Here is a 114,521-nt window from a genome sequence, read left to right as displayed (position 1 = left end):
CCGCACGGCGACATGAGCGACGACATCCGCGCGGGACTCCAGCGGGCCGCGCCCGGCGGCGGGGACGCGCGCCAGCCCGCGCTGCGGGTGGGGCGGCCGCGCGAGCTGGGCTGGGCGGCCACCTTCCTGGCCTCCCCCTACGCCCGCTTCATCACCGGGCACACGCTCGTGGTGGACGGGGCGAACTGGCAGCGCAGGGCCCTGGTGAACCCGGACGTGGTACCGGTGCGGGAGCAGCTGGGGCGGCCACCCTTCACTCCGTGAGCCGGGGACCCCGGGCCGAGCGCGACCGCGCCGCCCGACCCCGGCGGTCGCACACCCGGCCCCGCCCCCGAACACCCGTGCCTCGCGGGGCCGCTCAGCCCCCGGTCGCGCCCCTGCCGACGATCGCGCTCGGCCTGTCGGCTGTCCCGGCCCGGCCGGTGCGCTCAGTCGCCCGTGAAGTGGGGCGGGCGGCGGGCCGCCGAGGCGCCGTAGCCCTCGCGGCAGTCCTCCGAGGTGAGGGTGAGCGCGGCGGTCATCGCCGCCCGGTCCAGCGCGGCCGGGAGCGCCGCGTCGGCGTACGCGTCGACCGCGCGCTTGATGCCCTGGACGGCCAGCGGGGCGTTGCCGGCGATCTCCTCCGCCAGCGCGCGGGCGGTGGCGTCCAGGTCGTCGGGCGCGGTCACGAGCTGGACCAGGTGCAGTCGTTCGGCGGTGGCGGCATCGATCCGGCGGCCGGTCAGCGCAAGGTACTTGGCCCAGCCCGCGCCCGCCTCCCGGGCGATCCGCAGATCCCCGCCCGCGTCGACGGCCACGCCGAGCCGGGCCTCGGGCAGCGCGAACACGGCGTCGGAGGCGGCCACCCGGACGTCGGCCATCAACGCCAGCTCGAAGCCGAAGCCGAGGCAGTAGCCCTGCACGGCGGCGACCACGGGCTGGGGCAGCCGGGCCAGGACCGCGAAGCGTTCGTGGACCCACCGGATGCCCTCGTAGTAGTTGCGCATGCGCCGGGCGGCCGAGGTCCCGGTGATCGCGCCGCCGGGCGCGCTCACGTCGATGCCCGCGCAGAAGGCCCGGCCCTCGGCCCGCAGCAGGACAGCCCGTACCGAGTCGTCGAAGCGGATCCGGTCGGCGAGCAGGCCGAGTTGCCGGGTCGACTCCCAGCTCCAGCCGTTGAGCTTGTCCGGGCGGCAGAGGGTGAGGACCGCGAGGCCGTCCGCGACGTCGAGCCGGATCCGCTCCCCACCCTCCGCGATCTCCGTGGACACGGTGTCGATCAAGCCCGGACCCCCTTCACGCGCACCATAATTGACGATGCGTCAGGTTACGGAGGTCGGGGCGCCCGGGGAAGACCCGGGACGCCGGGCGGAGGCACCGTGGTGGACGAGGCCTAGCGGGAGAAGACCTCGAACGCCACCGCCGGGCGACCGCCGAACCGGTCCGCGAGTCGTTCGGCGTTGCCGGTGAGGAAGGTCCGGACGTACGTCTCCGGGTCCTCGTCGGTGAGGGCCTCGATGTACGCGCGGTGCTCCAGCAGGGACGCCACCGACCGTTCGAGGCCGGGGCCCGCGTCGGCCGCGTGGGTGGGCGTGTTCGATCCGGCCACGGCCACCCAGCGGACGCCGTTCCAGGGCTCCAGGCCCTGCTCGGAGATCAGTTCGGGGAAGATCCAGCGGTTGCCGGCGTCGGCGGCCGCGTCCAGCGTGGCCCGGCCGACGGCGCGGTGGTCGGGGGTGTTCCAGTACCCGCCGGGGCCGCCGCCCCACGTGTCACGGTGGTTGAGGGTGAGCACGAGCTCGGGACGGTGCCGGCGGATCGCCGCCGCGATGTCCCGGCGCAGGTCCAGGCCGTACTCGATGGTCCCGTCCCGGTGGTCGAGGAACTCCACCTCCGACACGCCGACGGCCGCCGCGCTGGCCCGCTGCTCGGCCTCGCGCAGCGGGGCGCACTCGGCGGGGGCGACACCGTCGATACCGGCCTCCCCGCGCGTGGCGAGCACGTAGACGACCTCACGGCCGCCGTCCGTCCAGTCCGCGACGGCCGCGGCGCACCCGTACTCCAGGTCGTCGGGGTGGGCGACGACGGCGAGCGCGCGCTGCCAGTCGGTGGGCATGGGCTCCAGTTGATCAAGATGCTGAGTCATGTTCCGCACGATAGGCGAGAGGTGGGCCGGCGGGCCCGATTTCAGGCATCGCCCCGTACGAGGTCCAGCAGCCGGTCCAGGACCCGGGTGCCGCCGGCGCGGACGCCGTCGTGCTCGAACTCGTCCGTCACCCAGGTGCGCAGGCCCCGGATCGCGCGGGCGGTGCGCAGCGAGTGGCCCGTGTCGACGTACAGGTCGTCGTGGTAGACGGCGGCGGCCACCGGCACCTCGTTGGCGGCCAGGCGCGCCGGGTCGTAGAGGGGCTGCCAGCCGGTGCGGGCGGCGAGGATCTCGGCGGTCTCGCGCAGCGGGACGAGGGCCGGGTCGGTGGTGAAGTGCCAGGGGTGGATGGTCTCGCCGCCGAAGAGCAGCGGTTCGTCGCCGGCGAGGGTCTCGGCGACGTCGAAGCGGGGCAGGCCGGCGCGGATCCGGTCGGCGGCCCAGGCGGTGGGGGTGGCGGGGTCCTGGGCGTAGATGGCCTCGTGGACCAGGGCGTAGAGGGGGTGCCCGGCGTACGACAGCAGGGAGCGGGCGCCTTCGAGGAAGGCGTCGGAGAGGGCCGGTCCGGTGGGGGTCGGGACGAACGCGTCCTCCAGCAGGTAGTGCAGCTGGTGGCTGCCGTCCCCGGTGCCGAGGAGGATGCCGAGGGACTGGAAGGCCTCGGCGGTCAGCAGGTGCCCGCCGGGCAGTTCGACCCGGTGCTCGGTGAGGTGGGCGGCGATGCGGCGGGCGCGTTCGGCGTCCATCGGGTAGCGGGCGTAGTGCGCGAGGTTCTTGCGCTCGATCCGGGGGAACGCGGCGGCGTACACGGTGTCGGCGGTGGCGTCGAGGGACGGCAGGCCGCCGGTGACGAGGGCGGCGGACAGGGCGTCGGGGGCGGTGGAGAGGTAGTGGGTGGTGCAGAAGCCGCCGAAGCTCTGGCCGAGGACGGTCCAGGGGGCGCCGCCGGTGAGGAGGGGCCGGATGGCCTCGCAGTCGCGGACGATCGAGTCGGCGCGGAAGTGGGCGAGGTACTCGGCCTGCTGGTACGGGGTACCGCGCAGCGGCAGGGTCTGCCGGTTGGCCGGGGTGGAGCGGCCGGTGCCGCGCTGGTCGAGGAGGAGCACCCGGTATTCGGTGAGCGCCCGCTCCAGCCAGGCCTGGCGGCCGGTGAACCGGCGGGCGCCGAAGCCGGGTCCGCCTTCGAGGTAGAGCAGCCAGGGCAGCCCCGCCGGGTCGGTACCGGTCGCGCTGACCTCGCGGGCGTAGAGCTCGATGTGCTCGCCGTCGGGGCGGTCGTGGTCCAGGGGCACCGAGAAGTGGTGGTCGGTGAGGACGACGCCGGGCTGACGGTAGCTCGGCTGCTGACGGTGGTGGCTGCTGGTCACGTGGAACGTCCCCGGGTGCGGCGGCGGTACGGGCAGTACTGGCGGTGCGCGCGCCGTTGCCGTCCCTCGCCGGCGGCGGCACGGGCGACGGCCGGCCCGAGTCTACGCCGCCGCCCCGCCGCCGCGGTCCTACGGCCGCCTTCCTGCGGCTGCCGCACCACGAGCCGGCCGCCGGACAACAGGCCGGGCGGCGGGGCTGACCGGCCGCCGGACAACAGGCCAGCGCCGGACTACGGGACGGCTGCTGGACCAAGAGCCGGCCGCCGGGGGCGGGCTGGCCGCCGGACAACAGGCTGGGCGCCGGACCACGGGCCGGGCGCCGGGGGCGGACCGGCCGCCGGGCTAAGGGCCGGCCTCCTGGGGCGGGTCGGCCGTGTCGCGCGGCCCGTGCGGCACCGCCGCCCCGGCGTCGGGTCCGAGCCGGGTCAGGCGCCGGGCCGTCCGGTCGGGACCGCACCCGGCCCGCGCCCTCTACTGTCCGGCGAGTTCCGCCACCAGTGCGGGCGCTGCCTCCGGGCCGGGGTGGTCGGCCGGCACGTCCGCGCCCAACCGCGCCGGCCAGGGGCGGTCGTCCCGTGCCCAGCCGCGCGCCGCCGGTACGGCGAGGGCACCCAACCGCTCGACGGCCCGCCCGAGCGGGGCAGGCTCCGGCGGCCGTTCGACGTGCCCAGCGAGGGAACCAGGGGGGATCAGCCCCTCGGCCGGCTCCCGGCCGGCCAGCGGCCGCAGTGCGTCGGACTTCGCGCCTTGCTCCGTACGGCCGTCGGTGAGGAGGGCCAGTAGGTCCGCGGTGGCGGTCCCGGCCGGGGACGGCCGCGGAGCGGGGGGAGGGCCGTCCACCTCGATCCCGAACCGCGTCCACGGCTCGCAGGACCACGGACGCTCCGTCTCCACCCTGATCCGGGGCCCGCGCGACACGGGCGAGGTCCTCCCACCAGTGCGGGGGGGTGGCCCCCCGCCACCGACTCCAGGACGTCGTTGCAGGTCCCGCACCAGCCGCGCCAGGTACAGCGACCGGTCATCCGTGCCGTCCCACCGCCGGTCGTGGCGGATCCCGTCGTACACCAACGCGGCGGATCCCCGCAGGTCATGGAGCGCCCGCAGCGCTCCCCGGCCACGCCCCCGTCGCAACAGGCCCTCGACGGACCAGGGGTGGGCGTACGTCATCCCGCCCTCGTCGTTCATCACCCGGCACCCTGCCCGAGCGGACACCGGCCCGCCGGCGGGATACCGGCTGGTCACGCGGCGGGCGCCCCCGGTGTTCACCGGCCCGGCCGCCCCTGCCCGACCGCCCTTCTCCGGCCGGGCCCGGCGCGGGGCGGGGCCGAGGGGCTACCCTCCCGGGATGGAACGCGCTGAGGTCCTGAAGCGAGTCATCGGCATTCTCACGGAGACGCAGGAGATCCGCCGGGCGGCGGAAGCCGGCGAGAACGGCGAGGTCTCCGGCCCGGAGGCGGGCGTGGTCACCCAGTTGCTGAACGAGATGCTGCCCTCCATCAAGGTGCCGGCCGACGCCGCGCCGCAGGAGGTGGCGCACCTGGTCGCGGACGCGCTGGGTCCGGCGTTGCAGACCATGGTCGCCGGGTTCAGCCTCGCCTTCACCAGTCTCGCCATGGCGCACGACAGCGGCCGGACGGACCTCTCCTCGGCCGATGTGCTGCGTACCCTCGCGCTCCAGGTGGAGGCCGGATACTTCAACGAGGGGTCCTGACCGTCGCGAGTCGCGACCCGGCCGAAGGCCGACTCCTTGACCTCAAGCGTGGTCGAGCTCCTAGCGTGGCCTCCTGTTGATCATTCTGCGACGGGAGAGACACGCCATGATCCTCGTGACCGGAGCGACCGGGAACATAGGCCGTGCCCTGCTGACGGAACTGCACGCGCGTGGTGCCGGACCGGTGAGGGGGCTCACGCGCGACGCCGCGCGGGCCGCCTTCCACGGAACGGCCGAGGTCGTGGAGGGCGACCTGGCGGAGCCCGCCTCGTGGGAACCCGCTCTGGAGGGGGTGCGCTCGCTGTTCCTCCCGTCGGGTCTGGGCCCGGACGCCGACATCCTCGCAGCCGCCCGCCGGGCGGGCGTGCGGCACGTGGTGCTGGTGTCGTCGATCACCGTCCGGACCCATCCGCATCTGGACCCCGCCCGCCAGCACACCGCGGTGGAGCACATGCTCGAGGAGAGCGGCATGGCCTGGACGATCCTGCGGCCGACGCAGTTCGCCTCGAACGCCTTGATGTGGGCGGACACCATCCGTGCGCACGGGACCGTCCGCGCGCCGTACCCGGACGTCGCGCTGCCGACCATCCACCCTGCGGACATCGCCGCGGTCGCGCGGACGGTGCTGACCGAGCCCGGCCATCAGGGGCGTACGTACGCCCTGACCGGCCCGGAGCCGGTGACGGCCCGGCAGCAGGCCGGCGCCATCGCGGCGGCACTGGGCCGGGAGGTGCCGTTCGCCGGGATCAGCCGCCAGGAGGCCTACGCCCGGATGGCGGCGGTCTTCGGGGACGACGCCGCCGACGCGGTGCTCGACGTCACGGGCGGTGACGTCAACGACGAGCTGCTGAGGGTGCGCGACACGGTCGCTCAGATCACCGGGAGCCCGGCCCGGACGTTCCGGCAGTGGGCCGAGGAGAACGTCGCCGCCTTCCGGTGATCACACGGACGTGCGCGGGTTGCCGTCCCCGGGGCAACTCGCCTAGCGGCCGGTGCGGCGGCGCAGGAGGGTGAGGTTGTGGAGGGCGTCCGGGTCGCCCTGGTCGGCGGCGCGCTGCCACCACCGGGCGGCGCCGGTGTCGTCGCCGCGCCGCTGAAGGAGGTTGCCCAGGTTGTACATGGCGCTCACGTGGCCGGCCTCCGCCGCGCGCCGCCACCACCGTTCGGCCTCGGCCGGGTCGCCGCGTTCGTCGGCCAGCACGCCCATGCTGTAGGCGGCGTCGGTGTGGCCGGCCTCGGCGGCCGCGCGGCTGAAGCGTTCGGCGGCGGCCGTGTCGCCCTGCTCGTGCGCGAGGATGCCGAGGTTGTACAGGGCGAGGGTGTCGCCGGACTCGGCCGCGCGCTGCAGGATCCGGCGGCCCTCGGGGTCGCCCTGGTGCAGCAGGAGCAGGGCGAGGTCGTGCGCCGCGCCGGGAGCCCCGGCGTCCGCGGCCTGCCGGTGGTACCGCAGGGCGGCCGCCGGGTCGCGTCCGCTGTCGCGCAGCAGGACGGCCAGCCGGTACGCGGCCGTGCCGCTGCCGGCCTGCGCGGCACGCAGCCAGCCGCGTTCGGCCTCCGCCAGGTCGCCCCGGTGGGCGGCGAGGTCGCCCAGGTCCGCCATGGCCGTGACGTCGCCGCGGGCGGCGGCCTCGCGCAGCTCCGGCTCCGGCCGGGCCGGCGCGGAGAAGGCCGGGCCGGGCGCGGGGGCCTCCGGGAGGTGGGCCACCGAGGGGCCGGGGCGGGCGGGGCGGCGCGCGGCGGCGGCGACGCGGAGCAGGAGCAGCACGACGAGCGCGCCGAGTACGGCGTACATCCACCGGTCCATGCCAGCCTCCGCCCGCCCCGGCCCCCGCGTGCCGGGGACCGTCGGGTGTCCTTCCCCGCGGCGCCCGGGCGGACACTCGAACGGTGCGACGGAACGGTGCGTCGCGAGGGTGTGTCAGAACGGCGTGTCAGTATCGGTGTGTCAGAACGCCACGACCGAGCGGAGCACCTCACCGCGCTCCATGCGGGCGAAGGCGTCCTCGACCCCGTCGAGGGGGATGGTCTCGGAGACGAAGGCGTCGAGGTCGAGGCGGCCCTGGAGGTAGAGGTCGATGAGGAGGGGGAAGTCACGCTCGGGCAGGCAGTCGCCGTACCAGGAGGACTTCAGTGCGCCGCCCCGGCCGAAGACGTCCAGCAGCGGCAGGTCCAGGCGCATGTCGGGGGTGGGGACACCGACCAGGACGACGGTGCCGGCGAGGTCGCGGGCGTAGAAGGCCTGGCTGTACGTCTCGGGGCGGCCGACGGCCTCGATGACGACGTCCGCGCCGTGGCCTCCGGTGAGGGACTGGATGGCCTTGACGACGTCCTCGGTACGGCCGTTGACGGTGTGGGTGGCCCCCAGGCCCTTGGCCCACTCCAGTTTGCGGTCGTCCAGGTCGACGGCGATGATCTTCGCCGCGCCGGCCAGCCGGGCGCCGGCGACGGCCGCGTTGCCCACTCCCCCACAGCCGATGACGGCCACCGAGTCGCCGCGGCCGACGTTGCCGGTGTTCAGGGCCGCGCCGAGGCCGGCCATGACTCCGCAGCCCAGCAGGCCCGCGGCCGCGGGCGAGGCGGCCGGGTCCACCTTGGTGCACTGGCCGGCGGCGACCAGGGTCTTCTCGGCGAAGGCGCCGATGCCGAGGGCCGGGGAGAGGGGGGTACCGTCCTCCAGGGTCATCGGCTGCGTCGCGTTGTGGGTGGCGAAGCAGTACCAGGGGCGGCCGCGCCGGCACGCCCGGCAGGTGCCGCACACCGCGCGCCAGTTGAGGACGACGAAGTCGCCGGGGGCGACGGAGGTGACGTCCGGGCCGGTCGCCTCGACGATGCCCGCCGCCTCGTGGCCGAGGAGGAAGGGGAACTCGTCGTTGATGCCGCCCTCGCGGTAGTGCAGGTCGGTGTGGCAGACCCCGCAGGCCTGGACCCGGACCAGCGCCTCGCCGGGCCCGGGATCGGGGACGAGCACGGTCGTCGTCTCCACCGGTGCGCCCTTGCTCCGTGCGATGACCCCTCGTACGCGATGCGTCACGTCGTACCCCGCTCTGTGGTCGGAACCGTCCCGGATCACCGAACGTACACGGGGCACGCGGGGTGCGGGAGTTGACGTCACCGGTCGGGGCGCAGAAGACCGGCCGGGACGGCCGCGCGCAGGGCCTCGGCGAAGGCGGCGACGGCCGGGTGCCCGGCGGCCCCGCCCCGGAAGGCGATCTTCGTACGGCGTTCCACGGCCAGGCGGGTGAGGCTGACGCCGGGGTCGGCGGGCGTGCCGATGCCGAGCTGGGGTACGACGGCCACGCCCTGGCCGATGGCCACCAGGGCCAGCACGGTGGCGAACTCGTCGACCTGGTGGCGTACCCGCGGGGTGAAGCCGGCGGCCTGGCAGGCGCGGACGGTCATGGCGTGGCAGAGGGTGCCGGGGGTGGCGGTGATCCAGGGGGCGTCGCGGTGGGCGCGCAGGAGGGCTGCCTGACCGGCACCGCCGGACGGGGGCGGGCCCGCGGGCGGCCACGGGGCCGGGTCCGGGTCCGGGTCCCCGGGCGGCCACGGGTCCGCTGCCGGGCTCGGGCAGGGGACCAGGGTCGGGCCAGGGACCGGGGTCGGGACGGGGGCCGGGCTCGGGCCGGGGGCCGGGGTCGGGACGGCGGCCGGGGTCGCCAGGTACATCGCCTCGCCGAAGAGCGGGGCCGTGGCCAGGCCAGGCTCCTCGGGCGCGGGCACGAAGTCGTACTCGTGGACCAGGGCGACGTCCAGATCACCCGCGCGCAGGGCGTGGGCGACGGCGGCGGGATCGGTCTCGCGGACCATCGGTTCCAGGCGGGGGTGGCGGCGGGCCAGGGTACGGAGCGCGGCCGGGACCAGGGCGCGGGCGGCGGTGGGGAACGCGCCGATGCGCAGGGCGCCCGCCAGGCCCTCGCGGGCCTCGGCGAGGTCGGCGTCGGCCTGCTCCAGTCGTTCGAGCACGGCGTCGGCGTGGCCGACCAGGTGCTGGGCGGCGGGGGTCAGGCGGACGCTGCGGCCGGTGCGTTCCAGGAGCGGCAGGCCCGCTTCCCGCTCCAGCGCGGCCAGTTGCTGGGACACCGCCGAAGGGCTGAAGGACAGGGCCTCGGCGACGGCGGCGATGGTGCCGCGGCGGGCGAGTTCGCGCAGCAGGCGCAGGCGTCGGACATCGAGCATCGGATCAGCTTACGCTCGGCATCGGGAAGGCGAACTGGACCTGTGGCTCGAGGCCCGCCACCCTCGAAGTCATGGCACAGGACGACAACTTGCAGGGAATTCACGTACCGCTCGTCACGCCGTTCACGGCGCGCGGCGACCTCGCGGTGGGCGCGCTGGAGGGACTGGCGCACGAAGTGCTGGACGCGGGCGCGGCCGGGATCGTCGCGCTCGGGACGACGGCGGAGGCGGCCACGCTGGACGCGGCCGAACGGGAGCGCGTGACCGAGGTGTGCGCGCGGGTCTGCGCGGAGCGCGGCGCGCACCTGACGATCGGCGCGGGCGGCTCCGGCACCCGCGCCACCGAGGAGGCACTGGCGGGGCTGCGGCGGTGGCCGCGGGCGGGGGCGGCGCTGGTGACGGTCCCGGCGTTCGTGCGGCCGTCGCCCGCCGGGGTGCTGGCCCACTTCGAGCGGCTGGCCGCGGTCAGCCCCGTCCCGCTGATCGTCTACCACATCCCGTACCGCACGGGGCTGCCGCTGGACGCGGGCACGCTGCGCGCAATCGGCGCCCTGCCGGGGGTGGTGGGGGTCAAGTACGCGGGCGGCGGCATCGACCAGGAGACGGTGGCGCTGCTGGGCGACCTGCCGGCGGGGTTCCGCGTCCTGGCGGGGGACGACCTGTACCTCTCGCCGCTGCTGGCGCTCGGCGCGGCGGGTGGCATCCTCGCCTCGGCCCATCTGGCGACGGACCGCTTCGTGGAGCTGGCCACGGCCTGGCGGACGGGCGACGTGACCCGGGCGCGGGCCCTCGGGCACGCGCTGGCGAAGGTCTCGGCGGCCGCGTTCGACGAGCCGAATCCGGTGGTGATCAAGGCGGTCCTGCACGCACAGGGCCGGATCCCCGCGCCGGACGTGCGCCTGCCGCTGCTGCCCGCGGCGGCCACGTCGGCCGAGAGGGTGCTCCGGGAGCTGTCAGAGCTGCCGGAATGAGTGAGGTATGGGCGTTTTGGGCGGAACGCAAATAACGCCCTTATCGATCCCTCCGGCGCATCTTGCCCTCTTATCGAACGGGGGGTTATTTCCTACCAAGGGCCGTGATGTGAGTCACCCGGAGCCGCTCAACATCATTCATCCCGCCGGGCGATTTCCCGTCCACGAAAGGAGAGTTGGCACGGGGTGCGGGGCGGAATGATCAGGAAATAAACCCCTGATTCCGCAATGTCGATCACTGGGGGAAATTCAAGGCTTGTTCGCGGACTTCCGACTCGCTTACGGTCGCCCCGAATCGCTCTCCCGTACCCCCCACGTGAGGAATTCGCCATGCGCGCAAAGGGCAGACACCGCCGTCCCAGGAACAACGTGATCACCCGGAAGCTGGCCGTCGCCGGCACCGGGAGCGCGGCGCTCGCGATGCCGCTGATCGGGGCGACCGTCGCCCAGGCGCAGCCCGCCCCGGTCACGGCCGCCGCCCCGCAGGCCGCCGCCCGGATCTCCCAGGTGGCCCAGGTGGCCCAGGTGCAGGTCTCCCAGCTGCCGGCGGTGGCCAAGGCCGCCGTGCCGGTGGTCCACGCGGTGATCAGCGGCGACACCCTGTCCGAGATCGCGCAGACGCATTCGGTCAGCGGCGGCTGGCAGCAGCTCTACGCCGACAACCGCACCCTGGTCGGCGACAACCCCTCGCTCATCTTCCCCGGCCAGCGGCTGACCATCGGCGGCGCGACCGCCGCCGCCACGCAGGCCGTGGCCCCCGCCGCCCCGGCGGCCGCCCCCGCCGTGGTGCGGGCCGTCGCCCCCGCGGCCCCGGCGGCCAAGACGTACGCGAACAACCTCGACGGCTGGATCCGCGAGTCCCTGGACGTCATGGCGAAGCACGGAATTCCCGGTACGTACGACGGAATCCTGCGCAATGTGATGCGCGAGTCCTCCGGAAATCCGCGGGCCATCAACAACTGGGACTCCAACGCCGCCAAGGGCACCCCGTCCAAGGGACTGCTCCAGGTCATCGACCCGACGTTCAAGGCCTACCACGTGCCCGGAACGTCGATGGACTCCTACGACCCGGTCGCCAACATCACCGCCGCGTGCAACTACGCCGCCGCCCGGTACGGGTCGATCGACAACGTCAACGGCCCCTACTAGCGCCCGCCGGCCGGTTGCCCGGCCGGCCGGGCAACCGGTCAGGAATGGAGAAGCCCGGACCGGCCCGCCGCCCGTAACGTCGGTCCCGCTCGCACGTGGTTGGATCGGACCGTGCGACGCCGAGGGGAACCGCGCAGGAGCGGCCCCGCGCGACAGATGGAGGGACGATGAGCAGGGCCACGAGGACGGGCGGGCCGGCGCGGGCACCGCACAGTGCGGACAGCCACGATGTGATCCGCGTGCACGGCGCGCGCGAGAACAACCTCAAGGACGTCAGCATCGAGATCCCCAAGCGCCGCCTGACGGTGTTCACCGGTGTCTCCGGCTCGGGCAAGAGCTCCCTGGTGTTCGACACGATCGCCGCCGAGTCGCAGCGGCTGATCAACGAGACGTACAGCGCCTTCGTGCAGGGCTTCATGCCCACCCTGGCCCGGCCCGAGGTGGACGTCCTCGAGGGACTGACGACCGCGATCATCGTCGACCAGCAGCGGATGGGTGCCGACCCGCGCTCCACGGTCGGCACCGCCACCGACGCCAACGCGATGCTGCGGATCCTCTTCAGCCGGCTGGGCGAGCCGCACATCGGGCCGCCCAGCGCGTACGCCTTCAACGTGCCCTCGGTCCGGGCCAGTGGTGCGATCACCGTCGAGCGCGGCGCGAAGAAGACGGTCAAGGCGACGTTCAACCGCACCGGCGGCATGTGCCCGCACTGCGAGGGCCGCGGCGCGGTCTCCGACATCGACCTCACCCAGCTGTACGACGACTCCAAGTCGATCGCGGAGGGCGCGTTCACCATCCCCGGCTGGAAGTCGGACAACGTGTGGACCGTGGGGATCTACGCCGAGTCGGGCTTCCTCGACCCGCACAAGCCCATCGCGAAGTACACCAAGCGCGAGATGCAGGACTTCCTGTACCGCGAGCCGACCAAGGTGAAGGTCAACGGCGTCAACCTCACCTACGAGGGCCTGATCCCCAAGATCCAGAAGTCCTTCCTGTCCAAGGACAAGGAGGCGATGCAGCCGCACATCCGGGCGTTCGTGGAGCGCGCGGTCACCTTCACCACCTGCCCCGAGTGCGACGGCACCCGGCTCGCCGAGGGCGCCCGGTCCTCGAAGATCGGCCGGATCAGCATCGCCGACGCCTGCGCGATGCAGATCAGCGACCTGGCCACCTGGGTGCGCGGGCTCGAGGAGCCGTCGGTCGCGCCGCTGCTGCGCGCGCTCCGGCACACCCTCGACTCGTTCGTGGAGATCGGCCTGGGCTATCTCGCGCTGGACCGGCCGGCGGGCACCCTGTCGGGCGGCGAGGCGCAGCGCGTCAAGATGATCCGCCACCTCGGCTCCTCGCTCACCGATGTCACCTACGTCTTCGACGAGCCGACCACCGGTCTGCACCCGCACGACATCCAGCGGATGAACGACCTGCTGCTGCGGCTGCGCGACAAGGGCAACACGGTGCTCGTCGTGGAGCACAAGCCGGAGCTGATCGGGATCGCCGACCATGTGGTGGACCTCGGCCCGGGCGCGGGCCAGGCGGGCGGGTCCGTGTGCTTCGAGGGCACCGTCGAGGGGCTGCGGGCCGGCGGCACCGTCACCGGCCGCCACTTCGACGACCGGGCCAAGGTCAAGGAGACGGTGCGTACGCCCACGGGCGCGCTGGAGATCCGCGGCGCGACGGCGAACAACCTGCGCGACGTCGACGTCGACATCCCGCTCGGGGTGCTCACCGTCGTCACCGGGGTCGCCGGCTCCGGCAAGAGCTCGCTCGTCCACGGGTCGCTGCCCGGCCGGTCGGGGGCCGCGGGCGAGGGCGTGGTCTCGATCGACCAGAGCCCGATCAAGGGCTCGCGGCGCAGCAACCCGGCGACGTACACCGGGCTGCTGGACCCGATCCGCAAGGCGTTCGCCAAGGTCAACGGGGTGAAGCCGGCGCTGTTCAGCGCCAACTCCGAGGGCGCCTGCCCCACCTGCAACGGCGCGGGCGTCATCTACACCGACCTGGGGATGATGGCGGGTGTCTCCAGCACGTGCGAGGACTGCGAGGGCAAGCGCTTCGACGCCTCGGTGCTGGACTACCACCTCGCCGGGCGCGACATCAGCGAGGTACTGGCGATGTCGGTGACCGAGGCCGAGGAGTTCTTCGGCGCGGGCGAGGCGCACACCCCGGCCGCCCACCGCATCCTGGCGCGGCTCGTGGACGTCGGGCTCGGCTACCTCAGCATCGGCCAGCCGCTCACCACGCTGTCCGGCGGCGAGCGGCAGCGGCTGAAGCTGGCGACCCACATGGCCGACAAGGGCGGGATCTACGTCCTCGACGAACCGACCACCGGTCTGCACCTCGCCGATGTCGAGCAGCTGCTCGGACTGCTCGACCGGCTGGTGGACGCCGGGAAGTCGGTCATCGTGGTGGAGCACCACCAGGCGGTCATGGCGCACGCGGACTGGATCATCGACCTCGGTCCCGGCGCCGGCCACGACGGCGGCCGCGTCGTCTTCGAGGGCACCCCCGCCGACCTGGTCGCCGCCCGCTCCACCCTCACCGGCGAGCACCTCGCGACGTACGTCGGCGCCTGACGGCCCGGCCCGCGCCGCTCACCGCCCTGCGGTGGGACCACCCGGCGGAGCTGGTGTCGGCGGCGATCGAGCAGGTCCGGCTGCGCCGGGAGGCGGAGGCGAAGTTCGGGGCGGACGCGCAGCGGATGTACTTCACGCGGGAGGGCCTGGAGCGGGCCTCCCACCGGGGTGTCCCCGAGTACAAGCTGGGCCGGGTCCTGGACGAGATGGGCGTGGTCTTCCTCGACGTGCTGCGCCTGGGCATCGGGGCCGACGCGCTCGAACTGGGGTCGGCCCACGCCGTCACGGCCGTCGACAGCGACCCGCTGGACGTCGAGATCACCGCGGCCAACGGGGCGGCCCTGGACGCGTCGGCCACGATGTGGGTCCAGCGGCAGGACCTCACGACGTACCGGCCCTGGGGGGAGGCGGTCTTCGTCGACCTCATGGGGCGGGGCACTCCGGACGAGGACTCCGGCCCGGCGACGTACGCGCCGTCGCTGCCGTGGGCGATGGACCTCGTTCGTGACATGGGAGCGGGTGCGATCCGGCTCGACCCGCGGATGCCGCACGGGAGCGTCCCCGACGGCTGCGGGGCCGACGAGGCCGAGTGGATCTCCTGGGAAGGCGAGGTGCAGGAAGCCGTCCTGTGGTGGTGGTACGGGGAGACGAACCCCACCGCGCGGGTTCCGCGCCGGGCCACCCTGCTGCCCGGCGGTGCCACGCTGACCGGCCGAGGGCTGCCGGATCCGGCCGTGCGGCCGCCGGGCCGCTACCTGTACGAGCCGGACGCCGCCGTCGTCCACTCCGGCCTGGTGGCCGAGGAGGTCGGCGGTGGCGTCCTCGACGTGGCCGAGCCCGCCTGGGTCACCTCGGGCGAGGCGCACCCTACGCCGTTCGCCACGGCCTACGAGATCACCGAGGTCCTGCCGTACGACCCCGCCGCGCTCGGGGCGCTGCTGCGCGGGCGCGGGGTGGGCGAGCTGACCGTACGGCGGCACCGCCGCGCCGACGGGGCGGCGGAAGAACTCCGGCAGGCGTTCACCCCGCAGGGCACGGGCGCGGCGACTGTGTTCCTCACCCGCGTGGCGGGCGATGCGAACCTGCTGCTCGTCCGTCCCGCGGGTGATCCGTCCGGACCTCAACGGCGGGCGGCGCGGGCGAGGATGCGCAGGGGAGCGACGGCGCCGTAGCCGACGTCGCGGCGCAGGGCGCGGACGCCGGCCCGTTCGACGGCGGTCAGCTGGTGGCCCATCAGGTCGGTCATCGTGACGAGGACGCGGCGCAGGCCCGGGTCGGCCAGGTCCACGACGTCCGCGGCGGCGTCGAGGGCGGCCCGGGCGCGGCGGGTCTCGGCGGCCAGGAGGGCGCGCACGGCCGGGGTGTCCTCCCCCTGTTCGAGGTCGTCACGGGTGACGTGGTGCTCGTCGAGGCGCTCGCGCGGCAGGCAGAGCCGGCCGGCGGCCAGGTCTCCGGCGAGGTCGGCGAGGAAGTCGACGCGCTGGGCGGCGTCGACGAGGCGGCGCAGGGCGGCCGCCTGCGCCTCGTCGGGTCCGCCCGGGTACTGCAGTCCGGTGAAGGAGACGAACGCGGGCCAGGCGTAGGCGTCGACGTACGCCTGGAAGTCGGCCTCGGTGCCGAAGCCGGCGAAGACCGCCTCGGCGGTGGCGGCGCCTTCGAGGAATCGTTTCACCCAGGTGTCGGGCAGGGCGCGCTCGTGCACGGCGTGGGCGTAGGCCCGCAGCACGGGGTCGCCGCCGCGCCCGCCCGCGAGCGCGGACTCGACCTGCTCCCCCAGGCGCCGCAGTCCGTCGAGCCGTGTCCGCGTCGTACCGGTCTCGGCGATGTCGTCGACGCGGTTCATGAAGGCGAGCCCGGCGGCCAGCCAGGGCTGCAGGTGCGGCGCGGCCAGCAGCCGCAGGGCCAGGTACGGCGCGGACTCGCGCCGCAGCACGAGCCGCGCGGCGGCGGTGAAGTCGGCCCGTATCGGGGCGCCGGAGATCCCGGCCGCGTCGAGCGTGCTGCGCCAGCTGTGCATGGTGGGGTGCTCCCTCGGTACCGGACGTCCTGTCCCGGACGTTCTGTCCTGGACGTTCTGTCCCGACGTCCTGTCCAACGGATATCACGGGGACGTCCGGCACCGGGGAGCGGCCGCGGGGGCCGGGCCTGCGAGGGGGGCTCAGCAGCGCCGGCGGTCCTCGGTGACCGCGCCCTGGGCGGTGCGCACGGTCCGGTCGTGGCAGCCGTCCGTGCCGTGGAGCCGGTGGCGTTCGGTCGTGGTGCCGACCGCGTGCCGCTGGTCGCGCGGGACGCCCGTGGTGTACGTCGCGTCGCCCTGGTAGGTGTGGTCCAGGTGGGCGGAGCGCGGGCGGCCGCCGGCCCGGACGGTCACGGTGTCGGCGCGGTCGCCGAGGGCGAGGACGGTGCGCAGCCGGGCGTCGGCGCCGAGGGTGGTCTCGCCGTCCATGGTGTAGGTGCGGTGGGTGCGGGTGGTCGTACCACCGCTGGTGACGCTCTCGTCGTCGGTCCAGGTGGCCTCGAGGGCGTCCCTGGACTCGCCGTCCGTCCAGCGGTGGGCGGAGGTGTTGGTCACGGCGCGGGTGACGGTGGTGGTGACGCGGCCGTGCGAGGTGTCGACGTACCCGGTGGTGGTCAGCCGGTGCGCGCCGTCGGTGTCGAGCCGGTGCTCGGGCGAACCGGGGGTGTAGCGGGTGGAGTTGGCCGGATCGCTCTGCTCGTGGCGGGTCAGGGCGCCGGTGACGACCCGGCGGCCCTCGTCCTGCCACAGCAGCAGGTTGGTGGGGGTGCTCCAGCCGCTCTGCCCGGCGGGCACTCCGGCGACGGACACCTCGATACGGTGCGGGCGGCCGTCGTTGAGGAGGCCGGCGAACGGCGTCAGGTCGTAGACGACGGGCTGGACGTCGAAGGCGCGCGGCCCGGGGGTGACGTACCACAGGAACGGGTTCGACCAGCCGCCCGTCCACACGGTCGGGAAGGGCGCGGCGATCCCGGCGAGCCGCCCGTCGACGCTGATGCGCACCTCGCGGTAGGGGCCGTCGGCCGCCTTGCAGGAGTACGGGGCGGCGTCCGGGGTGGTCATGTACCAGTACTCCTCGCAGCCGCCGCCGGAGCCGGTGGCGTACACCTCGGCCAGCAGCCGCTCGGTGTTGCGCGGGGTGGTGACCGTGCCGTCGCCGAGCGGGAGCACCCGCTCCGGGGTGTCGGGGGCCCGGTGCCGTCCGTCGGCGGTGTAGAAGGTCAGCGTCACCCTGACGTCGATGACGCCGGTGTACGTCTCGTCGACCACGTTGCCGATGAGCATCTCGACGGGCTGAGGCCGGCGCAGGGTGTCGGCGTAGCGGGTGACGTCCTTCTCCACCGACCACTGGATGCCGTCGGGCGAGGGCTGCGGGGTGGAGGTCCGCAGGATCTCGACGCCGCCGAGGGCGAGGTGGCCGAGCCGGTCGTACTGGCGGCCCTTGACCTTGCCGTCCAGCCGCAGCACCACCTTGCTCCAGGAGGTGCCGCAGGCGGCGGGGGGCGTGTACGCGCCCCGGTACGGCGTGAAGTCCCGGAACTGCGCCTCGGCCACGGTGAGCTCGCAGGACCGGGTCCCGGGCCGGGACACCGGCGGGCCGGCGGTGAGCGGGTCGTGCCAGTCGCTGCCGAACTCCGCGGGCGGGGTGGGGGCGGCGACGGCCGGCCCGGCTCCGAACAGGGTGCCGGCGGCCAGTACCAGTCCGCCGAGCACGCCCATGATCCTCGTTCGTCTCATGGCCCCGCAGTGAACCGCCCGCCGGACCCGGTGCGCCAGGGCGGCGGGGCCGCCGGTGGCGGGTTCTCGCCGCCGTGGCACGGGCGGGATCCCGGGCCCCGCGGCGGCCGCGCGGTCGCAGCCCCGGGCCGTCGGCGCCGCGAGCCGTCGCAGCCCCGGGCCGTCAGCGCGCGGGTGGGCCGTCCAGCCGGTACACGGCGAAGGGGCGGCCGATGACGGGTTGGGCGACGTTGCGCACCTGGACGCCGCCGGGCGTGCGGCCGCGCTCGGTGCCCAGGTGGGCGTGTCCGTGCACGGCCAGGTCCGCGCCGGCCCCGTCGATGGCCTCGGCCAGCAGGGGGCTGCCCAGGTAGCGGTAGAGCTCGGCGGGTTCGCCCGCCAGCGTGCCGGTGACGGGCGCGTAGTGCGTCAGGGCGATGCGTACGGCGCTGCCGGCGTCCGCCAGTTCGGCCAGCGAACGCCGCAGGTCCTCGGCGTGGGCGCGGGTGGTGGCGAGGGAGGCGGCGTGCTCGTCACCCTCGTCACCGACGTCACCCTCGTCACCGACGTCGCCGTCGCCACCGTCTCCGCCGTCGCCCTGGTGTTCCGTGCCGTGCCCTGCTCCGGGGCCGGCGAATCCGCCGCAGAACCCCTTGGTGCCGGCCACGCCGACCGTGGTCCCGGCGAGTTCGAACACGGCGCAGGCGCCCTGCAGTACGGTGGCGCCCGCCTCCCGCAGGACTTCGGCGACCGTGTGTGGCCGGCCGCTCTTGTGGTCGTGGTTGCCGAGGACGGCGACCACCGGCACCGGCAGGCCGCGGATCTCACCGGCGACCACCCGGGCCTCCTGCTCGGTGCCCTCCCGGGTCAGGTCACCGGCGAGCAGCAGCAGGTCGGCGCGGTCGCCCAGGGTCTCGAAGGCCGGCCGCAGCCGCCCTTCGGCGCCCTGGCCCAGGTGGATGTCTCCGACAGCGGCGACACGAATCACCACGGTTGCTCCGTCCGGTCGGGGGTGCGTGCCAGCGTACCCGGTGGGACGACCCGTCGAGCGGCGAGCGTCGGGCCTCGGCGGCTCGTGAGACGGTTCACCCCTTCGAGCGAACGACCGCCGCATCCTCGCCGCAGCCGGGTAGGGATGCCGTGATCCGGCGACAGCGCCGGGCTATGCGAAGGAGACCCTCATGGCCGACTGCTTCCTGCCCTTCCAGTTCGTATCCAAGGGCGAGACGCTGGAGGTGACCGGGAGTCTTCCGCTGCGGGACGTGTCGGGGCTGACCGTCAAGGTCCTGGTCTCGCAAGCCGTCGTGCTCGGCGCCGACGGCAAGGCCGGGGACAACAGCCCGACCGGCGAGGGGATCAAGAAGGGCGTCAGCTCGTCTTTCAGCTCCAACAAGCTGACCGTGTCGGTGCCGTGCGACCGGGTAGCCGGCACGTGGACCCCCGGAACACCCGTGGCGTACGTCGCCACCGTCTTTGACTCCTCCGGCAAGCAGGTCGGCTCCGACAGCGGTATGCGCAACATCGAGGGCGGCAACAACGGCCCCTTCGCCTTGTTCTCCGCGTTCTCCGACAGCGGCATGGCCATCGACATGGCCGACTTCCGCTAGGGTCTGCCCTGAATTGCGCGTGGCGAGGCCCCGCCAGTTGATGGCACGCTCGACGGTGTTGCGATCGCGGTACAGATCGGCGTCGTGACCGACGGGCCGCCCGCCACTGCTGCCCCGCTTCTTCCGGTTGGCGGCCTGGTCGTCCTTCTCCGGGATCACCGCCTTGATCCACCGTTGGCGCAGGTAGGCCCGGGATGCGCGGGCGGAGTAGGCCTTGTCGGCGGCCACCGCGTCGGGGCGGGTGCGTGGCCGGCCGATCGGACCCCGCACCTTGACCTTGTCCATGACCGGGATGAACTGCGGGTTGTCCGCGCCCTGGCCCGGGGCGACCACGAAGGACAACGGCCGGCAGCGCCGCTCGGCGGCCAGATGGGTCTTCGTGGTCAGGCCACCGCGCGAACGCCCCAACGCGGCCGCCTTCAGCCTTGCCCGACGGCGGCGCAGCCGACGCCTGTCCTCCCGCTCGGCGTCCTCCGCACCGTCAGCGACCGCACTCCGGTCAGCTACTGCCCCGGTTTGTCCCTTCGCTGCAGCCCCTTTTCCTCCCCGACGGCCTTCTCCAACTCTTCCAGCAACTCGGCGTCCACGACCATCCCGGCCGCGTGATGATGCGCACGGGAAACGGTGGAATCCACACTGACCAGCGACAAGTCGACCTGCCCGCGCGCGGCGGCCTCGGCGATCATCCCCTCCATCAGCGCCTGGAAGACGCCCTTGCGCGCCCAGGAGCCGAACTGGCCGTAGATCGTCGGCCAGTTGCCGTACCGCTCAGGGACATCCCGCCAGGGACTCCCCACCCGAAACCGCCACATCATCGCATCGAACTGCCGCCGCAGGTCCGGGATCGGCCCCGTCGCCGCCCTCGGCAGGAACGGCTCGACCAGCTCCCACTCACTGTCCGTCAGATCGCCACGAGTCATGGACCCCTTCTACCAGTCGCCAGGCAGCCGACGAGCCCGAACCGCTATTCGTGATCTGAATTCAAAACAGGCCCTAGGAGAGCTTGCCGTCGTAGTCGGGGAGCTTGAAGGTGCGCTCGGCGTGACCGCCGACGAGGTCGCTCTCCTTGTTGCCGATGTTCGCGATGATCGTGTAGCCGCGGCCCTCGATCTCGGCGCGCTTGGCCGTCTTGTACGTGCTGACCTCCTGGAACAGGTCGGGCAGGTCGCGCACGTAGAGGCCGGTGACCGGGTAGCCGACCGCCTTGAGGTTGTGCATCGTCAGGGAGTGGATGATGCCGGGGCGGGCGGTGACGAAGAAGACGGCGACGCCGCGCGCGTGGGCGTACTGGACCAGGGCGCGGACCTTGGCGATGGCCGGGGTCGGGAACGTCCAGAAGTAGTGGAAGTCGGTCTCCAGCGAGGAGTTGTCGATGTCCAGGACGATCGCCGGCTTCTCGCCCGCCGGGGCGTTGTTCAGGCGCTGCTCGATGTACGGGCGGGCCACGTCGACGACAGCGGCGACGTCACGCTGCCAGGTCGCGTAGTCGATGCCCAGGATCGCGGCGTTGCCGCCAGGGGCCGAGGCGGCGGCGACAGCGGCGGGCGCCGCGGCCGGGGCGGCCTGGGCGGTGGCGGCCGGGACGAGGGTGAGGGCGGCGGTGACGGCGGCCGCGCCGACGGCAAGGGCCGAACGGGATGTCCTGGTACGGGTGTTGAGCATGTGTGGGGGCTCCTCGATGCACGCATTGGCATGAACACCTCCACCCTCGGAGAGATCCGGCCACATGTCTACTGGCCGGTAAGAAACTTCTCGTGGCCGAATGGTGAATCAACGGCTCTCGTGGTGTTCGCCCCGGCGCCCCGCCGGGGCGGGGCTGCGTCACTGCGGGCGGTGGCGCAGGGGGTGGTCCGCGGGGACCTCGATCACCGCGATGCGGACGCCGTCCGGATCGGTGATCCACATCTCGATCAGACCCCAGGGTTCCGTCAGCGGCGGCCGCAGGATCTCCACGCCGCAGGCGACCAGTTCGCGGTGGGCGGCGTGGACGTCGGCGACCTGGAGCCACAGGCGCAGGCCCGGCGCCGGCGGGGTGGCCGAGCGGCCGGAGAGCTCCAGGAAGCCGCCGCCGAGGAAGTACACCGTGCCGCGGTCGGGGCCGGTGCCGAACTCGCGGTACACGGCGAGGCCGAGCGCCTCGCCGTAGAACGCCCGGGAGCGATCGGGGTCGGTGGGGCTGAGCAGGACACGGCTGCCGAGGACGTGCATGGCCGAACCGTATCGCCCCGCATACGCGTCGCGTATGCACCGCGTATGCCTGGTGTGTGCCCGGCGTGTGCCGAGGGGCTCGCGGCGGCTAGGGTTCCCTGGTCCTTTATGGTCGGAAGAGTTGCGGATTGACGTGCGCCTAGTGATGGCTCTGGACGATGCGGCGGCAACGCGGGGCGCCACCGGCGGGAAGGGCAGCGCCCTGGCGGAGCCGGCCCGGGGCGGGCTGCCCGTGCCCGGCGGCTTCCACGTGACGACCGCCGCGTACGGGGAGTTCGTCACCGCCGCCGGACTCGCCGACCGGATCGCCGCCGCCCTGCCGCTGCCGGACGCGGGCGCCGTCATCCGCGCCGCCTTCGCGGAGACCGACCTGCCCGGCCCCTTGCGGTCGGCCGTCGCCGCCGCGTACGCCGGACTCGGCGACGGCGCCCGTACCGTGGCCGTCCGCTCCTCGGCCACCGCCGAGGACCTGCCGGACCTGTCCTTCGCCGGCCAGCAGGACACCTACCTGAACATCCGTGGCGAGGCGGCCCTGCTGGCCGCGGTCCGCGACTGCTGGGCCTCCCTGTGGACCGACCGCGCGATCGCCTACAGCACCCGCGCCGGGATACCGCACGAGGACGTCGCGCTCGCCGTCGTCGTGCAGGAGATGGTCGCCGCCGACGCCGCCGGGGTGATGTTCACCGTCGACCCGCTCGGCGGGCGGACCGACCGGCTGGTGGTCAACGCCGCCTGAGGGCTGGGCGAGGCCGTGGTCAGCGGGCTGGTCACGCCCGACACGGTCCTCGTCGACCGCCGGACCCTGGCCGTCGTCGAGCACCGCGTCGCCGCCAAGGAGGTCATGACCGTCCCGGCCGGCGCCGCGGGCGCGTCGGGAGGCACCGTCGAGGAGCCGGTCCCGGCCGACCGCCGCGAGGCCCCGGTCCTGACCACCTCCGAGGCCGCCGAACTGGCCCGGCTCGGCCTGAAGATCGAGGAGCTGTACGGCGATCCGCGCGACGTCGAATGGGCCCGCGCGGACGGCCGGTTCCAGATTTTCCAGGCCCGCCCCATCACGACGGTCGCCCCGCCGGTCCCCGAGGTGTGGAACGACGCCGCCGGCACCGACCCGCTGTGGACCAGCGCCAACCTGGGCGAGGCGGTGCCGTCCGTGATGACGCCCGCCACCTGGTCGTTCGTCCGCCGCTTCATGGGTGATGTGATGGTCGCCGCCACGCTGGAGGGCCGTCCCATGGACGGCAACATCGGCGGCCGCTTCTACATGAACCTCAGCGTCACGGCGACGCCGGCGGCCGCCTTCGGGCAGGGGAAGAAGTTCGCGCTGGCCAACGAGATGGTCTTCGGACGACGAGCTGCGCGGGCTCCGGGAGGAGCAGGTCTCGGACTACTTCCGGCTGTGCTGCCACATGCTCCAGGCGGCCACCCGCCAGGACGGCGACGCGCTCGTCAAGGTCCGCGGCACGCTGCGCGATCTGGTCGGCGAGGAGAACGCCGACCTGCGGCTGGAGCGCCGCCACCGGGAACGCACCGAGGCCTGGGAGCGGTTCGCGGCCGCGCATCCCAAGCGGGTCGGGGCGATGCACGGCGCGGTGGACGACTGGGCCGCGTCGGCGCGGCTGCGGGAGGCGGCCCGGACCGAGGTCGCGCGGGTGTTCTGGCTGCTGCGGGCCTTCGTCCTGCGCGCCGGTGAGGTCACCGGGCACGGGGAGGACCTGTTCTTCCTGCCGGTCGAGGAGATCCTGCGGGTCCTGGACGGGGACGAGGAGCCGCTGGCGGCCGTACCGTCGCGGCGGGCGGCGTACGCGCTGTACCGGGGGCTGCCCACCTGTCCGACGCTGATCCGGGGTGAGTTCGACCCGGCCGTCTGGGCGGCGGACCCCGACCGCCGTGCCGATCTGTACGACGCGCACGCCACCGCGGCGCCGTCCGACACCGTCAGCGGTTCGCCCGCCTCCGGCGGTGTGGTCGAGGGCGCGGCCCGCGTGGTGGCCGACGTGGCGGAGGGCGAGAGCCTGCGGCCCGGCGAGATCCTGGTGACGACGGTGACCAACATCGGCTGGACGCCGCTGTTCACCCGGATCTCGGCGATCGTCACCGACGTCGGCGCGAACCTCTCGCACGCCTCGATCGTGGCGCGCGAGCTCGGCATCCCGGCGGTCGTCGGCTGCGGCAACGCGACGACGCGGATCCGGACGGGCGACCGGATCCGCGTCGACGGCGGGCGCGGGACGGTGGACGTGGTGGGCACCGCGGCGCGGTCCGCGTCCGAGCCGGCTCAGGGTCCGTCCGGCGGATCAGGGCCGGACGGTCACAGCGTCGGGTAGTCGGTGTAGCCGGCCTCGCCGCCACCGAAGAAGGTGGCCGGGTCCGGGGTGTTGTAGGGGCCCCCGGACCGCAGCCGCGCCGGCAGGTCGGGGTTGGCGAGGAAGAGGGCGCCGAAGGCGATGACGTCGGCGGTGCCGTCGTCGAGCAGGGCCAGCGAGCGGTGGTCGGTGGGGCCCTCGGAGGCCGGGTTGAGGACCAGGGCGCCGGAGAACTGGCCCCGCAGCGCGAGGGTGATGTCGCGCACGTGCTCGCCGGGCTCGGTCAGGTGCAGGTAGGCCAGGCCCACCGGCTCGATCTCCTTGACCAGGGCTTCGTACGTCGGCTGCGGGTCGGGCTCGGCCATGTCGTTGTACGTGTTGCCGGGCGAGAGCCGCAGCGCGGTGCGCCCGGCGCCGATCTCGGCGGCAACGGCCTTGACGACCTCGACGGCGAACCGGATGCGGTTCTCGGTGGTGCCGCCCCACTCGTCGGTGCGCAGGTTGGTGTGCGGCGAGAGGAACTGGTGGATGAGGTAGCCGTTGGCGCCGTGCAGCTCTACCCCGTCGAAGCCGGCCTCGATGGCGTTGCGGGCGGCGGCCGCGTAGTCGGCGATCGTCTCCCGGACCTCGGCACCCGTCAGCTCGCGGGGCGTGACCAGGTCCTTCATGCCCTCACCGGTGAACACCTGCCCGGTGGCGGCGACCGGCGAGGCGCCGACCGGGACCAGGCCGTCGGGCAGGAGCGACGGGTGGCCGATACGGCCGGTGTGCATGAGCTGCGCGAAGATCCTGCCGCCCGCCGCGTGCACGGCGGTGGTGACCTTGCGCCAGCCCGCCACCTGCTCGGCGGAGTGCAGGCCGGGGGTCCAGGGGTAGCCCTGGCCGACGACGGAGGGCTGGATGCCCTCGGTGACGATCAGGCCCGCCGAGGCGCGCTGCGCGTAGTACTCGGCGGTGAGCTCGGTCGGGACCCCGCCGTCAGCGGCCCGGCTGCGGGTCATCGGTGCCATCGCGATGCGGTTGGCGAGTGCCGTTCCGGCGATGGTGATCGGATCGAAAGCGCTGGTCATGGCTGCCCTCACAGAATTAATTGGTCGGCCAACGATTGCCTGACCGTCACCCTACCCCATTCATTGGCCGACCAAGCTAAAATCTTGGACGAGGGATGGAAGAGGGAGCCGCGATGAGGACCGAGACCGAGACGACCGCGCAGGGCGGCTGTACGGTGCCGAGCGCCGTGCTGGACGGGCCGGTCAGCCATGCGATCAGCCGGGTGGCCCGGCTGCACCGGATCGCCGCGGGCCGGCACCTGCGCGAGCTCGGCCTGCATCCGGGCCAGGAGTTCGTGATGACGCGCCTGTGGGAAGGCGGACCGGTCCGCCAGTCCGAGCTGATCAGGGCGGTGGGACTGGACCCCTCCACCGTGACGAAGATGCTCCAGCGCCTGGAGCACGCCGGTCACGTCCGCCGCCGCCAGGACCCGGCCGACCGGCGCGCCTGGCTGGTGGAGGCCACGGAGGCCAGCCGCGGGCTGCTGCACGAGGTGTGCGGCGCGTGGGGCGAGCTGGAGCGCACGACCGTGTCGGGCCTGGACGAGGCCGAGAGCGGGGAGCTGCTGCGGCTGCTGCGCAAGGTCGAGGAGACGCTGTGCGCCGAGCTGGCCTCCGCGCCCGAGTGCGTGGAGGCGGCCGCGACCGCGCCGTGCGCGGAGGTCCCCGCCGGGGGCGACTGCTGAGCCTCCCCCGCGGTGAGGGCTCCCGCGGTGAGGGCAGCCGCGCGGGCGGGGCTGCCGCGCGCCCGGTGTGTGTCAGCCGGCCGTCCGCAGCCGGTCGGCCAGCGGCGCGAAGGTGGACCACGGCTGCTGCGGCGGGCGCTGGTCCCAGGTCTTCTGGGAGAGCGCGGCCAGCGGGCGGGCGATGCCGGCCGCGACCTGGTCCTGGGTCTGGGCGTTCGCCAGGTCGGCCCAGATGGCCAGGCGGGCGCCGAGGATCTGGGAGGCGTACTGCGCGGGCACCGGCGTGGTGCCGCGCAGGACGAGCGGGGTCCACTGCTCGTAGATGCGGCGGCCGGTGGGGTACGTGAACTGGTTCGGCTCGCCCAGGACGTAGTAGAGGAACTCGTCGTTGAGGTTGAACACCTTGCGGCCCTCGCTCAGGTACCCCAGCGGCGGCCGGGCGCCGATCTCCTTGCCCGTCCAGTACTCGGTCTGGATGTCCTTGGCGGCGGTGGCGACGCCGCCGGTGAAGAAGCCGTCGTTCCAGGCCCTGGGCTGCCGGCCGGCCGCCCGGACCACGGCCGCGCGGTCGTTCAGCCAGCCCGTGGCGAGGTCCTGGACCTTGGCCCCCGCCCCGTACCGTGCCGTTGCGGCCCGGGCCAGCTGCGGGAACGAGGTCTGCGGATCGGAGACGACCAGCGCCTGGTACTCGTCCGCGCCCAGGTGCCAGTAGGGGCCGGGGAACAGCGGCTGGTACTCGCGCAGCAGATCGTCGACGAGCTTGGCCGAGGCGGGGTTCGATATGTCGACCGCGCCCTTGACCGCCCTGCCCTGGGCGTTGCGCAGCTGCAGTTCGGGGTGGGCCTTGAGGACCGCGCCCAGGTGTCCGGGCGAGTCGATCTCGGGCACCACGGTGATGTGGAGGGAGGCCGCCAGGTCGACGATCCTGCGGACCTGGGCCTTGGTGAGGTGCGGGGTGGAGACGATCTCCGGGTGGCTGGTGGACTCGATGCGGAACGCCTGGTCGTCGGAGAAGTGCAGGCCGAGCTGGTTCATCTTCAGGTCGCCCATCTCGCGCAGCCGGGCCTCTATCCACTCGGGCGTGAAGTGCTTGCGCGCGATGTCGAGGTTGAGTCCCCGCTGGGCCAGGTACGGCCGGTCCTTGACGGTGCCCTCACCGATGGCGCCGGCGCCCCGCACGGCCTGCTTGAGGGTGCGGGTGCCGTAGAAGACCCCGGCCTCGTCGGGGCCGGATATGCGGATGGTGCCGTCCTTCACGGTCAGGGTGTACGACTCGGGGGCGCCGGACCCCTTCGCGCCGAGGGCGAGTTCGACGTCACCGCGCTGCGGGGCGGCGCCCTCGGCGAATCCCATGCCGAGCTCCTTGGCGAGCAGCCGGCCCTCGTCGTCGAGGGCGCCGGCCCCGCCCGCCGCGACGACCACCCTGGCAGCCTGCGCCGGCTTCCAGCCGGGCCCCCGCGCCGCCTCGAACTCGCGGACGGCGGGAATCGTGCGCGGCGCGGTGGACAGCGCGTACGAAGGCGTGGGCGACGGGGGCGGGGTCGGGGTCGGGGCCACGGCCGGGGTGGTCGCGGGCGCGCCGGCGGAGTCGGAGGGGGGCCCTGCCCGGCGGTCCCCCGAGGCGTTGGCGCACCCCGCGAGGCCGAGGGTCAGCGCCATGACGGCGCAGGGCCACGCGGTGGCCCGGAGCTTCCTGGACTGCCGCATGAGTCATCACATCCCGCCACCAACCTCCCACCGGCCCGCCGCGGGCGCGACTTGGATCAGCGGGACCGGGCCGGTCCGGCGGCGGCAGCCGGTTCGGCGACCGCCGCCGCCGGGCCCGGGTGCGCGCCGGCGGCGACGACGCGGCCCGGCCCCGTGCCGGTACGGCGTTCCAGGGCGCCGGAGAGGACGGCGAGGAGCAGCGCGGAGCCCGCCAGGACGGCGCCGACCCCGTTGGGCGCGGTCCAGCCCAGACCCGCGGTGATGACGAGGCCGCCGAGCCACGCGGCGAGCGCGTTGCCGAGGTTGAAGGCGCCGATGTTGACGGCGGACGCCAGGGTCGGCGCGCCGGCGGCCTGGTCCAGGACCCGCTTCTGCAGCGGCGGCACGGCCGCGAAGCCGAGCGCGCCGATCAAGGCGATGGTGACGGCGGCCGCGACGCGGTGGTGCGCGGTCAGCGTGAACAGGGCCAGCACCAGGGCGAGGGCGCCCAGGGATCCGTACAGCATGGGCATCAGCGCGCGGTCGGCGAACCGGCCGCCGATCAGGTTCCCGGCGACCATGCCGAGCCCGAGGAGGACGAGCAGCCAGGTGACGGAGGTGTCGGCGAAGCCCGCCACGTTCGTCATCATCGGCGTGATGTAGGTGATCGCGGCGAAGACCCCGCCGAAGCCGAGGACCGTCATGGCCATGGCGAGCAGGACCTGGACGTTCCGGAGGGCGGCGAGCTCGTGGCGGACCCGGACGCCGGCGGGGCGGGGCAGGTCCGGCACCAGGCGGGCGATGCCCAGCAGGCCGAGGACGCCGAGGCCCGCGACGATCAGGAAGGTGACGCGCCAGCCGGCGCTCTGGCCCACGAAGGTGCCGAGCGGGACGCCGACGACGTTGGCGACCGTGAGGCCGGTGAACATCGTCGCGATGGCGCCGGCCTTCTTCTCGGGGGCGACGAGCTCGGCGGCGACCACGGAGCCGATGCCGAAGAACGCGCCGTGGGCGAGGGAGGCGACCACGCGGCCGGTGAGCATGACGCCGAAGGTGGGGGCCAGCGCCGAGATCAGGTTCCCCGCGATGAACAGGCCCATGAGCAGCATCAGCATCCGCTTGCGCGGGATCCGGGTACCGAGCACGGTCATCAGCGGGGCGCCGAGGACGACACCGAGCGCGTATCCGGTGACCAGCAGCCCGGCGGCGGGGATGGTCACGCCGTAGTCGGCGGCGACCTCGGGAAGCAGACCCATGATCACGAATTCGGTGGTGCCGATCCCGAAGGCCCCGATGGCCAGGGCGAGCAGTGCGAGTGGCATGAGGGGATGCCCTTCAGGGGGGAGGGGGGAGGGGGGAGGCGGGCAAGGAGATTGCCTGCGCCGCTTGCATGCGTCGACAATAATTGCAGACGCGTGATATTTGCAAGCGCGGGCTATTTCGGTCGTGGCATATCCTGGTGATCCCACTGGTTGGGTACGGATGCGGGCCACGGACCGGACGTGACCGGGTATCCGACGCACACAGGAGGCACGAGCCCATGACGGCCACGGACAGCGCACCCACCGCCCTCTCGCAGGGCTGGTGCGCCCTCTCCCTCCTGCACGGCCGCATCGAGGCGCACATCGAGCGCGCCCTGCAGGCCGGGCACGGACTGAGCGTGCGCGAGTACTCGCTCCTCGACGTCCTCAGCCGCCAGCACAGCGGCCCGGGCGGGCACCTGCGCATGGCCCAGGTAGCGGAGTCCGTGGTCCTCAGCCAGAGCGCGACCACCCGCCTGGTCAGCCGCCTGGAGGACCGCGGGCTGCTCAGCCGCTACCTCTGCGACACCGACCGCCGGGGCATCTACACCGACGTCAGCGAGGCCGGGCTGGCCCTGCTCGACGCCGCCCGCCCGACGAACGACCGCGCCCTGCGCGAGGCGCTGGACGCGGCGGCGGCGAACCCGGAGCTGGCTCCGCTGGTCAGAGTGGTGGAGAACATGCACCAGGCCCCGGCGGCGCGCCCGTAGGGGCGGCCGCCGGGGCCTGGCAGGCCTGGCGGGGACGGGTCAGGAACCGTCCTCCTGCAGGATGGCCGGGTCCGACTGGCCGGCGGCGCCGGTCTCGACCTTGCCCGCGAAGCGGCGCTGGAAGTCCGGGGTCTCCGAGGCGGTGACCGTGACGTCGTACCAGCGCTTGGTGTTGCGCAGCGAGACGGTGTACGTGACGGTGGCGCCCTTGGCCACGGTCAGGCGCTTGGGGCCGCCACCGTAGGAGTTGGTGACCGTGAGCGTCGCCGTCGAGGCACCGGCGTTGGTGAGGGTGAGGTCCAGGTTGCCGGTGGCGGCGTTGTGGCGGGCGGTGACCTCGGGGCCGGCGGTGGTGCCCGGGTTGCGGAAGCCGCGCAGGAAGCCGTTGGGACCGTGCACGGTCAGGTCGGTGACGCCGGCCGAGTAACGGGTGTTCCAGGTGTCCGAGATCGACTTGCCGGCCTCCGTGGTGTACGTCCACGGGGCGTCCGTGCGGTTGGCGGCGGTGACGTAGAACTGCGCGCCCAGGTCCGGGCCGCTGCCGAACGTCAGCCTGAACTTGCCCTGGTCCGTGAGGGCCGCGCCGTCCACGTACGGGGCGTACTTCAGGGCGCGGGTCAGGCGCATGCCGCGCTCCTGGCGCGGCATGCTGCCCACGGCCGGCGGGGTGGCCCGGAAGTCGGGGTGCCGCTCGCGGTCCTGCGGCTCGAAGCCGCCGGTGTCGGGCAGCCGGACGGTGCTGGTGTCCTTGCGGGCGAAGTCGAAGGCCGAGGTCAGGTCGCCGCAGACGGCACGGCGCCAGGGCGAGATGTTGGGCTCCTGCACGCCGAAACGCTTCTCCATGAACCGGATGACCGAGGTGTGGTCGAAGGTCTCGGAGCAGGAGTAGCCGCCGGTGCTCCACGGGGAGACGACCAGCATCGGCACGCGCGGGCCCAGACCGTACGGACCGGCGACGTAGCCGGCCTTGCCCGGGAAGACGTCCAGCGCGGTGGCCGTGGTCGACAGGCCCTGGTTGGCGTTGGCCGGGGCGTACGGCGGGACGACGTGGTCGAAGAAGCCGTCGTTCTCGTCGTAGGTGATGAACAGCGCGGTACGGGCCCACACGTCCGGGTTGGAGGTGAGGGCGTCCAGCACCTGCGCGATGTACCAGGCGCCGAAGTTCGAGGGCCAGTTGGAGTGCTCGCTGAACGCCTCGGGCGCGGCGATCCAGGAGACCTGGGGCAGGTTGCCCGCCTGCACGTCCGCGCGCAGCTGGTCGAAGTAGCCCTCGCCGGCCTTGGCGTTCGTACCGCGGCGGGCCTTCTCGTAGAGCACGCTGCCGGGCTGGGCGTTGCGGTAGTTGTTGAAGTACAGCAGCGAGTTGTCGCCGTAGTTGCCGCGGAAGGCGTCGTTGATCCAGCCCCAGTGGCCGGGCCCGTCCAGCCCGTCGCCGATGTCCTGGTAGACCTTCCAGGAGATGCCGGCCGCCTCCAGGCGCTCCGGGTAGGTGGTCCAGCCGTAGCCGAGCTCGGCGTTGTTGAGGACCGGGCCGCCGCCCTGGCCGTCGTTGCCGGTGTACCCCGACCACAGGTAGTAGCGGTTGGGGTCGGTGGAGCCTATGAAGGAGCAGTGGTACGCGTCGCAGATGGTGAAGGCGTCGGCGAGGGCGTAGTGGAACGGGATGTCCTCACGGGTCAGGTACGCCATGGTGGCCGGCGTCTTCGCGGGCACCCAGTTGTTGTACTTGCCCTTGTTGAACGCGCTCTGGCCGCCCGCCCAGTCGTGGTTGAGGCCCTGGAGGTACTCCATGCCCAGGTCGTCCGACGACGGCCGGAAGGGCAGGGTCTCCTTGCCCGCGTTGTCGGCCTGGTGCCAGACGGACTTGCCGCTGGGCAGGGTCACCGGACGCGGGTCGCCGAAGCCGCGGACACCGCGCATGGCGCCGAAGTAGTGGTCGAAGGACCGGTTCTCCTGCATGAGGACGACGATGTGCTCGACGTCCGCGATGGTGCCGGTGGTCCCCTGCGCGGGGATGGCGGCGGCGCGCGCGATGCTGTCGTTCAGCAGGGTCAGCGCGGCGGCGCCGCCGGTGAGCTGCAGGAAGCGGCGGCGATTGAGTTCTGCCATGGGGTATTCGACCTCTGCGGGTGAGGGTGGCATGGGGGGTGCCCCAAGAACAACGTGTTCCGGGTACCGATGGGGAATGCTGACGTGACCGGCCGCCGTACACCAGGCAAACGGCACCGTGTTTCGGCCGAGTTCGGGCTGGTCGACCTGTATCGGCGGTCAGGACCCCGGCGACCGGTGCGGGCGGGGGGCCGCGGAGCCCGAGGGCGGCGCGGCTCCGGAGGGAACCGCTGACGGCGGCCGCGCGGGCGCTCCCTCTTTCGTTGTCAGTGGGGGTGGTCAGGTTCTGGATCGTGATGACAGCAGCGACGGCCGACGAGGTGTCCGGGCACGCCCGGTACACCCTCCGGCTTCGTGTGTCGTCGACCACCCGCGCCCGCCCACTGCCGCCCCGCCGCCCGCCCCGGCACCCTGGCCGTGTCCAATGCCTGCTGAGCGCAGTGGTTGCGCAGGGCAAGGAAGTCGAACGGAACATGCGGCACAACGCTTCGTGGTGGCGACGGCCGCGCGTGATCGGGCCGGTGGCGGTCGTACCGGCGGCGTTGCTCGGCTTCGGGGCGTACTGGTTCGAGCCGTGGAAGCTGTTCACGAACCAGTCGGTCGACGAGGCGCTGCCGGGCGCCTCCGCCGGGCCGCGCACCCTCGCCCAGGGCTCCTTGATCAGCCACGAGCACGCCACGAAGGGCACGGTGAAGCTGCTTCAGCTCGCCGACGGCTCCCGCGTGCTGCGGCTGGAGGACCTGGACACCAGCAACGGCCCGGCCCTGCGGGTGTGGCTGTCCGACCAGCCGGTCGAGGAGGGCATCGACGGCTGGCGCGTCTTCGACGACGGCAAGTACGTCAACCTGGGCGAGCTCAAGGGCAACAAGGGCGACCAGAACCACCCGGTCCCGGCCGGCGTCGACCTCGCCGGCTTCAGCAGCGTCAGCATCTGGTGCGACCGTTTCGACGTCTCGTTCGGGGCGGCCGAACTCGCCGCCCGCGCCTGACGGTCACAGGGTGCGCAGGGCGGTGCCCAGCAGGGCGACGCCCTCCTCGATCTCGTGCGCCGGGCCGGCGGCGTAGCCGAGGACCAGGCCGGGCGGGCCGGGGCGCATCCGGTGCCAGGACAGCGGGTGCGCCTTGACGCCCAGGGCGAGGGCGGCCGCGGCGAGTCCGACGTCCGAGGCCACGGTGTCCACGGCGTGCGCGGCGTGCGCGGCGTCCTCGGCGTCCTCGGCGTCCTCGGCGTGCGCGGCGTCCTCGGCGTCCTCGGCGTGCGCGGCGTCCTCGGCGTCGAAGGTGATCGTGAGGTGCAGTCCGGCGGCCGCACCGTGCACCCGGGCGCCGGGCAGATGGGTCCGAAGGGCCCGCAGCATCACGTCCCGGCGCCGGCGGTGGCGCCGGCGTACATGGCGCAGGTGGCGCTCCAGTTCGCCCGAGGCCATCAGCCGGGCCAGCACCAGCTGGGTGAGGGTGCCGTTGCCCAGGTCCGCGTACTTCTTCGCGTCGGTCACGGCGTCCAGCAGCCGCGGCGGTACGAGGAGCCAGCCCACCCGCAGCGCGGGCGCGAGCAGTTTGGACACGCTGCCCGTGTAGCAGACGCCCTCGGGCAGCAGGGAGCGCAGCGCGGGCACCGGGGGCCGGTCGTAGCGGTGTTCGGCGTCGTAGTCGTCCTCGATGACCACGCCGCCCCCGGCCGCCCAGCGCAGCAGCTCGCGACGGCGCTCGCCGTCGAGGACCACACCGGTCGGGAACTGGTGGGCCGGGGTCATCAGCACCGCCGGCGCGCCGCTCGCCCGCAGCGCGGCGACGTCGAGCCCGGCCGGGTCCACCGGGACGGCCACCGGTTCCAGGCCTCCGTACGCCAGTTGCTGCCGGGCCCCGAGCGAACCGGGGTCCTCGACGGCGATCCGCCGGACGCCGTCGGCGCGCAGCACCTGCGCGAGCAGGGCGAGGGCCTGGGCCACGCCCGCGACGACGACCACCTCACCAGGGTCGGCGCGGATGCCGCGGTTGCGGGCGAGCCAGTCGACGACCGCCCGGCGCAGGGCGGGCGCGCCCTGCGGGTGGCCGTAGCCGAAGTCGGCCGGGGTGAGGTCGGCCAGGACCGCCCGCTCGGCGCGCAGCCAGGCGGCGCGCGGGAAGGCGGCGAGGTCCGGCACGCCGGGCGAGAGGTCGATCCGGCACGGCAGGGCGCGCAGCGCGTCGACGACGCCCTCGCGGTCGGCGGAGCCGAACGGCGTGGCGGCTCCGGCGGCCGGGGCAGCGGGCACGGCAGGGGGAACGGGGGCGGGCGCGGCGACCACGACGGTGCCGAGCCGGCCGCGGCCGGCGATCTGGCCGGCCTCGGCGAGCCGCGCGTACGCCTCGGTGACCACGCCCCGGGAGACCCGCAGCTCCTCGGCGAGGACCCGGCCGGCGGGCAGCCGGGTGCCGACGGGGAGGGAGCCGTCGGCGATGGCCGAGCGCAGCCGGTCGGCGAGCCATTCGGTACGGCCGCCCGGCGGGGCCTGGCCGATGTCGAGCTGGAGGAAGTCGGAACCGATCGGTTTGGACCCCTCGGCCGGGCTCTCTTTGGACCTGCTCATAGGTCCATTGTGGGGCCAGGGTGGAGGTCATGGACACTCCTTCTCCCCCCGGCCCCCCTTCTCCCCCGTCCGCCCCGTTCTCCCCGTCCTCCCCGTCCGCCCCGGAGGCACCTTCCTCCCCGGAGACACCTTCCTCCCCGGAGGCGCCCTCCTCCCCCGGTCTCGGCCGGCTGCTGCCGGGCATGGTGGGCATGGCACTCGTCGGCAGCAGCGTCACCGTTTCTCGCACGCTGGTGGACGCCCCGCTCTTCACCGCCCAGGCGGTCCGGTACGTGGCCGCGGCGTTCGTCCTGCTGGCGCTGGCCCGGGTGGCGGGAGCGCGGCTGGTGCTGCCGCGCGGCCGCGAGTGGCTGTGGCTGGCCGGGATCGCGGCGACCGGGCTCGTGCTGTTCAACGTGGCCGTCGTCCGCGGTGTGGGGCATGCCGAGCCGGCGGTGATCGCGGTCGCAGTGGCCTGCGTACCGGTGGTGCTCGGGGTGGTCGGTCCGCTGCTGGAGCGGACCCGCCCGAGCCGACGGGTGCTCATGGCCGCGCCCGTCGTGGTGGCGGGCGCGGTGCTGGTGGAGGGCACGGGCCGCACGGACGCGGCCGGGGTGGGCTGGGCGGCGCTGGCGCTGGCCTGCGAGGCCGGCTTCACCCTGCTGGCGGTGCCGGTGCTACGGAGGCACGGACCCTGGGGCGTCTCGGTGCACACGGTGTGGCTGGGCGCGCTCATGCTGATCGTGCTGGGCGGGGTGACGGAGGGTCCGTCGGCGGTGCGGCGGCTGGACGGCGCGGACTGGGCCGCCGTCGGCTACCTGGCGGTGCTCGTGACCGCGGCGGCGTTCGTGCTGTGGTACTCGACGGTGAAGGCGGTCGGGGCGGGGCGCGCCGGGCTGCTCACCGGGATCGCGCCGCTGGCCGCCGCGGCCGTCGGTACCGTCACGGGCGGCGGGGTGCCCGGGCTGCCGGTGTGGCTGGGGATCGCCGTCGTGGTCGCCGGTCTGGGCGCGGGCCTGCGGCCGGGGCGGGTGCGTACGCCGGGACGCGGACCGGTGCCGGGGCGGCGGCGGTCCGGAAACCGCCCGGCGGCGGAGCGCCCGCGGCAGCGACAATGACCGCCATGGTGGATGACACGGACACGAGCGCGGCCGGGCACGCCCGCACGGATCACGGGACCGACGGAACCGACCCGACCGACGGGGCCGTCGGCCCGGACGGGGGCGGCACGTGCGTGCGCGTCGAGCGGGACGGGCCCGTGACGACGGTGATCCTGGCCCGGCCCGGGGTCCGCAACGCGGTGGACGGGCCGACGGCGGCGCGCCTGGCCGACGCCTTCCGGGAGTTCGAGGCCGACCCCGGGGCGTCCGTCGCCGTCCTGTGGGGCGAGGGCGGCACGTTCTGCGCGGGCGCCGACCTCAAGGCGGTCGGAACCGGGCGCGGCAACCGGGTACGTACCGACGGCGACGGCCCCATGGGCCCCACGCGGCTGCGGCTGACCAAACCGGTGATCGCCGCGATCGCCGGCCACGCGGTCGCGGGCGGGCTGGAACTGGCCCTGTGGTGCGATCTGCGGGTGGCGGAGGAGGGCGCCGTGTTCGGGGTCTTCTGCCGGCGCTGGGGCGTCCCGCTGATCGACGGCGGTACGGTGCGCCTGCCCCGGCTGATCGGTGAGAGCCGGGCCATGGACCTGATCCTGACGGGCCGCCCGGTCCCGGCCGCCGAGGCGTACGCGATGGGCCTGGCGAACCGCCTGGTACCGGTCGGCGGGGCGCGCGCGGCCGCCGAGGAACTGGCCCGGGAGATCGCCGCGTTCCCCCAGCTGTGCCTGCGCCACGACCGGCTCTCCGTCCGCGAGCAGCACGGCCTGCCGGAACCGGAGGCGCTGGCGGCCGAGTTCCGCCACGGCCTGGTCCCCCTGACGGCGGGCGAGACGCAGGCCGGAGCCGAGCGTTTCTCCTCCGGAGCCGGCCGCCACGGCTCTTTCACCGACTGACCCGCCCGGTACGCACACCCCCGTACGGCCGCGCCGTACGCATCGGCGGCCGGGTCTGCCGATGCGGTGACCGCAGGGCAGCTGGCAGATCCACATTCGCCAGGTGGAGGCGGATATCTGCATCGCAAATCCGAGCGGAATCGACCCATCTCCCTCTTGGGTGATGACACGAAGGCAGGTGTGGATCACCGTCCGGATTCCGTGGGGGCCACCCATCGCCCCACGCGCCCGTCCCTTGATTCACTGGGGTCCACCGTCCCCCGGAACGGCGCGGCGGCTCCCGCCGGTACGGGGCCGACGGCGTGCCGGTAGCCCCTGTGCGCCGATCAGCGGTGTTCCGCGCGCAGGGGATCCGGTGCCCTCAGGCGTACGGGGCGAGCTGCCGCTCGCAGGCCGCTCGGGCTCCGGGGGACAGCAGCTCCCCGCCCCGCGCGAAGAAGCCGTACAGCGCGGCGCCGTGCCGCGCGGCGAGGTCCGCGTTGTGCGCGAGCACGTCGAGCTCGTTGGCCGCGGTGATCTCCATCAGCGCCCTCAGGTCCGCCTCGGCCGGCTCGTGCACGGCGCCCGTGAACCGGTCCCGGAAGGTGACCGGACCGGGGCCGCCGATCTGCGGGTAGAGCACGTCCCGTACGGAGCTGCCGTAGAGGTAGACGATGGCCTCCGCCCGCTCGCCGATCAGCCCGGCCAGCGTGCCGCGCTCGGCGGTCTCCATCAGGTGCGGGCCGAACCCGTCGGTGCCGTACGCCGCGTGGCACAGCCCCGCCAGGCGTACGTCGCGAGCGGCGCCCCAGCGCCCGAGCACCTCGGCCACCCGGCCGAGGTGGTCCAGCAGGGTGCCGCCGGGGTGGTCCATGGCCGCGGCACCCCGCGACCGCAGGAACCGCGCGACCGGGCCGTCGGGATCACCCGGACCGGCCGGGCCGCCCGAACCGGCCGGGCCGGCCGAGCCGCCCGGGACGCCCGGGACGCCCGGGACGCCCGAAGCACCCGGACCGCCCGGGGCGATCGGATCCGGGTCCCCGTCTGCGGTCACTTGCCCTCGGTGATCTGCGGGGCCGGGTCGCTCTTGTACTGGGCGGCGCCGAAGTTGGTGTGGACGAACTTCTGCCAGGAGCCGTCCTGGACCATCTTGCGCAGGGCATCGTTGATCTTGCCCTGGAGCTCCGTGTTGCCCTTCTTCAGGCCGATGCCGTACTGCTCGTTGCTCAGGTTCAGGCCCGCGAGCTTGAACTTGCCCTGGTTCGCCGACTGGGCGGCGTACCCGGCCAGGATGGCGTTGTCCGTGGTCAGGGCGTCGAGACTGCTGTTCTGGAGGGCGACGAGGCACTCGGAGTAGCCGCCGAGCTCCATCATCTCCGCCTTGGGGGCGAGCTTCGCCCTGACGTTCTCGGCGGACGTGGAGCCGGTCACCGAGCAGAGCCTCTTCTTGTTGAGGTCCTCGGCCTTGGTGATCTCGGTCTCGCTGGCGCGGACGAGCAGGTCCTGGTGGGCCGTGAAGTACGGGCCCGCGAAATCGACCTTCGCCTTGCGCTTCTCGTTGATCGAGTAGCTCGCGACGACGAACTCGACCTCGTTGAACTGGATCATGAGCTCACGGTCGGAGCTGTAGACCTGCTTGAACTCGATCTGGTCCGGCTTGTAGCCGAGCTCCTTGGCGACGTACGTCGCGACGTCGACGTCGAAACCGGAGAACTTGCCGCCCTCACGCAGGCCCAGGCCCGGCTGATCGAACTTGATGCCGATGGAGATCTTGCGGTTCCCGTCAGCCGCGTCACCACCACCGCAGCCTGACGCGGTCAGGCCCAGAACGATCACTGCGGCGACCGAACCGGCCTTGGAAACCTTCATGTGGAACTCTTTCCGAATGAACCCTGGTGAAGACGTACTGGGGAGGAAAGTAGAAAGGTCACGCGCGCACGTACATACATCTGAGCAAAATTTGAGGGTCACGATCCGGCACGGCGAAAGATCCTGGTGACGGGACGGAGCGCGGGCGAACGGACACGGAAGCGGAATCGGACGGACAGACGGACGGACGGACGGACGGAGAACACGCATGACGGATCAGGTGTCGGCGGCGGAACTCTTCGACGAGCTCGGCGCCGGTTATGAGGAGGCGTTCGCGGATCTGCCGGGCCAGCTCGCGGCCCTGGACTGGCTCACGGCCCGCCTCCCGGCCGGCGCCCGCGTCCTCGACATCGGCAGCGGCACCGGCCGCCCGGTCGCGGCCCGGCTGGTGGAGGCGGGCTGCGCGGTCACGGGCATCGACGTCTCCCCGACGATGGTCGAGCTGGCACGGGAACGGGTCCCCGGGGCCCGCTTCGAGCTGGCGGACGTACGGACGTACAGCGCGCCGCAGGGTGGCTTCGACGCGGTGTGCGCCTTCTTCCCGCTGCTGGTGATGAGCCGCGCCGAGGTGGAGTCGGCGCTGGAACGGATCGCGGGCTGGCTGGCGCCCGGCGGGTACTTCGTGATGGCGACCGTCCCCGGTGACATAAGGGATCTGGAGATCGTCTGGATGGGCCACAAGGTGACGGTGAGCAGCCTGTCCGCCGACGACTACCTGCGGCGGCTGGCGGACCTGGGCCTGGAGGTGCTGTACAGCGACAGGTCGACGTACCAGCCGGCGAGCGAGATCGCGGGCCCGGAGGACCACCTGTTCTGCTACGCCCGCCGCTCCGGGCCGTCGTCCTAGGCCCCGGTACCGGCGGTTCGCACATGGCCGGGAAACGCCTGTCCCCCGGCGGCCGGTTCCGTTCCTCGTGGCAGCATGAGCGGGCAACACTGCCGCGAGGAAGGGGAGTTCGGTGATGGGCATGAACAAGGGCCTGACCAGGGTCGAGGTGGGGCTGCGGTGGGATCCGAGCCCGGCCGGGACGCCCGCGCACGATCTCGACATCGTCGCGGCGGTCTACGGCGCGGACGATCCGTACGGTGATCCCGCCTACCTGGTGCACTTCGGGAACCGGTCCCCCGACGGGACCGTCACCCTCAGCCGGGACAGCCGCACCGGCCAGGGCTTCGGGTTCGACGAGGTGATGGTGATCGAACTCGACCGGATGGATCCGCGGCTGCGCCGGGTCGTGGTGGGGGTGGTGATCCAGGGCGACGACGGCGCCAAGACCTTCGGAGCCATCGGCGGTACGGCCGTGCGGATCCGGGAGGGACACACGGATCTGGCCACCGACGATCTCGCGGGCGTGGCCGGGGCCACGGCGGCGACGGTCGCCGAGTTCACCCGCGACGGGACGGACGCCTGGTCGCTGCGCGCGCAGGTGCGCGGCTTCGGCACCGGGCCGCGGGAGTTCACCGCCGTCATGGGTGCGGCGTGGTCGGACCGGGCGGCGGACGCTCCGTAGAGGAGCATCCGCCGCCCGGTCCGGGTGGTGCGCTGCCGCCGTCCCCACGTGGCAGCGCGGGCGGGGCGACGTCCGGTCATCCTGGACGGCGTCCCGCCGGCTCTAGGGGGCCGCGCCGACCGGGCCCGCCGGGGCCGGGGCGGTCAGGCCCAGGGCGGGCAGCACGGCGACGTCGACGAACCGGAGCAGGTAGTCGGCGTCGGCGTAGCGGCCCTCCAGGACGGGCCGGATCCGCAGGACGCCCATCAGCTGCGCCGGCAGGAACTCCACGGCCGGGTGGTCCGCGGCGATCTCGCCGCGGACCACGGCCCGCTCCACCATCGCGCCGAACGCGGCGAGTTCGGGCGCCACCAGCGCCTCGCGCAGCGCGCCCTGGAGTTCTTCGTCGCCGAGCACGGCATGGCCGAGGGCCTGGGTGAGCCGGGTGTCACGGCCCGAGGTCCCGGCCGCGATCCGGGCGGCCTCGCGCAGGTCGCCGGCCAGGGTGCCGGTGTCGACGGCGGCGAGGGTGCCGCGCCGGCCGGCCCGCAGGGCGGCGGCGACCAGCCGCGGCTTGGTCTGCCACTGCCGGTAGAGCGTGGATTTCCCGCAGCTGGCCCGGGCGGCGACGCCCTCCATGGTCAGCGCCTCGTACCCGTACTCCCGCAACTGGTCCAGGACGGCATCGAAGAGCTCCTGCTCCCGCTCCGGGGTGATCTTCGAGCGGCGCGATGCGGCGGTCATGGGTACGGCGGCTTCCGGTGGTGGTCACGACTTCTTCCGATACGCAAGCGTACCGGAACGCCCGCGTATCGGTACACGCCCGTATCGGTATGCCCGTATCGATGAGCGGGACGCCGCGGGCCGGCAGCGGCGGCTACCCGCCGCGGGGTCCGTCGGGTGCCGGGCGGACGGTACGGGGTCCGGCGCACTCGGCGCCGTACACCCGGACGCGCGTCCGCAGGGCGCGGTCGGAGGTGACGACGACGCAGCCGCGGCCCGCGTGCTCGGCGGCGAGCTCGACGATGCGGTCGTCGCCGCTGCCGGCCGCGGAGTCCACGCGGACCCCCGGGACGGACTCGACGCCACGGGCGGCGCCCTCGACGACGAGGATGATCTCCTCGCCGCCGGTGCGTCCGGCGAGCAGGTCGCGCAGGCGCTCGGCGGCACCCTTGCGGTCCCGCCACCAGCCGTCCGGCACGGAGCCGACGACGTTCGCGGCATCGACGATCAGTACGGTCACGCCGCCAGTATGCGCCGCCCGGGACGGCCCGGGCACCGCACGTCCGTCACCCGGAGGCCCAGTCGCCGGCGATGGCCCGCAGGGCCGCCAGGTGGTGCCGGTAGGCGGCGAGGCCCTCCGGTGCGAGCTGGAGCCAGGTACGGGGGCGGCGGCCGACGCGGCCCTTGTGGACCACCACGTAGCCCGCCTCCTCCAGGGCCGCGACCTGCTTGGACAGGACCGAGTCGGTCACCTCGACCAGGTCGCGGACGAAGCCGAACTCCGCCTTGCCCAGCGGCGCCAGGGCCGCCACCACCGACAACCGCACGGGGGCGTTGAGCAGCGGGTCGAGGGCGTGCCGGGGGTGACTCCCCCCGGCCGCGGCGCCGCGGGCCGCGCCGCCGGCCGCGTCCGTCACGACGACCGCCGCCGTTCGTTCCACAGACCCACGGCCACCGGCAGCGCGCACAGCAGCGTGCCCCCCACCGCGAAGGGCACCTGGTCCACGAAGACCGTGGTGCCCAGGATCACCGTGACGGCGAAGAACATGCCCCACACCCCCACGACCGCCACGTGCCGCACACCGAAGCCGCGGCGCACCGCCCGCTGCCGGGCGGCGTAGACGCTCAGGGCCGCCACCAGGAGGCCGTGCGCCACGGCGAAGACCAGGGCACCCGCACCGTGCCAGAGCAGCACCATCGGCACCAGGACCAACTGGCCCGCGCCGAACACCATCAGGTACCGCTCGTACCAGCCGCTGCCGCGCCGCGCGGCCTTCTCCAGCGCGGCCGCCCGGCCGAGCGCCCCGATGTCGTATCCCCCGTCATATCCACGTGCATCCACGGCAGTTCCCCCTCGGAATCCGCAGTCACCAGCCTGTCGTTGCCAGGATGGCTTCTACTTTCCGAATTGGCAAGTAGAAGCCACCCCGGAAACTCAACTGACATGCTGGAGCCCATGGATGACGTCTGGAAGACCATCGGCGCGCTCTCCGACCTCTTCGCGGACCGGGACACCGCCCGCGGTGTCCCGGCCGAGGAGCAGTGGACCCTGCAAGTCCTCAAGATCGGCGAGGAGTTCGGCGAGGCGGCGCAGGCCGTGATCGGAGTCCGCGGCACCAACCCCCGCAAGGGCACCTCCCACAGCTGGGAGGACGTGCACGACGAGGTCGCCGACACCGCGATCACGGCGCTCGTCGCCCTCTCCCGGATGCGGCCCGACGCACCTGCCTACTTCGCCGAGCAGCTGCGCCGGAAGTCCGCCCGCTTCCTGGAGGGATGACGCCCTCGCGAGGGCTCCCCGCCGGCCGTCACGGCCGGCGGAAGACGACCTCCGGGTGCGCGGCGCTCGGGCCGTTCAGCAGCGGCTGGGGTATGCCCCGCAGCTGCTGGTCGAAGAAGGCCCCCACATACGCCCGGGTGATCCGGAGCGAGCGGGTGCCCGACAGCGGGGAGCCCGGATCGCTGTACCCGATCTGATCCCCCAGCACGGGGGTGTCGGTGAAGGCGAAGTGGCCGGTCCCCTTCACCTCCAGCCACCGCTTGAAACCGTCGAGGCGCTGATAGGTCTCGTCCCAGGAGGTGTCGGGCGGTCCCGGGGGCCGCAGCGCCGGGTCCGCGCCGAGCATCAGGAACGGCCGGCCGTCCAGCCCGCCCTCGGGCAGCGGCGTGAAGAAGGTGCCGTCCATGTTGACGCCCGCGTCCACCCGCCGGTCGGCTGCCATGGTGGCGGCGGCGCTCGCGCCGCCTATGGAGTGGCCGGCCATCCCGATCCGCCGGGCGTCGATCAGCTGCGCGTACCGCCAGGTGGCCCGGGGGCCGGTGAGCCGGTCGAGGACGAAGGAGACGTCCTCGGCCCGCCCGTCGGAGACCTTGCGGAAGTCCTCGGGGGCATCGGCCTGCTCGCAGGCCGCACACGTGAGCAGCCGCCCGCCGGGATAGGTGGTGGCGATGGATTCGTAGGCGTGGTCGACGGCCGCCACGACGTGGCCCCGGGCCGCCAGGTCCTCGGCCAGCGCGGTCAGGGTGGTGCGCGGCATGCCGAAGCCCGGGGAGAGGACCACGAGGGGGAAGCGCCCGGGCAGCGGGCGGGCACCCTCCCGCGCGGCCGTCCGGGTCGCGGCGGCCTCCTCGGCCGTGACCAGCTCACTGACCGGCCAGGCCTGGATCAGGGCCGTGGCCTCGGGCAGCGTCATGTACGGAGCCGGTGTGCCGGACCGGGGCACGGCGGGGTAGTAGAGCGAGAGCAGCAGCTCCCGGTCGGCCTGCGGCACCCACGGGTCCTTGCGGGCGCTGTCGACCAGGTGCAGCGTGTCGCGGCCGACGGGCAGCGCTCCGGTGGGGCGCGGCAGTTCGAGCCGCACGCCCGCCTTCGTGGCCGGGGAGCCGGCCGGGCCGCCGGGAGCGGCCGCGCCGGCGGCCGGCGCCGCGCGGGCAGCGGGCGAGGCGAAGGCGGGCGGTCCGGCCGCGAGCGCGGTACCCGCCGCGGACAGGGACAGCGGCGCGGCGAGCGCGGCCGTGGCCACGGCCGTGGCTAACGTACGAGTGATCTTTCGCATACCCGCGACCGTAGCCGCCGAACGGGTGTCGCTGCCTCAACCCACAGAGTGATCGCACATCACTCCCGATAGCTACGCGCCGGTTTGTGGGAAGGTGCTCGCGATGGAGATTTCGACGCGTGACGTGTTCGGCGCGCCCTGCTGGGTGAGTCTGATGGCCCGCGATCTGGAAGGGGCCCAGCGCTTCTACGGAGCGGTGCTGGGCTGGGAGTTCCGCAAGGGCGGACTCGGCGAGGAGTTCAGCGTGGGCCTGCTCGACCGGATGCCGGTGGCGGGCATCGGGGCCCTGGCGACGTCGATGTCGATGCCGGTGGCCTGGAGCCCGTACTTCGCCGTCGACGACGCGGACCAGGCGGTGGCCCGGATCCGGGAGCGCGCCGGCACGGTCGCCGTCGGGCCCGTCTCGCTGGCGGGCCGCGGGCGCGCCGCGCTCGCGGCCGACCTGGAGGGGGCGACCTTCGGGATCTGGGAGGGCCCGGTGCGCTCCGAGTGGCGCGTCGGGGCGGGCCCGGCGCCGGCCTGGCTGGAGCTGCGGACGCGCAACGCCTTCGACGCCGCCATCTTCTACGGCGGGGTCCTGGAGTGGGCCACCGAGCGGGCGGGCGGCTGCCAGGTGTCGTACGAGGAGGACAAGGTGGTGCTGCGGCAGGGGGGCGAACCCGTCGCCCGGCTCAGCACCCAGACCGCCGAGGGCGGGGAAGGCGGCGACGGCGAGCCGCAGGTGCGGGCGCACTGGCACGTGCACTTCCGGGTGCCGGACCTGGACCGGGCGGTCGAGGCGGCCGTGGCGCACGGCGGGCGGACCACGTCCGCGGTCAAGACGACCGCGACCGAGCGGTCCGTGACGCTGCTCGACCCCGACGGCGGCCTGTTCGACGTCACGGAGAACCTCGGCGCGGAAGCCCGATCCATGTCCTCATGACCTGGTGGTTCGGGGAGCGGTTGAAGGGGAATATGCGGGATAAAAGGCACATAAAGGTCTTCCTCGAGAAGGCGGCCATCATGACCACTCATCCCAGCTCCAGCATCGAACACCACCCCGACCTCGCCGAGATGCGCTCCCGGTTCGAGCGGGCCACCAGCACACCCAGGGCACAGGCCACCGAAGCACTGGCCCTGCTCACGGGCGTGTACATCGCGGCGTCCCCGTGGATCATCGGGTTCAACAACCTGACCACGCTGACGGTCTGCAACCTCATCGTCGGCATCGCGTACTGCCTGATGATGGGCGGCCTCGGCTCCGCGTACGAGCGCACGCACGCGATGGCCTGGGCGGCCTGCGCGCTCGGCGCGTGGACGATCGTCGCTCCATGGGTCGTCTCGGGGAACGTGAGCACGACGCGCTCCATCTGGAGCAACGTCATCGCCGGCGCCATCGCCCTGCTGCTCGGCCTGGCCATGGCCGCCAGTGGCAGCCGCGGCGCCGACCGGATGGGCCGCGCACGCGCGATGTGACGGACCCGGCGGCGCGAGCACGCGCCGCCGGTACGACGGCACAGCGGCACAGCGGCACAGCGGCACAGCACCACGGCAAGGGCCCCCGCCCCGGGGGCCCTTCGCCGCGCCCGGGAACGGGAGCCGTCCGTCACCCGCCTGCCACCCCTGAAGGGCGCAGCGGCGCCATCGGTCATGGAGTGTGATCGGACGTGCGCTTTCTGTAGTGGCGCACGCCGAACGGAGCGTTTCATGAGTCCTGAACGACAACCTGTGCACGCACCCCTCGCCGAGGGGCGCGTCCTGGTCCCCGATCACCCCGCCGTCAACGCCCTTCTCTGGACGGCCGCGACCGCGCGCGGCCGCCGTGTCACGTCCGCTGGACGAGGTCCGGCACCTGGTCACCCTGCTCTCCACCGCACCGCACGACGTGGGTGAGGCCGACACCACGCTGCGCGCCGCCGCCGGCGGCCGAACCGCGTCCGGAGCGGTGACCACGCTCGTGCGGGACGACATACCGGACCTCCCGGTACCGGCCCGCGCGGCCACCCCTGCCCCCGCCCCGCCCCCCGAACCGGCCCCGGATCCGTCTCCGTACGGACACCCGCACCCGTACGCCTGCCTGGCCGTTGCCGGACACCCTGGGCGGCCCGTTCGCCTGGATCGCCGCGGCCCTGGTGACGGTGCTGTCGGCGGTCGCCCTGGCGGCCCGCCGCGCAGCCGGCCGGCGGGCGCACGCCCGTAGGCCATCGTCGTGGACGCACGCCCGTACGTGACCGTCCTGGGCGCACGCCCGCGCGTCACAGATGCGCCGCCAGGAACTCCCCGAGCTGGACGCCGTCCAGCGCGCCGGCGCGGGAGGCGATCACCTCGCCGTCCCCGACCAGCACCAGCCAGGGCGAGGAGGTGACGGCGAACCGCCGGGTGGCGGCCGGGCAGCGGGTCATGTCGGCGCGGACCACGGTCAGCCGGGTGCCGTACTCCCGGGCGGCCTCGCGCACCACGGTGTCCATCGCACGCGTGGCGGCGAGCGCCTTGGGCCAGGTGCCGCAGAAGTAGGCGAGCACCGGGGTGCCGGCCATCGCGAGGACGAAATCGAACTCGGCGTCCTCCAGCGGCTGGTGCACTCGGCTCGCCACCGGACCTCCTCGGATCACGACGCGAAAATGCCCCGGTCGCATTGACGGCCGGGGCATTTCTCTGCGTATATTGGTTATTTCACGCCCGCGGTACCCCTCAGGGCGTGAAGAAGTTCATGGGAACACCATATCGCGTCAGGAGTGGAATTGTCAACCGCGGAATTCCGGAGCGAGCAGAAATTCATCACCGCGCTCTACGCTCGCCTCGACGACCTGCGCGACCAGGCCGAAGGGGCCGTGCGCCGGGCGCTGCGCCAGGTCGGGAACGGATATCAGGAGCGGCTCGAACGCGACGTACTGGTCGCCGAACAGTCCGGTCTGCTTTCCGCGCTGAATGCGGGTGAGAGCGGCCTGTGTTTCGGCCGCCTGGAGTTCGCCGACGGCCAGGACCACCACATCGGCCGTATCGGAATCCGCGAGGACGACCCGGAACGCACTCCCCTGGTCGTCGACTGGCGCGCCGAAGTCGCCCGGCCGTTCTACCTCGCGACCGGTCACCACCCGATGGGACTGCGCCGGCGCCGCCACATCACCACCCGGGGCCGGCAGGTCACCGCCCTGCACGACGAGATCCTCGACCTCACCGACCCCGAGCGCACGGGTCACGAGGGGGCCGACGCGGACGCCGTGCTGCTCGCCGCGCTCGACGCCGCCCGCACCGGCCGGATGCACGACATCGTGGAGACGATCCAGGCCGAGCAGGACCGCATCATCCGCTCCCCGCACCGCGGTGTGCTGGTCGTCGAAGGCGGACCCGGCACCGGCAAGACGGCCGTCGCCCTGCACCGCGCCGCGTACCTGCTGTACGCGCACCGCGAGCTCCTCGCCCGGCGCGGCGTACTGATCGTCGGCCCGGGCCCCGCCTTCCTCGGCTACATCGGCGAGGTGCTCCCCGCCCTCGGTGAGACCGGCGTGCTGCTCGCCAGCCCCGGCGAGCTGTTCCCCGGCGTACGCGCCACCGGCGCCGACCGGCCCGGCGCGGCCGCCGTCAAGGGCCGGGCCGCCATGGCCGACGTACTCGCGCGGGTCGTCCGCGACCGCCAGACGCTGCCCGAGACCGTCCCGGCGGGCAGCGGCGAGGAGAGCGACGTGGTGCCCGAGGCCGCGCTGGAGATCGACCACGACGACTACGGCATCCTGCTGCTGGACCGGACCATGGCCCACGAGGCCCGGGACCGGGCCCGCTCCACCGGGCTGCCGCACAACCTGGCGCGCCCGTACTTCGCCTTCCGGATCATCGACGCGCTCACCGACCAGCTCGCCGACCGGCTCGGCGCGGACCCCTTCGGCGGGCCCAACCTGCTGGGCCCGGACGACATCGCCCAGCTCGGCAAGGAGATCGCGACCAGCGGCCCGGTGCACGAGGCCATCGACACGCTGTGGCCGTCGCTCACCCCCCAGCGGCTGATCGCCGACTTCCTCGCCGAGCCCACCCACCTGTCCGAGGCGGACGCGGCGCTGATCCGGCGCAGCGGCAGCGACTGGACCCCGGCCGACGTCCCGCTGCTGGACGAGGCCGCCGAGCTGCTCGGCGTGGACGAGACCGCGCAGCGCGCCGCGGCGGAGCGGGAGCGTCTGGAGCGGGTCGCGTACGCGCAGGGCGTGCTGGACCTGTCGGCGGGTTCGGAGAGCTACGAGTTCGAGGACCAGGAGAACGAGTACCTCGCCGCCCACGACATCATCGACGCCGAGCGCATGGCGGAGCGGCACGAGGAGGAGGACCACCGCAGCGCGGCCGAACGCGCCGCCGCCGACCGGACCTGGGCGTTCGGGCACGTCATCGTCGACGAGGCGCAGGAGCTGTCGGCCATGGCGTGGCGGCTGTTGATGCGGCGCTGCCCGACCCGGTCGATGACGCTGGTGGGCGATCCGGCCCAGACCGGCGACGAGGCGGGCTGCGGGTCGTGGGCGCGGATCCTCCAGCCGTACGTCGGGGAGCGCTGGGAGATGGTGCGGCTCGGCGTCAACTACCGCACGCCCGCCGAGGTCATGGACGTGGCTGCCGCCGTACTGCGGGCCCGGCACCCGGGGTTCGACCCGCCCGCGTCGGTGCGGTCCACGGGGGTGCGGCCCTGGGTGCGGGCGACCGGCGACCTCGCGCGTACGGTCGGGGAGGCCGTCGAGCACGGGACGCCGGCCGAGGGGCGGCTCGCGGTGATCGCGCCGCGCGCGCTGCACGAGGCGCTGGCCGGGGTCCTGCCCGGGGTACGGGCGAGGGCGGAGCCGGACCTGACCCGGGCCGTCGCCCTGCTGGAGCCGCGGCAGGCCAAGGGGCTGGAGTTCGACACGGTGATCGTCGTGGAACCGGCGGACTTCCGGCCGAGCGATCTGTACGTCGCCCTGACCCGGCCCACGCAGACGCTGGGCATCGTGCACTCAGGCCGGCTGCCGGAGGGACTGGCCGGGGCGGAGGGGCTGGAGGTACGGCAGGGGCCGGACGGTCCCGAGGCCGCCGCCCCCGATGTGACCGGATAGCGCCCAACCTCCCAACCAGCTCTCATTTCAAGACAGTTGACTCCTTTCGCCCTCATTCCTGAGGCGTAGGGCACCCCCACCCTGATGATGATTCGCGGAGCCGTTCCTTGTCCCAGGGTGGGGATGTCCTGACATCTGCGAAAGGAACGGCTTTCGTGCGCATGCGTCGATGGGCGCCGATGCTCGCCGCGGGCATCATCGCCACGGTCATACCCGCTCTGACGCCCGCCCAGGCGTCGGCCGCACCGGCACCGCAAGCCCCGCAGCAGACACCCCGATGGCAGAGCTGCGACTCCGAGGAACTCGCCGCGCTGGAGTGCGCGACGCTGAAGGTCCCGCTCGACTACAAGAAACCCAAGGGCCGGCAGATCGACCTGGCGGTCTCCCGGCTGAAGGCGGCCGATCCGGCCAAGCGCCGCGGCGTGATGCTCTTCAACCCCGGCGGCCCGGGCGGCAGCGGCCTGGACCTGCCGGTCCTGATGGACCAGGCCCTGCCGAAGGAGGTGCGCGAGCAGTACGACCTCATCGGCTTCGACCCGCGCGGGGTCGGCCGCAGCAGCCCGGTCACCTGCGGTCTGACCGAGGCCGACGCGAACTTCGACCGCCCCTACAAGCCGGAGACGTTCGACGCCGACGTGGCGTGGGCGCGCGGCGTGGCGCAGAAGTGCAAGGAGCGGATCGGCTCCGTGCTGCCGCACATCACCACGCGCAACACGGCCCGGGACATGGACGCCATCCGGGCCGCGCTGGGCGAGCGGAAGATCTCGTACGTGGGCTACTCGTACGGCACGTACCTGGGCGCGGTGTACACGGAGATGTTCCCCCAGCGCACCGACCGCTTCGTGCTGGACAGCGGGGTGGACCCGGCGCGCGCCTGGCGCGGCATGATCCAGGTGTGGGCCGAGGGCGCCGAGCCGGCCTTCGAGCGGTTCACGCAGTGGGCGGCGGAGCGGGACGGCGAGTTCCACCTCGGCGGCACCCCGGCCGCGGTGTCCCGGACCTTCTGGGACCTCGTGGCACGGGCCGACCGCGACCCGATCGAGGTCGAGGGGCAGAAGATGACCGGTGACGACATCCGCGGCTGGCGGCCGATCTTCTTCTATCCGCGGGAGGCCGCGCAGTTCGTGGCGGCCCTCAAGGCGGCCGCCGAGGGCCGGCCCGCGCCGACGGCGCTGCCGGACGCGTCCCGGTTCACGCGCGCGGGCCTGGCGGCTCCGGCGGAGGACAACGGCACGGCGGTCTTCTGGTCCGTGGTGTGCGGTGACACCGACGCGTGGTCGCGCGACCCGGAGCAGTACCGCCGCGACGCGGTCCGCGACAAGGCCCGCTATCCGCTGTACGGCGACTTCGCCTCGAACATCAAGCCGTGCGCCTTCTGGGACGCGCCGGCGGAGAAGGTGACGGCCGTCAACAACCGGACGCCGGTGATGACCGTACAGAACGAGTGGGACTCCCAGACCCCGCTCGTCAGCGGCCAGGGGCTGCACCGCGCGCTGAAGGGCTCGCGGATGGTCCTGGTGGAGGGCGGTGAGGGGCACGGAGTGTACGCGCTCGACCCCACGTCCTGCGCCAACGCCCCGGTCAGCGCGTACCTGGCGACCGGCAGGCTGCCGTACGAGGACATCACCTGCCGTACGGAGCAGGCCCCGCGGCGCGAGGCGGCTCCGAAGCCGGTCCCGTCCTCGCCCATCCCGCCGGGCCGCTTCTGACCCGGGCCCGCTGAAGGGGCGTCCCGCCGGCCCGCGTGGCCGGCGGGACGCCCGCGGTCGCGGGACCGGCGGACGCCTGCCCCGAACGCGGTCAGTTCGCGATGCGGGACAGGGCCGCCGCGTTGTCGCGCCGGGCCTGGTCGCGGCTGGCGGGGGGCACGCACACCTGGTCCTGCGGCCCGGCCTCCCGCCAGACGAACCCCGGCTTGCAGGTCTGGGGTCCGTAGGCGCCGCCGGGCATGCGGCGCGAGGGGCCGAGCTGGTTCTCGCGGGCGGTCCGGTCCCGGATCTCGGGGGTCACACAGACCAGGTCGCCCTCGTACGCGGCCCGGGGGACGTACCCCTGCACGCAGGTGACGGGGGCGTGCGCGTGGGCCGGAGCGGTCACGGCGGTGAGCAGGCCGCCGGCCAGGGCCAGCGCGAGGGCGGTCGCGGCGCACCGCCGCCCGGATCGGGACGGATGGGTCGGCATGGGTCCTCCTTCGGCACGGAAGGCGTCCCCGACCCTTCGAGCGTACGTCAGATGGTGAAGGGCTTCTGGCCGAGGAAGTCGGGGCCGGGCGCGCCCGTGGTGTAGAAGTTCGGGCTCTGGTTGGGCGGCATGATGCGCTGGATGCCGCGGTGGAAGTCGCGGTAGCCGCCCTGGAAGCCGGCGTTGTTCCACACCTTGAGCAGTTTCTCGGTGAACAGGCCGTTGACACTGCCGTCGGAGGCGACCTGGTTGTCCTGGCAGGCGCCGATCAGGACCGCGTCCGGTGCCCGGCCGCCGTTGCCCTTGACCGCCGCGAGCTCGCGCTGGAGCTTCTGGTACACGTCGCGGTGCCGCTCGTAGAGCTCCTCCTGCTTCCACTGCGGCACCATCCGGGACGCGGCCTCGACCTGCCCGGGGTCGCGGGTCTGGAACTGCGACTCCAGCGCCTGCGGGGTCAGCATCTCCCGGACGGACTCGATGGCCGTGCCGCTGTGGCAGCAGTCCAGGAGCGCGACGACCCGCACGCCCTCGGCCAGCTTCTGGAACTCGCGGTACAACTCGTCGTCGAGGAACTGGCGGTCGAAGAAGACCAGGGTCTCGTCCTGCCGGTCGGCCTCGGTGTCGCCGCCCACGGTGTTGCGCACCTGGCCGCCGTGGCCCGAGTAGGTGAAGAAGAGGATGTCGCCCTTCTTCAGCCGTCCGGCGGCCTTGCGCAGCTCACCGGTGATGTTCTCCACCGTGCCCTGATCGGTGAGGATCACGGTCTCCTCGAACCCGTTGCCCCGGGCCAGGGCCGCCATGTCGCGGGCGTCGTTCTCGCAGGCCACGAGCTTGCCGTCCCAGCCGTCGTACCGGTCGGGGTCGACTCTGTTGAGGCCGATGTGGAGGGAGATGCCAGTGGGCACGGGAACTCCTTGGGGCGCGGAGGGAGGGGATGTCGCGGGCATGGGTTCCCGTACTCGCCGCCGTCCGAATCAGGAGTGGCCGCTGTTCGGGTGGCGGGGGCCCGCGGCGCCGTGACAGATCCCTCCCGCGCGGTACGTCAATGTTATGAACGCAATTGAGACGCCCTCGGATCCGAGGGCGACCTCCGCGAACCGCCGTCCCGATCTGTCCGACCGCACGGGCTACGACCCCGACTTCCTGGGCACCACCGTGCCGCTCCCGATGCCCGCCTCCCCCGGCGTCGAGACCGTCGTCCTGCCGTACACGCACTTCACCGTCGTCCTGCGCCCCGACCGGCGGCTGGCCGCCTCCACCGCCGTCTGCATCGACGGCGAGAAGATCCTCGAGGACGTGCCCCGCGACGACAAGTGGGTGTTCGACCCGCGGGTGCCCGAGGCGCAGCAGTGCGGCAACGACATCTACCGCGACAACTCCCTGGACCGCGGCCATCTGGTGCGCCGGCTGGACCCGGTCTGGGGTGCCGCCGCCGAGGCGAACCGCGCCAACGTGGACACCTTCCACTTCACCAACGCGGCCCCGCAGGCCGACGTGTTCAACCAGGGCAAGCAGCTGTGGCAGGGGCTGGAGAACTACCTGCTCGACCACGCCGCCGAGTTCGACCGCAAGCTGACCGTGATGACCGGCCCGGTCCTGCAGGACTCCGACCCGCCCTACCGGGGCATGCAGGTGCCGCTGCGGTTCTGGAAGGTCGCCGCCTTCCTCCAGGGCGGTTCGCTCGCCTCGACCGCCTACATCCTCGACCAGAGCCCGGACCTCACCCGCGACTACGAACGCGCGATGGCCGGCGCCCGGCCCGGGGACCCGCCGCCGCTCGGGGCCTTCCGCACCTTCCAGGTGCCGGTCGCGGACATCGTCGAACTCACCGGGCTGGATTTCGGTCCGCTGCCCGCCGCCGACCTCATGCCCGCCACCCGCGCGCCCGCCGAGCGCTGGAAGCGCCTGGAGACGTTCGAGGACATGATCGTCCGGAACTGACGGTGGCTGCCACGATCCTCTACGTCCACGGCAACGGGAACAAGGTCCGCAAGGAGCTGCTCAAGTCCCGCTGGGACCACGCGCTCTTCGGCCAGGACATGGGCGTGGCGTCGCGGGTGGCCTACTGGGCCCCGCTGCGCCACCCCGTGCCGCTGCCCGACCACCGCCCCGAGGAGCTCCCCGCCGCCCGGCTCCTCCAGGAGTTCCCGCAGGGCGACGGCGCGGCGGCCGGACCGGAGGGCGCGCACGAGTTCATCGAGCGCACCTTGCGGGAGGCCGCCGGGCAGGCCGTGACGGAGGGCAGGGGCGGGTACGACGACGGCGGACGGGCGGATGCGGGGCCCGCCCCCGGCGAGACCGCGCTGGCGGCCTGGCTGACGAGGATGACCTACGCGGCGGCGACCCTGGGCCGTGACGAGGACGAGGACGCCCGCGGCGCCGAGGAGCTGCTGCCGCTGCCCGCCGTCCTGCGCGTGCCGGTGTTCAAGGAGGTGGTCCGGCGCACGTTCGTGGACGTCCACGCGTACTTCTTCGGCGGGATCGGGCCGGTCGTCCGCGACACCGTACGCGCCGAGCTCGCCGAGGCCGGTGACGGGCCGCTCGTCGTGGTCGGCCACAGTCTGGGCTCGGTCGTCGCCTACGAGGTGCTGCGCGAGGAGGGGCGCCCCGTCAGCCTGTTCGTCAGCGTCGGTTCACCGCTGGGGATCACCGAGGTCCAGGACCTGCTCGCCCGGCCGCCCGCCGTCCCGGCCGGTGTGGCGGCCTGGCGCAACGTGTCCGACCTGCGCGACGTGGTGGCGCTGGACCACTGGCTGCGGCCCGAGTACGCACCGGCCGAACTCGTGAGCGACCACCTGGTCGACAACCGCAGCAAGAGCCATCACGGCATCCGTGAATACCTGGCCAGCGCACCCGTCCGGGTGCCGGTCCGGGCACTGTTCGGCCGCGTTGCAGCCGACCGGCGGCGGTGAAACGATGACAGGTATCAGGCAGTCCGTCTCCCCGTTCCGCTGCGGCGGCTGTGCAGGTGCGCTATGTCGCTCACCGATACCGAATGGGACCTCGTCACCCAATGGGTGCGGGACCACCTCTTCCTCACCGGTGCACCTCGTCAGACACTCGTACAACTCGGCTTCACCCCCGAATTCGTCGGCACCATCGCCTTCGGCGAGACCGCCAGCTCCTACGCCCTGGCCACCGTCCAGGCGGTGCGCGAGGCGGGTATCCCCGCCCAGCTGATGCTGCTCCAGGGCCTGACCCGGCAGGACACGCTCGCCTCGCTCCCGGAGGGCCTGGTCGCCGGTCACATCAGGACCGAGCTGGAGGACGCCGCCCGGCTCATGGCCTCCTCGCGCGACCCCTTCCTCGCCAGCGTCCTGAAGAACGGCTCCGAGGTGTTCCTCGACCGCGCGGAGCTGCGCAAACGCATCCAGGAGTTCCACGAGGACCCCGACAAGACGGTCCTGCTGGTCGACGGGGAGCCGGACAGCGGGCGGTCCTACACCTACACGTTCCTGCGCCACCTCGGGCTGCACTGCTCGTTCCATCCGGTCCGGGTGTCCCTGAACCAGGCCTCCACGGGCGAAGAGATCGTCCGCCGCCTCGCCGGTTTCCTCGCGGACTCCGCCGGCATCCCCCCGTTGAATCCGACACAGTTGAACGATCCACTGCCGTCGATCGACGACGCCGTCCACGACATCGTCCGGCGGGCGACCGCCGCCCGGGAGCGCTTCTGGCTGGTGATCGACGAATGCGACCGGGCCGATGTGAACTCCGACGTGTGGGACTGCATCGGCAAGCTCGCCCAGGCCATCTACGATCACACCCCGGTCCGCCGGGACGCCGCCCCGCGCCTGGTGCTGCTCGGCTACTCGACCTCGATGCGCCAACTCCCCTACGAGATCCGCAAGAACGAGGTCCGCGACACGGCCCGGCAGGCCGACACCGACGACATGCGGCTGTTCTTCGAGCAGTTCTTCGCGGAACCGGCGGCGCCCGAGCAGCCGCCCCCGGACCCGGCCGGGGTCACCGCCCTGGTGGAGGCGGCCCTGCCGGCCGTCCTGGAGGCGGCGCGGGCGCCCGGGCCCGACAGCTACATGCGCAAGCTCTGTACGGCCGCGGAGAACACCGTCCGTGTCTACCGCTCCCTGGCCCCCGGGCAGGACTTCGCCGCGCTGCTGCGGGAGCGGCTGTGCGCCACGGCCGCCGCGCCCGGCCCGCCGCCGGTGTCCGCGCTGCGCACCGCCTACCGCGCCGCCGCCTGCCTGCTCACCCAGTTCGACCCGGCCCTGCTGCGGCTGCCGGGCGACGTACGGCCCACCGGCGGGGCGGCCCTGGAGCTGGTGGACGACTGCCGGGCCGTCAGCCCGGAGTCGGGCACCGTCTGGGTGCTCAAGCCGTCGGTCCGCGATCTCGCGCTGAGCTCTCTCTCCGGGCCGCAGGAGGCCCGCCTGGCCCTGCTGGCCAACCTCGAGCAGATACCGCCCGGCCCCGGCCCCGAGCGCACGGCGCTGGCGTACCTCAGCGGGACGCCCCCGGACCTGCCGCGGCAGAACGCGGACGAGCTGCCGCACACCCTGCAGGCCGTGCTGTGGCTCGCCCGGGTGCCGGGCATCACCCACATCCCGCAGGTCTCGGACGTCCAGCGGCTGCTGGAGCGGGCCCGGCTGCTCCAGCCCCTGGAACGCCTGGTGCGGGGCTCCTTCCAGGGCCGCGCCGAGGAACTCGACGAGCTGCGCGCGTACATCGGGCTGCCCCCGCACTCCCTGCACGGGCGGCTGCTGCGGAGGCGCGAGGGCATCGGCCATGTGATCGGCGCCGACTCCGAACCGGTGCCGCCGCTGCTGGTCCACGGCCCGGGCGGGATCGGCAAGAGCACCCTGCTCGCCAAGTGCCTGCTGGAGAGCCTGCGCGACTTCCCCGGCGGATTCCCCTTCGCGTACATCGACTTCGAGCGGCCCACCCTGTCGGTGCACGAACCCGCCACCCTGATCGCCGAGATGGCCCGCCAGCTGGGCGTCCAGTACCCCGAGCGGCGCGCCGAGTTCGACGCCCTCGCCCGGGAGTGCGAGCAGACCGCCGGAACCCACCGCGCCGAACAGGGCCGGGTCGACGAGCTCTACGAGCTCTCCACCACCCGCGCGACGGTGGGGCGGAGCACCTCGACGGGCGTGCACAGCCTGGCCGCCGCGCGCGAGTACGACCTGGCGCACCGGCTGGCCGCTCTGGTGGTGGGCGTCGTCGGGGAGCGCACGAGCGCGGAACAGCCGCCGTTCGTGCTGGTGATCGACTCCTTCGAGGAGGCCCAGTACAGCGCCTCCCCGGTGCTCGGCCGGATGTGGGCCGTGTGGAGCGCCCTGGCGGAGGGCCACCCGCGGCTGCGGACCGTCGTCGCCGGGCGGGCCCTGACCCCGCACCCGGGCCGGCCGGTGCAGCCGCGCACCCTGGAACTCGGTGACCTCGACCAGGAGGCGGCCGTGGCACTGCTGGTGTCCTGCGGGGTGACGGACGAGGGGCTGGCGCGGGAGCTGGCGGCACGGGTGGGCGGGCATCCGCTGAGCCTGAAGCTGGCGGCGCGGGCGGCGGCGCAGGAAGGCCCCGGGGCCGCGTCGCTGACCGAGCTGATCGTCTCGCTGCCCGGCCACCGCCGGCACATCTTCCGCAAGGTCGACCAGATGCTGATCCAGGGGACCCTGTACGAGCGGATCCTCAGCCGGATCGGGCAGGACGACGTGCGCGCCCTGGTGCAAGGGGGGCTGGCGCTGCGGACCATCACGCCCGAGCTGATCCGGGAGGTGCTCGCCGAGCCGTGCGGACTGCCGGTGCCCACCGAGGAGGAGGCCGGGCGGCTGTTCGCGCTGCTGGCCCGGCTGGACCTGGTCGAACCCGACGAGCACGACGCCGTCCGCCACCGCGCCGATCTGCGGGCCATCATGCTGCGGCTGGCCGACCGGGCCCGGATGGACCTGATGCGGGCGGTCGGGCAGCGGGCCGTCGCGTACTACGCCGCGCAGGAGGGACTGGAGGCGCGGGCCGAGGAGATCTACCACCGGCTGCGGCTGAACGAGAACCCGCGCGAGGTGGAGGAGCGCTGGCTGCCGGGCGTGGAGCGCTATCTGGCGGGTGCGGGCCAGGACATGGCCGGGCGTGCCGCCGCGTACCTGGGCGGACGGATGGGCGGGCACACTCCGGACGAGGTGCTGGCGGCGGCCGACCAGGAGGACTGGGAGCGGATCACCGCCCGTGAGGTCGAGGACCTGCTGGCCCAGGGGTTCACGGAGACGGCCGCCGGCCGGCTCGCCGAGGGGCGGCCGTGGACCGCGGGCAGCCCGTTGTACCCGCTGTGGGTGGAGACCCTGGACCGGCTGGGCCGCCGTACGGAGGCCAGGGCGGCCGCCGAGGAGGCCGTGGCGCGTGCCGACGAGACCGGTGCCTCCGAACTCCAGCTGGAGCTGCTGCAGCTGTCGGCGCGGCTGGCCGCGGACGACGGCGACCTGCGCGGGGCCGACGAGGACCTGATGGAGGCCGAGGAGATCGCCACCGGTCTGGGCAAGGACTTCGAGGCGCTGGGCGTGCTGCTGTTCCGGGCGCGGCTGGCCGGTGACCGCGACGCCCCGGGCCCCGAAGGCAGGGGCGGGACCGGAACCGGAACCGGGAACGCGGACGTGGGAGTGCAGCTCGCCGAGCGGCTGGGGCGGCTGCCGGACGAGGATCTCCAGCGGCAGCCCGCGCTGGTGCGGGCGGCTGCGGCGCAGGCCGCGCGCACCTCGCCGCGGCTGCTGGAACGGGCGCTGGACGTGGTGGGGCTGCCTCCGGCGGAGGAGGCGGTCCTGGACGCCCTGGCGGAGGCCATCGGACAGGCGGTGGCGCGCCAGCCGGAGCTGCGGGACTCGATGCGCAGCCTGCTGGCCAACGCCGCCGGGCCGCCGGACGGCGAGCCCTCGACCGGAGGCACCCACACCGGGATGACGGGCATGCTGCGCGAGGCGCGCCGGCGCGGCACCCTGGACCGGCTGGCGCGGCGGCTGCTGAACCTGGAGGACCGCAGCGGCGAGCTGGTCACGGGCGTGGCGGCGGCGCTGGGCGCGGAGATGACCGCGGGCGTGGCGGCGGGAGCGGCGGGACCGGCGGCGGGCCCCGGGCCCGGAGCGGGCCCGGGGCCGGCCGGAAGCGCCGCGCCGGGTACGGGTACGGCGGGGACCGGTACGGCGGGGCCGGTGACCGGTGCGGCCGGGGGCGGGGCGGCGGGGCCGGCCACGGAGGCCGGACCCGGAACCGAACACCACCCTGGGGAAAGGAACGGCCACCGAGCGGCCTGATCGACCATGAGCGACCCGTATCTGCCGCCGGAGGACATCGGGCGGCTGCGTGACACCGCGGTGGAGTCGGGGCTGACCGACCCGATGCTGCGGCGGCTGCTGTTCCAGGGGGTCCTGCCCAAGTACTACGCCTCGCTGCCGTTGATGCCCTCCCCCGGCCAGCAGGTCCTGTCGGACCTGAACGAGATGAACCGGGTGGAGCGGCTGGTCGACGGCGGCGTCCCGCTGGCGCTCTGGCTGCGCAACGCCGTGGACCAGCTCACCGAGGCCGCCGCCCGGGACGTGTTCCTGACCGCTCTGGACCAGGTGGTGCGCGACGCGGCCGGCGAGCCCGACGTGGCACCGGACGTGCCGACCGGGGAGACGAAGGAGGAGATCGTCTTCCACGACGACACCGTGCCGTTCGCGTTCCTCGGCGGCGGCGCGCACGCGGGCACGTCCGTGGCCCGGGTGAAGGTGCTGCCGTACCAAGGGGGCGCGCCGATGCAGCCGCTGGCGCTGCCGCACAACGGGACGGGCTGGCTGATCGCCCCCGACCTGCTGGTGACCAATCACCATGTGGTCACCGCCCGCAAGCGCGGTACGGGCGAGCGCCCGGTGGTCGACCCGGCCGACCTGGACCTCCAGGCGCGCGGCTCGCGCTCGCGCTTCGACTACGTCGGCGACGACGACGCGGGGGCCGAGGAGATCCCGGCGAGCGCGCTCGTCGCCTCGGACGAGGGGCTCGACTACGCGGTCCTGCGGCTGACCGGGGCGGCGGGCCGGCCGTTCCTGCGGGTGGCGACCGAGCCGCTGCGGGTGGAGAAGGACGTACCGGTGGCGGTGAACATCATCCAGCACCCGGGCGGGGAGCCGAAGCGGATCGCGCTGCGCAACAACCTGGTCTTCGAGGCGGACGAGACGGACGTCCGCTACTTCACCGACACCCGCGGCGGCTCGTCCGGCTCGCCGGTCCTGACCGACGACTGGACGGTGGTGGCCCTGCACCGCGGCACGCGGCGCGTCACGGACGTCAGCTTCCAGGGCAAGGACACGGCGTTCGTCAACGTCGGTACGCAGCTGAGCGCCATCATGCGGCACCTGCGCGAGCACAGCCCGCAGGTCCACGACGAGATCGCGGCGGCCCAGGCGGGCCTGGCGCGGCCCGCGCAACCCCAGGAGGTGTGAGATGCACGGTGGTTCACCGGTGGCGACCGGGCCCGAGCAGGTCTTCGGCGAGGACCTGCTGGCGGTCGCGGCGCGCGTGCGCGCGGGGCTGGACGCGGAAGTGCTCGAGTCGGACGAGGAGCTGCCGCCGGTGGACGCCACGGCGGCGCAGATCGGCCGGGCCGCCCAGGAGGAGCGGGCCAGGGTGCTGCGGGCGGGGGCGCGGGGCCTGGAGAAGCTGGCCGAGGGCCGCGACGAGGACATCGACGAGGACGAGCACTTCGGCGTGGAGGCGATCGTCCTGCTGGAGGGCCGGCCGGCGATCCTGGTCCAGGGCCAGGACTTCCCGGCCCAGTCCGGTGACTGGGCGGTCCTGGACGGGCAGCGGGACCGGATCCGGGAGTCGATCGCCCGGGTCGGCCGGGTGGAGGTGACCGGGCACACCGATCTGGACTGGCTGGGTACGGGCTTCCTGGTCTCCGAGGACGTCGTGATGACCAACCGGCACGTCGCCGCCGAGTTCACCCGTGCCGACGGGCAGGGCGGCTTCGGCTTCCGGGCGGGCATGGGCGCCCGGATCGACACGGCGGAGGAGCTGGGTGCGCCGGCGTCGGACCACTCGCTGGAGTTCACGGTGACCGGGGTGATCGGGATCCACGAGGAGGTCGACATGGCGCTGCTGCGGGTCTCGCTGGCCGCGGGCGGCGGCGGCCGGCTGCCCTCCGCGCTCCCGGTCGCCGCCGAGGCGCCGCCGGATCTGGTGGGCCGCCCGGTGTACGTGGTGGGGTATCCGGCGGCGGACGGCCGCCGGAACGAACCCGAGGCCATGAGCCGCATCTTCATGGACGTCTACAACGTCAAGCGGCTCCAGCCGGGCATGGCGACGGCTCTGCTGCCGGACGGGGTCACGATGCAGCACGACTGCTCCACGCTGGGCGGCAACAGCGGTTCCCCCGTCTTCGACCTCGCCGACCACCGGGTGCTCGGCCTGCATTTCGGCGGGCGGTTCCGGCAGGGCAACTTCGCGGTCCCGCTGTTCCGGATGACGGAGGACCCGTTGCTGGCGCGGGCGGAGGTCAACTGGGTCTGAGGCGTGCCGGGTCGCCGCCGCGGAGGGGCCGGTTCCTCACCGCCCGTGACAGGGCTCATTCACGAAGTGATCGACGGATGAAAACCGTACTGAATTCCCGTCAATAATCCTCCGCTTCACATCTCGATTGCATAACGACATCCTTAAAAAGGCCTGGACCATTCCTGCGTTACGCGCGTAACTCCCTTGATTTTCAAGCGAGTTGACTGTTCATCAAATCAAGCCCGCAGATAACGGAACGGATTCATCGACGGGGCTCCCGTTTGTCCGAATTCTCCACCGAGCCGGTCTGGCAGGCTTCCGCGCACCCACTCTCCTGACTGAGGAATTGAGGTGCGCATGTCTAGGCATCGAAGACTGAACGACCGCCAGCGTGAGCGTCGGAAACGGCCTCGCGGACGGCTCATAGGCCTCACCGCCGCCGTGGCCGTGGCGGCGGTGGTCGCGGGGGGATTCGCCTACCAGGCCGGCAGCGGCAACGTCTGGCCGAAGGACACCAAGGTCCAGGCCGCGCCGGCCGCGGAGGCCGCCGAACCGGCCTCCGCCCCGGCCCGCGACGAGGAACCCGAGCCCCTCACCAAGGTCCCGGCCAACGAACCGGCCCGCGGCATGATCTACGACGGGCTGAAGGTCGCCCCCAAGGGCGACGCCTGCGCCGGTGTGTACAGCACGGACAAGGGCGCCTGCACCCACGGCCCCGACGCCCCGCCGAACGGCGTGGACGTCAGCAAGGACACCCCGCCCGCGGTCAAGACCGTGGCGCCCGCCGCCGATCCGGCCAAGCCCGAGGCGGACCCGGCACCCGCGCAGGGCGGCGAGCGTTCTCAGGACACGCCCGCCGTCGACGCGAAGGCCGGCGGCCTCGCCACTCCCCCGCAGCCCGCGGCCGCCGCCGCGACCGGCACGGCCGCCCCGGACAAGGCGGCCGGCGGATCGGGCGGGGCCGGTGGCACCGCGGCCGCCGGCCCCGCCGGACAGACCGTCCAGTGCGACGGTGACGGCAGCTCCGGCAACCGCGTCCAGGTCGTGTACGTCCACCCGCCCGGCAAGGACCGCTTCTCCGAGTACTTCGCGTCCCTGCGCAAGTGGGCCGCCGACGCGGACGTCATCTACTCCGCGAGCGCCCAGGAGACCGGCGGCATACGCCACATCCGCTACGTGACGGCCGCGGACTGCACTCCGACGGTCCTCAACATCGAGCTGTCGGCCGCCGCCCTGGCCGAGTTCAGCGCGACCAACCGGGCGCTGGCCGAGAAGGGCCTGGACCGCCGCGACCGCAAGTACATGATCTTCGCGGACGCCCAGGTCTACTGCGGCATCGGCACCTTCAACGGGGACGAGCGGCCGGGTCAGAGCAACCTCAGCAACTTCGGTCCCTCGTACGGCCGTACGGACACCGGCTGCTGGGGCGGTCACACCGCCGCCCACGAGCTCGGGCACAACCTGGGCGCCGTCAACAACAGCGCCCCCAACACCAGCCGGGGCGCGCACTGCACGGACGAGTGGGACGTCATGTGCTACTCGGACAGCCCGTACTACCCGAAGATGCGCAACGTCTGCTCCAACCGCGCCGCCGAGAACATCCTCGACTGCAACCACGACGACTACTTCCACACCAGCCCCAAGCCGGGCAGCTACCTGGCCACGCACTGGAACATCGCGGACAACCAGTTCCTGATGCGCACCAAGGGCAGTGGGGGCGGCGGCACCGACCCGGGGCCGGGGCCGAGCCCCAAGCCGTCCCCGTCGCCGTCCAAGACGGCCAAGCCGGGCGCCGGCCCGAACGTGACGGCCGGCCAGATCCGGCCGGACTCCGTGGTGGTCAGCTGGCCCCAGGTGCAGGGCGCGGCCTGGTACCAGGTGATGTTCAACGGCAAGCACCTGACGTGGGTCCAGGGCACGGTCGTGCGGATCTACAACCTCCAGCCCAACACCTCGTACACGGTGGCGGTCTCGGTGCGTGACGCCTCCGGCCGCGACTCCGGTCCGGGCAAGGCGACGACCTTCCGCACCACGGGGGCGGGCGGCGCCACGACGACGCCGAACACGCGGTACACGCTGGGCAACGGCAGCACCGGCATGTTCGCCGAGCTGTGGGGCGGCCGCACCGCCGACGGCTCCGTCCTGGTCGGCTCGGGCAGCAACGGCTACGCGCACCAGCAGTGGTACTTCGACGACGCGGGCGGCGGCTTCGTCCGCATCCGCTCGGTGTCCTCGGGCAAGTGCCTCCAGCCCGGCGGCGCCCCTGCCGCCGGCATGTGGGTCCAGCAGCTGCCCTGCGGCTCCGCCGCCGAGCAGCAGTGGAAGCTGACGCCGCGCGACGGAGCGGTGACGCTCACCGAGCGCAGCGGCGCCTTCGCCCTCACCGTGAGCGGCCGCCCGTACTACGGGGCCCGGCTGCTCGACCTGCAGAAGGCCGACGGGCGTACGGCCCAGAGCTGGACGCTCCAGAAGACCGGCTGACGGACCCGTCAACCGGGTGCACCCCCCACGGGGCAGGCGGGCCGTCACGGGGCGGCCCGCCTGCCCGCATCCCCACTCCACGTCCCCCCACACCCCCCACGCCTCACTTCCCCACACCCCCCACCGCACGTCCCCGCTCCCCCCACGGATCCCCACGGACCGGCCGGCTCCGCACGGCCCGGCCGGTCCGTCACCTCCGCCTCCCACCTCCCCGGAGCACCGCCATGCGCATTCGGAACACCGCCCCGGCCGCCGCCGCCCTGGCCGCCGCCTCCCTCGCCCTCTGCCTGGGCGCGTCCGCCCCCGCGTACGCCCACGGCGACACCCTGAAGGTGGTCGTCACCGGGCACCGCGACGGCCATGTCACCACCGACGTCACCTGGGAGAACGACGGGGACGCCGTCGAGGAGCGGGTCGCCGCCACCGTCAACGCGGTCAGCTCCGACGGCGCCCGCACGGTCGGCCCGTGGCGGCTGATCCGCGACAGCGCGGGCCCCAAGTCCTGGACCACCGCCGAGACGCTGCCCGAGGGCACGTGGAAGGTCACCGTCGAGACCGGCTTCCCGGCGCTGGGCCGCGGCGAGCGCGAGGTCACCGTCGACGCCGCCGCCGCGTACGGCCCCGCCGCCGCGCCGGACGCCTCCACGCCCGCCGGTGCCTCCTCCCCGGCCCAGCCCCGGGCGAACATCCCGTCGGCCGACGCGACGGCGGCCCCGGCCTCCGACGACGCCGACCGGACCACCTGGCTCACGGCCGCGGGCGTCGCCACCGCCGCGGTGGCGGGCGCGGCCGTCGGCATCCTGCTGCGCCGCTCGCGCCGACGGCGCTGACCGGGCCCCGGGTGTTGCCCCCGCCCGGACGGACGGCCTGGTCACGGGTGGTTTCCCGGCCTGGCCCCGGACGGGCGACGGGCAACCCGTCGACCCCGGCGCCCCCCGGCGGCAGGCTGAGGCCGTCAGCTCGACGCATCACCCACCAGGGGGAATCATGCGCAGGATGTTCCGCGGCGCTGCCGCGCCCGCCACCGGGCGGCCGCGGGCGGATCCGGCATGCCCGGCCGGCGCCGTGCGCGCCGTCCGGCACCCCCGTCTGCCTGTAGCCTGGAGACCTGTCATCTCACGATCCGGGCGCACATGGCCATGGGGGATGCTTTGGGGGATCCGGACCACGGACCGCACACCGGCCACCAGGACGCGTTATCGGACGGCGCCGCGCCGTCCTTCCCCGCCCAGCTCCGGCGCCTGCGGGTACGACGCGGTCTGTCGCTGGCCGATCTGGCCCGGCAGACGCACTACAGCAAGGGCTACCTCAGCAAGATCGAGACCGGCTCGAAACGGGTGACCCTCTATGTGGCCCGCCGCTGCGACCAGGTCCTGCGGGCGGAGGGCGAACTCCTGCGCCTGGTGGAGCAGCCGGGACCGCGCGAGGCCGCGGACGGCCCGGGCCCGGGCGCGGATGCCGGGGGCACCGGGCCGCCGGACGGGGCGTGCCCCTACCGCGGTCTGCCGGCCTTCGGCCCGCAGGACGCGGACTGGTTCTTCGGCCGGGAGCGGGCCACCGCCGCCCTGGTCGAGCGGGTCTTCGAACGGATCGGCGGCGGACCGCTGTTGCTCGTCGCCCCGTCCGGCGCGGGCAAGTCCTCCCTGCTGGGCGCCGGTCTCGTGGCGGCCCTGCGGCGTCCGGGCGGGTTCCCGATGCCGGGCGCCGACACCTGGCCGGTGGTGCGGTTCACCCCCACCGCCCATCCGCTGCAGGAGCTGCTGGACCGCTCCGCCAAGGTGCTGGGCAGCGATCTCGGTCTGAGCGTCGCGGACGTACGGGAGCGGCCCGGAGCCCTGCTCGACGCGGTCCGGCGGCCGGCGTGGGACCGCCCCGCGGACGGCCCCGGGGACGGGGACGGACGGCGGGAGCACGGGGCCCCGCCCGTCCGGCCGGTTCTGATCGTCGATCAGTTCGAGGAGCTGTTCACCCTCTGCGCCGACGAGGACGAACGGCACGCCTTCGTCCGCCTGCTGTGCGCCCTGTCGACGTCCGGTCCGGCGGTGGCCGGGCGGGACCCGGCCGTCGTGGTGCTCGGCGTACGGGCCGACTTCTCCGGCAGCTGCCTGGACCTGCCCGCGCTCGCCCCGGTCTTCGCCGACGGGCTGTTCGTGCTGCCGCCCATGTCGATGGCGGAACTGCGCGCGTCGATCACCCGGCCCGCCGAACGCGCCGGCGTCGCCCTCCAGGCGGGTCTGGTCCCCCTGCTGCTGCGGGACGCCGGGCTCCGTGACACGGCCGGACCGGACGGGGACGGACCGGGCGGGGACGGACCGGGCGGCGGCACACCGTCCGGCGCGCTGCCGCTGGTGTCCCACGCGCTGCGGGCCACCTGGCAGCAGCGCGAGGGCGCCACGCTGACGGTCGCGGGCTACGAGCGCACGGGCGGTATCCAGGGCGCGCTGGCACGGACGGCGGAGACCGTGTTCGCCCGGCTGTACCCGGCCGAGCAGCAGACGATCCGCCGCATCCTGGTGCGGCTGGTGCACGTCTCCGAGGACACCGGGGCGACGCGGCGACGGATGGACCGTACCGCCCTGATGGAGCAACTGGCGGGCGCGGACCGGGCCGCGGCCGCCCTCGACGCCTTCGTGGGGGCCCGGCTGATCACCCTCGACAGCGACACCGTCGAGATCACCCACGAGGCCCTGCTGCACGCCTGGCCGCGGCTGCGCGGCTGGATCCACGCCGACCGGGCCGGACTGCTGATCCATCAGCAACTGGCCCACGCCGCCGGGGAGTGGGAGCGCGAGGGCCGCGATCCGTCCGCCCTGTACCGGGGGACCCGGCTGGAGACCGTACGCACCTGGGCCGACGAGCTCGACGGCCGCAGCCGCCTCAGCCCGCGCGAGGAGGCGTTCCTGCGGGCCAGCGGAGCCGCTGAGGCCACCCGGGGCCGGCAGGCCAGGCGTCAGGTCCGGGTGCAGCAGCGGATGCTGGCCACGCTCGTGGTCCTGCTGGCCCTGGCCGTGACGGCGGGCGGACTGGCGTACCAGCAGCGCGGGGCGGCGCTCGGCCAGGAACGGATCGCCCGCTCGCAGGCGCTCGCCGTACGATCCACCTCGCTGGCCTCCGGGCGGCCGGAGGCCTCGATGCTGCTCGCCGAGGAGGCGTACCGTACCGCGGCGACGACCGAGGCGCGCGGCGCCCTGCTCAGTACGCAGGCCCAGCCCTTCCTCGCGCGGCTGCACGGGCACGTCGGCCCCGTGAACACGGTGGCCTTCGCCCCGGGGAACGAGCTGCTGGCGACGGGCAGTTCGGACGGGACGGTACTGCTGCGGCGGCTGACCGACCGCCGGACGGCCGCGCGGTTCAGCGTGCCGGGGCGGGTGCGCGCCCTCGCATTCGGCCCCGACGGACGCACGCTGGCCGCGACCTCCACGGACGGACCGGTCCGGTTGTGGCCGACGGCGGACGGCGCCACGGCCGTCGGCGGCACGACGCTTCCCGCGACCACGACCGGGGCCCGGGCGGTGGCCTTCGCCCCCGACGGGCACACCCTCGCGACCGCCGGCGCCGACGGAGCGGTACGGGTGTGGACCGCCACCGGGGCCCCGGCGGAGGCGGGCGCGGCGACCGGTGCCGGGGCCGCGACCGGGGCCGGGGCCGGCGGGCACCGCCCGGTCGCCGCCCTGACCGGGCACACCGGCCGGGTCAACGCCCTGGCGTACAGCCCGGACGGCCGGACCCTGGTGTCGGTGGGCGCCGACCGGACCGTACGGCTGTGGGACACCGGGCGCGCACGGCCGCTCGCGGTGCTGGAGGGGCACACCGGTGAGGTGCTGGGGGCCGCGTTCGCGCCCGACGGGCGGACGGTCGCCACCGGCGGCACGGACCGGACCGTACGGCTGTGGGACGTGGCCGGGCAGCGGGCGGCCACCACCCTGACCGGGCACAGCGACGACGTCAACGCGGTGGTGTACACGCCGGACGGCACGACGGTCGTGAGCGCGGGCGGCGACGGGACGACCCGGCTGTGGGACGTGCGCGGCGGCCGGCCGGCCGCGACGCTGGCCGGGCACACCGACTACGTGCTCGGGGTCGCCGTCGACTCCACCGGGACCCGGCTGGCCACCGCCGCGTTCGACCAGTCCGTCGTGCTGTGGGACCTGCGCGGACCGGTGCTGACGTCACGTCCGTTCACCGAGGTGTGGCACGCGGCGTACAGCCCGGACGGGAGACTGCTGGCCACCGCCAACGCCGATCACACCGTCCTGCTGTGGGACGTGGCGGAGCGCCGGGTCGTCACCACCTTCAAGGGGCACCGCGAGACGGTGTTCTCGGTGGCGTTCGCACCCGACGGGCGCACGCTCGCCTCGGCCGGTTCCGACGGCACCGTACGGCTGTGGGACGTGGCCGGGCGTACCGAGGTCGCCACGTTCGCGGGGCACAGCGGCGACGTGTTCTCGGTGGCGTTCGCACCCGACGGGCGGGCCCTGGCCTCGGCCGGCTCCGACCACACGGTCCGGCTGTGGGACGTGGCCGGGCGCGGCGCGCTGGCGACCCTGACCGGCCACACGGACTTTGCCAACGTTGTCATGTTCAGCCCGGACGGGCGGACGCTGGTGAGCGCCGGCGACGATCTGACCGTGCGGCTGTGGGACGTGCCGGCCCGGCGCCCGCTGGCCACGCTCACCGGGCACACCGGAGCCGTACGGGGCGTGGCGTTCAGCCCGGACGGGCGGACGCTGGCGAGCAGCGGCAACGACGGGAGCGTCCGGCTGTGGGACGTGCGCGGCCAGCGCTTCCTGACGGCGCTGAGCGGGCACACCGGGTCGGTGCGGGGGATCGCGTTCTCCCCCGACGGCCGGAGGCTGGCCAGCAGCGGCAACGACCGCACGGTCCGGCTGTGGGAGGTGGCCGGGCGCCGGATGTGGGCGGAGCTGACGGGTCATACGAACGCGGTGTGGGGCATCGCCTTCTCGCCGGACGGCCGCACCGTGGCCAGCAGCAGCAACGACGGCACCGTACGCCTGTGGAACCCGGACGCGGGGGTCCGGCGGGCGGAGATCTGCCGGCTGCTCGCCGGGATCGGCGCTCGGGAGCGGGAGGCGATCGTCCCGGACCTGCCTGCGTTGCGCGACAGTGCGCGAAGGCCCTGCCCGGCGGGGGTTTCCCAGGCGTTTCCCGTTGCCCTCTGAGAGGGGGCCGTGCGGCGGTGTCGACGGGCGGCGCCCGGGCCCCGCAGGCTGCTGCACAGCACCCGACGTCCCGTCACCACGGCGCGCGCCCGCGGCCATCGCACCGTCGCCGTCGCGCTGCCGCCGTCGCGAGCCGCGCCGGTACGCCGTCGTGCGCCGCGCCGGTACGCCCGTCGCACACCACGCCGGTACGCCGGCACCGCGTTCCGCCGTCTCCCCGCTGCCGCCACCTCCTGGAATCGAGGGTCCCGTCATGTTCCGCCGAACCGGCCTCGCCGGCCCGCTCGTCGCGCTCCTGGCCGCCGTCCTGCTGTGCTCCCCCGCGTCCGCGGCCGCGTCCGCCGCCGCCCCGGACCGTACGACACCGTCCGCGGACGCCGCGTGCGGCCCGCTGGCCCCAGGCGGCTCCGGGGCCGCCCGGGGCGCCGTCGCGGCCGCCTGCGCGCAGGTGGCCGCCAACGTCTGGTACACCTGGGGCGGCGGCCACGGGGAGCGGCCGGGCCCTACGTACGGGCAGGTGGACCCCACCGATCCGGCCAGCGAGCACGATCCCGAACGGCTGGGCTTCGACTGCTCGGGGCTGGTGCGGTACGCGTACGCCGAGGCCACGGGGGAGGACCTCCTCAACGGGGTGGCCAGTGCGCAGTACTACACGCACCGCGCGGCCGGACGCTTCACGGCGGCCGAGGGCCTGGCGCCGCTGCTCCCCGGCGACCTGCTGGTCTGGGGCACCTCGCAGCACGTGCACCACATCGCCCTCTACCTCGGCGCGGGCAAGATGGTGGAGGCCAGGCAGTCCGGCACCAGGCTCATGGTCAGCGACGTACGGCTGAACGGCGACTACTTCGGGGCCGTGCGCGTGGACCCCGGACCGGCGACCGGGCACGTCTTCCGCACCTGGGGCACCGGTGTGTGGACGAAGGCCGAGCCGTCGACGAGGGCCGCGCGCGTGTACGCCTTCCCCGGGCCGACGACGATCCGCGTGCAGTGCCAGAAGCACGCGGAGAAGGTCACCGCCGAGGGCTACACCAACGACGCCTGGTCGTACCTGCCGGACTACCGGGCCTGGGTCACCAACATCTACATCCAGGGCCCCGCGTGGCTGGACGGTGTGCCGGCCTGCACCTTCTGAGGTGCGGGCCGGCACACCGCCGGCCGGCGTCAGCCGGAGCGCACGTCGGCGCCGACCGCCGCGGGCACGGGCGCGTAGCCGGTGGGCCGGGAGGTGAACGTGCCCCGGCCCTGGGTCCGGCCGCGCAGCCGGGAGGCGTACCCGAACAGCTCGGCCAGCGGCACGGACGCCGTGATCACCGTGGTCCCGGTCCGCGTGGCCGACGAGCCCGTGACCCGGCCGCGCCGCGCGGCGAGGTCGCCGAGGACGCCGCCGACGGCCTCGTCGGGGACGGTGACGACGACCTCGGCCACCGGTTCCAGCAGCTCCATCACGCTGGCGCGCAGGGCTTCGCGCAGCGCGAAGCGGCCCGCCGCCCGGAACGCCATCTCCGAGGAGTCCTTGGGGTGCGTGGCCCCGTCGATCAGGGTGACGCGCAGCCCCGTCACCGGGTGACCGCCGAGGGGACCCTCGGCGAGCGCGTCCCGGCAGCCGGCCTCCACCGCGCGGACGTACTCCTGCGGTACCCGGCCGCCGACGACGACGGACCGGAAGCCGAAGGAGCCGCCGGTGCCCGCGGCGTCGGTACCGGTACCGGTACTCGCATCGTCGCCGGAGGCTTCCATCGCCTCCACGTCGATGACGACATGCGCGAACTGACCCGCGCCGCCGTCCTGCTTGACGTGCCGGTACACCAGCCCCGACACCCCGCGCACCACCGTCTCCCGGTACGTCACGCGCGGGCGGCCGACGCCGACCTCCATCCCGTGGTCGCGGCGGATCTTCTCCACCGCCACCTCCAGGTGCAGCTCGCCCATCCCCGACAGCACGGTCTGCCCGGTCTCCCGGTCGGTGCGCACCGCCAGCGACGGGTCCTCCTCGACCAGCCGGGCCAGCGCCGCCGACAGCCGGCCCGTGTCGGCCCCGGTGCGCGCCTCGACCGCCACGGACACCACCGGTGCGGCGACCGTGGGCGGTTCGAGGACCAGCGGGGCCTGCGGCGCGCACAGCGTGGCGCCCGCGCGGGCCCCCTTGAGCCCGACGACGGCGACGATGTCCCCGGCCACGGCCCGGTCCACCTCGGCGTGCCGGTCGGCCTGCACGCGCAGGATCCGGCCGATCCGCTCGGTGCGGCCGGCTCCGGCGTCCAGCACGGTGTCCCCCTTCCGCAGCGTTCCCGAGTAGACCCGCAGGCAGGTCAGCCGTCCCGTGGCCGTCGCGTTCACCTTGAAGGCGAGCGCGGCCAACGGCGCCGCCGGGTCGGCGGCCCGCTCCTGCTCCCGCTCGCCGAGCGTGCCCCGTACGGGCGGCATGTCGGCGGGCGAGGGCAGGTAGGCCACGACGGCGTCCAGCAGCGGCTCGACGCCGCGGTTGCGGTAGGCCGTTCCGCACAGCACGACCACGCCCTCACCGGTGCGGGTCAGCTCGCGCAGGGCGGCCGCCAGGGTGGCCGGGGACAGCGCCGAGGTGGCGCAGTACTCGTCCAGGGCGGCCGGGTGGAGCTCGGCCACCTGCTCCTCCAGCATCCTGCGGCGCGCCTGTGCCTCCTCCCGCAGGGCGTCGGGCACCGGACCCTCCGTGCCCGCGTCCTCGCCGGCGGCCCAGACCAGGGTGCGCATGCGCACCAGGTCCACGACGCCCGTGAAGCCGTCCTCGCGCCCGATGGGCAGCTGGACCACGAGCGGAACCACGTGGAGGCGGTCCCGGAGGGAGGCCACGGCCAGGTCGAGGTCGGCGCCGACACGGTCCATCTTGTTGACGAACGCGATGCGCGGGACGCCGTGGCGGTCGGCCTGCCGCCACACGGACTCGCTCTGCGGTTCGACGCCCGCGACGGCGTCGAACACGGCGACGGCGCCGTCGAGCACGCGCAGCGAACGCTCGACCTCGTCGGCGAAGTCGACGTGTCCCGGGGTGTCGATGAGGTTGATCCGGTGCGCGTCCCAGGTACAGCTGACGGCCGCCGCGAAGATGGTGATGCCGCGGTCGCGTTCCTGGGCGTCGAAGTCGGTCACCGTCGTGCCCCGGTGGACCTCGCCGCGTTTGTGGATGGCGCCGGTGGCGTAGAGGACCCGTTCGGTGAGGGTGGTCTTGCCGGCGTCGACGTGGGCGAGGATGCCGAGGTTGCGGACGGCGGTGATGCCGGTGTTCAGGTGGGTGCGCACGGCCCGAGGCCTTTCTGGGTGCTGGTGTTTCAGGGCGGCGCGATGTCCCGACGGCGTACGGCGGCGGGGCGGGTGCCCCGGGGCGTGACCGGCGCCGCCCGGCACGCGGCCGGGGCAGGGGCCGGCCACGCCGGGCCGGACAGGGAAGCGGATCCCGCGGTGAGCGGATCCGGAGCAGGTGGATCTGATGTGCGGACGTCAGGTCCTGCTGCCGTCGTCGGGCGGTCCGGTGACGGCCGCGCAGCGGTCACCGGGAAGGCGAGGACACCAGGATCACGTCGTACCGCGACCGGGGAGCGAGGACAGTGCTGTGGTGACACATGGCCTGGGCTCCCCTCGCTCGACATCATGGGCGCCACCGCCGATCGGCGGCGCGCAGGACCGACTGTAGGGCCCGCGGCCGAAGCCGGTACAGCTATTTATCCGCGCGCGGGACGTCGTGGCGCGGGGTGTCGTGGCGCGGGGTGGGGCACCGCTGCCAGGCGAGGTGGTAGAGCGTACTGACGCTCGCGTCCGTGGAGTCCATCGCCATGAAGCTGGTGGCGGTCTGCGGGTTGGACGTGCCCGCGTACACGCGTAATTCGGTGTTGATGTTGAAGTTGCGCCTTTCTCCGCAGGGCGCCCAGACCAGATCGGCGAACTCCGTCTTGTCGGTCGCCTGCCAGTTGTCGTTGAACGGACCGTTGAACTGGTGGGTGCGCTGGGAGGTCTGCGGCATTCCCTGGAAGTAGTAGTTCGCCCTTTCCTGGCCCCATGCGCCGGGCTGGAGGAAGGCGAATCCCCGGTAGTCGGCCTGGACGATGGCGTAGGTGAATCCCGAGGGGACGTGCACGCGCAGATTGAGCTGGCAGTTCTTGCGGAAGGCGGTCGGCGGGGCGCCGGGGCCGACCTGGGCGAGGTACTCACTGTAGGTGACCGTGAAGGCGGTGTTGTCCGGCGCGACGGCGACCTCCGCGGTGCCCTCGCGGCAGCCGGAGCCGTTCACCGTGGCGAGTTCGATCACGATCTTGTCGGGGGGTGCGGTGATCGGCGGGGTGGGGCCGGCCGCTCCGGCCGGGGTCGCCGTGGCGAGCAGGAGGGCGGCCGCGCCGCCGGTGAGCAGGGTACGGGACACGGAAGGTGACATCGTTGTCGCTCCTGACCGGGTATGGGGCCTCGGTGCTCGGCAGTGCTCGGGCGGTGCTCGGCGGTGCTCGGTGCTCACGCCGCGTCAGGCCCCGGGGCACTCCCGCCACGCGAAGTGGTAGACCGTGCTCACGCTGCCGTCCGTGGAGTCCATGCTCATGAAGCTCAGGGCCTGGGGGTTCGACGTCCCGGCGTACACGCGCAGTTCGGTGTTGACGTTGAGGTTGCGCTCCTCGCCGCAGGGCGCCCACACGAGGTCGGCGTACTCGGTCTGGTCGCTCGCCTGCCAGTTGTCGGTGAAGGGCCCGTTGAACTGGTGGGTGGTGCGGGCCGTCTGGGCCATGCCCTGGAAGTAGTAGTTCGCACGCTCCTGGCCGAAGGCCCCGCGCTGGAGGTGCGCGAAGCCGCGGTAGTCGGCCCGGGCGATGGCGTACGTGAACCCCTGGGGTACGTGGACGCGCAGGGCGAGCTGGCAGTTCTTGCGGAACTCGGTGCCGCCGGCACCGGCCCCCGCCTGGGCGAGGTAGTCGCTGTAGGTGACGGTGAAGGAAGTGTTGTCGGAGGCGGCGGCGACGTGCGCGGTCCCCTGCGGACACCCCGATCCGTTGACGCCGACGACGTCGACGGTGATTCTTCCGGGCGGTGTGTGCACGGTGTTCGCCTGGGCGGGGAGGGCCAGGGCCGATAACACGGCCGCCGCGGCGCCGACGGCCAGCCTGCGGAAGAGCATCTTCGTTTCTCCATTCGTCCGGGACCGGTTTCCGAGTCGAATGCGACAGGGACAGGTACGGGGCGTGGAAAGGGGCATGGCACAGACTTGGACATGGACATGCCATTTCCTGCCGTGGCCCATGTCAGCACAGCGGCGGCGCCCCGGTAAGGACCCGATACGGACACGCGCGACATTGACCGGAACCGGGCCTTCCTGCGCCGTGGCCGCATCGCCCGGGACCGGCTTCATCCGGTCACCGCCGCATCGCCCGGGACCGGGGTTCATCCGGTCGGCCGAGCAGCGGATGCCGCGCCGGGGCCGCCGGGGGAAGCTGTGCGCAACGACAGCCGCCACCGCACAGACGAGGACCGCGCCATGTCCCTCCGCCGGCGTATCAGCGTCATCTCCGGGGCCGCAGCACTGCTGCTGACCGCCACCGCGTGTTCCGGCCTGGGCCGGAACACGGTCGGCATGCTCACCTTCCGCGCCCACGACTCACCGATCGAGCTGAGCTACACCAACACCCCGGTCACGGGCTGCCACAAGATCCGCCTCCCGCGCGGCGCCGCCCACGTCGAGAACAACACCCTCGTCGACATCGTCCTGTACCGGACCCCGAACTGTCAGAAGACGGACAAGGCCGACGGCATCTACGTCGCCACCACCCTCTCGAACGTGACGGCCCCCGACAGCCTGCCCTGGCGCAGCTTCAGCGTCATCCACTGAGGCGGGCGACGAGCAGGGCGATGTCGTCGTCCGCCGAGGCGGGGACCAGATGGGTGACCAGGGAGTCGCACAAGTGGTCCAGTGAGTGCTGGGGTTCGGTCAGCAGCCGGGTCAGTTCGGAGAGGCGGTCGTCGATGTCCCGGCCGCGCGCCTCGACCAGGCCGTCCGTGTACAGGACCAGGACGCTGCCCGGCGGCAGGGTGAGATCGGTGGTCGTGAACACGGTGCCGCCGACGCCCAGCGGGGTGCCGGGCGGCAGGTCGAGGATGCTGACGGTGCCGTCGGGCGTCACGGTCACCGGCGGCGGGTGCCCGGCCCGGGTGATGCGGCAGTGGCCGGTGTGCGGGTCGACCACGGCGTAGAGGAACGTGGCGATCATCGGGTCGGCGAGGTCGTCCAGGGCCGCCTCCAGCTGGTGCAGCAGGTCCTCGGGGGCCAGGTCGAGCCGGGCGAGGGCGCGCACGCTGGCCGAGAGCCGTCCCATGACCGCCGCGGCCGCGATGCCGTGGCCCATGACGTCCCCGATGAGCAGGGCGGCCTTGCCCCCGGGGAGCTGGAGCACGTCGTACCAGTCGCCGCCGATCTCGTTGACGTCGCTCGCCGGCAGGTAGCGGTGGGCCACCTCGATGCCCGGGGGCGGGGTGATGTGCTGCGGCAGCATGCTGCGCTGGAGGATGACGGCGGTCTCGTGCTCGCGGTGGTACAGCCGGGCGTTGTCGATGCTGACGGCGGCGCGGGCGGCGAGCTCGCCGGCCAGGGTGACGTCCTCCGGCCCGAAGGGCGTCGCGGTGCGGGCGCGGTAGAAGGTGGCGAGGCCGAGGACGAGGTCGCGCGCGACGAGCGGGACCATCATGAAGGAGTGCACCCCGGCGCTCAGGATCTGCGCGGGCCGGGAGGTGTGGCGGGCGGCGGAGGCGATGGCCTGTTCGTCGAGGCGGGCGACCAGGAAGGGGCGCCGGGCGGTGAGCGCCACGGTGTAGGGGGCGGCGACCGGGAAGGTGAGCGTCCTGCCCAGGGGGGCGAGGATGCCGAGTACGGCGGAACCGGCCAGCGGGGCCTTGCCCAGGCGGCGCAGGGCGACGCCGCCGGCCAGCCCCAGGCCGGGCTCGTTGCCCTGGGAGAGGGCGTCCAGGACGTCGACGGTCGCGGCGTCGGCGAGCTGCGGCACGGCGAGGTCCGCCAGCTCCTGCGCGGTGCGCTCCAGCTCCAGGCTGGCGCCGATGCGGGCGCTGGCCTCGCTGAGGAGCGCGAGCCTGCGGCGGCCCGCCTCGGCATCGGTGTGGTCGCGCTGCTGTTCGGTGATGTCGAGCAGGGAGGCGATCACTCCGATCGGGCGGTCACCGGGGTCCTCCACGCGGACGTACGAGCAGGACCAGACGCGGTCGTGCGCGGGGTCGGCGGGCGTCCGGCCGGTGCGGCGGCGGTCCAGGACCGGCTCCCCAGTGGCCAGGACCTGCCGCATCGCGTCCTCCATCTCCTCCGCGTTGACCTCCGGCAGCAGGTCCGCCAGGCGCCGTCCCACGTGGGCGGATTCCGGCAGGCCGTTCATCGCCTCCAGGGCCGGGTTGACCTGGAGGAAGCGCAGCTGCGTGTCGAGGATGGCGATCCCGACGGGCGAGCGGGCGAACAGCCCGTCCCAGACGGCCGACGAGCCCCGGATACGGCGTGCCGCGTGGGCATCGGCGGCGAAGACCAGGACCGCGGAGGCACCCTGGCGGCGGCTGGGGACCGGGCAGGCCCAGATCTCCAGCTCGCGGGGGCTGCCGTCCTGGTGCCAGGCGGTCACCGTGCCCATCACGCCGCGCCCGGCGGCCGCGGTCTCCCACAGGGACCGGCCGAGGCTGCGGTCGGCGCCGGGGTGCAGGAGGTCGGAGATGTGCCGGCCGACGATCTGCGGCGGGGCGTACCCCAGCAGCTCCTGCGCCGCGCGGTTCCAGCGCACGATGGTCCCGTCGGCGCTGGTGGCCACCTGCGCCACGGTCAGGGAGCCCAGCCAGCCACCGGCGTCCTGGGCGGCGCCGCTGATCAGTTCCTCGATCGGGATCGGCTCGTCCATCCGGCACCCTCCACACCTCCCATGGTCGCCCAGCCGGTCCCCCGCCGCTCCCCGGCACGCGGCCGCACCGGTCACCGGCCGTCACGGGCCGTCACCAGGCCCTCGCCGGCCGTCGCCGGTCGTCACCAGGGCAGCTCCCGTACCTGCTGGACGCACAGGACCACGAACAGCAGCCCGGCGGACGCCAGCATCCCGTTGCTCAGCGGGCCGTTGCGCCACGCGGCCGGGGTGCGCGCGGAATTGAGCAGCCACAGCAGGGTGAGGGCCAGGAACGGCATGAAGAAGGCGCCGATCACCCCGTACCCGACGACGAGGGCGAAGGGCTGGTCGAGGAAGAGCAGGCTGATGGGCGGGAAGGTGAGCCAGAGCAGGTAGGCGCGGAAGGGCAGGGACTTCTCGCGGCTCGTGCCGGCGGGGGTCAGCGAGGGGCGGTACTTCGTCACGAAGTCGGCGAACATCAGGCTCACCCCGTGCCAGACGCCGATCAGGGAGGTGAAGGAGGTGGCGAAGAAGCCGACGAGGAAGAGTTTGGCGGTGACCGCCCCGTAGCGGTCCGCCAGGATGCCGGAGAGGTCCAGCAGACCCCGGTCGCCCTTGGCGATCGCCACTCCCGAGGAGTGCAGCAGTTCGGCGCCGACGAACAGCATGGCCACGACGAAGACGCCGGTGGTGAGGTAGGCGACCCGGTTGTCCAGCCGCATCACCTTCATCCAGCCCGCGTCCGTCCAGCCCTTGGCGTTGACCCAGTAGCCGTAGGCGGCCAGCGTGATGGTGCCGCCGACCCCGCCGATCAGGCCCAGCGTGTAGACGAGCGATCCGCCGGGGAGGACGGGCGCGAGGCCGGCGAGCGCGGAGCCGAGGTTCGGGGCGACCCGGACCGCGAGGTAGACGGTGACCACGAACATCACACCGACCAGCACCGCCATGACCTTTTCGAAGACGGCGTAGCGGTTGAACCACACGAAGACCAGCCCCACCAGGGCGCACAGCACCGCCCAGACCTTCAGGTCGAGGGTGTCCGGGAAGAGCGCGGCGAGCGGAAGGGCGCTGGAGGACATCGCGGCGGCGCCGTAGACGAAGCCCCAGACGACGACGTACCCGGCGAAGTAGACCGTGGTCCAGGGCCCCAGGCTGCGCCAGCCGTCGAAGAGGGTGCGCCCGGTGGCGAGGTGCCAGCGGCCGGCGGCCTCGGCGAGCGAGATCTTGACGAGGCAGCCGATCACGGCGGCCCACAGCAGGGTGTAGCCGAACTTGGCGCCCGCGATGAGCGTGGCCACGAGGTCCCCGGCGCCGACACCGGTCGCGGCGACGACGACCCCGGGGCCGATGTGCCGCCAATGGGCCCTGCGCTGCCGGGGGTTCTCGCTCTCGCCCGTGTCGATCCGGGTGGATTCCGCCATGCGTGGCCGCCTTCCCCTGCGCCGAAACCGTGTCCTCGTCACCCAAGCCTGTACGGGGAGGGACGGGAAAGCCGGGATCACGCCAGTGTGCGGGGCCGACCGGTCGACGCCCGGCCGCCACCGGCCGGCAGGTCAGCGGGGGAAGGGGTCAGCGGGTCAGCTCGCGGACGTCCAGGGGCATCCGCCACGCCTGGCGCCTGCGTACGGCGTCCAGGTCGGCCTGAAGGGGGCTGGGCGGTACCGCGAGAACCGGGCAGGGGGCGTGGGCCAGGCAGTACCGCGCCACCGACGGGCGCAGCGCACGCAGCAGCGGGGCGCGGCTGCCCGTGCCGACGACGAGCAGGTCACCGCCGTCGCGGACGGCGTCGACGAGGGCGGCCCCCGGTGTGCCCCGGACCGTCAGGCCGGCCGGGGACACGCCCGGCCGGCCCGCGCCGAAGGCGTCCAGGATGCCGCGCAGGCGCTCGTCCGCCGTGTCGCGGCAGGCGCTCAGGACCGAGGGGACACAGCTGTTGCGGCCACCGAGCCCGCCGCCGGGCGGCTGCCAGGCCAGTACGACCCACAGCTCCGCCTCCCGCGCGCGGGCCTCGGCGGCGGCCCGGTGCATCGCCGTCAGGCTGCCCGGGGAACCGTTCGCCCCCACCACGACCCGTCCTCGCACCGTCCTGCCTCTCTCACCCGACGCCGCCGCCCTGCCGTGGCACCCCCTGGAACCACGGCAGGGCCCCGCCATTGTGGTCGCCCGCGGGGGCCGCCGTACCCGTCCTTGACGCGTCCCTGCCGCCCGGACGCCCCTTCTTGACGTCGTCCTGACGTCTTCCGGTCGCCGCAGGCCGGGAGCGCGTCAGGGGCGCGTCAGGGCGGCCGGCGGGGCCGGGAACGGCGACGGGCCCCTTCCGCCGGCCGGGAACGCGCCGGCGGAAGGGGCCCGAAGGGCAACCGTCAGGTGCGGTACGCGAAGAAGCGCGCGTTCGGGTTGGACGCGATGATGCTCGCGAGCGACTTACGGTACGTGTTGGTGGAGTGGTACGTGAGGTACGGCATCCCCGCCTTGCTGCGGTAGGTCACCATCATGGAGTGGTCCTTGGACCCGTCCTTGTTGAAGTCCACCTGCAGCACGTCACCGATGTCCATCTGGTACACGTTCGCGAGGTTCGTGGCCTTCTGGTTGGACAGGGTGAACCACGCCCACTCGTTCACGCCGACCCAGGACTGGCTCTGGCCCTTGGAGCTGTCGTACCACCAGTTGCGGTAGTCCGTGGCGGAGCCCGGCTGGTGCTTCCAGCCGCCCGCCTTCAGGGCCTGGCTGATGAAGTTGGTGCAGTCACCGCCGGCACCGTTGAACTTCCGGTACGCCGGGTTGTACTTGCTCCAGTACTTCTCCGCGTACTTCGCCATGGCGTTGTAGTCGTACGCGCCGCCGGTCAGCACCTTGGGCTTCGACGCCGGGGCGGGGTACTTCGTGGCGGCGGGCGTGCCGTCCGGGTACTGGTTGCCGTCGTCCTTGATGACGTTCGCCTTGGCGGCGACCGGCTCGTTGACGGCGACCGGGCCGGCCTCCTGGGACTTGATCGAGTCGAGCTCCCAGCCACCGCCCTTCTTGCTGCTGAGCGTGAGCTCGTAACGTGTCCGGAAATCGGTGTTCTCGGGCTCGTCCCCGCGCAGCTTCTTGTACGTGAGCGTGGTGTGCTCGGTGACCTGCACGGTCGCCTTGCCCCCCGTGACCTTGGCACGGTCCACCGAGACGCGGGTGTCGGCGCCCGTGTAGGCCTCGCCGAGCTCCGCCAGCAGCGTCTTGCGGGAGCGGAGCGACTCGACCGCCGCCTCCTGCTCCTTCTTCAGCTGGGCCGAGAGGCGCGTCTTGGAGTTGGCGCGGCCGGAGCCGTGCCGGACCGACTGGCCGTCCACCAGCGCCTGGGTGCGCTGGGAGAGGACCTCGTCGGCTATGTGGGCAAAGGCGTCGGCGGTGGCGCGGTCCGCGTCACGGGGCCCGGAGGCCGCGGAAGCGGAGTAGGCGAACAGGCTGCCGGTCACGACGGCCACGGTCAGGGCCCCGATGGCGGCGGGCCTGAACCTTCTAGGTATCACTGTGTATCCCCTTGTCACCCGGTATCACACGAACCGGGGGACGGAATCTTCGCACAACTCCGCCGCTGTCTTGTTCCGTTCCTTGCAAGGCGGTCGGAATGGTTCCGGAACCGGCGACGGCACGGTAGCGGAACCCGCCGTCGGTGTGGCTCCGGGCGGTCCGCCCGGAGCCGTGCGGGCCTGGTCCGGCCTCCGCTGGGGCCTCACAGACAATGCCTCTAGGGTGTGGGAAAGCACGGCAGAGGGAGCAAACGGAGTGGGCAGGCGGGAACCGGTCGGAAGAGGAAGACCGCGCGGCAGGCGTGCCAAGCCCGCGGCACGCCGGGGGGTTCGGCGGGGCACCGGCCGGCTCGCCGGCGTACGCGCCGGGATACGTGCCCGGATACGTGCCGGTGTGCCCGATTCCCTGGCCCCGGCCCTTGCCGCCGCGCGGACACGGCTGCGGCGTCTGCGCCCCGCGTACCCCCGGCCCGGCCGGGCCGGCTGGCGCCGGTGGGTCCCGTCGGCGCGCCAGTGGCTGGGTGCCTGTCTGTACGCGTTCCTCGCCGTGACGGGCTTCGTCGGGATCGCCTACGCCGTCACGGACATTCCCGACGATCTCAACTCCTTCGCCCGCCAGCAGGACAACGTCTACTACTGGGCCGACGGTTCCACGATGGCCCGGACGGGCTGGGTCAGCCGGCAGGAGATGCCGCTGGAGAAGGTGCCGCCGAAGGTCCGGGGCGCCGTGCTCGCGGCGGAGAACGCCAGCTTCTACTCGGACCCCGGGGTCTCCCCCACCGGCGTCCTGCGCGCCGTGAAGGCGGCGGCGACCGGCGGCGAGACCCAGGGTGGGTCCACCATCACCCAGCAGTACGTCAAGAACGCCTACCTGAACCAGGACCGCACGCTCAGCCGCAAGTTCACCGAGCTCCTGCTCGCCATCAAACTGGACAACCGCGCCTCCAAGGACCAGATCCTCCAGGACTACCTCAACACCAGCTGGTTCGGGCGCGGCACCTACGGCATCCAGCGCGCATCCCAGGCGTACTACGGCAAGGACGTCTCCCAGCTCAACCCGAGCGAGGGCGCCTTCCTGGCCTCCCTCCTCAAGGGCGCCGGACTCTACGACCCGGCCCTGAGCGCGGAGAACCGCGCGCGGGCCGTCGAGCGCTGGAACTGGATCCTGGACCGGATGGTCGTGACCGGGCACCTCTCGGCCGCCGAACGCGCCACGTACACGGCGTTCCCGGAGCCCTCGGGCATGAACCTGGTGGGCATCCCGGGCGCGCAGAACGGCTATCTGGTGGAGATGGCCAAGGCGTACGCGGTCAAGGCCGGCCGCATCAAGGAGTCGGAGTTCGACCTCGGCGGCTTCCAGGTCTACACGACGTTCGACAAGGACCGGATGGCCGCGCTGACCGCCGCGGTCCAGGAGACCCAGAAGGACTTCGACGCCGAGAAGCGGCCCGACACCGACAAGCACGCGAAGATCGGCGCGGCGAGCGTGGCGCCCGACGGGCGGCTGCTGGCCGTGTACGGCGGCCCCGACTACCTCAAGCAGGGCTTCAACGAGGCGAACGCGACGACGATCCCGGCCGGCTCGGTGTTCACGCCGCTCGTGTACGCCGCCGCGCTCGAGGAAGGGGTGCTGCGCACGCGCGGCAAGCCCCGTACGCCCGTGGCGCCCACCACCGTCTACGACGGCAACGACCAGGTGACCGTGCAGACGCCGGAGGGACCGTACTGGGACCGCAGCGGCAAGGTGGTCAAGGGACGCAACGAGGGGGGCCGCAACTGGGGTCAGGTCACCCTGCGCCAGGCCGTGGCCGACTCCGTCAACACCCCGATGCTCCAGCTCGGCCTCGACGTGGGCCTCGACCGCGTGGAGGTGTTCGCGGAGCGCTCGGGGCTGCTCGCCTCCAGCCTGGGGCCGCGGATCCCCACGTTCGCGCTCGGGGAGAACTCCATGCCCAGCGCGATCCGGATGGCGGGCGCCTACCAGACGTTCGCCGCGGACGGGATGCACACCGATCCGTACTCGGTGCGCTCGGTCACACGCGCCGGCGCCCCGGTGCCGATCGCCGCGCCGAAGCCGACGCGGGCGATGTCGGAGCGGACGGCGCGCGCGGTGACGGACGCGCTGCGGGCCACGGTCACCGAAGGCTCGGCGAAGGCGGTGAGCAAGGCCCACCCGGGCGCGGCGGGCAAGACCGGGACGACCGCCGCGAACACGGCGGGCTGGTTCGTGGCCAGCACCGGGAAGGAGATCACGGCGGTGGTGGTGTACCGGATGGCGCTGACCGACCTGGTTCCGCTGCCGCTGACGGGGCTGGGCGGCGACGCCCCGAACACCCCCGCGAGCGCGCGGGCGGTGTCCCTGTGGGGCGACTACGTCAAGGCGGTGAAGTAGCGGGGCCGCGGCGCGGCGGCCCGCTACTTGATGAGCGCCTTCCAGTCCGGCGCCTGGGCCGGGTCGAGCATGCGCAGCTGGGCCAGGACCTTCGGGTCCTGGGCGTCCAGCCAGTCCGCCAGCTCCCGGAAGGACACGCAGCGCACGTCCTGGCGCGGGCAGACGTTCCGCATGACGTCCTCGATGGCCTTCATGTAGATGCCACCGTTCCAGTCCTCGAAGTGGTTGCCGATGAACATGGGGGCCCGGCTGCCGTTGTAGACGCGGTTGAAGCCGTTCATGTACGACATCCGGGTCTGCTCCTGCCACCCGGCGTACTTCGACGGGTCGCCCTTGGTGCTGTCACCGGACTGGTTGTAGAGGAAGTTGAAGTCCATGGAGAGGACCTGGAGCTCCTTGCCGTGCAAGGGGACGAGCTGGAGGGGGAAGTTCCATATGCCGTCCCGCTTGGACGGCCACATCTGGAAGTCCCCGGACGAGCTCGCATCGTAGCGCCAGCCGTAGTCCTTGATCGCCGTCATGAGGTTCTTCTGGCCCTCCAGGCAGGGCGCGCGGCCGCCGACGACCTCCCGGTCGGGGTCGAAGGGGAAGGGCGCCTCCTTGGTGAAGCCGGTGTTGGTCTTCCAGGTCTTCATGAAGGCGTACGTCTGGTCGATCTCGCTCTTCCACTCCTCGACCGACCAGTCACCGCCGCCCTTGGGGCCGCAGAAATGCCCGTTGAAGTGCGACCCGATCTCATGGCCGTCGGTCCAGGCGCCCCGCAGCTGGCCGACCGTGGACTTGATGTGCGGGACGGTCGGGTAGGAGATGGCGGCCGCGCCCTGGCCGTGCTGCGGCGGCCGGTAGAGCATCTTCTTGTCCTCGGGCAGCAGGTAGATGCCGGTGAGGAAGAAGGTCATGTGGGCCTTGGACTCCCGGGCCACCTTGCGGAAGTGGGAGAAGAGGTGGTCGTCGCCCTCCAGGGCGCCGTCCCAGGAGAAGACGACGAACTGCGGCGGCTGCTCGCCGGGCTTGAGGCGCTCGGGCTTGAGCTGGCCCGGCTGCGGCCCGGAGTAGGAGGTGGAGCCGTCGCCGAGCACCTCGACCTTGCCGTCCCAGTTCGGCTTCGGTCCCTTGCCCGCGCCGGGCTTGCCGGCGGCCGCGCCGCCCGCCGCCGTGGAGGCTCCGAGCCGGGCGTCGTCCTGTGCCTGCGACGAGCCGCCGAAGGTGAAGACGTAGGCGGTGGTGGCGGCCGCGCCGACGGCCATCACGGCGACGCCGGCGCCCAGGCGCTTGCGGTTCCGCACCTTCCTGTGGGCCTTGCGGGCAGCGCGGGACTGTGCCCGTGCGCCTGCGGCGCCCCCAGCGCCCCCGGCACCCGTGGCGCCCTCTGCGCCCGTGACGTCCCCTGCGCCGTCTGCTCCGGCCATCGCGGTCGTACCCCCCTGTTCACCGCAGCAGGGCCGCGCGTGGATGGTTCGTACGAATATAGAACTTGTCGGCACACCTTCCGCACCCCGGGCATCAGTTTCACGCCGGTTCACAGCCGGCTCACAGCCCGGGGGCGGACTCCGCGAGGGTGCGCCGCCTCATGCGGCCGGTGGGATCAGCGGGCCGCGGCGAAGGCCTGGGTCCAGTAGGAGTTCGGCTGGGCGAGGCCGACACCGATCTCCTTGAACGAGCAGTTGAGGATGTTCTGGCGGTGGCCGGGGCTGTTCATCCAGCCGGTCATGACCTGCTCGGGCGAGCTGTAGCCGTACGCGACGTTCTCGCCGTAGGTCGACCAGGTGTACCCGGCGCGGGTGATGCGCCGGCCCGGGTCCGAGCCGTCGGAGCCGGTGTGGGACATGGTGGAGTGCGCGGCCATGTCCTGGCTGTGGCCCTGCGCGGCGGCCGTCAGCTTGGCGTTGACGGTGAGCGCCGAGCAGCCGGCCTTGGCGCGCTCCTTGTTCACGAGGGCGACGACCTCGGCGGCGGGGCCGGAGGCCGGGGCGGTCGGCGGCTGCGTGACGACCGGGGGCGCGGGCCGGGCCGGGGCCGGCCTGGCGGGCCGGTCCGCCGCGGGCGGCTCGGCCTCCGTGGGCGGCTCGGCCGCGGGGGTGGCCGGCCGCGTCTCCTGCGGAGCCGGGGCGTCCTGTCCGGCGGGCTCGGCCGACGCGGAGGGGGTGGCCGGCGCGGTGGGCTCGCCCGGCGCGCCCGGCGCCGTCGGCGTGGCGGTCGCGGCCGGGGTCTGCGCGTCACCCGCGACGCTCAGGAGGGACGCGGCGGGGAAGGGGGCGCTGTGGGTGGGGCGTACGCGCTGCCGGTCGGCCTGCGCGGCGCCGGACCCCTGGGTGTCCCAGCAGGCCATGGCGGCCGTGGGTATGCCGACCACGCCGAGGGTGACGGCGGCGATCGTCATTTTCTTGTACGGCGTCTTCTTACGGTGCTTGTGCATGCGTGACCTCACGTGGTTTCTGCGATGCGTCCTGCGCCGTCGGCTGCGGGAGCACCGGGCGCGCCGCCATTCTTAGAAAGCCCGGAACGGGCTCGCAAGTTTCCCCGGGGAGCTGTGCGGCGGCGCCGCGCACCGGGCTTGAAATGGGCGGACGGACGTGCTGACCGTGTGCACGGCGGTACGGCGGGGAGAGGCGACGGTCCCTCAGAAGTGCCTGTGACGTGGTACGCCGTGCGGATCGTCCGTTTCCCCGGGACACCCATTCCGTAAGAGTGGGGAATGTCGATTTGATGGGGACAAATCACAACATGTCGGTGAAGCCCGGGCGGACGTAATGCTTCCGTGACCCGCCGACCGGCCGTGATGCATGTCACTGTTTCGCGCGGGAACCGCGCCGCGCGTCGCGCCGCGCGTCGCGACCGGGCGGTGCGGCGCACGGATCGCTTCAACTCCGCCTGGAATTCACTTCGTTGAGGCTGTCATGCCCCTTGTCGCGCTGTCGTCGTTCCCGAATGATGCTCCCGGTGACCCCTCATCGCATCCGGAGATCGTCCGCCGTCGTCTGCGCCGCCCTCGCCCTGGTGGTGGCCCTCCCCCAGACGGCCTTCGCTGCTCCTCCCCCGGCGCTCCCCGCGAACGCCGAGGCCATGGAGTCGACGTTCCAGCCGGCGTACGACTACGACACGGACGGCTGCTATCCCACCCCCGCCATCGGACCGACCGGGGTCCTCAACGGCGGTCTCAAGCCCAGTGGCGCCCTCAACGGGAGCTGCCGGGACGCCTCGGACCTCGCCAACACCAACGGCTACTCCCGCGCCACCTGCAACAACGGCTGGTGCGCCGTGATGTACGCGCTGTACTTCGAGAAGGACCAGGCCGTCCCCGGCATAGGCCTCGGCGGCCACCGCCACGACTGGGAACACGTGGTGGTGTGGATCCAGGGCGGCGAGGCGAAGTACGTCGCCACCTCCGCCCACGGGAACTTCGTCGTCCACGCCCGCGACCGGATCCGCTGGGACGGCACCCACCCCAAGATCGTCTACCACAAGGACGGCGCGAGCACGCACTGCTTCCGCGCGGCGAACACCAACGACGAACCGGCCGAGAACCACCGCGGCACGTGGCAGTTCCCCGCGCTCGTGGGCTGGTCCGGTTTCCCCGCGACGCTCCGGGACAAGCTCAGTCAGGCCGATTTCGGCAGCGCGCACTTCGGCCTGAAGGACGGTTCCTTCGCCCCCCACCTGGCCAAGGCCAAACCGGCGGGCATCCCCTTCGACCCCTACCAGTAGGGCCGGTCCCGCCCGGGCAGACCCTACGGGCTGTCCGGGCGGAGCTCGATGTGGTCCGCGGCCAGGTCCACCGCCACGCGGTGCTCCATGCCCAGCGCCTGGAGGAACTTCGGGGGCAGCTGGACGCGCCCGGAGCGGTCCAGGACGACGTACTCGCGCTCGCTGACCGTTTCCCCGCCGTGTTCGTCGGTGACCAGGCGGCGCAGCACCTCGCTGCTGGTGCGGCCGTCGCGGATGGCCACCGTGCGGCGGACCTCGCCCGCCACCATGGGGTCGTGCGTCACGATGACCACCGTCACGCCGAGCTCCTTGTTCACCGTACGGAAGGTCTCGAAGACCGACGCGGCCGTCTCCGAGTCCAGTTCGCCGGTCGGTTCGTCGGCCAGCAGCACCTTGGGATCGTTCGCCATCGCCACCGCGATCGCGACGCGCTGCTGCTGGCCGCCGGACAGCTGCGCGGGGCGCCGGTGCGCGAGGTCGCCGATGCCGAGGGCGTCCAGCACCTCCGTGACCCGGGCGGCACGGCGGGCCCCCGCGCCGCGCCGGGGGCCGCCCTTCAGCTGCATCGGCAGGGCGACGTTCTGGGCCGCCGTCAGGAAGGGCAGCAGGTTGCGGGCCGTCTGCTGGTAGACGAACCCGACCGCCTCGCGCCGGTAGCGCAGCCGGTCCCGCGCCGACAGGTCCAGCAGGTCGTAGCCGGCGACCGCCGCGCTGCCGGCCGTCGGGACGTCCAGGCCCGCCAGGATGTTCAGGAGGGTGGACTTGCCGCTGCCCGAGGCGCCGACGAGGGCCACCAGGTCGCCCTCGTCGACCGTCAGCTCCAGCCCCTGGAGGGCCTGCACCTCGATGCCGTCCGCGCTGAAGATCCGGACCAGGCGGTCGCAGACGATGGCCGCGTCCCTCCCCGGGGTGCGGGGCCGCGCGGCGGCCGTGGCCCGGCGGCGCAGCTCCTCGTACGTCGGCTGGTCGCTGTTCAACGCTGGTCTCCCGCTCTCAACTCGGTGGTGATCTGCCGTCGCCCGGATGTCGCCGCCTCGACGAGCACGGCCACGGCGACCAGGGCGGCCAGGCCCAGGGCCAGGCTCAGGACGGGCCCGGCCGTCAGCGTCACACCGGTCGGTACGCGTGCGCCGACCAACGCGGACAGGTCGATCGCCGGGCCCAGCAGCACGACGGCGCACGCCGCGGTCAGGGCACCGCCCAGCACCGCGGCCAGGGTCTGCGGCAAGGTCTCGGCGAGGATCAGCGCCACGCCCTGCCGGCGGCGCAGGCCCATGGTGCGCAGCCGGGCCAGCAGCGCCGCACGTTCGGGCACGGTCCGCATCAGCGTCAGCAGGACGGCCAGCAGCGCGAAGCCGGCGGCTGCCGCCACCGAGGCCCAGAACAGGCGCTGCGCCGAGCGTTGCAGCGGATCGTCGCCCAGCCCGGCGACCACCTCGGCGCTGGTGCGCACCGGATACACCTCGTCGGCGGGTCCCCCGCCGGACGCCGGCCCCTGACCGGCGGCGGCAGCGGCAGCCGGCGACGGAGAGGGGGACGGCCCCGGGGAGGCGGTCGAAGCCGCCGGGAGCGCGGCCCGGACGAGCGCCCTCAGCCGCTCCCCGCCGGGCGAACCGAGCGCGAACCAGCGGTTGGGGCGGTCGGTGCCGCCGACGGCCGCCGTCGCGGGGCCGGCCGGCAGGACGACGACCGCGGCATCCGGAGCCGGGTGGGCCGGGGTGCAGTCGATCACGCCGGCGACCCGGGTCCGCAGCTCACCGCCGTTGCCGGGCCGCAGCACGTACGTCCCTCCGGCGGCCTGCCGGGCCAGGCCCGCGCTGAACAGCGCCGGCACCGGGGCCTGGTCGGATCCCGCGCCGCCCGCGGCCAGCACGGCGGGGTCGAAGGAGCCGCAGCCGAGGGTGCGGGACAGCTCGGCGTACCCGGCCGGCTCGGCGACGACCACGGTGACCTGGGTGGGGCTCTGGGCGGCGCCGACGACGGTGGAGTCGTCGTCGATCCACAGCGGCACGGATGTCCGTACGCCCGGCAGCGCGGCCGCGGCCTTCACCAGCCCCTCCGGGAGCGGCGCGTTCCCGTACGTGGTGACCGCCGCGTCGCCCCCGACCGTCAGCCGGGCCACGCCCAGCCGGGACGCGTCCACCGAGTGCAGCACGGCGGCCCCGAACCCCCCGGTGGTGAGGGCGAGGAGCAGGGCGGCCATCGGCAGGACGGAGGGACCGGCCCCGCCCCGGGCGGGCGACCCGGCGCCGCGCGCGCCCGCGCCGCGGGCGGCCCGGGCGAGTCCGAGGAAGCCGACCAGGCCGGAGCGGCGGCCCGCCGCGCGGGCGAGCCAGCCGGTGACCACCGGCTGGATCCGGGCCAGCAGCAGCCCCCCGCACAGGGCCAGCAGCAGCGGGGCCGCGACGAGCAGCGGGTCCGGGTCGTCGCCGGCGGGAGCCACCCCACGGCGGCGGACCTCCAGGACCGCGGCGGCCGTGGCGAGCAGCACGAGCAGCTCGGCCAGGGGCCGGCGCCACCGCGCGGCCGGGCGCGGCGGGGTCAGCAGGACAGCGGCACGGACCGGGAAGGCCAGCAGGGCGAGCAGAGCGACGGCCGCGGCGGACAGCAGCGTGGGGGCGAGCCGCGGCGTGGGCAGCAGCAGGACGGCGAGCGCCGTCGCGGCGGCGGCCGCCGGGAGCACCGTGACGGCGCCCTCCCCCAGGAGCCGGCCGACGATGCCGGCGCGCGAGCCGCCGCGGGCCAGCAGCAGCCGCAGCTCGCCGTCCCGGCGGTCCCCGGTGAGCGCGCCGGCCAGGCACAGCACGACGAAGGCGACCCCGGCGACGCCGGCGGGTCCGATCGCGGCGAGCGGTGTCGCGGCCCGGATGCGGGCGCGGGCCTGCTCGAGCCGTTCGGGCAGCCACGAGGTGGTGTGCAGCTCGCGGAGGGTCTCGCGGGAGAGCGTGGCGGCGGTGGGCCCGCCGACGTACGAGGCGATGTCCCGCGCCGTGGCGTCGAGCCGGTCGGCGCGCAGCCGGCCGACGTCCACCGGGAGCCGCCAGAAGTCCTCGGCGGTCTGTCCCCAGGTGTCCAGCCGGCCGAGGTCACCGGCCCCGATCAGGGCGTCGACGTCCCAGGAGAGGTTCTCGCCCTGGTAGAACTCGCAGGCGCGGGCCAGGCAGCCCAGATCGTCCCGCCAGAAGTCCTCGCCCTCGTCGTGGACCGAGAAGAGGCCGACGACCTCGACGGACGGGGTGCCGTCGACCAGGGGCCTGCCGGCGAGGACGGATCCCACGCGGGCGCCGAGGGTCTGGGCGGCCCGCTGCGAGAGGACGACCTGGATCGGCGTGCCGTAGGGGGGCGCGTCGGGGGTGACGGTGGGGGTGTCGCTCGGCCAGCGGCCCTCCACCAGGGTGGTGTGCGCCCGCGCCTGGCGGACGTACAGCAGGGACAGCCGGGGCGGGAAACCGGACGGGCGGGACAGCTCCGGGTTCGTCAGCGGCTGCCGCTTGGTGTTGCGCGTGCCGTGGACCACCGTGCCGGGGTCGACGTGGAAGCTGCCGCCGGTCCGGGCGAGCAGGCTCCGCAGCGTGCCGTCCAGGAGTTCGGCGCTCTCCCCGTTCCTCGGTGTCGGGGCGGTGACCAGCAGGCTGGTCTGGCTCGGGCCGCTGCGCTCCAGGAAGGACCGCAGGGCCTGGTCGGCGCCCCGGTCCTGGGCCCTCGGCAGGGCCGCGGCCAGCACCACGGCGACGAACGCCAGCGCGGCGCCGAGCAGGGTGCCCAGCGGCGCCGCGCGCAGCCGGGTCCGCACCCACGGCGCGGGCCGCGCGGCGACGGTGGACCGCGGCGGGGCGGCGGGCGGCGGGGTGGCGGCGGGCGGCGGGGTGGCGGCGTGCGGCGGGGTGGCGGGCGGCCGGGTGGTCACATCTCCTCCACGGGACGCAGCCGGCCGGCGATGTCACGGCCGCGCGGACCGCTGAGCACGGCCGACAGCAGGGGTACGGCGACGATGGCGGCGGCCGTCAGCAGGGTCGGCCAGAACGGCATGTCCACCCGTACCGGCGGGAACGGCCGGCCCCCGGCGGGTGTCAGCACGACCAGGGGGGCCAGCAGGTGGACGAGCGCGACCCCGAGCCCGGTGCCGACCGCGGTCCCGATGGCGATCAGTACGCCGCCCTCGGCGGCGGACGCCAGGGCCAGGGACCGGCGCGGGGTGCCGAGCGCGAGCAGGACCGAGAACTCCCGGCCGCGTACGCGCCGTTCGGCGGCGGTGGAGGTGGCGAAGCCGATGGCCGCGAGGACGGCACAGGCGGCGGCGAGGGCGGCCAGCGCGCTCTGCGGGCCGGCGGTCAGGGGGTCGTCGAGCAGGCGGGCGGTGACCTCCTCGCGCAGCTGGACACGCTCGGACCTGGCCCCCGCGCGCAGCTCGGCCGCGGCGCGGGCCGGGGCCGGGTCGGCGGCCGAGGCGGCGGGCAGCCACCACTCGGTGGGCGCGGCCGCCTGCCGGCCGGCCGCCTCCAGCAGGAACCGGCCGAGGGCGCGCAGGTCGACGGCGAGCGCGGTCCGGCCGACGACGGGGAGGGCGTCCACGGCGGCGGTGATCCTCACGGGCACGGTCGCGCCGTCCAGCGCGACGGGAACGGTCGCGCCCACCGAGGCGCCCAGGGACCGCAGGTAGTCGGTGGTGGCGACGGCCGGGAGGGCCTCGGCGAGCGGCGTGGCGGGCGCCGGGAACAGCACGGTGTTGACACCCTTCTCGGTGCCCTGCCCGCCGAAGAAGCGCATCCGCAGCACGTCGGCGGAACCGGCCGGTACGGGCACCGGCTCAGGCGCCCGCAACGCCCGCGGCCCCTCCGGCGGCGACCACCGCCACCCACCGCCTGCGGCGGGGCTCGGCGTGGAACCGGGCGCGGAACCGGGCGCGGAACCGGACGTTACGCCCGGCACGATGCCCGGCGTGCCGCCCGACGCGGTGCCGGGCGCGGCACCCGACGTGGAACCGGACATGCCGCCGGGCGCGGAGTTGGGCACGGCGCCCAACGCCGAGCCCGGCGTGGAGCCCAACGCCGAGCCCGGCGTGGCACCCGATGCCGAACCGGGCGCGGAGCCCGACGCAGAGTCCGGCGTGGCCCCCGGCGCGGAGCTCGGCGCGGCACCCGGCGCGGAGCTGGGTGCGGCGTGCGGTGCGGAGGGGGGCGGTGGGGTTGTGGTGGCTTCGGCGGTCGGGGTGGGGGAGGCGGCGATGCGGCGCACGGTCAGTTCGCTGCCGTCGCCCGGCGGGCCGCCGTCGCCGCCGTACGACAGGCGGATCCCCGCGAGCGTCAGCGGGGCCGCGGCCGAGCCGACCGGGGCGCCGGTCAGCGCGTCCAGGGAGAAGGGGAGGGTGGCGTCGCCGGCAGTCGGCAGGGTGGCCGAGGGCGTGGCGTACGTCGCGCCGAACCGGTCGCGCAGCAGCAGGCTCACCGCCGCCCAGCTCGTCCCGGCGGACCGTACGGTGACGTCGACGTCGATCCGGCGGGGCGAGCCGGGCAGGGGGACGCCCGGGCCCGATCCGGCGGCGCCCGCGCCACCGGCGGCCAGCGGGCCGAACAGCTCCCGCATTCCCCGCCCGCCGCGCAGGTCCGCGCGCAGCGGCACCCGCTCGTCCATCAGGGCGGTGTCCAGGGCGACGAGGTCGGCGGGCTTGCCGTCGGGCAGGTTGTGCTGCCGGCGGGCCACCGGGATCAGCCGGTCGCCGCCGGGCAGGGCACCGTAGCGGCCGCCCTGGCCCATCGGGGACATGCTGCTGGCGGAGATCCGCAGGCCGCCCGCGGTGGCGAAGTCGGCCTGGTCGCGCTGGGACGCGGACCAGGCGGTGTGCTGGCCGAGGGCCAGGGTGCCGCTGGAGACGGCGAGGACGAGGAGCAGGACGGGTCCGGTGGCCCGGCCGGGCCGGCGGGCGAGCTGCCAGCCGAACAGGGCCGGCGCCAGGCTGCGGCCGCGGGCCGCCAGCCGTCCCCCGGCCCGCGCCGCGAACGGCAGCAGCCGCAGGACCAGCAGCGTGCCCCCGCACAGGGCCAGGGCCGGCGCGGCGACGAGGACCGGGTCGACGCCGAGCGTGCCGCCGTCGGCGGTGCCGGGCGCGGGGGCGTCCGTGCCGGCGTACCGCGCGAGGCGCTGGTAGCCGAGGACGGCCAGGGCCAGCACCGCCAGGTCCAGGCCGGAGCGGGCGGCGCCCGTGACCAGGGCCTGCCGGCGCCCGACGCGGCGCAGTACGGCGGCGGACGCCCCGCGCAGCAGGGCGGGCAGGGTCGTCAGCAGCACGCAGGCCAGGGCGCAGCCGGCCGCGACCGGCCAGACGAGCCAGGTGTCCGGGATCTCCGGCCGGACCTGCCCGAGCGGTCCGAACCGGCCGGCCAGGTCCAGCAGGGGCCGGGTGAGCAGGGGTGCCAGGACCGCCGCGGGCAGTGCCAGCAGCAGCGATTCGGTCGCGGTCAGCGCGCCGAGGCGACGGCGCGAGGCACCGCGCGCGGTGAGCAGGACGCGTTCCGGTTCCTGGCGGACGGTCAGGATGTGGGAGACGAGGAGCAGGGCGGCGCCCGCGAGGACGGCGAGCTGGAGCGCGCCCATCAGCAGGGTGGACCGGGCGACGAGCAGGCCGGATTCCGACTCGGCCAGCAGCCGGGGCAGTTCGGTGGCGGCCCGGAGCGAGGTGGTCCGCTCCAGGGCGGCGCCCGCCGGGGCCGCCCTGGTCCGCACGGCCCCGGCCTCGGCGGTGCCGATCGTGCGCAGGTCCGGGGTCAGCAGGGTGAGGCGGTAGTTCTGCAGCAGCCCGCCCGTCGTGAAGGCGCTGTCGTCCACCAGCAGCGGGCCGTACGTGGCGAAGGTGCCGGCCTGGACCTCGCGGCCGCCCAGCGGGTCGAGGCGCCAGTACCCGGCGTCCGGGTCGGTGGCCCGGTAGACGCCGGTGACCTGCACGGTCAGCTCGGGTCCGCCGAACCGGTCGGCCAGCCGGACCGGGGCGGGCAGCGCGGCCCCGTCCAGGCCGAGCCGGGCGAGCGCCGCGCGCGGCACGGCCACCTGGAGCGGCGCGGCGGGGGCGCCGGATCCGGGCCCGGCCGTGACCGGGGCCGGCCACTGGCCGGCGAGCAGGTCCGTGTGGTCGCGGCCGAGTGCGGCGAGCAGGGTGAGGTCGGCGTCGCGGCCGGAGGCGGCGCCGCCCGGGAGTCCGTACGAACGGCTGTGCGCCACGCTCCGGAAGGCCACCGGGAGCCGCCCGAAGACCTGGTCCGCGTAGGTCCGTACGGCCGCGTCGTCCTTGGCGCGGTCGGCGGCGGGACGGCCGCTGGTGATCACGACGGTGGTCCGGGGCTGTTCCGGCCCGGTCAGGGCACGCCGGAGCCCCTCCTCCCCCACACCGCGGGCGAACGCCGTCAGCGCGGTCAGGGTGGTCGCGGTGATCAGTACGGTGAACAGCATGGCGACGGCGAGCGGCCATCGCCCGCGCAGTCGGCGCACGACGAAGCCGAGCACGTTCTGTTTTCCTCCCCCGTCCGGGACCCTAGGTACCGGATAGCGGACGATGCTGTCAGATTCGCGCCACGGACGGAAGGGGCTTGCGCGATTGCTGCCACAGATGCGCAAATGCGATCAGAAGGCTGCATCACGAGGCGGCACCGGCAGCGGGTGCGACGGACAGGTCAACGGGGGGTACGGGCGATGAGGGACGACAGGGGACCGGTGGCGGCGGTCCCGGCGCCGCGGGAGGCCGACGGCCTCGCCGCACGGGACGGAGGCACGCCGATCGTGGTGGTGGACGACGTCCACCACAGCTTCGGCAGCGGGCCGCAGGCCGTCCACGCCCTGCGCGGCGTGTCCTTCGAGGTCCGCCGCGGCGAACTGACCGCCCTCAGGGGCCGGTCGGGCTCCGGCAAGACCACGCTGCTCAACCTCGTCGGCGGCCTCGACACCCCGGCCTCCGGCCGGATCATGCTCGACGGCACCGACCTCGCCACGCTCGACGAGCCGGGTCTGCTCGCCCTGCGCCGCGACCGCATCGGCTTCGTCTTCCAGTCCTTCGGTCTGATCCCCGTCCTCACCGCCGCCGAGAACGTCGGCGTACCGATGCGGCTGCGCCGCGTCCCGGCCGCCGAACGCGAGGAGCGCGCCCGGACCCTGCTCGCCCTGGTCGGGCTCGCGGACCACGCCGAGCAGCGCCCGGGCGAACTCTCCGGCGGCCAGCAGCAGCGCGTCGCGGTGGCCCGTGCCCTGGCCAACGACCCCGATCTGATCATCGCGGACGAGCCCACGGGGCAGCTCGACTCGGAGACCGGCCGGTCGATCATGGAGCTGCTGCGCGCGGTGGTGCGCAGCGAGGGCGTCACCATCCTCGTCGCCACCCACGACCCCCATCTGATCGAGCTCGCCGACCGGGTGGTGGAGCTGCGCGACGGGCACGTCGTCGAGCCCGGGAGCGTTCCCCGCGCGGCTTCGTGAGCCGCTGGATAGGGTGAGAGACCGACGGCCTCGAGCGGCGGAGGCGGTACGCACGACCGCGAGCGGAGGCGGACGGCGAGCGAAGGCGGTCGACGATGACGGCAGCGCAGCGGCCCGGTACCCCCGCGCCGCCCCTCGTCCCGCCGGTCGGTTCCCACAACGAGTGGGACCCGCTGGAGGAGATCATCGTGGGGCGCCTCGACGGCGCCACGATCCCCTCCCGGCATCCGGTCGTGGCCTGCAACATTCCCGCCTGGGCGGCGCGCCTGCAGGGGCTCGCCGCCGGCCGCCGCTACCCGCGCGCCCTGGTCGAGACGGCGCAAGCCGAACTCGACCGGTTCGTCGCCCTCCTCCAGTCCCTGGGCGTCACGGTCACGCGGCCGGACCCGGTCGACCACAGCAGGCGCTTCGCCACCCCCGACTGGTCCTCCCGCGGCTTCGGCACCACCTGCCCGCGCGACAGCCTGCTGGTGGTCGGTGACGAGATCATCGAGACCCCGATGGCGTGGCCGTGCCGGTACTTCGAGACGCACGCCTACCGGGGCATCCTCAAGGACTACTTCCGGCGCGGTGCCCGCTGGACCGCGGCGCCGAGGCCCCAGCTGACCGAGCCCTTGTTCGAGGCGGACTTCCGCGTCCCCCGGGACGGCCAGCCCGTACGCCACATCCTCACGGAGTTCGAGCCGGTCTTCGACGCGGCCGATTTCGTACGGGCGGGGCGCGACCTGTTCGTGACCCGGAGCAACGTCACCAACCGCATGGGCATCGACTGGCTGCGCCGCCATCTGGGACCGGGCTACCGCATCCACGAGGTGGAGAGCCGCTGCCGTACGCCCATGCACATCGACACGACGCTCATGCCGCTCGCGCCCGGCAGGGTGCTGGTCAACCCCGAGTACATCGACGTCGACCGCCTGCCCGAGGCGCTCCGCTCGTGGGAGGTCCTGGTCGCCCCCGAGCCCGACCCGGTCGGCGAGCCCCTGCTCAAGCTCACGTCGATGTGCGGCAAATGGCTGAGCATGAACGTCCTCATGGTCGACGAACGCCGGGTGATCGCCGAGCGCCACCAGACGGGCATGCTCCGGGCCCTCGAGGCATGGGGCTTCGAGCCGATCCCGTGCGACCTCCAGCACTACGCGCCCTTCGGGGGCTCGTTCCACTGCGCGACCCTCGACGTCCGCCGCCGGGGCACCCTGGAGTCGTACTGCCCCTGACCGGCGCTCCGGGCGCGGTCCGGGGCGATCCACCATACGATGGGCGGGAACCGGCGCGGGAGGCCCGCCACGGCGCCCGCCCTGAGCGATCGGTGCGGAGACGTATGGCACAGGCCGCCGACCCGGCGCGGACCGTCATCCTGACCGTGGACGACGACCCGGGAGTCTCCCGCGCGATCGCCCGTGACCTGCGGCGCCACTACGGCGCCGGCTACCGGATCGTGCGGGCCGAGTCCGGGGAGTCGGCGCTGGAGGCGCTGCACGAGCTGACGTTGCGGGGCGATCTGCTGACGGCCTGGCGCTCCGGCGACTACCGGCCCGTGCCCGCCACGAAGGTGGTCGGGCACCGCTGGTCGGCGCCCTCCTCGCGGGTACGGAAGTTCCTGGCCCGCAACCAGGTGCCCTACCGCTGGTACTCCTCCGACGAACCCGAGGGGCGGCGGCTGCTGGAGGCGGCCGGGGCCGACGGGCACCGACTGCCGGTGGTCATCACCCCGGAGGGCACGGCGCTGATCGAGCCGGAGCCGCCCGACCTGGCCGCCCACGTCGGACTCGCGACGACGCCGGCGGCCGACTTCTACGACCTCGTCGTGATCGGCGGCGGCCCGGCCGGCCTGGTCGACAAGCACCACGGCAGCCTCCAGGCCGAGTCGGTCCCGGGCGACACCCGCTTCCAGGTGCTGCTGCCACTGACGGCCCCCGCCCCCGGAACCGACCCCGGGCCCGGACCCGCCACCGACCTCCCAACCGCCGAGGAGCCGGCATGACCGACGACACCAAGGACATCAAGGGAATCGACCCGGGCGTCCCGCCCACGGGCACCGGCTGCGTCGACTGCGACGCGGTGGGCGGCTGGTGGTTCCACCTGCGGCGCTGCGCCCAGTGCGGGCACATCGGCTGCTGCGACTCCTCACCGGCCCAGCACGCCACCGCCCACTGGCGGTCCACCGGCCACCCCCTGGTGCAGAGCTTCGAACCGGGCGAGGCGTGGTACTGGAACTACGACACCGACACCATGTACGAGTCCGGCCCCGCGCTGACCCCACCGGAGGCCCGCCCGGAGAGCCAGCCGGCCCCGGGCCCGGCCGACCGGGTCCCGCAGGACTGGCCGGAGCGGCTGCACCGGTAGAGGGTCGCCGATACTGATCTTCATGCACCCCCACGTCACCGCCGCCACCCTCGAACGCGTCGCCGGGCACCGGGCCCGCTTCGACCTCCGGTTCGGGCAGTACTTCGACACCCTCGCCGGGCGTTTCGACGTCCCGGTGCCCAGCCGGTACGTCCCGCGGTGCGTGGAGCTCCTGCGGGAGTTCTCGATGCGCGGCGGCAAGCGGCTGCGGGTGGTGCTGCTGTACGAGGCGGCCCGGCTGGTCACCACGGACGAGGTGGCGGGGCTCGCGGAGGCCGCCCTGAGCATCGAACTGCTCCAGACCCACGGGCTCGTCCACGACGACATCATCGACGACGCGCCCCTGCGCCGCGGCGGCCCCTCGACGTACTACGCCTACCGCGCCGAGTTCCCCGGCAGCGGCCCCACGGCCCTCGGGCTCGCGGTGCTCGCCGGGGACCTCGCCGCGTTCCTGTCCACCCAGGTCCTGCTGGAGGCCGCGGCCCCCGCCGAACTGCGCCAGGCCCTGCTCGGCGTCCACACCCGCACCGCCGCGGAGACCGTGGCCGGGCAGATCGCCGACCTGGAGCGGGACTCCCACGCGCTGCCCGACGAGGAGTTCCTGCACACCGTCACCGACTTCAAGAGCGCGCGGTACTCCGTCCTCGCGCCGCTGACGATGGGCCTGCTGGCCGCGGGCGAGGACCCGCGGCCGCACCGCGCCCGCCTCCACCGGTACGCCAGGCTGGTGGGCATCGGCGAGCAGATGCGCGACGACTACCTGGACCTGTTCGGCCCGTACGGCGACGACCCGGCGGCCGAGGGCAAGTCGACGGGGGCCGACCTCCGCGCCGGCCGCCGTACGTACGCCGTCCGCGCGCTGCTGGCCGCGACGACCGGGGCCGACGCGGCGGCCGTCGAAGCCGCGCTCGGCGACCCCGGCTGCACGGACGCGACCCTCGGCCGGATCCGGGAGATCGCCCGCGCCGCCGGTGTGGACCGGACGCTCAGGGCGGAGATCCGCCGGCACGCGGAGGCGGCCGCCGCCGAGGCCGCGTCCTGGGAGCCGTTCTGGCGCGCGGAGGCCGTGGACTTCTTCCGGGGCCTGCCGATGTGGAACGTGGAGCGGATGCCCTGAGGCCCGGAAGCCGGCCTCCTCGGGCGGCCGGCGACGCGCTCGTCCACCGCGGGGTGTCAGGCCTCGCGGTCCATGACGCGGCGGGCCGCCTCGGCCTCGGCGGCCGGCGGGGACAGTTCGTCGAGCGTGTCGAGCTCGTCGTCCGACTCCAGCTCGCGTTCCCAGGCGGCGGCGAGCCGTTCCCGCTCCTCGGGAGGCCCGTTCTCGACGGCCTCCCGGTGGTGCGGGTCCAGCGCCGCGAGGAATCGTCCGACCGCGTCCGTCGGCATGGGCCGTACTCCTTCTCGCCGGGCGGGAGGGGCGGCGGCCACCGTGCCGCCGCGCCGTTCCAGCATCGCGAACCGGCCCCACCCCGGCCGCCCGACACGGCACGCCGTCACCCGGATAGCCTTGCCCCCAGTTACCGGCAGGTAGGCGTGAAGGGGTGGGGTCCATGAGCAAGGACGACGCACGGCGCGGGGAACAGGACCGGGACGACGCGGAGTTGATGTTCCACGGGGTCGCCCGGCAGGCCGAGCTGGTGCGCGGCGGTACGTACACCTCCCGCGCCCTGGTCGAGGCGGCGCTGCGCCGGACCGCCCGGCTCGACCCGGCCCTCCGGGCCTTCCGCGTCGTCCTCGCCGAGCAGGCCCTCGCCGAGGCCGACGCCCGTGACGCGGAGGCGCCGCGCGGCCCCCTCCACGGCGTGCCCGTCGCCGTCAAGGACGAACTGGACGTCGCCGGTCAGGTCACCACGTTCGGCGGCTCCGCCAACCGCACTCCCGTCACCGCCGATTCCGAGGCGGTACGCCGCCTGCGCGCCGCCGGGGCCGTCGTCATCGGCAAGACGGCGATGCCCGAGTTCGGCCAGTGGCCGTTCACCGAGTCCGCCGCCCACGGGCACACCCGCAACCCCTGGGACACCACCCGGACCCCCGGCGGGTCCAGCGGCGGCAGCGCCGCCGCGGTCGCGGCCGGGCTCGTCGGGGCGGCGCTCGGCGGCGACGGCGGCGGGTCCATCCGTATCCCGGCCGCCTGCTGCGGGCTGTTCGGCCTCAAGCCCCAGCGCGGGCGGGTCTCCACGGCCCCGCAGTCCCACCTCTGGCACGCCCTGGGCACCCTGGGGCCGCTGACCCGCACCGTGCGGGATTCCGCGCTGCTCTACGACGTCCTCGCCGGGACCACCGCCACCGACCGCTGGAGCGCCGGGCCCGCGGCGGCCACCGGCTGGCTGGAGGCGCTGGAGACCCCGCCGGGCCGGCTGCGCATCGGCTACAGCGCCACGCCCGCCGTGCCCGGGGTCCGTCCGCATCCGGAACACGTCGGGGCCCTCCTGGAGACCGTACGGACGCTGCGCGCGCTGGGCCATGACGTACGGGAGGTCGACCCCCGCTACCCGGACGCGACGCTCGCCTTCGCCGCGCAGTTCTGCGGCGGCGTACGGGCGGAGGCGGACGCCGTCGAACGCCCGGACCTGCTGGAGCGGCGCACCCGAGGCACCCTCGCGCTCGCCCGGCTGGTGCCCGACTCCGCCGTGGAGCGCGGGATCCGGGCAGGCGAGCGGCTGGCGGAGCGCGCCGACCGGATGTTCACCACGATGGACCTGCTGCTGACCCCGGTCGTGGCGGCCCGCCCGCGCCCGGTCGGCGCGCTGGACGGAGCCGGGCTGCTGACGGCGCTGGCGCGGTCGCGCCCGATGGTCGCCTACACCGCCCTGTGGAACGTCACCGGCCACCCGGCGGCCTCGGTCCCCGCGGGCCACGGCACGGACGGGCTGCCGCTGGCCGTACAGCTGGTGGGCCGCCGCGACGACGAGGTGACCCTGCTGCGGGTGTCGGCGCAGCTGGAGGCGGCCCGCCCGTGGGCGGACCGGCGCCCGCAGCTGCCGCCGTACGGAGGCGGATGACCGGCCGGCGGGGCCACGGCCGGTCCGGAGCCGGACCCCTCAGTCCTGCGTCGGGGTCAGGAGGACGAAGTCCGCGTTCGCCGGGTCCAGGCAGACGGCCATCCGGCCGACGCCCTCCGCGTCCACGGGCCCCATCTGCACGGTCCCGCCGTTCGCGGTGACCTGGGCGACCGCGGCGTCGCAGTCGGCGACGGCGAAGACGGGGTGCCAGTACGGCCGTCCCTGCGCCGCGGCGAGGTCCTTCGCGGACAGCTCCATGAGGCCGCCGTGCATGCGGTCCTCGGGGAGACCGGCCGGGGTGATGAGGGTGTAGGTGCCCCCGCCGCCGCCCGGCATCTCCATGTCGCTGAACTGCCAGCCGAACAGACCGCCGTAGAACTCCCGGGCCGCCGCGGCGTCGGTCGTGTACAGCTCGGTCCAGCAGAGCGAGCCCGGCTCGTCCACCAGCTCCACGCCCGTGTCCGTACCCGGCTGCCAGACGGCGAACTGTCCGCCCAGCGGATCGCTGTACTGGGCCATCCGGCCCCACTCGCCGAGGTCGCGCGGCGGCACCCGCACGGTGCCGCCCGCGTCGCGGACGGCCTGCGTCGTGGCGTCCGCGTCGGCGACGCGGTAGTAGATCATCCAGGCCGAGCGGGCGCCCTCCTCGGTGAGCTTGCCGAGCCCGGCGACACTCTTGCCGTCCTTCCGGAACATGCCGCCCTCCATGTCCTCGCCCTCCCCCATGGACTCGTAGTCCCACCCGAGCACGGCTCCGTAGAAGGCCGCGGCGGCCTGGACGTCCGGCGCGCCCAGGTCGAGCCAGCAGGGAGAACCGGGGACGAAATCAGTGGTGATCACGGCAGTGTCCTTTCGCGGGCCTGGTACGCCTTCAGCCTGGCACGGGGCACTGACACCCGCCCTCGGACGAGCGGAGGGGAAGGACGCTCCGGCTCCCCCCGGTTCGCCGGGTGGACCGGGGAGAGCCGGACCGTGACGCGGAGGCCGCCGGCGGGGAGGTTGTGGACGACGGCGTTCTGGACGAGGTTCGTCACCATGCGCAGCAGGAGTTCGGCGGAGCCGCTGGTCCGGGCCGCCCCGCCGGTGACGTCGAGCGTGATCCGGCGCTGTTCGGCGACGTGCGAATCGAGCCGTTCGAGCATCGAGTCGAACGCGTCCGACAGTTCGCGGAACTCGTCCTGGCGGCCCCGCATGCGGATGCGGTGGCACAGCGAACCCGTCCCGGCCATCCGTGCCGCGTCCGTGATCCGTGTGAGGGGTGCGGGCATCCGGCCGGCCAGGATCCAGCCGCCGGCCAGACCGAACACGAGCAGGAAGACCATCGCCACGGCCGCGGCGGGGAGGAAGGTGCGCACGAGGAGGTAGCGGTTGGGAGCGATCCCGAGGAGGCCCTGGGAGGTGTCGGGGACGTAGGCGGGCAGGGTCGCGTCGGGGTGCACGTCACCATGGCAGCCGAAGGGCTGTTGCGGTGGCGTATGCGATTTTCGACAGGTCCGCGATACACGACACCGGCCGTGTGGTCGGGGCGGGGAGCCGTAGCCGCGGCCCGGTCCCCGGCCCCGGCCGCCGGCCCCTGAGACGGCCCCGTACGATGCCCGCATGGCCCTTGCCGCGCAGCCCGCAGGACGCCGCCCCGCCGGGCGCGGCTTCGTGCTGCTCGTCCTGGTCCTGCTCGCCGGGATCCTCGGCATGCATGCCCTGACGCCCGGACCGGCGGCCGCCCCGCACCCGGCGACGGGGCACCCCGCGGCCGCAACCGCGGCCACGACCTCGGCCAGTGCCCACGCAGCGGACACGGCCGGGCCCGGTGAGGACTGCTCGCACACGGCCGGCGGTTCGCGCCACGTCGACCACGCGGACGCCACGTGCGCCGCGACCGGCGTCTCCTCCCCCTACGCGCCGCCGCCCCTGGTCTCCGGCGCCGTCGTACCCTGCGGCGTCCCCGCGTGGGTCGCATCCGTGCCCGAGGGGGGCGTGAGCGGCCGGGCCCCGCCCGATCTGGCCGAACTGCAACTCCTGCGGATCTAGAGCGCCCGTCGCGGTCCGCCCGCCGCGCGCGTATGCGCCGGGGTGGGCCGCGTCCGCGGACCGTCTCCCATCCGTACCGCACGCATGCCCGCGTACGCGGCATGCGCAGCAAGGAGTTGCACCAGCATGACCACCGAGCGTTCCCTCGTCCGCCGTACCGCCGCCGCTCTCGCCACCGGGGCGACCCTGCTCGTCCTCGCCGCCTGCGGCAGCGGCGACGGCGACTCCGCGGGCCACGGCGGCCACAACGGCGGGACCAGCGCCTCGCCGTCCGCGCCGGCTTCCGCGCCCGCCTCGCCGGCTCAGCACAACGCCGCCGACACGGCCTTCGCGAAGGGCATGATCCCCCACCACCGCCAGGCCGTCGAGATGGCCGCACTCGCGCCGTCACGCGCCGGGTCCACCGAGGTCAAGACGCTGGCCGAGGCCATCAGGAAGGCCCAGGACCCGGAGATCCGGACCCTCTCGGGCTGGCTCACGTCCTGGGGCGAGCAGGTGCCCGCCGAGGGTGCCGTCGACCACTCCGCGCACGGCACCGGCGGGATGATGAGGGCGGAGCAGATGGACGAGCTGAAGGGCGCCTCGGGCAAGGCGTTCGACACCGCCTTCATGCAGCTGATGATCGAGCACCACGAGGGGGCGGTGGCCATGGCCAGGACGGAGCAGGCGCAGGGCGCTTTCCCCGGGGCCCGGACCATGGCGGAGGCGATCATCACCTCCCAGTCCGCCGAGATCGAGCTGATGAACAAGCTCCTCGGCAAGAACTGACCGGCCGGCTGACCGGTCAGTCGACCGGCTGACCCGCTGGCCTTCCCACCGAGAGCCCGTCCGTCGCCCGGTCCGGCCTGTCGGGGCTGGTCGGCAAAACACCCCCGTGCTGCGCGTGCCGGGGCTTCTGGGCCGAGCTCGAGGGCTTCAACCCCGGCGGCATCAAGGACCGGCCCGGCCTCCACATGGCCGAACGCGCCCGCGCCTGACCGGCGCCGCCCGGCCGCCGGCCGTCCCTATCCGGGATACGGACGGCCGGCGGTCCGTGGCGTCCGCGCACCACCCGCTCGGGGGCAGGGGACGACTCCTACGGCGCGGTCAGGAGCTCCTCGATCGTGCCGCGTTCGGGGTGGTCCGGGCCGCGTCCCGCCAGCCGTCGGTACAGCCGCTGCCAGGCCGCTTCGTCCGACACCGGCAGGTGCGCGTGGACCAGGGCCGCTACGCGCTCCACCGCTTGCGCGATCTGGGCGGGGGCGTCCGGCCGGCACCGGGCGTCGCCGAGGTGGCGCAGCACGCTCGGGCCCCCGCCCACCCGGCGCAGCAGGTCGTCGGGGGTGATGAGGCCCTTCGTGAGCAGGTCTTCGAGGTAGCCGGTCGTCTTGTCGGACGTGCCGGTGTAGTCCAGTCCCGCCCGCAGCACGCTCTTGTCGGCGATCCAGTGCTCGGCGTAGGAGCGGTGGCTGCGGTGGTCGCGGCGTACCGCGTCGATGTTGCGGGCCGCGACATCGGCCGGTGTGCGGGGGCGGTTGACCATCTGGGGCCAGTACCGGAAGGGCTCGCGCGCGTGCTCGGCCTCCAGCTGGTTCCAGTCGGCGTCCGGGAAGAGCTCCATCAGCCGGTCGGCCGCGTCCGCGCCGGCCCGCGGGCCGAGGCCGCGCAGGCGCGAGACGAGCTTGGCCGTGGTCAGCTCCTGGTCCACCCGGGCGCGCAGGGCCGCGAGCGGGTCGGGAGCGGCCAGCGCCTTCCGGCAGATGCGGGTGACCGCGGGGCTGACGACGCCGGTGGCGAGCAGGGCGGACAGCCGGGCCGGGCCCGCGTGCCGCAGCAGGGTCAGGCAGCCCGTCAGCTGCTCGGGCATCTTGAACTTCTGCCGGTGGCTGCTGGCGAACGCTGCTTCGACGAGCTCCGGTTCGACGGCGTGCAGGCAGTCGGGGAGCGCGTTCCACGGGATGCGGTCGACGTACGGTGCGAGCGCGACCGCCGGGTCGGTGAGGGCTGCGCGGTGCTCCTCGGCGCCGACGTGGAAGTGCAGGTCCAGGACGGCGAGGTGAATCTCCGGATCGCCGTGTTCCAGGAGCCGCAGCGCGGTGCCCCGGGTCAGGTCGTGGCCGCGGGCGATCACAAGGAGGGCTTCGCGGTCCCCGGTGCGCCGGAGGTGTTCCAGGACCGCTCGGGGCGTGCCGTGGCGCAGGGCGACGACGTACCGGGCCAGCAGGGTGCCGGTGCCCGCCGGCAGGACGGGCATCAGGGCGTCCAGGACGTCGGCGTCGCACCGGCGCAGGACCTCGCCCGCCGGCCACCACCACCGGGCGTCGAACAGCTGGTCCGCGGTCTTCCGGCTGTCCAGGGCGCGGTCGGGCAGCAGGCCGGCCGGGTCGGCCGGGACGGTGTCCCGGGACCGCCGTACCAGCGCGGGCCAGCTGAGCAACGGCTCGGGTCCCGCGGCGCCGGGCCGGCAGAAGGCCTCGACGGTGGTGAGCAGCCTGAGCCAGGCGGCCGGGTCCGCTCCGAGCGAGGCCGCCAGGTGCGTCCACAGTTCCCGTTCGAAGGCACGGCGCGCCCGCTCGTGGTCGAAGCGGATGCGGTACGGCATCGTCCAGCGGGCCGGGTAGGCCGCGACGATGTCCGCAGCGCCGACGGCCCCGGCCTCGTAGGCCGCCACGAGCCTGTCCGCGCCGGCCGGGAAGCGGTCGGGGGAGGCCGCGCCGGCCGCCACGTCCTGCCGCAGTCGCTCCAGCGCCGCGGCCCCGTCGGCGGGCGGCGCCGGGTGGGGGTTGCCGGTGTCCGTCGGCAGTTCGCAGCGGTGCCATGCCTCGGTCAGCCACTCGGGGCGGCCGGCGGCCCGGGGGTACCGGCTCGGATGCGTACGCCCCAGAAAGCGCACGGCATCGGCGTCGGCGGGCAGGGCGGGGGCGCCCCCTCCCGCCTCCGTCGCCAGGCGGCGCAGGAGGTCGATCGCCGCCACCGCCGCCTGGTGGACGTCTTCCTTCGGCGCGTCGTACGGACGGGCTCCCATCGAAGTGCCTCTCTCCTGCTGCTCGTTCTCTGGATCGAGCACCAGTCCATCACGGGGGTCCGACGGTGCGGCGAGCGGGCCGGTCACTCTCCGACGAGACGGCGGGCCTCCGAGAGCAGGCGCAGGAGTTCGGTGCGCGCGGGGTCGTCCGGGGTGTCCGGGGCCGGGCGGGGCCCGTAGGTGGTCAGGACGTGCAGGGCGACGGCGGCCTGACGGGCGAAGAGGCCCAGCAGGTCGAGCTCGGGCAGGCCGGACCGGGCCTGGGGGGACGGGTCGAGCACCTCCAGGACGCCGAGGACCCGGTCCCTGCGGATGAGCGGGGCGGCCATCAGCGCGTTCGGGACGTAGCCGGTGGACTCGGCGATGTCCCTGTCGAAGGAGGTGTTGTCGTGCAGGTCGTCGACCACCATCGGTTCCCCCGAGGCGGCGACCCACCCGGCGATCCCCCGGCCCGCCGGGAACCGCCGGCCCACCAGGAATTCCTGTCCCTGCCCGGAGACGGCCTCGAAGATGAGCTCGTCCGCCGCGGCGTCCAGGAGCATGATGGAGCTCGCCTGCGCGCCGAAGATGGCGCGCGCGGTGTCCACCACCGACTGCAGGAGCTCCGCCACGACCGGATCCGGCCGGGGTGCTGCGGATACGACAGGGGCGATCGTCTGAGCCATGGGGCTTCCCTTCCGGCGCCGGTGGTCACCGGCTGCCGTGGACACGGACGTTGGCTGCGGACAGGTACAGGGCGTTCTTCAGCTGGAACGGCGTCAGCCGGGGGCCGCTCGACAGGATCCGTGCACAGAGCCCCGCGATGAACGGGGTGGCGTAGCTGTTGCCGGAGCTGCGGATCGACGTGCCGCCGAGCCACGCCACCTGGACTCCTTGGCCCGGAGCGAAGAACTCCACCGGGGGCTCGGGGTTGTAGAGGTGGAGGTCCAGGTCGTCCTCCTGGTGGCTGCCGACCGAGATGACCGAGGAGAAGCGCCAGGGAAAGCTCTCCACACGCGTGTTGTGGGCGGCGGCGACGATCACGGTCTGCTGGAAGTACGCCTCGTCGGCCAGGCGGCGCAGCTCGTTCACGAAGCGGTCGTGGGTGGTGGACAGGCTCAGGTTCACCACGTCGAACCGCTGGCGCACGGCCCAGCGGATGCCTTCGAGCAGGACGTCCCCGCTGCCGGAGAACCGGTCGCCGAGCACCCGGATGCTGGACAGCTCGCAGTCCGGCGCGACGCGGCGGATGATCCCGGCGCAGGCGGTGCCGTGACCACAGGCGTCCCCCTCCTGCGTCTCCTCCACATGGACCCCGTCGTCGTCCTTGAAGACGCGCCATGACCGGTCGACGGGGCCGACCATGGGGTGGTCCCGTTCGACGCCCGAGTCGACCACGCAGACACGTACCCCGTGCCCGGTGCCGCCGAGGAGGCCGTCGGCGGGCGGGTCCGGTGGACCGTCGGCCTCGACGGGGACGTCCGCGGGGCCCCGCCCTCGCAGGGCCCAGGTGAGGGCGGGCGGCGGTTGCTGGGCGGTGGTCATCGTGGTGCTTCCTTTCCGGCTCCGCCGGCTCGTCCGCCGGCTCGTCCGACGGCGCGGCCGTGCCCGGGCGGGCGGCTGTGGCAGCGGGAGAGCATGGCCTCGGCCTGGCGTACGGCGGGGAGATGTCCCTTGGCCGCGAAGCGCCGGCGGGCGCGCCCGGCCGCGGCGGCCGCTTCGGCCGGGCGCCCCAGCGCGAGGGCGGTACGGGCGAGGTCGAGGGCGGCGGTGCCCTGGACGATGGGCGAGTCGGTGCGGGCGGCGGAGGCGAGGGCCCTGGCGGCCAGCCGGGTGGCGGTCCCGGCCTGGCCCCGCGCGGCGGCGATCCGGGCGCGCAGGCCGTCGAGGTCCGCCGACTCGGCGTGGGGCCGGGCCGGCTGCGCCCGGTCCCCCTCCAGTTCGGCGAGGGTGCCGCGGGCGGTACGCCAGTCGCCCAGGTCCAGCCGGATGCGGGCGGCGTCGAGCAGGGCGACGCGCCGCAGGGCCATGGCGCCCAGGTCCCGCGCGGTGGCGGCGGCCCGCTCCAGGCTCAGGAGCGCCTCCTCCCGGCGGCCGGTCAGGTCGGCCACGGTCGCGGTGAAGAGCGGCAGGAAGGCGTCGGCCTCGGCGTAGCCCAGCCGTTTCGCGAGGTGCTCCGCCTCCGCGAGGCAGGCCAGGGCCCCGTCACGGTCGTCGTGGAGGGCCAGCACCACCGCCAGGGGGCAGTTGAGGGTCAGCCGGACCGCGCGGCGGCCGGCCCCCTGGTCGGCGAGCAGCTCGCGGCAGCGGGACACCGCGTCCGCGACCGGTTGGGGGCCGCGCCAGAGCGAGACCCCCAGCGCGCCGAGGGCCGCGGCCCGCTCCGGCTCGGCGTCGGCGCGTACCGCGTGGTCCAGCGCGCGGGCGAGCAGGCGCTCCGCCGCCCGGTGCCGGCCCTGTTCCTGGGCGCGCTGGGCCAGCCGCAGGCAGGCCCTGGCCTGGCCGAGGTCGTCGCCGGCGGCCGCGAAGACCGGCAGGGTGGCCTCGGCGGCCTGGGCCGGGGACTCCTCCGGTCCCGCGGACCGGCCGGCGGAGGCGAGGGCGAGGCGGGCGTGCGCGGTCTCCACCGCCTCCCCGCCGCCGGCCGGGGCCTCGGCGAGCACCTCCTCGAGCAGCGCCCTGCCTTCGGTGCCGCGCCCCAGGTCCAGCAGCGTCTGGCCGAGGCGTCGGCGGGCCGCCGTACGTCCCGGTTCGCCCGCCGCGTACCGGGCCGTGGCCCTGGTCAGTACGTCGGCCGCCCACACGGGGTCGGCGTGGGCCAGCGCCAGCCGCCCGGCCTCGGCGAGCGCGTCGGCGGCGCGCCGGCGCAGCCCGTCGGTGTGCGCGTCCTGGGCGCCCAGCTCGACCCGGTAGCGGTAGGCCTGTTCCAGATGGCCGCCGACCGCCGCGCTGCCCCGCCGGCGGACCGAGTCCAGCCGGGCCGCCCGTTCGTGCTGGTCGGCCCGGTCCTGCTTGGACTGGCTGGCGTAGACGACCTCCTGGATCAGGCCTCCGGCGAACCGGAACGCCCCGCCGTCCGGTCTGATCAGGCGGTGCCGGACCAGCCGGTGCAGCAGGGGCCGGAGCCCGGCCCCGGTCCACGCCGGCGCGGGCGCTCCGGCGAGCGCCGTCAGTTCGTCGGCGGTGAAGTCGCCGCCCAGCACGGACGCCAGGCCCAGGGCCCGGTGCTCGGGCGGGTCGAGGGCGTCGATCCGGGCGCCGATGAGGGCCTGGAGCGGGAGCGGGACGCTGTCGGCGTCGACGGGGCCGCCCGCGACCAGCAACTGCTCCAGGTGCAGGGGGTTTCCGCCCACCCGGGCCAGGACCGCGGGACCGAGCGGCGGCTCGTCGTGCGCCGTGCCCCCGGCCAGCTCGGCCGCGAGGCGTTGTGCCTCGGCGTCGGTGAGCCCGGCCAGCGGCACGGCGTCCACGGCCAGCTCGGGTCGTACGTCGTACAGCTGGGGGCGGGTGAGCAGGATGATCAGGACGGCCGCGTCGGCGAGGGCCCGCAGCAGCCGGTCGAGGGTGTCGAAGAGCGGTTGCGCGGCCCAGTGGCAGTCGTCGATGACCAGGACGACGGGCTCCGCTTCGGAGAGCCCGGCGAGGACCTTGGCGAGCGCGGCGCAGGTGTCCGCCGGCGACGGGTTGGGCGTCCCGTCCAGGAGCAGGCCCTGGTGGAGCACATCCAGTTCGGGCGACGGTACGGCCGTGCCGCCGGTGCCCAGCAGGTCGGCCACGGCATCGGCGAGCGGTCCGAGGCTGGGCTGCTCGCCGCGGGCCCGGCAGCGCCCGACGCCGTACCGGGGGCCGCCGGCCGTGGCCGTGGCCGTGGCCCGCTCGAGCCACTCCCGCACGAGTCTGGTCTTGCCCTGGCCCGCCTCCCCGCCGACCACCAGGCGATCGGCCCGGCGGGTCCGGACCACCCGGTCCAGCGTCCGGTCGATCAGGACGAGTTCGCGGGTGCGGCCGACGAAGGCGAGGTCGAAGCGGCGCAGCGCCTCCGGGTCCGCCGCCTCGTCCAGGCCGAGCAGGCGGTGCGCGGCGACCCGGTCGGCCTTGCCCTTGAGCAGCAGCGGGCCGGTCGGCGTCGTCCGGACGCCCGCTCCGGCGGCCGCCAGGGTGTCCGGTCCGATGAGGATCTCCCCGGCGGCGGCGTTCTGTTCCAGGCGTGCGGCCACGTTGACCACCTCGCCGGAGACCATCGCCTGCCGCAGGGTCGCCGAACCGGTCACCGCCTGGCCGGTGTTGAGGCCGATGCGCATCTCCAGCCGTACGCCGACGCCCTGTTCCAGCCGGTCGTTGAACCGGGCGAGCGCCTCCCGCATGGCGAGGGCGGCGGCGACGGCCCGGCGGGCGTCGTCCTCGCGTACGGTCGGCACGCCGAAGACGGCCATCACGGCGTCCCCGATGAACTTCTCGACGGTGCCGCCCTGTTCCTCGATCCGCAGCCTCATCAGGTCGAACCAGCGCAGCGTCACCGAGCGCAGGGTCTCCGCGTCCAGTGCTCCGGAGAGCGCCGTGGAACCCACCAGGTCGCAGAAGAGGACGGTGACCACCTTGCGGCCGGTCGGCCTGGCCGTGACCGGCCCGGGGGTGCACGGGCTGCCGCAGGAGGGGCAGAACCGGGCGTCGGGCGGCAGTTCGCTCCGGCACGAGGCGCAGGGCATGGGTTCCTCCGGTGGACGCGGGACCGCGGCGCGGCCGGGGTCAGAAGAGAGCGCCGCCGGCCACGTCGGCGTGGGCCTGCACCTCGGGAGCCGCCGCGTCGAGCCGCCCCCTGATGTCGACGAGCAGGGCCAGTTCCTCCGGGGCGAGCGCGCGCAGGACCTCGTACTGCTCCTCGCTGAGGGCGTCGAGGTCGAAGCCCGCGGCGGTCAGCGCCTCCAGGGTGGGCTCGGACGGGGGTGCACCGGAGGAGGCGGCGTCGTACGGCGTGGTGTCCTCGGTCACGGGTGTCCTCCGGGGTCGGCGGCGAGGGCGAGGAAGAGCCGGGTGAGCAGGTGCGCCGTGTGCAGCGCGCTGACGGAGACGGCGGTCTGCCGGTCCGGGGCCGGCGCGAGGGCGTCGAGCACCCGGTGCAGGTCGGCGAGGTGGCCGCCGTCGAGCTCGGCGTGTTCCCTCAGGGTGCGGAACGCGCCGTCGGGGAGCCCGGTGGCCTCGGCGAGGCGGTCGGCGAGCCGGGGCCCGGGGGCGTTGCCCTCCAGGACCGCGATGTACCCGAGCAGCGTGACGGGGTGCTCGTGCTCGACGCGGTAGTACTGCGACCCGGCGAGTTCGACGACGGCGGGGTGCGGCACGGCGGCGGGCCCGGCACCGGCGGCGGCGAGGTCGTCGAGCAGCCATGCGTCGTGGTCGCGTTCCTCCTCGGCGTGGCGGGTGTAGTAGGCCGCGAGTCGGCGCGCGGCCGGGTCGTCCAGCTCGGCGCACCGCTCGGCGGCCCGTTCCAGCAACGGCACCGAGGCCCGTACGAGCGGATGCATGGCCGCCAGGTAGCGCAGGTACCGCCGGCGCAGTCCGTCCGGTCGCCACAGGAGCGCGGTCGCGGCCCGAAGGACGGTGGTGGTGGGCGCGAGCTTGGTCCTGAGCGCGAGGGACGGGGAGGCGGTCATCGGCGGCTCTCCGCCGGTGCGGGAGGCGACTCCACCAGGTGCGCGTAGCGGGCGCAGCCCAGGCGCCGGACCAGGGCGGCGGGTCCGTCGGCGAGCTGCTGCTGCGCGCCGAGCCGGTCGAGGAGTTCGCCGACCCTGCCGCCGGCGTCGCGGGCCGCGCCCGCGAGGACCTCGGGGCGGTCGGCGAGCGCGTGGCAGCTGCGGCAGTAGCCGGCCGGGGCGGGCGAGGTCCCGTAGCGGGCGTGCAGCCGGCGGGGGCCGACGGCGCGCAGCATCCGCAGCACCGGGGAGTCCAGGGAGCGCTCGCGGACGGCCGGCCAGTCGTCGGCGGCGATGTGTCCGAGCCGCAGGTGCGGGGGAACGGGGCGGCGGTCGACCGTCCACTGGTTGCAGCAGGCGGCCACGGTCCCGTCGAAGGCGACGACCGGCCAGGCCGCGAGGGTGCAGGGCGTCGCCAGGGAGCCGTCCGGTCCGGCCGGCGTCGCCGGGGCGAGGCCCGCGGCGCGGCCGAGCGGGCGGACCTCGTTGACGAGCAGGGGCACCCGGCCGGCGAAGGCACGGCGGACGTCCGCGACGGCGTCCGCGAGATACGGGTCGTCGGGTCCGGTGCCGGTGAGGTGGATGCTGACGGGGATCCCGGCGTCGAGCACGGCCCGGAGGGCGCGCAGCACCGCGGGGCGCGGGACCTCGCGTTCGTGGTGGACGTCCAGGCTCGCCGAGAAGTGGTCGAGGGCCGTGATCGCCCGCATGATCCGGTCCGGGACGCGTCCGTCGCGGGCGAAGAACATTCCGCTGAGCAGCGCCACGCGCGAGCCCGCGGCGCGGGCGAGACCGGCCAGGCGGGCGGCCAGTTCCGGCAGGAGCAGCGGTTCGCCGCCGGTCAGCATGACCACCTTGGGGCGGTCCTGGGCGCCGAACGAACCGACGAAGCGCAGCAGGTGTTCGGGGTCGGGCTGCTCGGAGACCGCCATGGAGGAGCTGGTGGAGCAGTGCGCGCAGCTCATGGGGCAGCGGCGGGTGAGCGCGACCAGCAGGCCTCCACAGGGCACCGGGCGCAGGCCGATGAGCTCCGCCAGCTCCACGTCTCCTCCTCCGCAGGTCGCGCCGCGCGCTCGTGCCGCGCGCGGATCCTGTGCCCGGATCGTGCCCGCGCGCGCCATGCTTCCGGTTCACGAACGCCTGGCGATCGGTTGGTGCACAGGTCGCAGCGGCCGCCCGGCGGGGCACGGTGGGGCGTACGCCGGGGGCGTGCGGCGGGGGCCGGGGGCGTACCGCGCGGGTGGGCTCGGCGTATACCGGCGCCGAACCGGTGGCCAGGCGTTCCCGTACCCGGCGTCCCTAGCTTCCTTCTCAGACGGCGCCACAACGACGCCGCCGACGAAGGAGGACGAGCATGTCTGAGAACACGAAGCCGCAGACCGAGACCGAGGACATCGAGGTCGTCGCCCACGGCGAGGACGAGGAGGCCGAGGCCGGCTGCATCGTCAACCACTCCGCGGAGATGTGATCCCTCTTCACCGAGGCTGAGTACCGCGCGGGCCCCCCGGCTCTCGGCAGATCCTGCCCGGAGCCGGGGGCCCGCGGCCACCCTGGCACCGGACCGCCACACCGTGGGAGCGGCACATCGTGAAGATCCTCCTCTGCCCGCTCAGTGACGGCGGCTACCTCTATCCGGCGATCGCGGCCGGCCGGGAACTCCGGCGCCGGGGCCATGACGTCAGTGTGCTGGGCCGGTCCACGGCGGCGGCCGTCGCCGCCGATGCCGGCCTGCCCTTCGCGGCGGCCGAGGACTTCGGCGGCCACCGGGCGTTCTCCGTCACGTGGTGGGGGCCGACCGGCGCGGCGCAGTACCGGGCGACCGTACGCGCGGCCAAGGAGTCGGGGGCCGACCTGCTGGTCACCTCCGCGCTGTGCAACGGCGCCCTGCTCGCCGCCGAGACGCTGGACATCCCGGTGGTGGTGGTCGGGCTGTCGGTGCACCTGTGGGACTACCGGGCCGGCGGCGACGACGAGCCGCACCTCGGCCGGACCCGGCGGAGCCGGACGCGGGACTGCCTGCGGCTCTACGCCGACGTCCGGGAGGAGGCCGGTCTGGCGGGGCGTGCCTGCCGGTGGGGGGACGAGCCGCTGCTGGGCGACGCGTTGCTGCTGCGCGGGGACCCGGAGCTGGAGTACCCGGGTGCGCGGCTGCCCGAGCGGGTCCGGCACGTGGGTCCGCTGCCCTGGGAGCCGACGCCCGACCCCGGGGAGGTCGAGGCGATCGGGGAGCATCTGGCGCGCGACGGCAAGCCCGTCGTGTACGTCCATCTGGGCCGCTTCTTCGAGGGCAGGAGCCTGTGGCCGCGGCTCAACGAGGCCTTCACCGGCGGCCGGTTCCAGGCCGTGGTCGAGCAGGGCCGCTCGACCGACCCGCGGCCCGCCCCGGATGCCGATGTCCTGCTGGTCCGCAAGCGGTGGATGGGGCCGCTGGTGGACCGCGCCGGCCTCGTGCTGAGCAGCGGCACCTCCGCGCCCGTGCTGGCGGCGCTCCTGCGCGGCCGGCCCCTCGCGCTGTCGCCCAACGGTTCCGAGCAGCCCCTGCTCACCGGCGCCTGCCTGCGGGCCGGGGTGGCCGTGCACGTCCCGAACGATCCGTCCGTGGCGGCTGCGGCGCTGCTGGAGTCCGCGTGGCGGGACGACGGTCTGCGGGCCCGGGCCCGCGTGCTCGGCGGCAGGCTGGCCGCGATGGACGGCGCGGCCCGCGCGGCCGACATCGTCGAACGGGTGGCCGGCACGTCCGCCGCTCCCCCGGTCGGCACGTCCGCCGCTCACCCGGCCTACGCCACCGCTCCGTCGGCGGGAGCCACCGCCGCCGTCCCGGCCGGGGCGTCCACCGCCCCAGCGGCCGGCGCGTCCACCGCCCCCTCGGCCGAGGTGTCCGTTTCCTCGAAGGAGAACCATGAGTACGCGATCAGCAGGCCTCGATGAGGCCGTGACCAGCCTGTCGGTGGGCACCCGGCGGTGGATCGGACTGCACGCGGCCTACCTCGGCTCCCCGGCCGCACACGCCGAACTGCCGGTGACCCCGCGCGTGAAGGCCCTCCTGCAGCTCGCGATGCTCCGCCGCTACTGGGCCGAGCGCGCGCCCGCGGAGCCCGCCCTGGCCGAGGCGACCGGGGTGGTCGAACACGTCTGGCGGAGCCCCGACTTCCCTCGGCTCCTCACCCTGGACGCCAGGTACGCGCGGCAGTTCGAGCTCATGTACGCGGCCCTGGCACCGGCCGGGGCCGCCACCGGCGTACCCCGTGCCCTGCTGGAGCGGCTGGCGGCCGGCAGCTACCTGACGCCGGGCCGCAAGCCTCCGTTCCTGCATCTGGAGGCCAGGTTCTACGCCGATCTCGCGGGCGCCCGGCACCGGTTCGCCCCGTACGAGGACCTGTACGAGGCCAGCCCGATCCCGCGCGCCGCCACGCTGCCCGTGGCCGACCTGGACGGCTGCCAGGTCGCGCACACCGTCTGCTACCTCAGCGACTTCGGCCTGCGCGATCCCCGCCTCCCCGAGGAGGAACGGGAGCGGGCGCTGCGCGTGGTGGAGCGGCTGACGGACCACTGCGTGGGGCTCGGCGACTGGGACGTCGTGGCGAAGCTGCTGCTCGCCCAGTACTGCCTGGGCGCCGATCCGCTGCGCACCCCCTCCGGCGCGGCCGGCCTGCGGATGCTCGGCGCCGCCCAGGCTGCCGACGGAGCGATCCCCGGACGCTCCGCCACCGACCGGGCCCCGGCGGACGCCACGCCCGTCGCGTACTTCCGGAAGTCCTACAAAGTGACCCTCGTCGTGGCGCTGATGACGCTGTTCGTCACCGGCGGCCGGACCGGCGAGCCTGCCCTGACAGCGGCAGCGGCCCAGCGGGAGACCCTGTGAGCATCGACCACGTCATGAGCATCCGCCCGGCCGCGCCGTCGGCACCGGCGCAGGCCGCCCCCGAGCCGCTGCCCTCCGGCGCCCGCCTCCTGAAGGGCGAGCGGAACTGGTGGTTCCTGGGCCCGGGCGGGGTGGCCCGGCTCCGTGACCGGCACGTCACCGCCGACGGGGGCCTGCGCCCCGACGCGGAAGCGCGGCTGCACGAGAGCGGCCTGTTCACCGCTGGCCGGATCAGCGCCTACTCGCTGACGGTCCTCACCAGCACCCACTGCAACCTGGGCTGCGGGTACTGCTTCCAGAACACCGCCCAGGACGAGGCGGGCGGCAGCCGGCCGCCCCGGATCGGCCGGAGCCGGCTCACCTCGCAGACCATCACCGAGATCCTCGGCTTCACCGAGCGGCAGATGGCCGCCGTCGGCCTGGAGAAGCTCAGGATCCTGCTCTTCGGCGGGGAGCCGCTGCTCAACCCGCGCGGCTGTCTGGAACTGCTGGAGCGGGCCGCGGGGATCGCGCCGACCTCGGCCTGGATGATCTCCAACGCCACGCTGCTCACCCCGTCCCTCGCCCGCCGGCTCGCCGATCTGGGGCTGACGTCCGTCCAGGTCACCTTCGACGGCGACCGGGCCGACCACGACCGGATCCGGATCGGCCGGGCGGACGGCGGCGCCACCTTCGACAAGATCGTCGGAAACATCGCCAAGGCCTCCGAGCACACCCGGATCCAGTGGACGCTGCGGGTGAACGTCTCCCAGGAGACCTTCCACGGCGTGGACACCCTGATCGACCGGCTCGCCGCCGCGCTCGACCCGGCCCGGTGCACGCTGTACTTCGCCCGGATCGGCGACGTGGGGGTCGGCTACGCCAACAGCCTGCTGCACACGGGCGAGCTGCCCGACGCCTTCGCCCGGTGGCAGCGCCGGGCGCTCGACCTGGGCTTCACCGTGAGCCGCCCCGGCGCCCGCAAGACCTGTGCCACCTGCGGCCACACCGACGGCCGCTACGGCGCGGTGGTGAGCGCGGACGGCACCCTGGCCAGCTGCTGGGAGACCGCGGGCAAACCCGACTGGGAGGTCGGCACGGTCACCGACGGCTACCGGCCGGGCGCGCAGACCCGCGACCGCTGGATCGGCTGCCAGGACCTCTACCGCTACGACGAGGACGCGCGGACCCTCGCGAGGTTCCGCGA

92 protein-coding genes and 5 pseudogenes (2 of these 97 only partly in view) are annotated in these 114,521 nt (G+C 74.2%); 47 read left to right on the top strand and 50 right to left on the bottom strand.

What is annotated here, in order from left to right:
* Positions 1–264 carry the 3' end of an SDR family oxidoreductase gene (locus tag ACIPXB_RS02540; protein ID WP_401443511.1) on the top strand. 639 nt of this gene lie to the left of the window's left edge, so only the last 264 of its 903 coding nucleotides appear in the window; its start codon lies beyond the left edge, outside the window; it ends in the stop codon at positions 262–264.
* Between the two features lie 164 nt (positions 265–428).
* Here the strand turns inward: ACIPXB_RS02540 and ACIPXB_RS02535 are convergent, their stop codons facing one another.
* The 4 genes from ACIPXB_RS02535 to ACIPXB_RS02520 all read right to left on the bottom strand — a co-directional run bounded on the left by ACIPXB_RS02535 (position 429) and on the right by ACIPXB_RS02520 (position 4,410).
* Positions 429–1,262: an enoyl-CoA hydratase/isomerase family protein gene (locus ACIPXB_RS02535; RefSeq protein WP_401443509.1), complete on the bottom strand. Its 834-nt coding sequence runs from the start codon at positions 1,260–1,262 to the stop codon at positions 429–431.
* Positions 1,263–1,372: 110 nt separating this feature from the next.
* Positions 1,373–2,125 carry a PIG-L deacetylase family protein gene (locus tag ACIPXB_RS02530; RefSeq protein WP_401443507.1) on the bottom strand — a complete coding sequence of 251 codons (753 nt, stop codon included), beginning with the start codon at positions 2,123–2,125 and terminating at the stop codon, positions 1,373–1,375.
* A 41-nt stretch (positions 2,126–2,166) separates the two neighbouring features.
* A complete protein-coding gene (locus tag ACIPXB_RS02525; RefSeq protein WP_401443504.1) occupies positions 2,167–3,492 on the bottom strand; it encodes an alpha/beta fold hydrolase in 1,326 nt (441 codons plus the stop codon).
* 471 nt (positions 3,493–3,963) lie between these two features.
* Complete coding sequence (locus tag ACIPXB_RS02520) at positions 3,964–4,410, bottom strand: hypothetical protein (protein ID WP_401443501.1); 447 nt, start codon at positions 4,408–4,410, stop codon at positions 3,964–3,966.
* A gap of 427 nt (positions 4,411–4,837) precedes the next feature.
* Here ACIPXB_RS02520 and ACIPXB_RS02515 point away from each other — a divergent pair, with 427 nt between their 5' ends.
* Positions 4,838–5,203: a hypothetical protein gene (locus ACIPXB_RS02515; RefSeq protein WP_401443499.1), complete on the top strand. Its 366-nt coding sequence runs from the start codon at positions 4,838–4,840 to the stop codon at positions 5,201–5,203.
* Positions 5,204–5,309: 106 nt separating this feature from the next.
* Positions 5,310–6,143, top strand: a complete 834-nt coding sequence (locus ACIPXB_RS02510) for an NAD(P)H-binding protein (RefSeq protein ID WP_401443496.1) — start codon at positions 5,310–5,312, stop codon at positions 6,141–6,143.
* Positions 6,144–6,185: 42 nt separating this feature from the next.
* Here the strand turns inward: ACIPXB_RS02510 and ACIPXB_RS02505 are convergent, their stop codons facing one another.
* The 3 genes from ACIPXB_RS02505 to ACIPXB_RS02495 form a co-directional block, all read right to left on the bottom strand.
* Positions 6,186–7,007 (bottom strand): tetratricopeptide repeat protein, encoded by an 822-nt coding sequence (locus ACIPXB_RS02505; RefSeq protein ID WP_401443494.1) that lies wholly within the window; start codon positions 7,005–7,007, stop codon positions 6,186–6,188.
* Between the two features lie 141 nt (positions 7,008–7,148).
* Positions 7,149–8,234 carry an S-(hydroxymethyl)mycothiol dehydrogenase gene (locus ACIPXB_RS02500; RefSeq protein ID WP_401443492.1) on the bottom strand — a complete coding sequence of 362 codons (1,086 nt, stop codon included), beginning with the start codon at positions 8,232–8,234 and terminating at the stop codon, positions 7,149–7,151.
* A 77-nt stretch (positions 8,235–8,311) separates the two neighbouring features.
* Positions 8,312–9,379 (bottom strand): LysR substrate-binding domain-containing protein, encoded by a 1,068-nt coding sequence (locus ACIPXB_RS02495; protein ID WP_401443489.1) that lies wholly within the window; start codon positions 9,377–9,379, stop codon positions 8,312–8,314.
* A 71-nt stretch (positions 9,380–9,450) separates the two neighbouring features.
* On the opposite strand from ACIPXB_RS02495, the gene ACIPXB_RS02490 reads away from it, so the two are divergent.
* The 4 genes from ACIPXB_RS02490 (at position 9,451) to ACIPXB_RS02475 (ending at position 15,244) form a co-directional block, all read left to right on the top strand.
* Complete coding sequence (locus tag ACIPXB_RS02490) at positions 9,451–10,350, top strand: dihydrodipicolinate synthase family protein (RefSeq protein ID WP_401443487.1); 900 nt, start codon at positions 9,451–9,453, stop codon at positions 10,348–10,350.
* Between the two features lie 330 nt (positions 10,351–10,680).
* On the top strand, positions 10,681–11,499 hold the full coding sequence (locus tag ACIPXB_RS02485; RefSeq protein ID WP_401443485.1) for a transglycosylase SLT domain-containing protein: 819 nt from the start codon (positions 10,681–10,683) through the stop codon (positions 11,497–11,499).
* 167 nt (positions 11,500–11,666) lie between these two features.
* The gene (locus tag ACIPXB_RS02480; RefSeq protein WP_401443483.1) at positions 11,667–14,072 is read left to right on the top strand and encodes an ATP-binding cassette domain-containing protein; all 2,406 of its coding nucleotides are present in this window, start codon (positions 11,667–11,669) and stop codon (positions 14,070–14,072) included.
* Positions 14,073–14,125: 53 nt separating this feature from the next.
* The gene (locus ACIPXB_RS02475) at positions 14,126–15,244 is read left to right on the top strand and encodes an SAM-dependent methyltransferase (RefSeq protein WP_401443481.1); all 1,119 of its coding nucleotides are present in this window, start codon (positions 14,126–14,128) and stop codon (positions 15,242–15,244) included.
* On the opposite strand, the gene ACIPXB_RS02470 is transcribed toward ACIPXB_RS02475, so the two are convergent.
* From ACIPXB_RS02470 to ACIPXB_RS02460, 3 genes are all read right to left on the bottom strand, one after another.
* Positions 15,193–16,089, bottom strand: a complete 897-nt coding sequence (locus tag ACIPXB_RS02470) for a squalene/phytoene synthase family protein (RefSeq protein WP_401443478.1) — start codon at positions 16,087–16,089, stop codon at positions 15,193–15,195. The genes ACIPXB_RS02475 and ACIPXB_RS02470 overlap by 52 nt on opposite strands.
* Before the next feature lie 141 nt (positions 16,090–16,230).
* Positions 16,231–17,826, bottom strand: a complete 1,596-nt coding sequence (locus tag ACIPXB_RS02465) for a peptide-N4-asparagine amidase (RefSeq protein ID WP_401443476.1) — start codon at positions 17,824–17,826, stop codon at positions 16,231–16,233.
* A 163-nt stretch (positions 17,827–17,989) separates the two neighbouring features.
* Positions 17,990–18,793 (bottom strand): metallophosphoesterase, encoded by an 804-nt coding sequence (locus ACIPXB_RS02460; RefSeq protein ID WP_401444403.1) that lies wholly within the window; start codon positions 18,791–18,793, stop codon positions 17,990–17,992.
* Positions 18,794–18,986: 193 nt separating this feature from the next.
* Here ACIPXB_RS02460 and ACIPXB_RS02455 point away from each other — a divergent pair, with 193 nt between their 5' ends.
* Complete coding sequence (locus ACIPXB_RS02455) at positions 18,987–19,412, top strand: hypothetical protein (protein ID WP_401444430.1); 426 nt, start codon at positions 18,987–18,989, stop codon at positions 19,410–19,412.
* 15 nt (positions 19,413–19,427) lie between these two features.
* On the opposite strand, the pseudogene ACIPXB_RS02450 reads toward ACIPXB_RS02455, so the two are convergent.
* From ACIPXB_RS02450 to ACIPXB_RS02440, 3 genes and pseudogenes are all read right to left on the bottom strand, one after another.
* A pseudogene (locus ACIPXB_RS02450) lies at positions 19,428–20,332 on the bottom strand (transposase); the annotation flags it as partial.
* Positions 20,333–20,405: 73 nt separating this feature from the next.
* Positions 20,406–21,074, bottom strand: coding sequence for an HAD family acid phosphatase (locus ACIPXB_RS02445; protein WP_401443474.1), 669 nt, complete (start codon positions 21,072–21,074; stop codon positions 20,406–20,408).
* A 159-nt stretch (positions 21,075–21,233) separates the two neighbouring features.
* Complete coding sequence (locus tag ACIPXB_RS02440; RefSeq protein WP_401443471.1) at positions 21,234–21,620, bottom strand: VOC family protein; 387 nt, start codon at positions 21,618–21,620, stop codon at positions 21,234–21,236.
* Between ACIPXB_RS02440 and ACIPXB_RS02435 the strand changes: the two are divergent.
* Together ACIPXB_RS02435 and ACIPXB_RS02430 are read left to right on the top strand one after the other, a co-directional pair.
* A pseudogene (locus ACIPXB_RS02435) lies at positions 21,619–22,671 on the top strand (PEP/pyruvate-binding domain-containing protein); the annotation flags it as partial. The gene ACIPXB_RS02440 and the pseudogene ACIPXB_RS02435 overlap by 2 nt on opposite strands.
* Positions 22,672–23,026: 355 nt before the next feature.
* Positions 23,027–23,944, top strand: coding sequence for a PEP-utilizing enzyme (locus ACIPXB_RS02430; protein ID WP_401443469.1), 918 nt, complete (start codon positions 23,027–23,029; stop codon positions 23,942–23,944).
* On the opposite strand, the gene ACIPXB_RS02425 is transcribed toward ACIPXB_RS02430, so the two are convergent.
* Positions 23,929–24,993, bottom strand: a complete 1,065-nt coding sequence (locus ACIPXB_RS02425; RefSeq protein ID WP_401443466.1) for an alkene reductase — start codon at positions 24,991–24,993, stop codon at positions 23,929–23,931. The two genes, ACIPXB_RS02430 and ACIPXB_RS02425, sit on opposite strands and share 16 nt — an antisense overlap.
* 113 nt (positions 24,994–25,106) lie before the next feature.
* Between ACIPXB_RS02425 and ACIPXB_RS02420 the strand changes: the two genes are divergently transcribed.
* On the top strand, positions 25,107–25,658 hold the full coding sequence (locus ACIPXB_RS02420) for a MarR family winged helix-turn-helix transcriptional regulator (RefSeq protein WP_401443464.1): 552 nt from the start codon (positions 25,107–25,109) through the stop codon (positions 25,656–25,658).
* Between the two features lie 72 nt (positions 25,659–25,730).
* Here the strand turns inward: ACIPXB_RS02420 and ACIPXB_RS02415 are convergent, their stop codons facing one another.
* Both ACIPXB_RS02415 and ACIPXB_RS02410 read right to left on the bottom strand, forming a co-directional pair.
* Entirely contained in the window at positions 25,731–27,365 is a 1,635-nt protein-coding gene (locus ACIPXB_RS02415; RefSeq protein WP_401443461.1) for a glycoside hydrolase family 20 protein, read from the bottom strand.
* A 56-nt stretch (positions 27,366–27,421) separates the two neighbouring features.
* Positions 27,422–28,666 carry an MFS transporter gene (locus ACIPXB_RS02410; protein WP_401443458.1) on the bottom strand — a complete coding sequence of 415 codons (1,245 nt, stop codon included), beginning with the start codon at positions 28,664–28,666 and terminating at the stop codon, positions 27,422–27,424.
* Between the two features lie 218 nt (positions 28,667–28,884).
* On the opposite strand from ACIPXB_RS02410, the gene ACIPXB_RS02405 reads away from it, so the two are divergent.
* Positions 28,885–29,355 (top strand): MarR family winged helix-turn-helix transcriptional regulator, encoded by a 471-nt coding sequence (locus ACIPXB_RS02405; RefSeq protein WP_401443456.1) that lies wholly within the window; start codon positions 28,885–28,887, stop codon positions 29,353–29,355.
* Between the two features lie 39 nt (positions 29,356–29,394).
* On the opposite strand, the gene ACIPXB_RS02400 is transcribed toward ACIPXB_RS02405, so the two are convergent.
* Positions 29,395–31,464, bottom strand: a complete 2,070-nt coding sequence (locus ACIPXB_RS02400; protein WP_401443454.1) for a phosphocholine-specific phospholipase C — start codon at positions 31,462–31,464, stop codon at positions 29,395–29,397.
* A gap of 473 nt (positions 31,465–31,937) precedes the next feature.
* Between ACIPXB_RS02400 and ACIPXB_RS02395 the strand changes: the two genes are divergently transcribed.
* Complete coding sequence (locus ACIPXB_RS02395) at positions 31,938–32,453, top strand: DM13 domain-containing protein (protein ID WP_401443452.1); 516 nt, start codon at positions 31,938–31,940, stop codon at positions 32,451–32,453.
* 3 nt (positions 32,454–32,456) lie between these two features.
* Here ACIPXB_RS02395 and ACIPXB_RS02390 read toward each other — a convergent pair whose 3' ends face one another.
* The gene (locus ACIPXB_RS02390) at positions 32,457–34,034 is read right to left on the bottom strand and encodes a PLP-dependent aminotransferase family protein (protein ID WP_401443450.1); all 1,578 of its coding nucleotides are present in this window, start codon (positions 34,032–34,034) and stop codon (positions 32,457–32,459) included.
* Positions 34,035–34,063: 29 nt separating this feature from the next.
* Here ACIPXB_RS02390 and ACIPXB_RS02385 point away from each other — a divergent pair, with 29 nt between their 5' ends.
* Positions 34,064–35,131 (top strand): DMT family transporter, encoded by a 1,068-nt coding sequence (locus ACIPXB_RS02385; protein WP_401443448.1) that lies wholly within the window; start codon positions 34,064–34,066, stop codon positions 35,129–35,131.
* A 5-nt stretch (positions 35,132–35,136) separates the two neighbouring features.
* Positions 35,137–36,009: a crotonase/enoyl-CoA hydratase family protein gene (locus ACIPXB_RS02380; protein ID WP_401443446.1), complete on the top strand. Its 873-nt coding sequence runs from the start codon at positions 35,137–35,139 to the stop codon at positions 36,007–36,009.
* 361 nt (positions 36,010–36,370) lie between these two features.
* Here ACIPXB_RS02380 and ACIPXB_RS02375 read toward each other — a convergent pair whose 3' ends face one another.
* Positions 36,371–37,042: a DUF6817 domain-containing protein gene (locus ACIPXB_RS02375; RefSeq protein ID WP_401443444.1), complete on the bottom strand. Its 672-nt coding sequence runs from the start codon at positions 37,040–37,042 to the stop codon at positions 36,371–36,373.
* Positions 37,039–37,857 carry a glutamate ABC transporter substrate-binding protein gene (locus ACIPXB_RS02370; protein ID WP_401443442.1) on the bottom strand — a complete coding sequence of 273 codons (819 nt, stop codon included), beginning with the start codon at positions 37,855–37,857 and terminating at the stop codon, positions 37,039–37,041. The genes ACIPXB_RS02375 and ACIPXB_RS02370 overlap by 4 nt, the downstream gene beginning before the upstream one ends.
* Before the next feature lie 208 nt (positions 37,858–38,065).
* Between ACIPXB_RS02370 and ACIPXB_RS02365 the strand changes: the two genes are divergently transcribed.
* Together ACIPXB_RS02365 and ACIPXB_RS02360 are read left to right on the top strand one after the other, a co-directional pair.
* Positions 38,066–38,704: a class I SAM-dependent methyltransferase gene (locus ACIPXB_RS02365; protein WP_401443439.1), complete on the top strand. Its 639-nt coding sequence runs from the start codon at positions 38,066–38,068 to the stop codon at positions 38,702–38,704.
* Between the two features lie 115 nt (positions 38,705–38,819).
* Positions 38,820–39,368, top strand: coding sequence for a TerD family protein (locus tag ACIPXB_RS02360; protein WP_401443436.1), 549 nt, complete (start codon positions 38,820–38,822; stop codon positions 39,366–39,368).
* A gap of 102 nt (positions 39,369–39,470) precedes the next feature.
* On the opposite strand, the gene ACIPXB_RS02355 is transcribed toward ACIPXB_RS02360, so the two are convergent.
* The 4 genes from ACIPXB_RS02355 to ACIPXB_RS02340 form a co-directional block, all read right to left on the bottom strand.
* The gene (locus ACIPXB_RS02355; protein ID WP_401443433.1) at positions 39,471–40,091 is read right to left on the bottom strand and encodes a TetR/AcrR family transcriptional regulator; all 621 of its coding nucleotides are present in this window, start codon (positions 40,089–40,091) and stop codon (positions 39,471–39,473) included.
* Positions 40,092–40,224: 133 nt separating this feature from the next.
* A complete protein-coding gene (locus ACIPXB_RS02350; protein WP_401443430.1) occupies positions 40,225–40,590 on the bottom strand; it encodes an NTP pyrophosphohydrolase in 366 nt (121 codons plus the stop codon).
* Between the two features lie 46 nt (positions 40,591–40,636).
* Positions 40,637–40,987, bottom strand: coding sequence for a winged helix-turn-helix domain-containing protein (locus tag ACIPXB_RS02345; protein ID WP_401443427.1), 351 nt, complete (start codon positions 40,985–40,987; stop codon positions 40,637–40,639).
* Complete coding sequence (locus ACIPXB_RS02340; RefSeq protein WP_401443424.1) at positions 40,984–41,412, bottom strand: hypothetical protein; 429 nt, start codon at positions 41,410–41,412, stop codon at positions 40,984–40,986. The genes ACIPXB_RS02345 and ACIPXB_RS02340 overlap by 4 nt, the downstream gene beginning before the upstream one ends.
* A 114-nt stretch (positions 41,413–41,526) precedes the next feature.
* Between ACIPXB_RS02340 and ACIPXB_RS02335 the strand changes: the two genes are divergently transcribed.
* Entirely contained in the window at positions 41,527–41,850 is a 324-nt protein-coding gene (locus ACIPXB_RS02335; protein WP_401443422.1) for a MazG-like family protein, read from the top strand.
* 28 nt (positions 41,851–41,878) lie between these two features.
* On the opposite strand, the gene ACIPXB_RS02330 is transcribed toward ACIPXB_RS02335, so the two are convergent.
* On the bottom strand, positions 41,879–43,126 hold the full coding sequence (locus tag ACIPXB_RS02330) for an alpha/beta hydrolase family protein (RefSeq protein ID WP_401443421.1): 1,248 nt from the start codon (positions 43,124–43,126) through the stop codon (positions 41,879–41,881).
* 103 nt (positions 43,127–43,229) lie between these two features.
* Here ACIPXB_RS02330 and ACIPXB_RS02325 point away from each other — a divergent pair, with 103 nt between their 5' ends.
* From ACIPXB_RS02325 to ACIPXB_RS02315, 3 genes are all read left to right on the top strand, one after another.
* A complete protein-coding gene (locus ACIPXB_RS02325; RefSeq protein WP_401443419.1) occupies positions 43,230–44,048 on the top strand; it encodes a VOC family protein in 819 nt (272 codons plus the stop codon).
* A gap of 80 nt (positions 44,049–44,128) precedes the next feature.
* Complete coding sequence (locus ACIPXB_RS02320; RefSeq protein ID WP_401443416.1) at positions 44,129–44,581, top strand: SPW repeat protein; 453 nt, start codon at positions 44,129–44,131, stop codon at positions 44,579–44,581.
* Positions 44,582–45,189: 608 nt separating this feature from the next.
* Positions 45,190–45,336, top strand: a complete 147-nt coding sequence (locus ACIPXB_RS02315; protein WP_401443414.1) for a hypothetical protein — start codon at positions 45,190–45,192, stop codon at positions 45,334–45,336.
* A 24-nt stretch (positions 45,337–45,360) separates the two neighbouring features.
* Here the strand turns inward: ACIPXB_RS02315 and ACIPXB_RS02310 are convergent, their stop codons facing one another.
* Positions 45,361–45,699 carry a thioredoxin family protein gene (locus ACIPXB_RS02310; protein WP_401443411.1) on the bottom strand — a complete coding sequence of 113 codons (339 nt, stop codon included), beginning with the start codon at positions 45,697–45,699 and terminating at the stop codon, positions 45,361–45,363.
* A 147-nt stretch (positions 45,700–45,846) separates the two neighbouring features.
* On the opposite strand from ACIPXB_RS02310, the gene ACIPXB_RS02305 reads away from it, so the two are divergent.
* Positions 45,847–48,174: a HelD family protein gene (locus tag ACIPXB_RS02305; protein ID WP_401443408.1), complete on the top strand. Its 2,328-nt coding sequence runs from the start codon at positions 45,847–45,849 to the stop codon at positions 48,172–48,174.
* Between the two features lie 161 nt (positions 48,175–48,335).
* Complete coding sequence (locus ACIPXB_RS02300) at positions 48,336–49,883, top strand: alpha/beta hydrolase (RefSeq protein WP_401444400.1); 1,548 nt, start codon at positions 48,336–48,338, stop codon at positions 49,881–49,883.
* A 91-nt stretch (positions 49,884–49,974) separates the two neighbouring features.
* Here ACIPXB_RS02300 and ACIPXB_RS02295 read toward each other — a convergent pair whose 3' ends face one another.
* Both ACIPXB_RS02295 and ACIPXB_RS02290 read right to left on the bottom strand, forming a co-directional pair.
* Complete coding sequence (locus ACIPXB_RS02295) at positions 49,975–50,355, bottom strand: hypothetical protein (protein WP_401443406.1); 381 nt, start codon at positions 50,353–50,355, stop codon at positions 49,975–49,977.
* 47 nt (positions 50,356–50,402) lie between these two features.
* On the bottom strand, positions 50,403–51,260 hold the full coding sequence (locus tag ACIPXB_RS02290; RefSeq protein WP_401443404.1) for a caspase family protein: 858 nt from the start codon (positions 51,258–51,260) through the stop codon (positions 50,403–50,405).
* 145 nt (positions 51,261–51,405) lie between these two features.
* Here ACIPXB_RS02290 and ACIPXB_RS02285 point away from each other — a divergent pair, with 145 nt between their 5' ends.
* The 9 genes from ACIPXB_RS02285 (at position 51,406) to ACIPXB_RS02245 (ending at position 68,625) form a co-directional block, all read left to right on the top strand.
* A complete protein-coding gene (locus ACIPXB_RS02285; RefSeq protein ID WP_401443402.1) occupies positions 51,406–52,296 on the top strand; it encodes a DNA/RNA non-specific endonuclease in 891 nt (296 codons plus the stop codon).
* A 2-nt stretch (positions 52,297–52,298) separates the two neighbouring features.
* Positions 52,299–53,267 carry a hypothetical protein gene (locus ACIPXB_RS02280; protein ID WP_401443400.1) on the top strand — a complete coding sequence of 323 codons (969 nt, stop codon included), beginning with the start codon at positions 52,299–52,301 and terminating at the stop codon, positions 53,265–53,267.
* Between the two features lie 63 nt (positions 53,268–53,330).
* Entirely contained in the window at positions 53,331–57,614 is a 4,284-nt protein-coding gene (locus ACIPXB_RS02275; RefSeq protein ID WP_401443398.1) for an AAA family ATPase, read from the top strand.
* 6 nt (positions 57,615–57,620) lie between these two features.
* Positions 57,621–58,781 carry a trypsin-like peptidase domain-containing protein gene (locus ACIPXB_RS02270; RefSeq protein WP_401443395.1) on the top strand — a complete coding sequence of 387 codons (1,161 nt, stop codon included), beginning with the start codon at positions 57,621–57,623 and terminating at the stop codon, positions 58,779–58,781.
* Between the two features lies 1 nt (position 58,782).
* Entirely contained in the window at positions 58,783–59,850 is a 1,068-nt protein-coding gene (locus ACIPXB_RS02265) for a trypsin-like serine peptidase (protein ID WP_401443393.1), read from the top strand.
* 423 nt (positions 59,851–60,273) lie between these two features.
* Complete coding sequence (locus ACIPXB_RS02260; RefSeq protein WP_401443390.1) at positions 60,274–62,313, top strand: RICIN domain-containing protein; 2,040 nt, start codon at positions 60,274–60,276, stop codon at positions 62,311–62,313.
* 224 nt (positions 62,314–62,537) lie between these two features.
* Entirely contained in the window at positions 62,538–63,143 is a 606-nt protein-coding gene (locus ACIPXB_RS02255) for a hypothetical protein (RefSeq protein ID WP_401443387.1), read from the top strand.
* A gap of 303 nt (positions 63,144–63,446) precedes the next feature.
* A complete protein-coding gene (locus ACIPXB_RS02250; protein WP_401443385.1) occupies positions 63,447–67,493 on the top strand; it encodes a WD40 repeat domain-containing protein in 4,047 nt (1,348 codons plus the stop codon).
* A gap of 253 nt (positions 67,494–67,746) precedes the next feature.
* Positions 67,747–68,625 carry a C40 family peptidase gene (locus tag ACIPXB_RS02245; RefSeq protein ID WP_401443383.1) on the top strand — a complete coding sequence of 293 codons (879 nt, stop codon included), beginning with the start codon at positions 67,747–67,749 and terminating at the stop codon, positions 68,623–68,625.
* A 29-nt stretch (positions 68,626–68,654) separates the two neighbouring features.
* Here the strand turns inward: ACIPXB_RS02245 and fusA are convergent, their stop codons facing one another.
* The 3 genes from fusA to ACIPXB_RS02230 form a co-directional block, all read right to left on the bottom strand.
* Positions 68,655–70,769 (bottom strand): elongation factor G, encoded by a 2,115-nt coding sequence (gene fusA / locus ACIPXB_RS02240; protein ID WP_401443380.1) that lies wholly within the window; start codon positions 70,767–70,769, stop codon positions 68,655–68,657.
* 415 nt (positions 70,770–71,184) lie between these two features.
* Entirely contained in the window at positions 71,185–71,895 is a 711-nt protein-coding gene (locus ACIPXB_RS02235) for a DUF4360 domain-containing protein (RefSeq protein WP_401443378.1), read from the bottom strand.
* Positions 71,896–71,979: 84 nt separating this feature from the next.
* Positions 71,980–72,624: a DUF4360 domain-containing protein gene (locus tag ACIPXB_RS02230; protein WP_401443376.1), complete on the bottom strand. Its 645-nt coding sequence runs from the start codon at positions 72,622–72,624 to the stop codon at positions 71,980–71,982.
* A gap of 357 nt (positions 72,625–72,981) precedes the next feature.
* Between ACIPXB_RS02230 and ACIPXB_RS02225 the strand changes: the two genes are divergently transcribed.
* Positions 72,982–73,332: a hypothetical protein gene (locus tag ACIPXB_RS02225; RefSeq protein WP_401443373.1), complete on the top strand. Its 351-nt coding sequence runs from the start codon at positions 72,982–72,984 to the stop codon at positions 73,330–73,332.
* On the opposite strand, the gene ACIPXB_RS02220 is transcribed toward ACIPXB_RS02225, so the two are convergent.
* From ACIPXB_RS02220 to ACIPXB_RS02205, 4 genes are all read right to left on the bottom strand, one after another.
* Complete coding sequence (locus ACIPXB_RS02220; protein WP_401443370.1) at positions 73,322–75,388, bottom strand: SpoIIE family protein phosphatase; 2,067 nt, start codon at positions 75,386–75,388, stop codon at positions 73,322–73,324. The genes ACIPXB_RS02225 and ACIPXB_RS02220 overlap by 11 nt on opposite strands.
* A gap of 122 nt (positions 75,389–75,510) precedes the next feature.
* Positions 75,511–76,788, bottom strand: a complete 1,278-nt coding sequence (locus ACIPXB_RS02215) for an Nramp family divalent metal transporter (RefSeq protein ID WP_401443367.1) — start codon at positions 76,786–76,788, stop codon at positions 75,511–75,513.
* Between the two features lie 148 nt (positions 76,789–76,936).
* Positions 76,937–77,449, bottom strand: a complete 513-nt coding sequence (locus ACIPXB_RS02210) for a universal stress protein (protein WP_401443365.1) — start codon at positions 77,447–77,449, stop codon at positions 76,937–76,939.
* Positions 77,450–77,730: 281 nt separating this feature from the next.
* The gene (locus ACIPXB_RS02205; protein WP_401443362.1) at positions 77,731–78,822 is read right to left on the bottom strand and encodes an amidase domain-containing protein; all 1,092 of its coding nucleotides are present in this window, start codon (positions 78,820–78,822) and stop codon (positions 77,731–77,733) included.
* 448 nt (positions 78,823–79,270) lie between these two features.
* Here ACIPXB_RS02205 and ACIPXB_RS02200 point away from each other — a divergent pair, with 448 nt between their 5' ends.
* Complete coding sequence (locus ACIPXB_RS02200; protein ID WP_401443359.1) at positions 79,271–81,268, top strand: transglycosylase domain-containing protein; 1,998 nt, start codon at positions 79,271–79,273, stop codon at positions 81,266–81,268.
* Positions 81,269–81,291: 23 nt separating this feature from the next.
* Here the strand turns inward: ACIPXB_RS02200 and ACIPXB_RS02195 are convergent, their stop codons facing one another.
* A complete protein-coding gene (locus tag ACIPXB_RS02195; protein ID WP_401444398.1) occupies positions 81,292–82,515 on the bottom strand; it encodes a hypothetical protein in 1,224 nt (407 codons plus the stop codon).
* 338 nt (positions 82,516–82,853) lie between these two features.
* Entirely contained in the window at positions 82,854–83,684 is an 831-nt protein-coding gene (locus ACIPXB_RS02190; protein ID WP_401443356.1) for a CAP domain-containing protein, read from the bottom strand.
* Positions 83,685–84,199: 515 nt separating this feature from the next.
* Between ACIPXB_RS02190 and ACIPXB_RS02185 the strand changes: the two genes are divergently transcribed.
* Positions 84,200–84,973, top strand: coding sequence for an NPP1 family protein (locus tag ACIPXB_RS02185; protein WP_401444396.1), 774 nt, complete (start codon positions 84,200–84,202; stop codon positions 84,971–84,973).
* A gap of 23 nt (positions 84,974–84,996) precedes the next feature.
* On the opposite strand, the gene ACIPXB_RS02180 is transcribed toward ACIPXB_RS02185, so the two are convergent.
* Genes ACIPXB_RS02180 through ACIPXB_RS02170 form a run of 3 tightly spaced genes read right to left on the bottom strand, consistent with a single transcriptional unit; the run spans position 84,997 to position 92,467 of the window.
* A complete protein-coding gene (locus tag ACIPXB_RS02180; RefSeq protein WP_401443353.1) occupies positions 84,997–85,950 on the bottom strand; it encodes an ABC transporter ATP-binding protein in 954 nt (317 codons plus the stop codon).
* Entirely contained in the window at positions 85,947–88,880 is a 2,934-nt protein-coding gene (locus ACIPXB_RS02175; RefSeq protein WP_401443350.1) for a hypothetical protein, read from the bottom strand. The genes ACIPXB_RS02180 and ACIPXB_RS02175 overlap by 4 nt, the downstream gene beginning before the upstream one ends.
* A complete protein-coding gene (locus tag ACIPXB_RS02170) occupies positions 88,877–92,467 on the bottom strand; it encodes an FtsX-like permease family protein (RefSeq protein WP_401443347.1) in 3,591 nt (1,196 codons plus the stop codon). The genes ACIPXB_RS02175 and ACIPXB_RS02170 overlap by 4 nt, the downstream gene beginning before the upstream one ends.
* Positions 92,468–92,653: 186 nt before the next feature.
* On the opposite strand from ACIPXB_RS02170, the gene ACIPXB_RS02165 reads away from it, so the two are divergent.
* From ACIPXB_RS02165 to ACIPXB_RS02145, 5 genes and pseudogenes are all read left to right on the top strand, one after another.
* Positions 92,654–93,430, top strand: coding sequence for an ABC transporter ATP-binding protein (locus ACIPXB_RS02165; protein WP_401443344.1), 777 nt, complete (start codon positions 92,654–92,656; stop codon positions 93,428–93,430).
* 95 nt (positions 93,431–93,525) lie between these two features.
* Positions 93,526–94,644 carry an amidinotransferase gene (locus ACIPXB_RS02160; protein WP_401443342.1) on the top strand — a complete coding sequence of 373 codons (1,119 nt, stop codon included), beginning with the start codon at positions 93,526–93,528 and terminating at the stop codon, positions 94,642–94,644.
* A 104-nt stretch (positions 94,645–94,748) separates the two neighbouring features.
* Positions 94,749–95,261, top strand: a pseudogene (locus ACIPXB_RS02155) (hypothetical protein); the annotation flags it as partial.
* 146 nt (positions 95,262–95,407) lie between these two features.
* Positions 95,408–95,773 carry a UBP-type zinc finger domain-containing protein gene (locus ACIPXB_RS02150; protein ID WP_401443340.1) on the top strand — a complete coding sequence of 122 codons (366 nt, stop codon included), beginning with the start codon at positions 95,408–95,410 and terminating at the stop codon, positions 95,771–95,773.
* A 22-nt stretch (positions 95,774–95,795) separates the two neighbouring features.
* The gene (locus ACIPXB_RS02145) at positions 95,796–96,890 is read left to right on the top strand and encodes a polyprenyl synthetase family protein (protein ID WP_401443337.1); all 1,095 of its coding nucleotides are present in this window, start codon (positions 95,796–95,798) and stop codon (positions 96,888–96,890) included.
* A gap of 56 nt (positions 96,891–96,946) precedes the next feature.
* Here ACIPXB_RS02145 and ACIPXB_RS02140 read toward each other — a convergent pair whose 3' ends face one another.
* Entirely contained in the window at positions 96,947–97,159 is a 213-nt protein-coding gene (locus tag ACIPXB_RS02140; RefSeq protein ID WP_401443335.1) for a hypothetical protein, read from the bottom strand.
* A 164-nt stretch (positions 97,160–97,323) separates the two neighbouring features.
* Here ACIPXB_RS02140 and ACIPXB_RS02135 point away from each other — a divergent pair, with 164 nt between their 5' ends.
* Positions 97,324–98,775 (top strand): amidase, encoded by a 1,452-nt coding sequence (locus tag ACIPXB_RS02135; protein WP_401443333.1) that lies wholly within the window; start codon positions 97,324–97,326, stop codon positions 98,773–98,775.
* Positions 98,776–98,814: 39 nt separating this feature from the next.
* Here ACIPXB_RS02135 and ACIPXB_RS02130 read toward each other — a convergent pair whose 3' ends face one another.
* Complete coding sequence (locus tag ACIPXB_RS02130; RefSeq protein WP_401443331.1) at positions 98,815–99,615, bottom strand: VOC family protein; 801 nt, start codon at positions 99,613–99,615, stop codon at positions 98,815–98,817.
* 125 nt (positions 99,616–99,740) lie between these two features.
* Positions 99,741–100,187: pseudogene (locus ACIPXB_RS02125) on the bottom strand (HAMP domain-containing protein); the annotation flags it as partial.
* 187 nt (positions 100,188–100,374) lie between these two features.
* Here ACIPXB_RS02125 and ACIPXB_RS02120 point away from each other — a divergent pair.
* The 3 genes and pseudogenes from ACIPXB_RS02120 to ACIPXB_RS02110 all read left to right on the top strand — a co-directional run.
* A complete protein-coding gene (locus ACIPXB_RS02120; RefSeq protein ID WP_401443329.1) occupies positions 100,375–100,803 on the top strand; it encodes a DUF6153 family protein in 429 nt (142 codons plus the stop codon).
* A 126-nt stretch (positions 100,804–100,929) separates the two neighbouring features.
* The gene (locus ACIPXB_RS02115) at positions 100,930–101,571 is read left to right on the top strand and encodes a DUF305 domain-containing protein (RefSeq protein WP_401443326.1); all 642 of its coding nucleotides are present in this window, start codon (positions 100,930–100,932) and stop codon (positions 101,569–101,571) included.
* A gap of 77 nt (positions 101,572–101,648) precedes the next feature.
* Positions 101,649–101,777, top strand: a pseudogene (locus ACIPXB_RS02110) (pyridoxal-5'-phosphate-dependent protein subunit beta); the annotation flags it as partial.
* Positions 101,778–101,878: 101 nt separating this feature from the next.
* On the opposite strand, the gene ACIPXB_RS02105 reads toward ACIPXB_RS02110, so the two are convergent.
* The 7 genes from ACIPXB_RS02105 to ACIPXB_RS02075 form a co-directional block, all read right to left on the bottom strand.
* Positions 101,879–103,807 (bottom strand): hypothetical protein, encoded by a 1,929-nt coding sequence (locus ACIPXB_RS02105; protein WP_401443323.1) that lies wholly within the window; start codon positions 103,805–103,807, stop codon positions 101,879–101,881.
* A gap of 83 nt (positions 103,808–103,890) precedes the next feature.
* Positions 103,891–104,472, bottom strand: a complete 582-nt coding sequence (locus tag ACIPXB_RS02100; RefSeq protein ID WP_401443321.1) for a GAF domain-containing protein — start codon at positions 104,470–104,472, stop codon at positions 103,891–103,893.
* 25 nt (positions 104,473–104,497) lie between these two features.
* The gene (locus tag ACIPXB_RS02095; protein ID WP_401443319.1) at positions 104,498–105,331 is read right to left on the bottom strand and encodes a S8 family peptidase; all 834 of its coding nucleotides are present in this window, start codon (positions 105,329–105,331) and stop codon (positions 104,498–104,500) included.
* Positions 105,328–108,492: an adenylate/guanylate cyclase domain-containing protein gene (locus ACIPXB_RS02090; protein WP_401443317.1), complete on the bottom strand. Its 3,165-nt coding sequence runs from the start codon at positions 108,490–108,492 to the stop codon at positions 105,328–105,330. The genes ACIPXB_RS02095 and ACIPXB_RS02090 overlap by 4 nt, the downstream gene beginning before the upstream one ends.
* Before the next feature lie 40 nt (positions 108,493–108,532).
* Positions 108,533–108,775 (bottom strand): aroma-sacti cluster domain-containing protein, encoded by a 243-nt coding sequence (locus tag ACIPXB_RS02085; RefSeq protein WP_401443315.1) that lies wholly within the window; start codon positions 108,773–108,775, stop codon positions 108,533–108,535.
* The gene (locus tag ACIPXB_RS02080; RefSeq protein WP_401443312.1) at positions 108,772–109,434 is read right to left on the bottom strand and encodes a hypothetical protein; all 663 of its coding nucleotides are present in this window, start codon (positions 109,432–109,434) and stop codon (positions 108,772–108,774) included. The genes ACIPXB_RS02085 and ACIPXB_RS02080 overlap by 4 nt, the downstream gene beginning before the upstream one ends.
* Positions 109,431–110,516 (bottom strand): radical SAM protein, encoded by a 1,086-nt coding sequence (locus tag ACIPXB_RS02075; protein WP_401443309.1) that lies wholly within the window; start codon positions 110,514–110,516, stop codon positions 109,431–109,433. The genes ACIPXB_RS02080 and ACIPXB_RS02075 overlap by 4 nt, the downstream gene beginning before the upstream one ends.
* Before the next feature lie 544 nt (positions 110,517–111,060).
* Between ACIPXB_RS02075 and ACIPXB_RS02070 the strand changes: the two genes are divergently transcribed.
* The 3 genes in view from ACIPXB_RS02070 to ACIPXB_RS02060 are tightly spaced (at most 14 nt apart) and all read left to right on the top strand, a layout consistent with a single transcriptional unit that may run on beyond the window.
* Entirely contained in the window at positions 111,061–112,401 is a 1,341-nt protein-coding gene (locus ACIPXB_RS02070; protein ID WP_401443306.1) for a glycosyltransferase, read from the top strand.
* Positions 112,373–113,335, top strand: coding sequence for a DUF6895 family protein (locus ACIPXB_RS02065; protein WP_401443304.1), 963 nt, complete (start codon positions 112,373–112,375; stop codon positions 113,333–113,335). Before ACIPXB_RS02070 ends, ACIPXB_RS02065 begins: the two co-directional genes overlap by 29 nt.
* A gap of 14 nt (positions 113,336–113,349) precedes the next feature.
* A protein-coding gene (locus tag ACIPXB_RS02060; protein WP_401444394.1) for a radical SAM protein crosses the window boundary here: on the top strand, positions 113,350–114,521 show its 5' portion. The gene runs 52 nt beyond the window's last position; only the first 1,172 of its 1,224 coding nucleotides appear in the window; it begins with the start codon at positions 113,350–113,352; its stop codon lies beyond the right edge, outside the window.

This window comes from Streptomyces sp. NPDC090022 (assembly GCF_044748145.1).
GTDB lineage: Bacteria > Actinomycetota > Actinomycetes > Streptomycetales > Streptomycetaceae > Streptomyces.
Note: the sequence above shows the minus strand (reverse complement) of the source record. Positions and strands in the feature narration are given on the sequence as shown.

Bases quoted from the DNA above. Each gene is read 5' to 3' on its own strand.
- ACIPXB_RS02185 (WP_401444396.1), top strand. From the start codon at position 84,200: ATGCTCCCGGTGACCCCTCATCGCATCCGGAGATCGTCCGCCGTCGTC.
- ACIPXB_RS02330 (WP_401443421.1), bottom strand. From the start codon at position 43,126: ATGCGAAAGATCACTCGTACGTTAGCCACGGCCGTGGCCACGGCCGCG.
- ACIPXB_RS02390 (WP_401443450.1), bottom strand. From the start codon at position 34,034: ATGAGCAGGTCCAAAGAGAGCCCGGCCGAGGGGTCCAAACCGATCGGT.
- ACIPXB_RS02380 (WP_401443446.1), top strand. From the start codon at position 35,137: ATGGTGGATGACACGGACACGAGCGCGGCCGGGCACGCCCGCACGGAT.
- ACIPXB_RS02385 (WP_401443448.1), top strand. From the start codon at position 34,064: ATGGACACTCCTTCTCCCCCCGGCCCCCCTTCTCCCCCGTCCGCCCCG.
- ACIPXB_RS02510 (WP_401443496.1), top strand. From the start codon at position 5,310: ATGATCCTCGTGACCGGAGCGACCGGGAACATAGGCCGTGCCCTGCTG.
- ACIPXB_RS02215 (WP_401443367.1), bottom strand. From the start codon at position 76,788: ATGGCGGAATCCACCCGGATCGACACGGGCGAGAGCGAGAACCCCCGG.
- ACIPXB_RS02365 (WP_401443439.1), top strand. From the start codon at position 38,066: ATGACGGATCAGGTGTCGGCGGCGGAACTCTTCGACGAGCTCGGCGCC.
- ACIPXB_RS02100 (WP_401443321.1), bottom strand. From the start codon at position 104,472: ATGGCTCAGACGATCGCCCCTGTCGTATCCGCAGCACCCCGGCCGGAT.
- ACIPXB_RS02495 (WP_401443489.1), bottom strand. From the start codon at position 9,379: ATGCTCGATGTCCGACGCCTGCGCCTGCTGCGCGAACTCGCCCGCCGC.
- ACIPXB_RS02270 (WP_401443395.1), top strand. From the start codon at position 57,621: ATGAGCGACCCGTATCTGCCGCCGGAGGACATCGGGCGGCTGCGTGAC.
- ACIPXB_RS02355 (WP_401443433.1), bottom strand. From the start codon at position 40,091: ATGACCGCCGCATCGCGCCGCTCGAAGATCACCCCGGAGCGGGAGCAG.
- ACIPXB_RS02115 (WP_401443326.1), top strand. From the start codon at position 100,930: ATGACCACCGAGCGTTCCCTCGTCCGCCGTACCGCCGCCGCTCTCGCC.
- ACIPXB_RS02335 (WP_401443422.1), top strand. From the start codon at position 41,527: ATGGATGACGTCTGGAAGACCATCGGCGCGCTCTCCGACCTCTTCGCG.
- ACIPXB_RS02095 (WP_401443319.1), bottom strand. From the start codon at position 105,331: ATGACCACCGCCCAGCAACCGCCGCCCGCCCTCACCTGGGCCCTGCGA.
- ACIPXB_RS02470 (WP_401443478.1), bottom strand. From the start codon at position 16,089: ATGCACAGCTGGCGCAGCACGCTCGACGCGGCCGGGATCTCCGGCGCC.
- ACIPXB_RS02285 (WP_401443402.1), top strand. From the start codon at position 51,406: ATGAACGCAATTGAGACGCCCTCGGATCCGAGGGCGACCTCCGCGAAC.
- ACIPXB_RS02165 (WP_401443344.1), top strand. From the start codon at position 92,654: ATGAGGGACGACAGGGGACCGGTGGCGGCGGTCCCGGCGCCGCGGGAG.
- ACIPXB_RS02090 (WP_401443317.1), bottom strand. From the start codon at position 108,492: ATGCCCTGCGCCTCGTGCCGGAGCGAACTGCCGCCCGACGCCCGGTTC.
- ACIPXB_RS02320 (WP_401443416.1), top strand. From the start codon at position 44,129: ATGACCACTCATCCCAGCTCCAGCATCGAACACCACCCCGACCTCGCC.
- ACIPXB_RS02395 (WP_401443452.1), top strand. From the start codon at position 31,938: ATGCGGCACAACGCTTCGTGGTGGCGACGGCCGCGCGTGATCGGGCCG.
- ACIPXB_RS02080 (WP_401443312.1), bottom strand. From the start codon at position 109,434: ATGACCGCCTCCCCGTCCCTCGCGCTCAGGACCAAGCTCGCGCCCACC.
- ACIPXB_RS02220 (WP_401443370.1), bottom strand. From the start codon at position 75,388: ATGGACGAGCCGATCCCGATCGAGGAACTGATCAGCGGCGCCGCCCAG.
- ACIPXB_RS02455 (WP_401444430.1), top strand. From the start codon at position 18,987: ATGGCCGACTGCTTCCTGCCCTTCCAGTTCGTATCCAAGGGCGAGACG.
- ACIPXB_RS02065 (WP_401443304.1), top strand. From the start codon at position 112,373: ATGAGTACGCGATCAGCAGGCCTCGATGAGGCCGTGACCAGCCTGTCG.
- ACIPXB_RS02295 (WP_401443406.1), bottom strand. From the start codon at position 50,355: ATGCCGACCCATCCGTCCCGATCCGGGCGGCGGTGCGCCGCGACCGCC.
- ACIPXB_RS02530 (WP_401443507.1), bottom strand. From the start codon at position 2,125: ATGACTCAGCATCTTGATCAACTGGAGCCCATGCCCACCGACTGGCAG.
- ACIPXB_RS02235 (WP_401443378.1), bottom strand. From the start codon at position 71,895: ATGTCACCTTCCGTGTCCCGTACCCTGCTCACCGGCGGCGCGGCCGCC.
- ACIPXB_RS02425 (WP_401443466.1), bottom strand. From the start codon at position 24,993: ATGACCAGCGCTTTCGATCCGATCACCATCGCCGGAACGGCACTCGCC.
- ACIPXB_RS02140 (WP_401443335.1), bottom strand. From the start codon at position 97,159: ATGCCGACGGACGCGGTCGGACGATTCCTCGCGGCGCTGGACCCGCAC.
- ACIPXB_RS02195 (WP_401444398.1), bottom strand. From the start codon at position 82,515: ATGGCCGTCGGCGCGGCCGCCACCACCGCCTACGTCTTCACCTTCGGC.
- ACIPXB_RS02120 (WP_401443329.1), top strand. From the start codon at position 100,375: ATGGCCCTTGCCGCGCAGCCCGCAGGACGCCGCCCCGCCGGGCGCGGC.
- ACIPXB_RS02145 (WP_401443337.1), top strand. From the start codon at position 95,796: ATGCACCCCCACGTCACCGCCGCCACCCTCGAACGCGTCGCCGGGCAC.
- ACIPXB_RS02135 (WP_401443333.1), top strand. From the start codon at position 97,324: ATGAGCAAGGACGACGCACGGCGCGGGGAACAGGACCGGGACGACGCG.
- ACIPXB_RS02325 (WP_401443419.1), top strand. From the start codon at position 43,230: ATGGAGATTTCGACGCGTGACGTGTTCGGCGCGCCCTGCTGGGTGAGT.
- ACIPXB_RS02480 (WP_401443483.1), top strand. From the start codon at position 11,667: ATGAGCAGGGCCACGAGGACGGGCGGGCCGGCGCGGGCACCGCACAGT.
- ACIPXB_RS02160 (WP_401443342.1), top strand. From the start codon at position 93,526: ATGACGGCAGCGCAGCGGCCCGGTACCCCCGCGCCGCCCCTCGTCCCG.
- ACIPXB_RS02230 (WP_401443376.1), bottom strand. From the start codon at position 72,624: ATGCTCTTCCGCAGGCTGGCCGTCGGCGCCGCGGCGGCCGTGTTATCG.
- ACIPXB_RS02440 (WP_401443471.1), bottom strand. From the start codon at position 21,620: ATGCACGTCCTCGGCAGCCGTGTCCTGCTCAGCCCCACCGACCCCGAT.
- ACIPXB_RS02150 (WP_401443340.1), top strand. From the start codon at position 95,408: ATGACCGACGACACCAAGGACATCAAGGGAATCGACCCGGGCGTCCCG.
- ACIPXB_RS02415 (WP_401443461.1), bottom strand. From the start codon at position 27,365: ATGCGGCAGTCCAGGAAGCTCCGGGCCACCGCGTGGCCCTGCGCCGTC.
- ACIPXB_RS02490 (WP_401443487.1), top strand. From the start codon at position 9,451: ATGGCACAGGACGACAACTTGCAGGGAATTCACGTACCGCTCGTCACG.
- ACIPXB_RS02400 (WP_401443454.1), bottom strand. From the start codon at position 31,464: ATGGCAGAACTCAATCGCCGCCGCTTCCTGCAGCTCACCGGCGGCGCC.
- ACIPXB_RS02225 (WP_401443373.1), top strand. From the start codon at position 72,982: ATGTCCCTCCGCCGGCGTATCAGCGTCATCTCCGGGGCCGCAGCACTG.
- ACIPXB_RS02515 (WP_401443499.1), top strand. From the start codon at position 4,838: ATGGAACGCGCTGAGGTCCTGAAGCGAGTCATCGGCATTCTCACGGAG.
- ACIPXB_RS02485 (WP_401443485.1), top strand. From the start codon at position 10,681: ATGCGCGCAAAGGGCAGACACCGCCGTCCCAGGAACAACGTGATCACC.
- ACIPXB_RS02190 (WP_401443356.1), bottom strand. From the start codon at position 83,684: ATGCACAAGCACCGTAAGAAGACGCCGTACAAGAAAATGACGATCGCC.
- ACIPXB_RS02105 (WP_401443323.1), bottom strand. From the start codon at position 103,807: ATGGGAGCCCGTCCGTACGACGCGCCGAAGGAAGACGTCCACCAGGCG.
- ACIPXB_RS02275 (WP_401443398.1), top strand. From the start codon at position 53,331: ATGTCGCTCACCGATACCGAATGGGACCTCGTCACCCAATGGGTGCGG.
- ACIPXB_RS02265 (WP_401443393.1), top strand. From the start codon at position 58,783: ATGCACGGTGGTTCACCGGTGGCGACCGGGCCCGAGCAGGTCTTCGGC.
- ACIPXB_RS02370 (WP_401443442.1), bottom strand. From the start codon at position 37,857: ATGAAGGTTTCCAAGGCCGGTTCGGTCGCCGCAGTGATCGTTCTGGGC.
- ACIPXB_RS02445 (WP_401443474.1), bottom strand. From the start codon at position 21,074: ATGCTCAACACCCGTACCAGGACATCCCGTTCGGCCCTTGCCGTCGGC.
- ACIPXB_RS02430 (WP_401443469.1), top strand. From the start codon at position 23,027: ATGCTCCAGGCGGCCACCCGCCAGGACGGCGACGCGCTCGTCAAGGTC.
- ACIPXB_RS02245 (WP_401443383.1), top strand. From the start codon at position 67,747: ATGTTCCGCCGAACCGGCCTCGCCGGCCCGCTCGTCGCGCTCCTGGCC.
- ACIPXB_RS02410 (WP_401443458.1), bottom strand. From the start codon at position 28,666: ATGCCACTCGCACTGCTCGCCCTGGCCATCGGGGCCTTCGGGATCGGC.
- ACIPXB_RS02505 (WP_401443494.1), bottom strand. From the start codon at position 7,007: ATGGACCGGTGGATGTACGCCGTACTCGGCGCGCTCGTCGTGCTGCTC.
- ACIPXB_RS02250 (WP_401443385.1), top strand. From the start codon at position 63,447: ATGGCCATGGGGGATGCTTTGGGGGATCCGGACCACGGACCGCACACC.
- ACIPXB_RS02465 (WP_401443476.1), bottom strand. From the start codon at position 17,826: ATGAGACGAACGAGGATCATGGGCGTGCTCGGCGGACTGGTACTGGCC.
- ACIPXB_RS02420 (WP_401443464.1), top strand. From the start codon at position 25,107: ATGAGGACCGAGACCGAGACGACCGCGCAGGGCGGCTGTACGGTGCCG.
- ACIPXB_RS02255 (WP_401443387.1), top strand. From the start codon at position 62,538: ATGCGCATTCGGAACACCGCCCCGGCCGCCGCCGCCCTGGCCGCCGCC.
- ACIPXB_RS02405 (WP_401443456.1), top strand. From the start codon at position 28,885: ATGACGGCCACGGACAGCGCACCCACCGCCCTCTCGCAGGGCTGGTGC.
- ACIPXB_RS02360 (WP_401443436.1), top strand. From the start codon at position 38,820: ATGGGCATGAACAAGGGCCTGACCAGGGTCGAGGTGGGGCTGCGGTGG.
- ACIPXB_RS02300 (WP_401444400.1), top strand. From the start codon at position 48,336: ATGCGTCGATGGGCGCCGATGCTCGCCGCGGGCATCATCGCCACGGTC.